This window comes from Acidovorax sp. GW821-FHT10A04, assembly GCF_059415825.1.
This window is the reverse complement of sequence record NZ_JBWKNZ010000004.1, coordinates 56,095-168,398: the sequence shown is the minus strand read 5'-3', so window position 1 is coordinate 168,398 and position 112,304 is coordinate 56,095. Positions and strand designations below refer to the sequence as shown.

100 protein-coding genes (2 of these 100 only partly in view) are annotated in these 112,304 nt (G+C 67.8%); 60 read left to right on the top strand and 40 right to left on the bottom strand.

From position 1 onward, the window contains the following. The 3 genes from AC07PF_RS10960 to AC07PF_RS10950 all read left to right on the top strand — a co-directional run. Positions 1–196, top strand: partial view of a putative bifunctional diguanylate cyclase/phosphodiesterase gene (locus AC07PF_RS10960; RefSeq protein ID WP_494611848.1) — the final stretch only. Its footprint begins 2,033 nt before the window's first position; only the last 196 of its 2,229 coding nucleotides appear in the window; its start codon lies off the left edge, out of view; the stop codon is at positions 194–196. Beyond that, positions 193–1,068: a phosphate/phosphite/phosphonate ABC transporter substrate-binding protein gene (locus tag AC07PF_RS10955; protein ID WP_494611847.1), complete on the top strand. Its 876-nt coding sequence runs from the start codon at positions 193–195 to the stop codon at positions 1,066–1,068. Before AC07PF_RS10960 ends, AC07PF_RS10955 begins: the two co-directional genes overlap by 4 nt. Before the next feature lie 139 nt (positions 1,069–1,207). Continuing rightward, positions 1,208–1,690, top strand: a complete 483-nt coding sequence (locus AC07PF_RS10950; RefSeq protein WP_494611846.1) for an arsenate-mycothiol transferase ArsC — start codon at positions 1,208–1,210, stop codon at positions 1,688–1,690. 254 nt (positions 1,691–1,944) lie between these two features. Here AC07PF_RS10950 and AC07PF_RS10945 read toward each other — a convergent pair whose 3' ends face one another. Together AC07PF_RS10945 and AC07PF_RS10940 are read right to left on the bottom strand one after the other, a co-directional pair. Next, complete coding sequence (locus tag AC07PF_RS10945) at positions 1,945–3,870, bottom strand: PhoX family protein (protein ID WP_494611845.1); 1,926 nt, start codon at positions 3,868–3,870, stop codon at positions 1,945–1,947. Positions 3,871–3,922: 52 nt separating this feature from the next. Further along, entirely contained in the window at positions 3,923–5,539 is a 1,617-nt protein-coding gene (locus AC07PF_RS10940; protein ID WP_494611844.1) for an alkaline phosphatase D family protein, read from the bottom strand. A 192-nt stretch (positions 5,540–5,731) separates the two neighbouring features. Here AC07PF_RS10940 and AC07PF_RS10935 point away from each other — a divergent pair, with 192 nt between their 5' ends. Further along, positions 5,732–7,231, top strand: coding sequence for a CYTH and CHAD domain-containing protein (locus tag AC07PF_RS10935; RefSeq protein ID WP_494611843.1), 1,500 nt, complete (start codon positions 5,732–5,734; stop codon positions 7,229–7,231). 9 nt (positions 7,232–7,240) lie between these two features. On the opposite strand, the gene AC07PF_RS10930 is transcribed toward AC07PF_RS10935, so the two are convergent. From AC07PF_RS10930 to AC07PF_RS10905, 6 genes are read right to left on the bottom strand one after another with little or no spacing between them, the layout of a single operon-like run. Continuing rightward, positions 7,241–8,566, bottom strand: a complete 1,326-nt coding sequence (locus tag AC07PF_RS10930; protein WP_494611842.1) for a TolC family outer membrane protein — start codon at positions 8,564–8,566, stop codon at positions 7,241–7,243. A gap of 53 nt (positions 8,567–8,619) precedes the next feature. Beyond that, positions 8,620–8,973 carry a rhodanese-like domain-containing protein gene (locus AC07PF_RS10925; protein WP_007850151.1) on the bottom strand — a complete coding sequence of 118 codons (354 nt, stop codon included), beginning with the start codon at positions 8,971–8,973 and terminating at the stop codon, positions 8,620–8,622. 24 nt (positions 8,974–8,997) lie between these two features. Beyond that, positions 8,998–9,708, bottom strand: coding sequence for a protein-L-isoaspartate O-methyltransferase family protein (locus tag AC07PF_RS10920; RefSeq protein ID WP_494611841.1), 711 nt, complete (start codon positions 9,706–9,708; stop codon positions 8,998–9,000). A gap of 22 nt (positions 9,709–9,730) precedes the next feature. Continuing rightward, positions 9,731–12,940 carry an efflux RND transporter permease subunit gene (locus AC07PF_RS10915; protein WP_494611840.1) on the bottom strand — a complete coding sequence of 1,070 codons (3,210 nt, stop codon included), beginning with the start codon at positions 12,938–12,940 and terminating at the stop codon, positions 9,731–9,733. Positions 12,941–12,946: 6 nt separating this feature from the next. Further along, positions 12,947–14,131: an efflux RND transporter periplasmic adaptor subunit gene (locus AC07PF_RS10910; RefSeq protein ID WP_494611839.1), complete on the bottom strand. Its 1,185-nt coding sequence runs from the start codon at positions 14,129–14,131 to the stop codon at positions 12,947–12,949. 3 nt (positions 14,132–14,134) lie between these two features. Further along, positions 14,135–14,845 (bottom strand): TetR/AcrR family transcriptional regulator, encoded by a 711-nt coding sequence (locus AC07PF_RS10905; protein ID WP_007850163.1) that lies wholly within the window; start codon positions 14,843–14,845, stop codon positions 14,135–14,137. 347 nt (positions 14,846–15,192) lie between these two features. Between AC07PF_RS10905 and AC07PF_RS10900 the strand changes: the two genes are divergently transcribed. The 26 genes from AC07PF_RS10900 (at position 15,193) to map (ending at position 41,054) form a co-directional block, all read left to right on the top strand. Next, positions 15,193–15,993 (top strand): GntR family transcriptional regulator, encoded by an 801-nt coding sequence (locus tag AC07PF_RS10900; protein ID WP_035202305.1) that lies wholly within the window; start codon positions 15,193–15,195, stop codon positions 15,991–15,993. Positions 15,994–16,040: 47 nt separating this feature from the next. Next, entirely contained in the window at positions 16,041–17,243 is a 1,203-nt protein-coding gene (locus tag AC07PF_RS10895) for an ABC transporter substrate-binding protein (RefSeq protein ID WP_494611838.1), read from the top strand. A gap of 93 nt (positions 17,244–17,336) precedes the next feature. After that, positions 17,337–18,209: a branched-chain amino acid ABC transporter permease gene (locus AC07PF_RS10890; RefSeq protein ID WP_007850170.1), complete on the top strand. Its 873-nt coding sequence runs from the start codon at positions 17,337–17,339 to the stop codon at positions 18,207–18,209. Further along, on the top strand, positions 18,206–19,177 hold the full coding sequence (locus AC07PF_RS10885) for a branched-chain amino acid ABC transporter permease (protein WP_007850173.1): 972 nt from the start codon (positions 18,206–18,208) through the stop codon (positions 19,175–19,177). The genes AC07PF_RS10890 and AC07PF_RS10885 overlap by 4 nt, the downstream gene beginning before the upstream one ends. Next, on the top strand, positions 19,167–19,928 hold the full coding sequence (locus AC07PF_RS10880; RefSeq protein WP_494611837.1) for an ABC transporter ATP-binding protein: 762 nt from the start codon (positions 19,167–19,169) through the stop codon (positions 19,926–19,928). The genes AC07PF_RS10885 and AC07PF_RS10880 overlap by 11 nt, the downstream gene beginning before the upstream one ends. Beyond that, a complete protein-coding gene (locus AC07PF_RS10875) occupies positions 19,925–20,641 on the top strand; it encodes an ABC transporter ATP-binding protein (protein ID WP_494611836.1) in 717 nt (238 codons plus the stop codon). Before AC07PF_RS10880 ends, AC07PF_RS10875 begins: the two co-directional genes overlap by 4 nt. Positions 20,642–20,657: 16 nt before the next feature. Then, positions 20,658–21,614: a tripartite tricarboxylate transporter substrate binding protein gene (locus tag AC07PF_RS10870; protein ID WP_494611835.1), complete on the top strand. Its 957-nt coding sequence runs from the start codon at positions 20,658–20,660 to the stop codon at positions 21,612–21,614. Continuing rightward, positions 21,611–22,888 (top strand): 3-isopropylmalate dehydratase large subunit, encoded by a 1,278-nt coding sequence (locus tag AC07PF_RS10865; RefSeq protein ID WP_494611834.1) that lies wholly within the window; start codon positions 21,611–21,613, stop codon positions 22,886–22,888. Before AC07PF_RS10870 ends, AC07PF_RS10865 begins: the two co-directional genes overlap by 4 nt. Next, positions 22,885–23,391, top strand: coding sequence for a LeuD/DmdB family oxidoreductase small subunit (locus AC07PF_RS10860; protein WP_007850183.1), 507 nt, complete (start codon positions 22,885–22,887; stop codon positions 23,389–23,391). Before AC07PF_RS10865 ends, AC07PF_RS10860 begins: the two co-directional genes overlap by 4 nt. A gap of 25 nt (positions 23,392–23,416) precedes the next feature. After that, positions 23,417–25,096: a hydantoinase B/oxoprolinase family protein gene (locus AC07PF_RS10855; RefSeq protein WP_494611833.1), complete on the top strand. Its 1,680-nt coding sequence runs from the start codon at positions 23,417–23,419 to the stop codon at positions 25,094–25,096. Continuing rightward, complete coding sequence (locus tag AC07PF_RS10850) at positions 25,093–27,135, top strand: hydantoinase/oxoprolinase family protein (RefSeq protein ID WP_494611832.1); 2,043 nt, start codon at positions 25,093–25,095, stop codon at positions 27,133–27,135. Before AC07PF_RS10855 ends, AC07PF_RS10850 begins: the two co-directional genes overlap by 4 nt. Next, the gene (locus tag AC07PF_RS10845) at positions 27,132–27,761 is read left to right on the top strand and encodes a cysteine hydrolase family protein (RefSeq protein WP_145696627.1); all 630 of its coding nucleotides are present in this window, start codon (positions 27,132–27,134) and stop codon (positions 27,759–27,761) included. Before AC07PF_RS10850 ends, AC07PF_RS10845 begins: the two co-directional genes overlap by 4 nt. Then, positions 27,758–29,164, top strand: a complete 1,407-nt coding sequence (locus tag AC07PF_RS10840) for an FAD-dependent oxidoreductase (RefSeq protein ID WP_494611831.1) — start codon at positions 27,758–27,760, stop codon at positions 29,162–29,164. The genes AC07PF_RS10845 and AC07PF_RS10840 overlap by 4 nt, the downstream gene beginning before the upstream one ends. Next, on the top strand, positions 29,161–30,024 hold the full coding sequence (locus tag AC07PF_RS10835) for an isocitrate lyase/PEP mutase family protein (RefSeq protein WP_007850198.1): 864 nt from the start codon (positions 29,161–29,163) through the stop codon (positions 30,022–30,024). Before AC07PF_RS10840 ends, AC07PF_RS10835 begins: the two co-directional genes overlap by 4 nt. A 208-nt stretch (positions 30,025–30,232) precedes the next feature. Next, entirely contained in the window at positions 30,233–31,732 is a 1,500-nt protein-coding gene (locus AC07PF_RS10830; protein WP_494611830.1) for an MBOAT family O-acyltransferase, read from the top strand. An 11-nt stretch (positions 31,733–31,743) separates the two neighbouring features. After that, entirely contained in the window at positions 31,744–32,883 is a 1,140-nt protein-coding gene (locus tag AC07PF_RS10825; protein ID WP_494611829.1) for an alginate O-acetyltransferase AlgX-related protein, read from the top strand. A gap of 135 nt (positions 32,884–33,018) precedes the next feature. Next, positions 33,019–33,564 (top strand): peptide-methionine (S)-S-oxide reductase MsrA, encoded by a 546-nt coding sequence (gene msrA, locus AC07PF_RS10820; protein WP_007850203.1) that lies wholly within the window; start codon positions 33,019–33,021, stop codon positions 33,562–33,564. 240 nt (positions 33,565–33,804) lie between these two features. Then, on the top strand, positions 33,805–34,230 hold the full coding sequence (locus tag AC07PF_RS10815; RefSeq protein WP_007850204.1) for a transcriptional repressor: 426 nt from the start codon (positions 33,805–33,807) through the stop codon (positions 34,228–34,230). Next, positions 34,227–34,889: an ATP-binding cassette domain-containing protein gene (locus AC07PF_RS10810; protein ID WP_494608877.1), complete on the top strand. Its 663-nt coding sequence runs from the start codon at positions 34,227–34,229 to the stop codon at positions 34,887–34,889. The genes AC07PF_RS10815 and AC07PF_RS10810 overlap by 4 nt, the downstream gene beginning before the upstream one ends. A 14-nt stretch (positions 34,890–34,903) precedes the next feature. Continuing rightward, a complete protein-coding gene (locus tag AC07PF_RS10805; RefSeq protein WP_494608876.1) occupies positions 34,904–36,130 on the top strand; it encodes an ABC transporter permease in 1,227 nt (408 codons plus the stop codon). A gap of 32 nt (positions 36,131–36,162) precedes the next feature. Then, positions 36,163–36,417 (top strand): hypothetical protein, encoded by a 255-nt coding sequence (locus AC07PF_RS10800; RefSeq protein WP_145696632.1) that lies wholly within the window; start codon positions 36,163–36,165, stop codon positions 36,415–36,417. 65 nt (positions 36,418–36,482) lie between these two features. Next, positions 36,483–37,073, top strand: a complete 591-nt coding sequence (locus AC07PF_RS10795) for a DUF3299 domain-containing protein (RefSeq protein ID WP_494608875.1) — start codon at positions 36,483–36,485, stop codon at positions 37,071–37,073. Between the two features lie 16 nt (positions 37,074–37,089). Next, positions 37,090–37,560 (top strand): hypothetical protein, encoded by a 471-nt coding sequence (locus AC07PF_RS10790; RefSeq protein ID WP_494611828.1) that lies wholly within the window; start codon positions 37,090–37,092, stop codon positions 37,558–37,560. A gap of 227 nt (positions 37,561–37,787) precedes the next feature. Beyond that, positions 37,788–39,896 carry a TonB-dependent receptor domain-containing protein gene (locus tag AC07PF_RS10785; RefSeq protein ID WP_494611827.1) on the top strand — a complete coding sequence of 703 codons (2,109 nt, stop codon included), beginning with the start codon at positions 37,788–37,790 and terminating at the stop codon, positions 39,894–39,896. A gap of 76 nt (positions 39,897–39,972) precedes the next feature. Continuing rightward, complete coding sequence (locus AC07PF_RS10780; RefSeq protein ID WP_108016424.1) at positions 39,973–40,251, top strand: ParD-like family protein; 279 nt, start codon at positions 39,973–39,975, stop codon at positions 40,249–40,251. Further along, on the top strand, positions 40,251–41,054 hold the full coding sequence (map, locus tag AC07PF_RS10775) for a type I methionyl aminopeptidase (protein WP_035203238.1): 804 nt from the start codon (positions 40,251–40,253) through the stop codon (positions 41,052–41,054). Before AC07PF_RS10780 ends, map begins: the two co-directional genes overlap by 1 nt. 29 nt (positions 41,055–41,083) lie before the next feature. On the opposite strand, the gene AC07PF_RS10770 is transcribed toward map, so the two are convergent. From AC07PF_RS10770 to AC07PF_RS10760, 3 genes are read right to left on the bottom strand one after another with little or no spacing between them, the layout of a single operon-like run. Then, positions 41,084–42,976 (bottom strand): putative bifunctional diguanylate cyclase/phosphodiesterase, encoded by a 1,893-nt coding sequence (locus tag AC07PF_RS10770; RefSeq protein ID WP_494611826.1) that lies wholly within the window; start codon positions 42,974–42,976, stop codon positions 41,084–41,086. Beyond that, positions 42,973–43,515 carry a YfiR family protein gene (locus AC07PF_RS10765; RefSeq protein ID WP_494611825.1) on the bottom strand — a complete coding sequence of 181 codons (543 nt, stop codon included), beginning with the start codon at positions 43,513–43,515 and terminating at the stop codon, positions 42,973–42,975. The genes AC07PF_RS10770 and AC07PF_RS10765 overlap by 4 nt, the downstream gene beginning before the upstream one ends. A gap of 3 nt (positions 43,516–43,518) precedes the next feature. Next, positions 43,519–45,468: a TonB-dependent receptor domain-containing protein gene (locus AC07PF_RS10760; protein ID WP_145696635.1), complete on the bottom strand. Its 1,950-nt coding sequence runs from the start codon at positions 45,466–45,468 to the stop codon at positions 43,519–43,521. Between the two features lie 254 nt (positions 45,469–45,722). On the opposite strand from AC07PF_RS10760, the gene AC07PF_RS10755 reads away from it, so the two are divergent. Both AC07PF_RS10755 and AC07PF_RS10750 read left to right on the top strand, forming a co-directional pair. Continuing rightward, entirely contained in the window at positions 45,723–47,021 is a 1,299-nt protein-coding gene (locus tag AC07PF_RS10755) for an aspartate carbamoyltransferase (protein WP_494608868.1), read from the top strand. An 83-nt stretch (positions 47,022–47,104) separates the two neighbouring features. Beyond that, positions 47,105–48,058: an AEC family transporter gene (locus AC07PF_RS10750; protein ID WP_494611824.1), complete on the top strand. Its 954-nt coding sequence runs from the start codon at positions 47,105–47,107 to the stop codon at positions 48,056–48,058. On the opposite strand, the gene pdxH is transcribed toward AC07PF_RS10750, so the two are convergent. Further along, complete coding sequence (gene pdxH / locus AC07PF_RS10745) at positions 48,055–48,699, bottom strand: pyridoxamine 5'-phosphate oxidase (protein WP_494612022.1); 645 nt, start codon at positions 48,697–48,699, stop codon at positions 48,055–48,057. The genes AC07PF_RS10750 and pdxH overlap by 4 nt on opposite strands. Positions 48,700–48,815: 116 nt before the next feature. On the opposite strand from pdxH, the gene AC07PF_RS10740 reads away from it, so the two are divergent. The 4 genes from AC07PF_RS10740 to AC07PF_RS10725 all read left to right on the top strand — a co-directional run bounded on the left by AC07PF_RS10740 (position 48,816) and on the right by AC07PF_RS10725 (position 52,855). Beyond that, positions 48,816–49,388: a TetR/AcrR family transcriptional regulator gene (locus AC07PF_RS10740; protein WP_494611823.1), complete on the top strand. Its 573-nt coding sequence runs from the start codon at positions 48,816–48,818 to the stop codon at positions 49,386–49,388. A 152-nt stretch (positions 49,389–49,540) separates the two neighbouring features. Then, positions 49,541–50,002 (top strand): (2Fe-2S)-binding protein, encoded by a 462-nt coding sequence (locus AC07PF_RS10735; protein WP_007853921.1) that lies wholly within the window; start codon positions 49,541–49,543, stop codon positions 50,000–50,002. Positions 50,003–50,015: 13 nt separating this feature from the next. Beyond that, positions 50,016–52,283 (top strand): xanthine dehydrogenase family protein molybdopterin-binding subunit, encoded by a 2,268-nt coding sequence (locus AC07PF_RS10730; RefSeq protein WP_494611822.1) that lies wholly within the window; start codon positions 50,016–50,018, stop codon positions 52,281–52,283. A gap of 2 nt (positions 52,284–52,285) precedes the next feature. After that, entirely contained in the window at positions 52,286–52,855 is a 570-nt protein-coding gene (locus tag AC07PF_RS10725; protein ID WP_494608865.1) for a nucleotidyltransferase family protein, read from the top strand. Here the strand turns inward: AC07PF_RS10725 and AC07PF_RS10720 are convergent. Further along, positions 52,842–53,363 carry a superoxide dismutase family protein gene (locus AC07PF_RS10720; protein WP_007853914.1) on the bottom strand — a complete coding sequence of 174 codons (522 nt, stop codon included), beginning with the start codon at positions 53,361–53,363 and terminating at the stop codon, positions 52,842–52,844. The two genes, AC07PF_RS10725 and AC07PF_RS10720, sit on opposite strands and share 14 nt — an antisense overlap. 99 nt (positions 53,364–53,462) lie before the next feature. Continuing rightward, entirely contained in the window at positions 53,463–54,059 is a 597-nt protein-coding gene (locus AC07PF_RS10715) for a gamma-glutamylcyclotransferase (RefSeq protein WP_494611821.1), read from the bottom strand. A gap of 83 nt (positions 54,060–54,142) precedes the next feature. On the opposite strand from AC07PF_RS10715, the gene AC07PF_RS10710 reads away from it, so the two are divergent. Next, positions 54,143–54,694 carry an OmpA family protein gene (locus AC07PF_RS10710; RefSeq protein ID WP_007853907.1) on the top strand — a complete coding sequence of 184 codons (552 nt, stop codon included), beginning with the start codon at positions 54,143–54,145 and terminating at the stop codon, positions 54,692–54,694. A gap of 96 nt (positions 54,695–54,790) precedes the next feature. Here AC07PF_RS10710 and gloA read toward each other — a convergent pair whose 3' ends face one another. The 3 genes from gloA to AC07PF_RS10695 form a co-directional block, all read right to left on the bottom strand. Beyond that, on the bottom strand, positions 54,791–55,204 hold the full coding sequence (gloA, locus tag AC07PF_RS10705; protein WP_007853904.1) for a lactoylglutathione lyase: 414 nt from the start codon (positions 55,202–55,204) through the stop codon (positions 54,791–54,793). Between the two features lie 54 nt (positions 55,205–55,258). Beyond that, positions 55,259–56,068: an SHOCT domain-containing protein gene (locus AC07PF_RS10700; RefSeq protein ID WP_494611820.1), complete on the bottom strand. Its 810-nt coding sequence runs from the start codon at positions 56,066–56,068 to the stop codon at positions 55,259–55,261. An 82-nt stretch (positions 56,069–56,150) separates the two neighbouring features. Next, positions 56,151–56,702, bottom strand: a complete 552-nt coding sequence (locus AC07PF_RS10695; RefSeq protein WP_494611819.1) for a PaaI family thioesterase — start codon at positions 56,700–56,702, stop codon at positions 56,151–56,153. Between the two features lie 58 nt (positions 56,703–56,760). Between AC07PF_RS10695 and AC07PF_RS10690 the strand changes: the two genes are divergently transcribed. The 4 genes from AC07PF_RS10690 to AC07PF_RS10675 are packed head-to-tail and all read left to right on the top strand — an operon-like array spanning position 56,761 to position 60,429. After that, on the top strand, positions 56,761–57,240 hold the full coding sequence (locus AC07PF_RS10690; protein WP_494611818.1) for a MarR family winged helix-turn-helix transcriptional regulator: 480 nt from the start codon (positions 56,761–56,763) through the stop codon (positions 57,238–57,240). After that, the gene (locus tag AC07PF_RS10685) at positions 57,230–58,480 is read left to right on the top strand and encodes an MFS transporter (protein ID WP_007853894.1); all 1,251 of its coding nucleotides are present in this window, start codon (positions 57,230–57,232) and stop codon (positions 58,478–58,480) included. Before AC07PF_RS10690 ends, AC07PF_RS10685 begins: the two co-directional genes overlap by 11 nt. Before the next feature lie 33 nt (positions 58,481–58,513). Further along, positions 58,514–58,990 (top strand): MaoC family dehydratase, encoded by a 477-nt coding sequence (locus AC07PF_RS10680; RefSeq protein WP_494611817.1) that lies wholly within the window; start codon positions 58,514–58,516, stop codon positions 58,988–58,990. Then, positions 58,987–60,429, top strand: coding sequence for an MATE family efflux transporter (locus AC07PF_RS10675; RefSeq protein ID WP_494608858.1), 1,443 nt, complete (start codon positions 58,987–58,989; stop codon positions 60,427–60,429). Before AC07PF_RS10680 ends, AC07PF_RS10675 begins: the two co-directional genes overlap by 4 nt. On the opposite strand, the gene AC07PF_RS10670 is transcribed toward AC07PF_RS10675, so the two are convergent. Beyond that, a complete protein-coding gene (locus tag AC07PF_RS10670) occupies positions 60,411–61,214 on the bottom strand; it encodes an SDR family NAD(P)-dependent oxidoreductase (RefSeq protein ID WP_007853887.1) in 804 nt (267 codons plus the stop codon). The two genes, AC07PF_RS10675 and AC07PF_RS10670, sit on opposite strands and share 19 nt — an antisense overlap. Positions 61,215–61,420: 206 nt before the next feature. Continuing rightward, entirely contained in the window at positions 61,421–61,654 is a 234-nt protein-coding gene (locus tag AC07PF_RS10665; protein ID WP_494611816.1) for a hypothetical protein, read from the bottom strand. 106 nt (positions 61,655–61,760) lie between these two features. Between AC07PF_RS10665 and AC07PF_RS10660 the strand changes: the two genes are divergently transcribed. Both AC07PF_RS10660 and AC07PF_RS10655 read left to right on the top strand, forming a co-directional pair. Then, positions 61,761–64,028, top strand: coding sequence for an EAL domain-containing protein (locus AC07PF_RS10660; protein WP_007853881.1), 2,268 nt, complete (start codon positions 61,761–61,763; stop codon positions 64,026–64,028). A gap of 122 nt (positions 64,029–64,150) precedes the next feature. Then, positions 64,151–66,697 (top strand): bifunctional diguanylate cyclase/phosphodiesterase, encoded by a 2,547-nt coding sequence (locus AC07PF_RS10655; protein WP_007853878.1) that lies wholly within the window; start codon positions 64,151–64,153, stop codon positions 66,695–66,697. 60 nt (positions 66,698–66,757) lie between these two features. Here AC07PF_RS10655 and AC07PF_RS10650 read toward each other — a convergent pair whose 3' ends face one another. The 3 genes from AC07PF_RS10650 to AC07PF_RS10640 are packed head-to-tail and all read right to left on the bottom strand — an operon-like array spanning position 66,758 to position 69,438. Next, on the bottom strand, positions 66,758–67,903 hold the full coding sequence (locus AC07PF_RS10650) for an ankyrin repeat domain-containing protein (protein WP_494611815.1): 1,146 nt from the start codon (positions 67,901–67,903) through the stop codon (positions 66,758–66,760). Then, positions 67,900–68,523, bottom strand: coding sequence for a sigma-70 family RNA polymerase sigma factor (locus tag AC07PF_RS10645; RefSeq protein WP_494611814.1), 624 nt, complete (start codon positions 68,521–68,523; stop codon positions 67,900–67,902). The genes AC07PF_RS10650 and AC07PF_RS10645 overlap by 4 nt, the downstream gene beginning before the upstream one ends. Before the next feature lie 27 nt (positions 68,524–68,550). Continuing rightward, complete coding sequence (locus AC07PF_RS10640; protein WP_494611813.1) at positions 68,551–69,438, bottom strand: hypothetical protein; 888 nt, start codon at positions 69,436–69,438, stop codon at positions 68,551–68,553. A 241-nt stretch (positions 69,439–69,679) separates the two neighbouring features. Here AC07PF_RS10640 and AC07PF_RS10635 point away from each other — a divergent pair, with 241 nt between their 5' ends. After that, positions 69,680–71,113, top strand: a complete 1,434-nt coding sequence (locus AC07PF_RS10635) for a M20/M25/M40 family metallo-hydrolase (protein WP_494611812.1) — start codon at positions 69,680–69,682, stop codon at positions 71,111–71,113. 130 nt (positions 71,114–71,243) lie between these two features. On the opposite strand, the gene AC07PF_RS10630 is transcribed toward AC07PF_RS10635, so the two are convergent. Next, a complete protein-coding gene (locus tag AC07PF_RS10630; protein ID WP_494611811.1) occupies positions 71,244–71,705 on the bottom strand; it encodes an Lrp/AsnC family transcriptional regulator in 462 nt (153 codons plus the stop codon). A gap of 175 nt (positions 71,706–71,880) precedes the next feature. Between AC07PF_RS10630 and AC07PF_RS10625 the strand changes: the two genes are divergently transcribed. After that, entirely contained in the window at positions 71,881–72,975 is a 1,095-nt protein-coding gene (locus AC07PF_RS10625; RefSeq protein ID WP_494611810.1) for a saccharopine dehydrogenase family protein, read from the top strand. Positions 72,976–73,081: 106 nt separating this feature from the next. On the opposite strand, the gene AC07PF_RS10620 is transcribed toward AC07PF_RS10625, so the two are convergent. Then, entirely contained in the window at positions 73,082–73,732 is a 651-nt protein-coding gene (locus AC07PF_RS10620) for a GntR family transcriptional regulator (RefSeq protein ID WP_007853861.1), read from the bottom strand. Positions 73,733–73,776: 44 nt separating this feature from the next. Between AC07PF_RS10620 and AC07PF_RS10615 the strand changes: the two genes are divergently transcribed. The 5 genes from AC07PF_RS10615 to AC07PF_RS10595 all read left to right on the top strand — a co-directional run bounded on the left by AC07PF_RS10615 (position 73,777) and on the right by AC07PF_RS10595 (position 81,898). After that, positions 73,777–75,369: a gamma-glutamyltransferase family protein gene (locus tag AC07PF_RS10615; protein WP_494611809.1), complete on the top strand. Its 1,593-nt coding sequence runs from the start codon at positions 73,777–73,779 to the stop codon at positions 75,367–75,369. 148 nt (positions 75,370–75,517) lie between these two features. Continuing rightward, on the top strand, positions 75,518–76,477 hold the full coding sequence (locus tag AC07PF_RS10610) for a Bug family tripartite tricarboxylate transporter substrate binding protein (protein WP_007853856.1): 960 nt from the start codon (positions 75,518–75,520) through the stop codon (positions 76,475–76,477). Between the two features lie 943 nt (positions 76,478–77,420). Next, a complete protein-coding gene (locus tag AC07PF_RS10605; protein ID WP_494611808.1) occupies positions 77,421–78,326 on the top strand; it encodes a LysR family transcriptional regulator in 906 nt (301 codons plus the stop codon). A 644-nt stretch (positions 78,327–78,970) separates the two neighbouring features. Further along, entirely contained in the window at positions 78,971–80,476 is a 1,506-nt protein-coding gene (locus tag AC07PF_RS10600; RefSeq protein ID WP_494611807.1) for an ABC transporter substrate-binding protein, read from the top strand. Positions 80,477–80,557: 81 nt separating this feature from the next. After that, entirely contained in the window at positions 80,558–81,898 is a 1,341-nt protein-coding gene (locus tag AC07PF_RS10595; protein WP_494608773.1) for an LLM class flavin-dependent oxidoreductase, read from the top strand. Positions 81,899–81,964: 66 nt separating this feature from the next. Here AC07PF_RS10595 and AC07PF_RS10590 read toward each other — a convergent pair whose 3' ends face one another. The 11 genes from AC07PF_RS10590 to AC07PF_RS10540 all read right to left on the bottom strand — a co-directional run bounded on the left by AC07PF_RS10590 (position 81,965) and on the right by AC07PF_RS10540 (position 96,748). After that, positions 81,965–83,719, bottom strand: a complete 1,755-nt coding sequence (locus tag AC07PF_RS10590) for an ABC transporter ATP-binding protein (RefSeq protein WP_494608774.1) — start codon at positions 83,717–83,719, stop codon at positions 81,965–81,967. Beyond that, positions 83,716–84,669 carry an ABC transporter permease gene (locus tag AC07PF_RS10585; protein WP_494608775.1) on the bottom strand — a complete coding sequence of 318 codons (954 nt, stop codon included), beginning with the start codon at positions 84,667–84,669 and terminating at the stop codon, positions 83,716–83,718. The genes AC07PF_RS10590 and AC07PF_RS10585 overlap by 4 nt, the downstream gene beginning before the upstream one ends. Before the next feature lie 37 nt (positions 84,670–84,706). Continuing rightward, positions 84,707–85,693 (bottom strand): ABC transporter permease, encoded by a 987-nt coding sequence (locus tag AC07PF_RS10580; protein WP_494611806.1) that lies wholly within the window; start codon positions 85,691–85,693, stop codon positions 84,707–84,709. A 25-nt stretch (positions 85,694–85,718) separates the two neighbouring features. Then, a complete protein-coding gene (locus AC07PF_RS10575) occupies positions 85,719–87,314 on the bottom strand; it encodes an ABC transporter substrate-binding protein (RefSeq protein WP_494611805.1) in 1,596 nt (531 codons plus the stop codon). Between the two features lie 104 nt (positions 87,315–87,418). Further along, positions 87,419–88,339: an NAD(P)H-binding protein gene (locus tag AC07PF_RS10570; RefSeq protein WP_494611804.1), complete on the bottom strand. Its 921-nt coding sequence runs from the start codon at positions 88,337–88,339 to the stop codon at positions 87,419–87,421. An 18-nt stretch (positions 88,340–88,357) separates the two neighbouring features. Further along, positions 88,358–89,440, bottom strand: coding sequence for an ABC transporter substrate-binding protein (locus AC07PF_RS10565; RefSeq protein ID WP_494608779.1), 1,083 nt, complete (start codon positions 89,438–89,440; stop codon positions 88,358–88,360). Between the two features lie 35 nt (positions 89,441–89,475). Further along, entirely contained in the window at positions 89,476–91,128 is a 1,653-nt protein-coding gene (locus AC07PF_RS10560) for an ABC transporter substrate-binding protein (protein WP_494608780.1), read from the bottom strand. A 43-nt stretch (positions 91,129–91,171) separates the two neighbouring features. Then, positions 91,172–92,374: an acyl-CoA dehydrogenase family protein gene (locus AC07PF_RS10555; protein WP_494611803.1), complete on the bottom strand. Its 1,203-nt coding sequence runs from the start codon at positions 92,372–92,374 to the stop codon at positions 91,172–91,174. Between the two features lie 10 nt (positions 92,375–92,384). Beyond that, complete coding sequence (locus AC07PF_RS10550) at positions 92,385–93,905, bottom strand: amidase (protein WP_494611802.1); 1,521 nt, start codon at positions 93,903–93,905, stop codon at positions 92,385–92,387. A 28-nt stretch (positions 93,906–93,933) separates the two neighbouring features. Then, entirely contained in the window at positions 93,934–95,526 is a 1,593-nt protein-coding gene (locus AC07PF_RS10545; protein WP_494608783.1) for an ABC transporter substrate-binding protein, read from the bottom strand. 34 nt (positions 95,527–95,560) lie between these two features. Continuing rightward, on the bottom strand, positions 95,561–96,748 hold the full coding sequence (locus AC07PF_RS10540; protein WP_494608784.1) for an LLM class flavin-dependent oxidoreductase: 1,188 nt from the start codon (positions 96,746–96,748) through the stop codon (positions 95,561–95,563). A 273-nt stretch (positions 96,749–97,021) separates the two neighbouring features. On the opposite strand from AC07PF_RS10540, the gene AC07PF_RS10535 reads away from it, so the two are divergent. Both AC07PF_RS10535 and AC07PF_RS10530 read left to right on the top strand, forming a co-directional pair. Further along, positions 97,022–98,062 (top strand): aldo/keto reductase, encoded by a 1,041-nt coding sequence (locus AC07PF_RS10535; protein WP_494611801.1) that lies wholly within the window; start codon positions 97,022–97,024, stop codon positions 98,060–98,062. A 10-nt stretch (positions 98,063–98,072) separates the two neighbouring features. Continuing rightward, positions 98,073–99,287, top strand: a complete 1,215-nt coding sequence (locus AC07PF_RS10530; protein ID WP_494611800.1) for an acyl-CoA dehydrogenase family protein — start codon at positions 98,073–98,075, stop codon at positions 99,285–99,287. Between the two features lie 21 nt (positions 99,288–99,308). On the opposite strand, the gene AC07PF_RS10525 is transcribed toward AC07PF_RS10530, so the two are convergent. After that, positions 99,309–100,547 carry an acyl-CoA dehydrogenase family protein gene (locus tag AC07PF_RS10525; RefSeq protein WP_494611799.1) on the bottom strand — a complete coding sequence of 413 codons (1,239 nt, stop codon included), beginning with the start codon at positions 100,545–100,547 and terminating at the stop codon, positions 99,309–99,311. Positions 100,548–100,854: 307 nt separating this feature from the next. On the opposite strand from AC07PF_RS10525, the gene msuE reads away from it, so the two are divergent. The 7 genes from msuE (at position 100,855) to AC07PF_RS10490 (ending at position 108,279) form a co-directional block, all read left to right on the top strand. Continuing rightward, entirely contained in the window at positions 100,855–101,433 is a 579-nt protein-coding gene (msuE, locus tag AC07PF_RS10520) for an FMN reductase (protein WP_494611798.1), read from the top strand. Between the two features lie 79 nt (positions 101,434–101,512). After that, positions 101,513–102,766, top strand: a complete 1,254-nt coding sequence (locus AC07PF_RS10515) for an SfnB family sulfur acquisition oxidoreductase (RefSeq protein ID WP_494611797.1) — start codon at positions 101,513–101,515, stop codon at positions 102,764–102,766. Between the two features lies 1 nt (position 102,767). Further along, positions 102,768–104,030: an SfnB family sulfur acquisition oxidoreductase gene (locus AC07PF_RS10510; RefSeq protein WP_494611796.1), complete on the top strand. Its 1,263-nt coding sequence runs from the start codon at positions 102,768–102,770 to the stop codon at positions 104,028–104,030. A 118-nt stretch (positions 104,031–104,148) separates the two neighbouring features. After that, on the top strand, positions 104,149–104,943 hold the full coding sequence (locus tag AC07PF_RS10505; RefSeq protein WP_494612021.1) for a MetQ/NlpA family ABC transporter substrate-binding protein: 795 nt from the start codon (positions 104,149–104,151) through the stop codon (positions 104,941–104,943). A gap of 4 nt (positions 104,944–104,947) precedes the next feature. Beyond that, complete coding sequence (locus tag AC07PF_RS10500; RefSeq protein WP_494611795.1) at positions 104,948–106,366, top strand: LLM class flavin-dependent oxidoreductase; 1,419 nt, start codon at positions 104,948–104,950, stop codon at positions 106,364–106,366. A gap of 11 nt (positions 106,367–106,377) precedes the next feature. Continuing rightward, the gene (locus AC07PF_RS10495; RefSeq protein WP_494611794.1) at positions 106,378–107,151 is read left to right on the top strand and encodes a ferredoxin--NADP reductase; all 774 of its coding nucleotides are present in this window, start codon (positions 106,378–106,380) and stop codon (positions 107,149–107,151) included. Between the two features lie 138 nt (positions 107,152–107,289). Further along, entirely contained in the window at positions 107,290–108,279 is a 990-nt protein-coding gene (locus AC07PF_RS10490) for a sulfonate ABC transporter substrate-binding protein (protein ID WP_494608794.1), read from the top strand. A gap of 26 nt (positions 108,280–108,305) precedes the next feature. On the opposite strand, the gene AC07PF_RS10485 is transcribed toward AC07PF_RS10490, so the two are convergent. After that, complete coding sequence (locus tag AC07PF_RS10485) at positions 108,306–109,640, bottom strand: LLM class flavin-dependent oxidoreductase (protein WP_494611793.1); 1,335 nt, start codon at positions 109,638–109,640, stop codon at positions 108,306–108,308. 213 nt (positions 109,641–109,853) lie between these two features. On the opposite strand from AC07PF_RS10485, the gene AC07PF_RS10480 reads away from it, so the two are divergent. Continuing rightward, on the top strand, positions 109,854–110,297 hold the full coding sequence (locus AC07PF_RS10480) for a DUF4398 domain-containing protein (protein ID WP_494611792.1): 444 nt from the start codon (positions 109,854–109,856) through the stop codon (positions 110,295–110,297). Between the two features lie 48 nt (positions 110,298–110,345). Here AC07PF_RS10480 and AC07PF_RS10475 read toward each other — a convergent pair whose 3' ends face one another. The 3 genes in view from AC07PF_RS10475 to AC07PF_RS10465 are tightly spaced (at most 7 nt apart) and all read right to left on the bottom strand, a layout consistent with a single transcriptional unit that may run on beyond the window. Further along, positions 110,346–111,104: an ABC transporter ATP-binding protein gene (locus tag AC07PF_RS10475; protein ID WP_494611791.1), complete on the bottom strand. Its 759-nt coding sequence runs from the start codon at positions 111,102–111,104 to the stop codon at positions 110,346–110,348. Then, a complete protein-coding gene (locus tag AC07PF_RS10470; RefSeq protein ID WP_494611790.1) occupies positions 111,101–111,949 on the bottom strand; it encodes an ABC transporter permease in 849 nt (282 codons plus the stop codon). Before AC07PF_RS10470 ends, AC07PF_RS10475 begins: the two co-directional genes overlap by 4 nt. A gap of 7 nt (positions 111,950–111,956) precedes the next feature. Continuing rightward, positions 111,957–112,304 carry the 3' portion of an aliphatic sulfonate ABC transporter substrate-binding protein gene (locus AC07PF_RS10465; RefSeq protein ID WP_494611789.1) on the bottom strand. 642 nt of this gene lie beyond the right edge of the window, so 348 of the gene's 990 nt are visible here — the last part of the coding sequence; its start codon lies off the right edge, out of view — the gene reads right to left on this strand; it ends in the stop codon at positions 111,957–111,959.

Sequence of the window (112,304 nt, the reverse complement as noted above, 5' to 3'; positions counted from 1 at the left end):
CGTGACCTCCATCATCACGCTGGCGCACAGCCTGGGCATGCGGGTCATCGCCGAAGGCGTCGAGCTGCTCGACCAGCTCGTCCAGCTCAAGACCGCGGGTTGCGACGAGGTGCAGGGCTACTACCTGAGCCGCCCGGTGCCGGCCGACGATGCACTGCGCCTGATGAACCAACCGACCATCGTGCCCGAACCATGACACCCATCCTCTCGAAGCTGGCAGTGCTCTTCCTGGCCGCCTGTGGCGCCTTCTCCACCAGGGCGCAGGGCTGCGATGATCCCGCCGTGTTGCGCTTCGCATCCATCCCCAAGTCCGACGGTGCGCAGCAGCAGCAGACCATGCGCCCCCTGATGAAGGAACTGGAGCGCGTGCTGCAAAAGCGGGTGGAGGTCGCGCGCAGCAACTCCTATGGGGCCGTGGTCGAAGGCCTGCACTCCGGCAACGTCGATCTGGCCGAGCTGGGCCCCGCATCCTATGCCCTGCTCATGGAGCGCGGCTCCCCGGTCACTGCCTTTGCCACGCTCTCGCGCGGGCTGCAGGCAGACGCCGCGGCCCCGGGAACCTACCGTGCGGTTCTGGTGGTGCGGGCAGACAGCGGGTTCAGGTCGATCAAGGACCTTCGGGACAAGACCCTCAGCCTCACGGACCCTGTGAGCACCTCGGGTGCCTTGCTGCCCATGCAGGCGGTGATGAAGCTGACGGGCCAGCCCATGGAGAAGTACTTCAGCCGGGTCACCTACGCGGGCTCGCACCTGCGCGCGGTGGAGGCGGTGCACAAGGGCCTGGTCCATGCCGCGTTCGTCTCCAGTCGGCGGATGGATGAGTATGGCCAGCAAAAGCCGGGCTCCGCCAAGGAGTTTGCGCTGCTGTGGCAGTCGCCCCCCATACCGAACGACCCCTTCGTGTACCGCAGCACCTTGTGCCCCGCCATCGTGGAGAAGGTGCGCAGCGTCTTTTTCAGCGCAGGGCCTGCGCTGCAGCCCATGTTCAACGAACTGGGCGGCCGGCGCTTCGTGCCGACCTCGGACGCGGACTACCAGTCCATCCGCGAACTTGTGCGGCCCCAGTAGCTGGAAAGGCGCCCTTGGCGCTGGTCGTCCTTGGTCATTGTTTTGCCACAGCGCGATTACACAATGAAACACCTTGTCCACTCCCCGGCGCGGCCCGAAGGCTGCGTGGAATTCTGGAGGCCGAATGTCAGATGTTCACATGGTCATTTTTGTCTCGCAGCGCAATTCGCTGCGCAGTGTCCTCGCAAGGGCGTGCCTGGAGCACGTGAGCAAGGGGCGCTTTCGGGCCTACTCCTGCGGCCGGCCCGGCCTGTTGGCCCCCGGCCCGCATGAGCTTGCCTTGCAGGCCATCGACACCGCAGGCATTGCTTTGCGGCACGACCGGCAGTACGAATGGAACGAATTTGCCCGCCCAGGCGCACAGAGGGCGGATTTCGTTATCACCATGGACGAGGGTGTGCAGGGCATGACCCCGCGCTGGGCCGGCCAACCGGACACGGCCCTGTGGGCCTATCCGGACCTCGTGGGCGGGGCCACCGGCGAAGAGGACCCGCTCAAGGCCGCGAATGCGATGCTGATGTCGCTGCGCCGCCGGCTGGAAATCCTGTCCAGCCTGCCGATACGCGACCCGGACCGCGCCACTCTGCGCTCGGACGTCCGGGACCTCGCCTATCTCGCCTGAGGCCTTCAAAGGCCGCGGTTCCGAACGGGGCGCTGCAGCAACGACGCTGCCTCGCCCCTTTTCCTTTTCGGCTATCCATCTCCGTGCGCGCTACGCAAGAAACCGGCGCGGGCCAAGCCAGTGCCCCCGTGCAAGGGCCGCCAAGCTGCGCATGCGGCGCTTGGCTTGCGTGCACCGAGGGGCGTCCCCCTCCCAGATTGCGAAGCAATAGGAGGGAAGGGTGAAGGCGCGAGGCGCCTCAGGGGGTGTTTCTCTTACGTCCCCACCACGCCGCCATCGGCCTTGCGGATCACCACCGTGGCCGAGCGCGGGCGTCCGGCGGGGCGGTGCTCGGGCCAGTTGGAGAACTTGCGTGGCTCGGCAGGGTCGCTGCGCTCGCTCGGGCTTTCGCCGGGGTGCTGGATGTTGATGAACAGGGTCTTGCCATCGGGCGTCATGGTCGCACCGGTGATTTCGCAACCCGAAGGGCCGACCAGGAAGCGGCGGATCTCGCCCGTGCGCGGATCGGCCGCCAGCATGGCGTTGTTGCCCATGCGCGCCAGGTCGCCCTTGCCCATGGCCGAGGTGGACATGTCGGTCTGCACCCAGAGCACGCCGCGGCCATCGACCCACAGGCCATCGGGGCAGGCGAGCATGTCGCCCCTGACACTGCCCTTGGCATCGGCACGCTCATTGGCCGGGTCGCCGGCCAGGATGAAGTGGTCCCACTGGAAGCGCGCGCCATCGAAATCCCCGGCTTCCTTCCAGCGGATGATGTTGCCCATGCTGTTGTTGGCACGCGGGTTGGCGGCATCCACGCCAGGCTGGCCGGCCGTGCCGCGGTTGCTGTTGTTGGTCAGCGTGCAGTAGACGGAGCCGTCCTTGCCGATGGCGATCCACTCGGGGCGGTCCATCTTGGTGGCGCCCAGCAGGTCGCTGGCCTGGCGCGTCTTGATCAGCACCTCACCGGCATCGGCAAAGCCGTTGGCGGCCGTCAGCGGGCCCTGGCCATGGGTGAGGGCCAGCCACTGGCCGCTGCCATCGGCATTGAACCTGGCGACGTACAGCGTGCCATGGTCGAGCAGCTCGGCGTTCTCGCGGGCGCCGCCCTTGCGGATCTTGTCACGGCTCACGAACTTGTAGATGTACTCGAAGCGCGAGTCCTCGCCCGAATAGACCACGGCGCGGCCGTCCTTGGTCACGGCCACCGTGGCGCCTTCGTGCGCGGCGCGGCCCAGGGCCGTGCGCTTGACGGGGGTGGAGCTGGCGTTGAACGGGTCGATCTCCACGATCCAGCCGAAGCGGTTGGGCTCGTTGGGGTTCTTCGTGGCGTCGAAACGCGCATCGTGTTCGGCCCAGCGGTAGCCGGCGGGCTCGCCCTTGCGCAGGCCCCAGCGGGTTTCGTGGGCGTTGGGGGCATCGGGGCCCTTGAAGTAGTTGATGAAGTTTTCTTCGCAGGTCAGGTAGGTGCCCCAGGGCGTGATGCCGCTGGCGCAGTTGTTCATGGTGCCCAGCGGGCGCATGCCCTCGGGGTCGGCGGCCGTGCGCAGCATGGGGTGGCCGGCGGCCGGGCCGCCAAACGCCATGGGCGTGCGTGCCGTGATGCGGCGGGCCCAGGGCGAGGGGCGCACGATGTCCCACTGGCCATCGGCCTTCTGTTCCACCTCGATGACCGAGACGCCGTGTGCGGCCTGGGACTTGCGCACCTTCTCGGCGGTCCAGGTCTTCATGCCGTCGGCATGCAGCAGGCCGTCGTCGGTGTACTCATGGTTCATCACCAGCAGACCCTGGCGGCTGCCCTCCTGCGCATAGAAGTGGATGCCGTCGTGGTGCATGCCGAGCTGCGCTTCCTGCTCGGCGGCGGTGTTGGAGCCGTCTTCCTTGAAGGCCGGGTTCTCGCCCGACAGGCCCACCGGGTCGCCCCAGGGCGCGATGATCTGGGTCACATAGCCCTCGGGCACGACGATGCGGTCGGCCGTGCCGATGGGCACGCTCTTGAAACCCAGCAGCGGGCCGCTGGGGATGCTGGTGCCGCTTGCGCAACCGGGCAGCGACACGGCAGCCAGCGGCGCCAGCAAGCCTCCGACGGCCGATGCCAAGCCGCCGCCGAGCAGGGTGCGGCGGCGCAGCGCCGACACCTCGTGGATGCTCGGGTTGGCCGAGCGGTTGCTGTCTTCCATCGAATCGAAGTCTTTTGCCATGGAGAGTCTCTCAGTGGGGTGGGGCGGGATTGCTTTTTGGGGAAGGAGAAATTCATGCGCGCCGGGCTTGCAGCGTGTGGCGGTAGATGGCCTGGCCTGAGGCATCCTTGAGCTGCACGGTGAGCGTCCGGCTCCGGCTGTCGACGTCGAGCTGGCCGAAGAACTGCAGGCCTGCCAGGGGCGACAGCGTCTGGCCGGGCGGCGCGCCTTTGCTGAAGACGACCTGCGGACCGAAGGTGTTGTCCATGGGCAGCGGTGCGGACGTGCCGGCGTGGATGGGGCCGGCGACGAACTCCCAGAACGGCTCGAAATCGCGGAACTGCGCGCGCGCCGGGTCGTAGTAGTGGGCGGCGGCGTAGTGCACGTCGGCCGCGGTGAAGACCACGTTGTGGATGCGCTCGCGCGCCAGCTGGCGCAGCAGGCGCGCGACCTCCAGTTCGCGGCCCCGGGGCGGGCCATCGCCGTTGGCGCTGTTTTCCATGATCGGCTGGCCTTGCCCGTCCCGCAGCTGGCCGTCGCGCACCATCACGCCCAGAGGCATGTCCAGCGAGACGATCTTCCAGAGCGCGCGCGAGGCCTTGAGCCCACGCAGCAGCCAGTCCACCTGGGCGTTGCCGAAATACGCCGTGTCCGTACTTTCGCGGGCCTGCAGGTTGCTGCTGTTGCCACCCCGGTAGCTGCGCATGTCGGTCACGAACACGTCGAGCAGGGGCCCATAGGGGATACGCCGGTAGATGCGCTCGGCCTCGTCCTGCGCATGCCAGCGCATGGGCGCGTACTCCAGGAAGGCCCGGGTACCGCAGGCCTGCAGGATGCCCACCTGCTTTTCGGTGTAGTCGCTCCACGGGCCCAGGTCCTTGGCGGGGGACCAGTTGTTGGTCACCTCGTGGTCGCTCCAGTTCCAGACCTGGGCGACCTCGGCGTTGAATCGGCGCAGGGGTTCGTCCAGCAGGTTGTAGCTGTAGCAGCCGCGGAATTCTTCCAGGGTCTGCGCCGGTCGGCTGCGTGCCGGTGCCAGCGTGTTGCGCCACACCTGGCCGCCCTCGACGGTCTTTTCGGCCTGCAGTGGCGTGGTGGCGTAGATCGTGTCGCCTGCGTGGATGAACAGGTCGGGCTCCGCCTGGCGCATGGTGTCGTACATGCGCATGCCGCCCATGTCGGGGTTGATGCCGAAGCCCTGGCCGCCCGTGTCGGCCGACCAGATGACGCGCACCTGGCGGCGTGCGGCAGGGGCGCTCTGAAAGCGTCCCTGGGTCCAGTCGCTCGATACCCGGGGCCGCGCGGCGTCCTGGAACTGCACGCGGTAGAAGATGGTCTGGTCAGGTGGCAGCCCCGTGAGGTCCACGCGCGCGGTGTAGTCCGTCACGTCGAGCGCCATGGGGCCTGCAACGCAGCGGGGGTTGGCAAAACGGGGCGTCGTGTCCCATTGCACGTGCATGCGCGATGGCCGGTCGGTGGCGCTCCAGACCATGGCGCGGTCACGTGCCACGTCGCCGCTCATGGTGCCCTTGGCCAGGGCAGGGCGGTGCGCTTCGGCAATGACCTGTGCCGGGCTTGCCTGTGCCCAGGCGTTTGCCGCCAGCCATGGCGATGCCAGGATGCCGCTGGCGCCTGCGACCGAGCGCAGGACGGCCCTTCGTCTCAGCGGCGACCCTTCCAGTATTGTCATTGCCGGTTTTCTCGCGGTGTCCACAGGGCCGCGGGCGCGAGATGTCACGGCGCAGGGCATACCTGGAACCGCCAGCTTAGGATACGAATATGGCGAATTGATGACAGACAGGCGTGCCGCCAGGCGCCATCCTGGGGAACCGGGGTGTGTGCAGTTGCCATGGCACAGGCCCGTTCCGCAGGACAATACGCCATGGAAGTCGAATTCAAGTTCAGTATCCCGCCCAAGCGCCTGGCGGCCGTGAAGGCCGCCGCCCGGCGCGGTGCCTCCACCGCCATCCGGATGGAGGCGCGCTACTTCGATACCGCCGACAAGGCGCTGTCCTCGCGCGGCATCGCCCTGCGCCTGCGCAACGAGGGCGGGCAGTGGGTGCAGACCGTCAAGGCCATGGGCGATGGCCCGCTGGACCGCGAGGAACACAACGTCAGCCTCGACACCCCGCCAGCGCTGGCACGCCCGGCCCTGCATGCGGGCACCAAGGCCGGCGAGCGTCTGCGCGAGGCGCTGGACAGCGCGCAGGGCCCACTGCTGGAGACCTACCGCACCGAAATCGACCGCACCCTGCGCAACCTGGCCTTTCGCGGCGGTGTCGTCGAACTCGCGTTCGACTTCGGCCGTATCGTGGCCCATGGCGGCACGCCGCAGGAAAAGCAGGCACCGGTGTGCGAACTGGAGCTGGAACTCAAGGAGGGGCCGGTGGCCGGGCTCGTCGAAGTCGCCACCCAATGGGCGTCGCAGCATGGCCTGGTGCTGAACACGGTGTCCAAGGCCGAGCGCGGCGAGCGGCTCCTGGCGGCCCAATGGGCCCAGCCGCCATCCAAGGCGCGGCCCATGGTGGCCGGCGGCAGGCGCCGGCAATTTCTCAAGGGGCAAGCGCTGCAGCGCGCGGTGCTCGCCAATTGCCTGGCGCAGATCCTGGCCAATGCCAGCGAGATCGTGGAGGGCTCGGCCGGCCAGGAGCATGTGCACCAGCTGCGCATCGGCATCCGCCGGCTGCGCACGGCGCTGCGTGAACTGGATGCGTTGGCGCCGGGCCGCTTCGACCCCGCCTGGGAGCTGCCGCTGGTGGAGGTGTTCCGGCGCCTGGGCCAGCTGCGCGACCGGGAACAGGCCCTGGACACCATCGGTGCCGAACTGCGCGAGGCCGGAGCCCCACCATCCGGCAAGCAGGCCGCCACGGCCATGGCATCACCGCTGGACATCGTCGGCACGGCGGAATTCCAGGCGGTGCTGATCAGCCTCATGGGGTTCACGGCCCAGAACCACGGGACGGCTGCGCAGGAAGACGGGGCCCTTGGCGCCGGCAAGGCGCGCCGCTACCTGCACCAGCGCCTGCAGGCCCTGTGCGCCAAGGCGCACAAGGATGCGCGCCGCTTCGGGTCGCTGTCGTTCGACGAGCAGCACCGCGTGCGCAAGCGTTTGAAGCGCCTGCGCTTCCTGGCCGAATTCGTGGCGCCCGCCATGGAAGGCGATGCCGGTGATTTTCTCGCCAGCCTGCAACCGGCCTTGTCGGCGCTGGGCCGGCTCAATGACGAGCAGGTGGCCAGCGCGCTGTACCGCAGCCTGGCAGACCAGGATCCAAAGGCCTGGTTCGGTGTGGGCTGGCTCGCAGCGCGGCGCCCGTCTTCCGTCAAGGCCACGAAGAAGGCCCTCTCTAGGGTCGGAGAGGTTCCGCGCTTTCGCAAGCGGTAAAGCCGCCCGTCAGGGCGTGAGCAGCGCGTTGATGGCCTGCACGTCTTCGATGGTGAGCGTGCCGGCGGCCTGGCGCAGCTTGAGTGTGCCCAGCAGCACGTTGTAGCGGGCCTGGGCCAGGTCGCGCTTGGTCTGGAACAGCTGGCTCTGGGCGTTGAGCACGTCGATGTTGATGCGCACACCCACCTGGTAGCCGAGCTTGTTGGCATCGAGCGCGCTCTGGCTCGATGCCTCGGCGGCCTGCAGCGCCTGCACCTGGCCCTGGCCCGATTGCACGCCGAAGAAGGCGGCACGCGTGGCCTGGGCGACATTGCGGCGCGTGGTCTCCAGGTCGGCGCTGGCCTTCTCTTCGAGGGCCAGGGTTTCCTTGACGCGGTTCTGCACTGAGAAGCCGGCGAACAGCGGCAGGTTCAGGGCCAGGCCCACGCTGGCGTTGTTGGTGCGGCTGTTGATGCCCGGGGTGGTGATGGTGCCCGTGGGGTTGCGCTGGATGTTGTAGCCGGCCTGCAGGTCCACGGTGGGCAGGTGGCCGGTCTCGGCCTTCTTCGTTTCCAGGCGCGCGATGTCCAGCGCGATGGCCGCCTGGCGCACGCCGGGCTGCAGTTCGCGGGCCGTGTCCACCCAGGTGATGACGTTGTCGGGCTGCACGGGCGGCAGCTGCAGCGGCAGTGCCAGGGGCTTGGGCTGGGTGCCCGTGACGCCCACCAGCTGGTCCAGTGCCAGCTTCTTCACGCGCAGGTCGTTCTCGGCGGCGATCTCCTGGGCAATGACCAGGTCGTAGCGGGCCTGGGCTTCGCGCGAATCGGTCACCGTGGAGGTGCCGACCTCGAAATTGCGCTTGGCCGAAGCCAGTTGTTCGGACACAGCGGCCTTCTGCGCCTGCACGAAGGTCAGGGTGTCCTGCGCGGCCAGCACGTCGAAATAGGCCTGGCTCACGCGCACCAGCAGGTCCTGGCTGGCCGCGTCGAGCTGGGCCTGGGCCACATCCACGCCGCGCTGGGCCTGTTCCAGGTTGATGCGGTTGGCCGGGCGGTACAGGGGCTGCGAGGCATTCACGCCCAGGGTCTGGGTGGTGGCGGTGCGCTCGATGGGCGGGCGGCTCACATCGGTGTTGGCGCGCGAGACACCGGCCGACAGGCCGGCGCTGGGCAGCAGGCCGGCACGGGCCTGGTCGGCCCTGCGGGCCGAGGCGTCCAGCTGCAGCCGGGCCGACTGCCAGGCCGTGTCATAGGTGCGCGCAGACTCCAACAGCTCCGTCAGGCTCTGGGCCTGTGCGGGGACACACAGGGCAGCGCCCAGCGCCAGTGACAGGGGGAGTAGCCGGAACGAAGTCATGGATGCCTTTCAGGAATATCTGCATGTCGGGTGGGACGAAGGAGACCGGGGCTTCAATAGCGGGGAACGGCCGGGTCGTTCTCATGCGACCAGGCGTCGATGCCACCGCTGATGTTGGCCAGCCGCTCGAAACCCTGCTGCTCCAGGAACGCTGCCACGCGCAGGCTGCGGGCGCCGTGGTGGCACAGGCAGGCAATCGGCGTGCCCGCGTCGCGGGCGGCATCGAGTTCGGCCAGGCGGCCCGTGAGCTGCCCCATGGGGATGGCCACCAGCTCGAAACCGTCAGCGCGTACGCTGGCCGTCTGCAGTTCCCAGGGCTCGCGCACATCCAGCACCACGGGCCGGCTGCCATCGGGGGCGGTGGCGAACCAGGCGGCGAGTTGGGCGGGGCGGATGTGCTCGATCATGCAAAAAACTCCAGAAAAGGCGGATCAGAAAGTGAAGCCGGAGGGTTCGGGGAAGTTCACCAGGCGTGGCGCGATGGTGTCCCAGGGCGACGTGGTGTCGAAGCGGTCGCCGGTGCGGCGGATCAGGGTGAAGCGCATCACGGGCTCGCTGCCCACGATGGCGCCCAGGCGGCCGCCATCGCGCAGTTGCGAGAGCAGGGCGGCAGGCACTTCGGCCACCGAGCCGCTGAGCACGATCACGTCGAAGGGGCCGTCGCCAGCGCCCAGCGAACCGTCGGCCAGGCGCACTTCGGCGTTCTGCACGCCAGCGCTCAGCAGGTTCTCGCGCGCCATCTCGGCCAGCTCGGGCACGATCTCGAGCGTCACCACCTGCTGGGCACGGGCGGCGAGCAGGGCGGCCATGTAGCCCGAGCCGGCGCCGATTTCGAGCACGCGGTCGGTCGGCTTGATCGCCAGGTCCTGCAGGATGCGCGCTTCCACGCGCGGCTGCAGCATGCTGTGGCCGGCGCGCACGGCGTCTTCGGCATCGCTGCCCTGCAGGGGCACCTCGATGTCCATGAAGGCCATGCTGCGGTAGGCGGGCGGCACGAATTCCTCGCGGCGGGCCACGGCCAGCAGGTCCAGCACGTCGGCGTCGAGCACGTTCCAGGGACGGATCTGCTGCTCGATCATGTTGTAGCGGGCCTGGGCGACGGGGTCGCTGGTGTTGGCAGACGTGTTCAATGGCATGTTCATGGGGTTCTCCGTGGGGCGGGTGTCAGGACAAACCCTCGATTTTACGGGCCTCTGGCGCTGCCTGGCCGCGACCCATGCGCGCCAGGGCCCAGCGCGCCAGATCGTCCATGTAGCAATACACCACCGGCACCACCACCAGGGTGAGCAGCGAGGAGGTGATGACCCCCCCGATCACGGCCTGGCCCATGGGTGCGCGTTGCTCGGAACCCTCCGACAGCGCGAAGGCCAGCGGCACCATGCCGAAGATCATGGCCAGCGTGGTCATGAGGATGGGGCGCAGCCGCACGCGGGCGGCCAGCAGCAGCGCGTCGGCACGGGGCAGGCCGGGCACGGTGGCGCCGGTATCGTCGGTGTGCTCCTCGCGGGCGCGGATGGCAAAGTCCACCAGCAGGATGGCGTTCTTGGTCACCAGGCCCATGAGCATCACCACGCCGATGATGGAGAACATCGACAGGGTGGAGCGGAACATCATCAGCGCCAGTACCACGCCGATCAGCGTGAGCGGCAGCGAGGTCATGAGTGCCAGCGGCTGCAGAAAGCTCCTGAACTGGCTGGCCAGGATCATGTAGATGAAGACGATGGCCAGCACCAGGGCCGAGATGGCGTAGCCGAAGGATTCGGCCATGTTCTTGGTGGAGCCGCCGAACTGGTAGCGGTAGCCGGGCGGGAAGTTGACTTCTTCCAGCGCCTTCTTGATGTCGGCCGACACCTCACCGGCCGAACGCTGCGACACGTTGGCGTTGATGGCCACCTCGCGCGTCAGGTCGCGGCGGTTGATCTGGTTGGCGCCGGTCGATTCGGTCACGCTGGCCACCTGGTTCAGGCGCACGATGCGGGTGGTGCCATCGGCGCTGCTCATGGCAAAGGGCAGACGCTCCAGGTCCTGCGGGGCGGTGCGGGCTTCGGGCGCCAGGCGCACGTTCACGTCGTAGGTCTGGTCGTCGGGCGCGCGCCAGTTGCCCACCGTGGTGCCGGCCACCAGGGTGCGCAGCGATGCCGCCATCTGCGCCACCGACAGGCCCAGGTCAGACGCCGCATCGCGCTTGATATCGAGGGCGATCACCGGCTTGTTGGGCTTGGCGCTGGTGTCGAGATCCACCAGGCCCGGGATGCCGCGGATCTTCCCGGTCACGGTGGCCGTCAGGCGTTCGAGCTCCTGCAGGTCCGGGCCCTGCAGCGAGAATTCCACCTGCTTCTGGCCGCCCACGGCGTCGAGCAGGCCCACGTGGGTGACGGTGATGCCGGGCACGGTCTTCAGGCGCTCGCGCAGCACGTCGGACATGGCGTCCACGCTGCGGCTGCGGTCCTTGCGGTCCACCAGGCGCACGTAGATGTTGGCGTAGATCTTGCCCTGGGCGTTGCCGGTGTTGATGGTGGACAGCGTGTATCGCACCTCGGGCATCTCGTGCAGGATGGCCTCCACCTGGGCGGCCTTGGCCTCGGTGGCCTCGAGCGAGGAGCCCACGGGCGTGTAGAAATTGATCGAGGTCTCGGAGAAGTCCGCCTTGGGCACGAACTCGGTGCCCAGCAGCGGCACCATGAAGATGCTCAGCACGAAGATGGCCAGCGCAATCGCCATGGTGGTCAGCTTGTGCACCAGCGACCAGCGCAGGATCTGCTGGTAGCCCTCGGCCAGGGCGTCGGTGGCGCGGTCGAACCAGCCCGTGACCCGGCCGATGGTCTTGTCGTAGAAGGTGACGGGCTCCGTCTTCTGGCCATGGCTGTGGATGCTCGGGTCGTGCCAGATGCTCGACAGCATCGGATCGAGCGTGAAGCTCACGAACATCGAGATCATCACTGCCGCGACGATGGTGATGCCGAACTCGTGGAAGAACTTGCCGATGATGCCGCCCATGAAGCCGATGGGCATGAACACCGCCACGATGGAGAGGGTGGTGGCCAGCACGGCCAGGCCGATCTCCTGCGTGCCGTCCATGGCCGCGTTGTAGGCGGACTTGCCCATCTGCACGTGGCGCACGATGTTCTCGCGCACCACGATGGCATCGTCGATCAAGAGACCCACGCACAGGCTCAGCGCCATCAGCGTGATCATGTTGATGGTGAAGCCGAACATGTTCATGAACAGGAAGGTGCCGATCAGCGCGATCGGCAGGGTCAGCCCCGTGATCACCGTGGAGCGCCAGGAGTTCAGGAACAAAAAGACGATCAGCACCGTGAGGATGGCGCCCTCGACCAGCGTCTGGCGCACATTGTTCACCGCCACGCGGATCGGGCGGGCGCTGTCGCCAATGGTTTCCAGGCGCACGCCGGGCGGCAGCTGGTTGCGCAGCTCGACGACGGCCGCGTTCAGGCCGTCCACCACCTCGATGGTGTTCTCGCCCTGCGACTTCTGCACCGACAGCAGCAGCGTGCGCTGGCCGTTGTATAAGGCCAGGCTTTCCACTTCCTGGGCGCCGTCGTTGACGCGCGCCACCTGGTCCAGGCGTACGGGGGCGCCGTTCTTGCGCGCCACGATGATGCGGCCGAAGTCCTCGGGGCGTTCCATGCGGGCGTCGATCTGCACCACGCGCTCCTGCGCCAGCGAGCGGATGGCGCCCACGGGCAGGTCCTGGTTCTCGTTGCGCACGGCATTGGCCACCTGGTCGGGCGTGACGCCGAAGGCTTCGAGCGCCTGCGGGTTCAGGTAGATGTTGATCTCGCGCTTGGTGGCGCCCACCAGGTTCACGGCGCCCACGCCGCGCACGTTCTCCAGGCGCTTCTTGAGGATCTGCTCGGCCCAGGTGGTCAGCTCGACCGCGCTGCGCGTGGCGGCGCCGTCCTTGGCGGCCTTGTCGTCAGGCAGCACGGCCAGCGACCACACGGCACGGCTGGCAGGGTCGAAGCGCAGCACGCGTGGCTCCTTGACCTCGGTGCGCAGCAGCGGGCGCACGGTGGCTACCTTCTCGCGCACGTCCTCGGCGGCCTTGCGGCCATCGATGTGCAGCTGGAACTCGATGATGACGACGGCCATGCCCTCGTAGCTGCGCGAGGTCAGGGCGTTGATGCCGGCAATCGAGTTGACGCCTTCCTCGATCTTCTTGGTGACCTCGCTCTCGACGATCTCGGGCGATGCGCCGGGGTAGTCCACCGTGACCACCACCACCGGGAAGTCGATGTTGGGGAACTGGTCGACCTTCAGGCGCTGGTACGAAAACAGGCCGAGCACCACGATGGCGAGCATCACCATGGTGGCGAACACCGGGTTCTTGAGACTGACCTTGGTGAACCACATGGCGTGTCAGGGCGCGGGGCGCGTTGCAGGGGCGGAGGCCGCAGCCACGGGAGCGGAAGGCGTTGCCGCCGTGGTGACGGCCGTGCCTTCGCGCAACTGCCCCATGCGGCCGGAGACCACCACCGTGCTTTCGGGCGCGCCTTCGACGGCAACCAGGGTCTGGCCATCGACCACGGCGCGCGCGCCGGTCTTGACCGGCAGGTAGGCCACCTTGCCGTCCCGCACCGCCTGGATGTAGGGCGCGGGCTTGTCGGTGCGCACCGCATCGAGCGGCACGGTCAGCACGTCGGCGCGGCCGGTGTCCAGCAGGCCCTGCACGAACAGGCCCTGGCGCAGGGCGGGCGCACCGCGGTTCTGCGCGATGGCGAGGTACACGGGTACCGTGCGGCTGCCGGCCTGGGCGCTGGGGTTGATGCGCGCCACCGTGGCCACCACGGGCTCGGCGCTGCCTTCGATCTGCAGCTGTGCCTTCTGGCCCACGCGCACGGCCAGCGAGTCGGCCGGGCTGAGCAGGGCTTCGAGTTCCAGGCGCGAGAGGTCAACGACTTCCAGCACGCGGCCATCGATGGGCATGCGCTCGCCGGGCTGGGCCAGGCGCTGCGATACCTGCCCCGTGATGGGGCTGCGCAGCACGGTGTCTTCCAGCGACTTCTTGGCCACGTCGGCGGCGGCCAACGCGGCGCGGTAGGTCGACTGGGCCGATTCCAGGCTGGCCTGCGAGGTGACGAGTGCCGTGGCCGAGATGAAACCCTGGTTCACCAGCGCCTGGTTGTTGGTGACCGTGCGCTGGTTGATGTCCACCTGCGCCCGGGCGGCGTCGGCCTGCTGCTGCGCCTGGCGCAGGCGGGCCTGGGATTCGGTGGCGTCGATGCGGGCCAGCACCTGGCCGGCGCGCACGCTGTCGCCTTCGCGCACCGTGAGGCCCTGCAGCTCGCCCGCCACCCGCGCCTTGACCATGGCCGATTCGGTGGCGCGCAGCGAGCCGGACACGGGCACGCCCAGCACCAGGCTCCTGCGCACCACGCCCACCAGTTCGCTGGCGGCCAGCTGCATGGGCGCCTCGGCGCGCTGGCTGGCGGCCTGTGCCAGGGCTTTTTGCTGCTGCTGGCGTGCGGCCATGGCGCGCCATGCTCCACCGCCCACCAGCACGACGACGGCGGCCGCAGCCAGCCAGGGAATCCAGCGTTTCATGGGTCAGACCGCAGAAGAAGAGGGAGGAGGGGAGGAGAGGGCGGGGGCGAAAGGCCCCGTTTCCGGGCGGGCGCACAGGCCGTACAGCACGTTGTCTACCTGGGCGTCGATGAACTTCTCGGGGCCAAGCTCCAGTGCATCGGGCATGCAGGCGCCCATGGAGTGCTTCCACAGCATCAGGAAGATCATCGGGGCCATCACCACATGCACGGCGTAGTCGAGGTTCACGGCACGGAATTCGCCGCGGTCCATGCCACGGCGCAGGATGCGGCGCACCAGGTCCTGCCCGGGCCGGATCACCTCCTGCTGGTAGAAGACGGTGATCTCGGGGAAATTCTGGGATTCGCTGAACATCAGCTTGGTGATGCCCGACGCCTTGGTGGCGCCGATGCGCTCCCACCAGACCTGGTAGCAGTGGCGCAGCAGTTCGCCGGTCGTGCCTTCGAAGGTTTCGAGCTCATGGCTCCATTCCTCGAAGCGGCCCGCGATGTTCTGGCGCACCACGGCCTTGAACAGCTCTTCCTTGCTCGGGAAGTAGAGGAACAGCGTGCCCTTCGATACGCCTGCGCGCGCCGCCACATCGTCCACCCGGGTCGCGGCAAAGCCTTTTTCGACGAACAGATCGAGCGCGGCCTCCAGCAATTCGCCGGGACGCGCTTCCTTGCGGCGCTCGCGTTTGGTGCCGGCAGAAGGGGTGGTGGGGACAGTGCTCAAGGGGCTTTCTAGTTAATGACTGACTGGTTAGTAATATAACAAGTGCACCTCCCCCAGTCAATTGATCGATGGCTGGGCGAGACAAAAGACCGGGGGGTTGTTGCCCCCTTCGGGTAAACCCTTGGAGCAGGGCGCGCGCTCCCTGAAATCACGCTGGCGGGCTCGCGGTGGGGTGCTCCACGGCGGTGCGCCGTGTCCGTCCAGGCCCCGACCCAGTGCGCGATCGTGCTCCAAAAAAGGGAGCGCCTTGCAGCCGGGCGCTATCGGGTACAAATGTCCCTAAAACAGGACCAAATGCCCTTAAATGTCTCATTGACAGGACATTAGGGATGTTTGACGATGGCCCCATGTCACCGAAGCTGCCGCTGCCCAAGTACCACCAGATCTACCTGGTGCTGCGCGAGCAGTTGCAGGAAGGCTGCTTTGCCGCAGGCCTGCCGGGCGAGCTGGCGCTGATGCAGCAGTTCTCCGTGGCCCGCGTGACGGTGCGACGCGCACTGGAACTGTTGCAGGGCGAAGGCCTGATCTCCCGCCAGCCGGGCAGGGGCACCCGGCCCGTGCCCCAGCCCGACGCGGGGCAGGGTGGCCAGGAGGGCCACCCGCACAGCAACCGCGCCCAGCTCACCGGCCTGCTCGAAAACCTGGTCAGCATGGGCCTGCGCACCTCGGTCAAGGTGCTCGACGTGGAGACCGTCACGGCCTCGCGCGCCGTGGCGGGCGCCCTGCAGATCGCCGTGGGCGACGCCGTGCAGAAGGCAGTGCGGGTGCGCAGCACGCGCGAAGGCCCGCTCTCGCACATCACCACCTATGTGCCGGCCGACATCGGCCGCCAGTTCGGCCGCCGCGAGCTGGCCCGCAAGCCCATCCTGGTGCTGCTGGAGGAGTCGGGCGTGAAGGTCGGCCGTGCCCACCAGACCATTTCCGCCCGGCTGGCCGACGCCGTGGTGGCGCGCCACCTCGACGTGGCCGTGGGCTCGGCCCTGCTGGCCGTGCGGCGCCTGATCTACGACGACCAGGAGCGGCCCGTGCAGTGGCTGCATGGCCTGTACCGGCCCGATCGCTACGAATACGAGATGCAGCTGTCCCGCGTGGGCAGCATCGATGCCAAGGTCTGGGTCAGCAAAGAGCTGTCGGCCCAGTTCCATTGACGAAACCAACGACGACCACCCCCGACCCCACCCCAAGGAGCACGCCCATGAGCAACCGCCGCCATTTCCTATCCCAGTCGGCCGCCGCCGCATCGGCCCTGGCCTTCCCCCTGGTGGGCGGCGCGCAGGCCAAGGCGGTCAAGGTGGGGGTGCTGCACCCGGTGACGGGGGCGCTGGCCTACTCGGGCCAGCAGTGCCGTGAGGGCGCGCTCATGGCCATCGAGGACATCAACAAGGCCGGTGGCATCAAGTCCCTGGGCGGTGCGAAGCTCGAGGCCCTGCTGGGCGATGCGCAGTCGCAACCCCAGGCCGGCGCGGCCGAGATCGAGAAGATGAACGAGGCCAGCGTATCCGCCGTGGTGGGGGCGTTTGCCTCGGCCATCTGCCTGGCCACCACGCAGGCCGCCGCCAAGTACAACCTGCCGCACATCGTGGATGTGGGCGTGGCCGACCAGATCGTGGAGCGCGGCCTGAAAAACACCTTCCGCTTCGGCCCTGGCTACAAGAAATGCGCCGAAACCGCCGTGGCCAACCTGCACGTGCTCAACACGGCGGCCGGCAAGCCTGCCAAGACGGTGATGATCATCCACGAGGAGTCGCTGTTCGGTTCGGGCACGGCCCAGTTGCTGGCGCGCGAGCTGCCCGGGTACGGCTACGAAGTCAAGGAGGTCGTCAAGCATGCCAACCCCACGCGCGACTTCAACAACATCGTGCTGCGCATGAAGGCGATCAACCCCGACATCGTGATCCCCGCCAACTACTACAACGAGTACGCGCTGCTGGTGCGCACCATGCAGCAGCAAAAAGTCACGCCCAAGGCCATCTACTCGGTGCTGGGCGGCGCGGCGTCGAGCTACAAGTTCGTCAAGGAGTTTCCGGACGCGGCCAACGGCATCATCGACTGCAACCACTGGTTCAACCCCAAGGACAAGCGGGCGCAGGACCTCAAGAAGCGCGTGGAAGCCAAGGGCCTGTTCTTCAGCTACGAGCTGTTCATGACCTACACCAGCATGTGGCTGCTGGCCGATGCGCTGGAGCGTGCCAAGTCCACGGACCGCGCCGCCATCATCGACGCGCTGGAGAAGAGCACGTTCGCCGACCACATCATGCCGTACGGCCCCACGAAGTTCGTGGCCGGGCAGAACCAGGGTGCCCAGCCGCTCATGACCCAGGTGCTCAAGAACGACATCAAGGTCATCATCCCGCGCGACTACCGCGAAGCGGACCCGCTCTTCCCCCTGAAGGCCTGAGAGGGGAAGACCATGCCTTCATCCGTTGCTCCGGCGCCAGAAAGCCTGGCGCCAGGCCACGCCTTTGCCTGACGTGCCGCAGACCCCGCACCCATGTTCGAGCTCAGCATCCTATTTCCCTCGGTCCTCAACGGCCTGACGACCGGCGCGGTCTACGCGCTGATCGCGCTGGGCCTCACGCTGATCTACGGCGTGCTGCACATCATCAACTTCGCGCATGGCGCGTCGCTGATGCTGGCGCTGTACGCCGTCTACCTGCTCAAGCAGCACTGGGGGATCGACCCCTACCTGGCGCTGCCCATCCTCGTGCCCGGCATGTTCGTGCTGGGCTATGGGCTGCAGCGCGTGGTCATCAACCGCGCCAGCCATGGCAAGGACGAGAACATCCTGCTGGTCACGCTGGGCATCTCCATCGTCATGGAGAACCTGGCGCTGCTGTTCTTCAAGTCCGACACGCGCACCATAGAGACCGCCTACACCCTGACCACCGTGGCCATCGGCCCGGCCATGATCGCGCTGCCCAAGCTGGTGTCCTTCGCCGGGGCGCTGGTGGTCTCGGGCCTGCTGCTGTGGATCGTCGGGCGCACCGACCTGGGCCGCGCCATCCGCGCCGTGGCGCGCGAGAAGCACGGCGCCAAGCTCATGGGCATCCACGTGGACCATGTCTACGCCATGAGCTTCGGCATCGGCCTGGCCTGCCTGGGGGCGGCCGCCTGCTTCCTGCTGCCGGCCTACTACGTCAACCCGCAGGTGGGCAGCGGCTTCGTGCTGGTGGCCTTCACCATCGTCGTGCTCGGCGGCATGGGCAGCTTTGCCGGGGCGCTCGTGGGCGGGCTGCTGATCGGGGTGGTGGAGTCGCTCGGCGGCCTGTTCCTCGGTGAGTCGCTGGGGCAGATCGGCATTTTTGCCATCTTCATCGCCGTGCTGCTGTTCCGCCCGCAGGGCCTGTTCGGAGCCCGGCAATGAAGCAGCTCGCATCCATCGCCTTGTTCGTGCTGGCCGTGTCGGCCATCACCCTTGCGTCCGATTCCGGCGTGCTGCTGAACTTCCTCATGATGTCCCTGTACGCGGCCCTGCTGGCGCAGGCCTGGAACATCCTGGGCGGCTTCGGCGGGCAGTTCTCGTTCGGTCATGCGCTGTTCTTCGGTACCGGCGCCTACATCCAGGCCATTGCGCAGATGCAGGGCGGCATCAATGCCTGGCTGGCCTTGCCCATGGCGGTGGCCGGCAGCGCGCTGGTGGGGCTGTTCGTGGGCGGGCTGTCGTTCCGCTACGGGCTCAAGGGCTCGTACTTCGCGCTGGTCACGCTGGCCTTTGCCGAGGTGTTCCGCATCCTGGCGCTGTCGGTGCCGTTCACCGGCGCGGGCGTGGGGCTGATGCTGCCGCTCAGGGAGTCGCTTGGCAACATGCAGTTCGGTTCGCGCAAGGGCTATGTGTTCCTGGTCCTGGCGCTGGTGACCCTGGCGCTGCTGGTGAGCTGGTGGCTGCGCAATTCGCGCTTCGGCGCCTGGCTGCAGGCCGTGCGCGACAACGAGGACGCGGCGCGCGCCATCGGCGTGAATCCGTTCACGGTGAAGATGGGCGCCATCGCGCTGTCGGGCGGCTTCATGGGGGCGGCCGGGGCGTTCTATGTGCAGGTCTTCCAGTACATCGACCCGGGCATCGCCTATGGCTCGGTGACCTCGGTGGAAGCCCTGGTGGCGGCCATCGTGGGCGGTATCGGCACCGTCTGGGGGCCGGTGCTCGGCGCGCTGGTGCTGCATGTGCTGGCTGACCTCACGCGCAACCTGTTCGGCCAGTTGCCGGGGATCAACATGGTGATCTACGGCGTGGTGCTGGTGCTCATCGTGATGTTCCTGCCGCGCGGCATCGCGGGCCTGGGCCAGTCGGTGGTGGACCTGTGGAAACGTTCGGGAGGTCGCCATGGCCAATGAGCTGCTCACTCTCACGGGGCTGGGCAAAGCCTTCGGCGGCCTCAAGGCGGTGCAGAACGTCAGCCTCACGGTGCCTGAAGGCTCGCTGACCGCGCTGATCGGCCCCAATGGTGCCGGCAAGACCACGTTGTTCGCGCTGATGACCGGCTTCGTCAAGCCCGACTCCGGCACGGTGCGTTTCGCCGGCAGCGACATCACCGGCCAGGCGCCGCACCTCAATGCCCGCCTGGGCATGGCGCGCACCTTCCAGATCGTGCAGCCCTTCGCCGCCCAGACCGTGCGCGAGAACATCGCCGTGGGTGCGCACCTGCACGAGCCGCGCCGTGCGGCCGCCCTGGCACTGGCCACCGAGGTGGCTGCGCGCGTGGGGCTGTCGGCGCAGCTGGACAAGCCGGCGTCGGACCTCACGGTGGCCGGCCGCAAGCGGCTGGAGCTGGCAAGGGCGCTTGCCACCCGGCCGCGCCTCTTGCTGCTCGACGAGGTGCTGGCCGGCCTCAACCCCCAGGAGATTGCCGAGATGATTCCCGTGGTGCGCGGCATTGCGCAGGGCGGCGTGACGGTGCTGATGATCGAGCACGTGATGCAGGCCGTGATGAACCTGGCCGAGCACGTCTGGGTGCTGGCTCAGGGCCAGCTGATCGCCGAGGGCAGCCCCGGCGTGGTGACGTCCGACGAGCGCGTGATCGAGGCCTACCTGGGCCATGGCACGGCAGCACGCCTGCGTGCCGCGGCCGCCAAGGAGGCTGCATGAACACGGCGCCCTTGCTCGACATCACAGGGCTGCGCGGCGGTTACGGCCGTGTCGAGGTGCTGCGCGGCGTGGACCTGCACGTGAACCCCGGCGAAACCGTCGCCCTGCTGGGCAGCAATGGCGCGGGCAAGTCCACGCTCAACAACGTGGTCTGCGGCATCTACCCGGCCTGGGCCGGGCGTGTGGCCTTTGGCGGCGCCGACCTGAGCGGCGCGCACTACACGGCGGTCGTCAAGGCCGGACTGATCCAGGTGCCCGAGGGGCGCAAGATCTTCCCCAACCTCAGTGTGCTCGAAAACCTGGTACTGGGCAGCTTCTCGCGTGCCCGGGAGCGGCGGGCCCAGAACATCGACAAGGTGTTCGCGACCTTCCCGCGCCTGAAGGAGCGCAGCGGCCAGCTGGCCGGCACCATGAGCGGCGGCGAGCAGCAGATGCTGGCCATCGGCCGCGGCCTGATGGCCGAGCCGCGCCTCCTGATCCTGGACGAGCCCTCGCTGGGCCTGTCGCCCCTGCTGGTCGAGGAGATGTTCGGCCTGATCCGCCAGCTGCGCTCCACGGGCCTGGCGGTGCTGCTGGTCGAGCAGAACGTGGGCCAGTCGCTGGAGATCGCCGACCGCGCCTATGTGATGGAGAACGGGAGCATCCGGTTTTCGGGCGCGCCCGACGAACTGCTGCGCAGCGACGAACTGCGCCGGGCCTACCTGGGCCTTTGACAAGGAGACAAGAACCATGACGATTGCACGCCGAAAACTGCTGCTGGCCTTGCCGGCGGCCCTGCCCATGGGCCATGCGCTGGCCCAGAACGCCCCCATCCGCATCCTGGTGGGCGCGCCCGCCGGCGGCTCCACCGACACCCTGGCGCGCAACCTGGCCAACGAAATGGGCCGCCAGCTCGGCCGCACCGTGGTGGTGGAAAACCGCCCGGGCGCCGGCGGCAACATCGCCGCCGACGCGGTGGCCAAGGCAGCGCCCGACGGCAACACGCTGCTCATGAGCTTCACGAGCCACGCCATCAACGCCAGCCTGTACCCCTCGCTGCCCTTCGATCCCATCAAGGACTTCACGCCGCTGACCTGCGTGGCCACCTCGCCCTCGATCCTGGTGGCCAACCCCTCGGTACCGGTCAGGGACGTGCGCGAGCTGATCGCGCTGGCCAAGGCGCGGCCGGGCAAGCTCAACTTCGCGATTGGCGCCGTGGGCTCCTCGCTGCACCTGGCGGGCGATGCCTTCAAGATGCAGTCGGGCGCCTACATCGTCAACATTCCCTACCGCGGCACCGCCCCGGCGCTGCAGGACGTGCTGGCCGGGCAGGTGGAGCTGATGTTCGCCGCCGTGGGCAACGCCCAGGCCCAGGTGCGGGCGGGCAAGCTCCGGGCGCTCGGTGTCACCAGCGCCAGGCGCCTGCCGGCCTTCCCGGACGTGCCGGCCATCTCCGAGGTGCTGCCCGGCTACGAGTCGAGCGCCTGGTTCGGCCTGTTCGGGCCCGGGAACATGGCGCCCGAGTTGGCCAAGCGCCTGAGCGACGCGGCCCGCCAGGCCATCGCCACGCCCGAGGTGAGGAAGCGCCTGGAGACCGAGGGTGCCGTGCCCGTGGGCAACAGCCCCGAAGAGTTCGCGCGCTTCGTGCAGGCCGAGATTCCGCGCTGGGCCAAGGTCGTGCGCTTTGCCGGAGCCAAGCCCGAATGAGCTCCGAGCCCAGCACCCTGGCGCAGAAGCTGGTGGCCCGCGCGAGCGGGCGCACCGGCGTCACGCCGGGTGAGATCGTGAACTGCAGCGTGGACCTGGCCATGTTCCACGACTCGTCCGGCCCGCGCCGGCTCAAGCCCATGCTCGAAGAGCTGGGTGCCCAGCTGTGGGACAAGTCGCGCGTGGTGCTGGTCATGGACCACTACCTGCCCGAGCGCGACGAGGAATCGCGCCGCATCGTGCGCATCGCGCGCGACTGGGCGCGGGAACAGTCGCTGCCCCATGTCTACGACGGCCAGGGCATCTGCCATGTGGTGGTGCCGCAGCACGGCCACATCCGCCCCGGCATGTTCTGCGTGGGGGGGGATTCGCATTCGCCCACGGGCGGGGCCTTCGGCGCCTACATGTTCGGCATCGGCAGCACCGAGATGCTGGGCGTGGTCGTCACCGGCAAGATCTGGCTGCGCGTGCCGCACACCCTGCAGATGCACTGGAGCGGGCACCTGGTCCCCGGCGTGACCGCCAAGGACATGATGCTGCACATGATCGGCCGCTTCGGCATGAACGGCGGCCAGTACCAGGCCGTGGAGTTTGCCGGCCCTGCCGTGCAGGCCCTGTCGATGCAAGAGCGCATGACGCTCTCGAACATGAGCGCCGAGCTGGGCGCACAGGCCGGCCTGATCGCTCCCGACGCGACCACGCGCGACTGGCTGGCGGTCCACGGCGTACCCGAGGCGGACCTGCAGGGGCTGGATGCCTGGACAACCGACCCTGGCGCGCCACTCACCCGCCACGAATTCGCTGCCGGCACCCTGGCGCCCCAGGTGGCCGCGCCGCACAGCCCGGCCAACACCGGTGCCGTGGGCCAGCATGCTGGCACGCGCATCGACGTGGCCTACATCGGCGCCTGCACGGGCGCCAAGCTCGACGACCTGCGCGCCGCCGCCAGCGTGCTGCGCGGCCAGCGCGTGGCCAGCGGCGTGCGCCTGATGGTGGCGCCCGCCAGCCAGCAGGACCAGGCCGCCGCCCGGGCCGAAGGCGTGCTGCAGGTGCTGGAGAACGCGGGGGCCGAGCTGTTCCCGACCACCTGCGGCGCCTGCGCCGGTTATGGCGACAGCGTGGGGGACGGCACCACCGTGATCTCCAGCACGGCGCGCAACTTCAAGGGGCGCATGGGCTCGGCCACGGCCCAGGTGTACCTGGCCTCGCCCTATACCGTGGCCGCCTCGGCCCTCAAGGGCCGGATTGCCGACCCGCGCGAGGTGCTGGCATGAGCGCTGCACCGCTGCACAGGGCCTGGAAGCTGGGCGCCGACATCGACACCGACGTGCTGGCACCCGGCCACGCGATGAAGCACGGCATCGACGTGCTGGCGCGCCACTGCCTGGAATCGGTGCGGCCGGACTTCGTGGGTGGCGTGCGCCAGGGCGACGTGATCGTGGCCGGGCCCAACTTCGGCATCGGCTCCTCGCGCGAGCAGGCGGCCGCGGTGCTGGTGCGGCTCGGGATCGTGGCAGTCATCGCCCCCTCGTTCAGCGGCCTGTATTTTCGCAATGCCTTCAACCTGGGCCTGCTGCTGCTGACCTGCACGCAGGCGGGCAGGGTGGCCGAGGGCGAAACGGTCGCCCTGGACTGGCAGGCGCCGGCCGTGGTCACGGCGGATGGCACGCGCCTGGCGTGCGATCCGATTCCCCCATTTCTCATGGACATGGTGCGCGCTGGCGGCTTGATGAACCAGCTGCGCGCCCGCTTCGGCAAGGAGGCCTCGAATGGCTGAACAGACAGCAAGCACTACCAGCAGCATGGACCCCGTCACCCTCGCGGTGCTGCGCGGGCGGCTCGAGCAGATCGCCGACGAGATGGACGCCACGCTCTACCGCAGCGCGTTCAACCCCATCATCGCCGAGGCGCACGACGCCTGCCACGGCCTGTACGACGCGGCCAGCGGCGACACCCTGGTGCAGGGCAAGTCGGGCCTGCCGGTGTTCGTGGGGGCCATGGCCTTCGCCGTGCGCGCGGCCATGCGCATCGCAGCAGGGCGCGGCGGCATGGCACAGGGCGATACCTGGCTGTTCAACGACCCCTACGAGGGCGGCACGCACGCCAACGACTTCAAGCTGGTGCGGCCGTTCTTTCGCGATGGCCGGTTGTACTGCTTCCTGGCCTCGGCCGCGCACTGGCACGACGTGGGCGGCAACGTGCCCGGCAACTACAACCCCGCCGCCACCGAGTGCTGGCAGGAGGCGGTGCAGATACCCCCGGTGCGCATCGTGCGCGGCGGCACGCTCGACGAAGACGTGCTGGCCATCCTCAAGGCCAATACCCGTTTGCCCGACAGCCTGTGGGGCGACCTCAACGGCCAGCTCTCGGCCCTGGACCTGGGCGAGCGCCGCCTGCATGACCTGCTCGACCAGTACGGCGACGGCGTGGTGCTGCAGGCCATGGGCGAACTGCGCACGCGCGCCGTCAGGCTCATGCGCTCGCACATCGCGGCGCTGCCCGATGGGCGCTACAGCTTCAGCGACATGCTGGACAACGACGGCGTGAAGGACGAGGCGCTGACCATCGCCCTGGACATGGCGGTGCAGGGCGACCGGCTCACGCTCGACTTCTCGCGCACCTCGCCCCAGTGCGCCGGGCCGGTGAACATCTCGCGCGCCACGGCCATCGCGGCCTGCTATGTGGCGCTCAAGCACCTGTTTCCCGACGTGCCGGCCAATGCCGGCGTGCTCGACGCGGTGGACTTCGTGCTGCCCGACGGCCTGGTGATCAGCGCCGCACGGCCGCGCCCCGTGGGCGGCTACACCGAGACCATTTTGCGCATGATCGACGTGATCTTCAGCGCCACGGCCCTGGCCGCGCCCGAGCGCGCCATGGCCCAGGCCTACGGCACCATCAATGCGCTCTCGATCGCCGGGCACCGCACCGATGCGGCACGCAAGGGCCAGCGCTGGGTGATGTTCAGCTTCTTCGGCGGCGGCCATGGCGGCCATTCGGATGGCGACGGCATGAGCCACGGCAATGCGCCCATCTCCACGGCGACCATCCCGCCGCTGGAGATCCTGGAGGCGGCCTACCCCGTGCGCTTCACGCAATGGGCACTGCGCCCGGGCTCGGGCGGCGATGGCCAGCACCGCGGCGGCCTGGGCGCCATCTACGAGATCGAGCTGCTGGAGCAGGACGCCGAGGTCTTCATCTTCGGCGAGCGCGGCAAGGCCGCGCCCCAGGGCATCGCCGGGGGCGGGGAGGGCGCCCTGAACGTCTTCAGCTACCAGAACGCGGGCGAGTGGAAGACGCCGCCCATGCGCTCCAAGATGATCGGCATCCAGCTGAAAAAGGGCGAGCGTGTGCGGCTGGAGACCCCGGGAGGCGGCGGCTACGGTACCCCGGCGGCGCGGGCGGTGGCGGCGCGCCAGCGCGACGAGGCGATGGGTTATGTAGTGGCGGACGACAGCGCAGCAGCAATGAAAGGCGCAGCATGAGCGGCAAGGCTTCCTTTGTGGTGGGGGTGGACGTGGGTGGCACCTTCACCGATCTGTTCGTGCTCGACGAGGCCGACGGCAGCGCCCGCATCGTCAAGGTGCCCTCGACCCGGGGCGAAGAGGCGCGCGGCTTCATGAACGGCGTGGCGCGGGTGGCGGATTCGGCCGCGGCCATCGCCACCATCGTGCATGGCACCACTGTGGGCACCAATGCGCTGCTGGAGCGCAAGGTGGCGCGCACCGGCATCATCACCACGCGCGGATTTCGCGACGTTCTGGAGATGCGCCGGCGCGACCGCCCCCAGACCTGGGGCCTGCGCGGCAGCTTCGAGCCCATCGTGCCGCGCCACCTGCGCCTGGAGGTGGACGAGCGCGTGCTGGCCGACGGCACGCTGCACACTCCGGTGGACCTGGCCCAGGTGAAGGCCCAGGCGCAGGCCTTGCTGGAGGCGGGCTGCGAGGCCGTCTGCGTGTTCTTCATCAACACCTACGCCAACCCGGCCAACGAGCAGGCGGCCGTGACCGCCGTGCGCGCCCTCTGGCCCAACGCCCATGTGACGGCGGCCAGCGAGGTGCTGCCCGAGATCCGCGAGTTCGAGCGCTGCTCCACCGCCACGCTCAATGCGGCCCTGCAGCCCGTGGTGGGGAGCTACCTGGAGCGGCTGGAGGGCGACCTGCGCGGCCAGGGCTTCGCAGGCGAACTGCTCATCGTGCAGAGCAACGGCGGCGTGATGTCGCGCCAGACGGCCTGCGACGTGCCGGTGCGCACGGCGCTGTCGGGCCCGGCGGCGGGCGTCATCGCCTGCGCGGCCATCGCGCGGGCGGCGGGCTTTCCCGATGCGATCACGGGCGACATGGGGGGCACCTCGTTCGACGTGTCCCTGGTCGCGGGCGGCGAGGCGGCCCTGGCCGCGCAGACCGCCATCGAGTTCGGCATGGTGGTGCGCTCGCCCATGATCCAGATCGAGACCATCGGCGCGGGCGGTGGCTCCATCGCCTCGGTGGACGCCAGCGGCATGCTGCAGGTGGGGCCCGAGTCGGCCGGCAGCGTGCCCGGCCCCGCCTGCTACGGGCGCGGCAACACCCGGCCCACGGTGACCGACGCCAATGTGCTGCTGGGGCGCATTGCGGCCGACCGGCCGCTGGGCGGCGGCCTGCTGGCCGCCATGGATGCGGCCAGGTCGCGCGATGCCATCGAGACCCACGTGGCCCTTCCGCTGGGTCTGGATGCCATGGCCGCAGCCGAGGCCATCCTCACCGTCGCCAATGCCAAGATGGCCGGCGCCGTGCGCGTGGTCTCCATCGAGCGTGGGCACGACCCGCGCCAGTTCGCCTACATGCCCTTTGGCGGTGGCGGCGCGCTGCACGTGTGCGCCATGATGCGCGAGGTGGGCGTGGGCACGGGCATCGTGCCGCGCTACCCGGGCGTCACCTCGGCCCTGGGCTGCGTGATGGCGGACATGCGCCACGATGCGGTGCAGACCCTGAACAAGCCCCTGGCCGAGCTCGACGTGGCCGACCTGCGCCAGCGTGTGCAGGCCCTGTCCGAAGCCTGCCAGCAGCGCCTGGATTCGGCCGGCGTGCAGTTCGTGCAGGTGCAGCAGATCATTGCGCTGGACATGCTCTATGCCGGGCAGACGCACACCGTGCAGGTCCCTGTTGCCGCCGATGCGCTCGACCGCGAAGGTATCCAGGCCGCGTTCGAGGCCGCCTACCGCGCCGCCTTCGGCCGGGTGCTGGCCGGCATTGCGGTGCGGGTGATGAACCTGCGCTACGCCCGTGTGGGCGTGCGCCCCAAGTTCGACCTCACTGTGCTGGCGCCGCAGTCGACCACGCTCCAGCCCTCCCTGGGTGTGCAGCGCGTGTTCCATGCCGGCCAGTGGTGGGATGCGGCACGCCACGCGCGGCTGGACCTGCCCGTGGGCACGCGCATCGACGGCCCGGCCATCCTGGAGCAGCCCGACACCACGGTGTGGCTGGAGCCGGGCTTTTACGCCACGGTGGACACGCTGGGCAATCTGCTGGTGCGTACCGCATGACCGCCGCCGCAGCCCCCCTGCACACCCGGCGCGTGGCGCTGGTCGTGATCGACCTGCAGAACGACTTTCTCGCGCCCGACGGTGCCTATGCACGCGGCGGCGCGGTAAGCCCGGCCGCTCTGGCGCTGCCGCCACGGGTGGCCGAGGTGGCCAAGGCGGTCAAGGCGGGAAGTGGGCTGGTGGCGGGCAGCCAGTTCACCCTGTGGTCCGATGCCCAGGGCGAACCCATGGTTTCGCCCCACCTCAAGACCTTGCGGCCTTTCCTGCGGCGCGGCGACTTCGCGCCCGGCAGCCGGGGCCAGGCCCATGTGCCGGAGATCGCCACCTGGGTGGACGTCTCGGTGTGCAAGGTGGCGTACTCGGCCTTCTTCAACACCCAGCTCGACTGGGTGCTGCGCCGCGCGGGCATCGACACCGTGGCGGTGTGCGGCATCGTCACCAACGGCGGCGTGGCGAGTACCGTGCGTGACGCCCATATGCGCGACTACCGCACCCTGGTGCTGTCGGACGGCTGTGCGGCCTTCCGCCAGGAGGTGCACGACACGGCGCTGGCCGACCTGGGCACCGTGGCCCAGGTGCTGACCTGCGCCGACTTCATCGCGGCACTGGCGGCCGGCACGCCATGACGGCCACGCTGCCCACCATCCGCCGGGCCGACCGCATGCCCGCGGCCACGCGGGACAACCATGTGCCCGTGGCCATCGTGGGCGGCGGTGCCTGTGGCCTGACGGCCGCGCTGATGCTGCATGACCTGGGGGTGGACTGCGCGGTGCTGGAGCGCGACGCTACGCCCACGGGCTCCTCGGCCCTGTCCTCGGGCTTCATCCCGGCACCGGCCACGCAGGTGCAGAAGGACCTGGGCATAGCCGACAGCCCCGAGCGCTTCGCCGCTGACATCGGCGCCAAGGCCAAGGGCAGGGCGGCGCCGCAACTGGTGCAGGCTTACGCCCGCGCCATCGGCCCCGCACTCGATGCACTGCAGCAGCGCCATGGCCTGGAGTGGCAGGTGCTCGACGGCTTTCTCTACCCCGGCCACAGCGTGCGCCGCATGCATGCCGTGCCCGAGAAGACCGGGGTGGGCCTGATGGGCCGCCTGGCCAATGCCGCCGCGGCGGCGGACATTCCCCTCGTGACCGATGCCGTCGTGCGCGAGCTGTGGGCCGACGAGACCGGCCTGGTGATCGGCGTCGGCTACGAGCGGCCGGACGGCACGCTGGAGCACCTGTCCTGCGACGCGGCCATCCTGGCCTGCAACGGCTTTGGTGGCAATGCCGCCATGGTGCGCGAGCTGCTGCCCGAGATGCGCGACGCCCTGTTCGCCGGCCATGCCGGCAACGACGGCAGCGCCATTGCCTGGGGCCGTGCGCTGGGTGCGCGCCTGGCCGACCTGGGCGGCTACCAGGGCCATGGCTCCTGGGCCATCCCCCAGGGCGCGCTGATCTCCTGGGCGTTGATGATGGAGGGCGGTATCCAGGTCAATGCCCTGGGCCGGCGCTTCCACGACGAGACGCAGGGCTATTCCGAAGCCTCGGTGCATGTGCTGGCCCAGCCGGGCGGGGTGGCCTGGAACGTCTTCGACGCGCCCATCCTCGCGCTGGCGCGCGGCTTTCCGGATTTCGTGGATGCCGAGGCGGCGGGTGCCGTCAAGCATTGCGGCAGCGTGCAGGCCCTGGCCGCCGTGATCGGCTGCGAGGAAGCGGCACTTTCGGCCACGCTGGCAGGGCAGGGCCCGTACCCGCGCGCGGCGGCGCGGCCCTTGCAGGCACCGTTCTGCGCCGTCAAGGTCACGGGTGCCTTGTTCCATACCCAGGGCGGGCTCGACATCGATGCGCAATGCCGGGTGCTCGACACGGTGGGCCGGCCATTTCCCAACCTGCTGGCGGCCGGCGGTGCGGCGCGCGGCGTTTCGGGCGATGCCGTCTGGGGTTATCTCTCGGGCAACGGCCTCTTGAGCGCCGTGGCCGGCGGCTACCTGGCGGCCCACACCGCCGCCCATCTGCTCCATCCCTCCACGGGCAACACCCCATGAATGGCATTTCCTTGCACCAACGGCTGCAGCAGCCGCAGATCCTCCTGGTCCCCGGCGTCTATGACGCGCTGAGCGCCCTGGTGGCCGAGCAGGCCGGCTTCGAGGCGCTGTACCTCTCGGGGGCCTCCATCGCCTACACCCTGCTGGGCCGCTCCGACGTGGGCCTGACCACCTACACCGAGGTGGAAGACACGCTGGCGCGCATCACCGAGCGCGTGCGCACGCCCGTCATCGTCGATGCCGACACGGGTTTCGGCAACGCACTCAACATGCAGCGCACGGTGCGCGGCTTCGAGCGCGCCGGCGCTGCCATGGTGCAAGTGGAGGACCAGGGCTTTCCCAAGCGCTGCGGCCACCTGGACGGCAAGACTGTGGTGCCTGCCGCCGAGATGTGCGGCAAGCTGCGCGCGGCGCTCGATGCCCGGCGCGACGCCGGCACCCTCATCCTGGCGCGCACGGATGCACTGGCCGTGGAAGGCATCGAGGCTGCGTTCGACCGCGCCGAGCGTTATCTGGAATGCGGCGTGGATGCATTGTTCATCGAGGCCCTACGCACGCCAGAGCAGATGGATGCCGCCTGCCAACGGTTCGCCCACCGCATCCCCCTTCTGGCCAACATGGTCGAGGGCGGCAAGACCCCGGTGCAGAGCGCGCAGGAGCTGGGCCAGCGCGGTTTTCGCATCGCCATCTTTCCGGGCGGTACCGCCCGGGCCGTGGCCCACACCCTGCAGGGCTATTACGCCAGCCTGCATGCGCACCAGACCACTGCGCCGTTCAAGGAGAGGATGCTGGACTTCGACGGCCTGAACGCATTGATCGGGACACCTGAGCTGATGGAGCTGGGGCGCAGGTACGAATAGCCGCTGAGATCGGTCGGTAGACACGGCCTGATGACCCCCCAAAGGGGTGGGGGGCGACCATCGCCGCCCACCTTGCACTTCGCTGCTGAATTCGCCCTGCATAATTGGCGGGTTTGGCAGTTCATCGGGCCAGGTCACCTCCCCGTCTCACCGCGTCGAGCGGCTCACATCTCTAAGCCCCCGGCCTTGCCGGAGATGGCCTGTAAATATGGTTTTCAGTTCGTGGCAGTTCATTCTGGTCTACCTGCCGATCGTGGTGCTCGTCTATTTCTTGATGAATCACCGGCATTGGATCACTGCTGGAAAGGCCTGGCTCGTCATAGCGAGCTTGTTTTTCTACTCGTACTGGAACGTAAAGTACCTGCCGCTGATTCTGGCCTCCATTTTTTTGAACTTCCTGGTTGGCTCACGGCTGGCGAGATCGTATTCTGCGTCCCCCGGCGATACGCGAAAATCGAACCGAGGATTCAGCAGAAAAACCATTCTTGCCGCCGGTATTGCCGCCAATCTGGTGGTGCTGGGGTACTACAAGTACACCGATTTCCTGATTGACAACATAAACACCATTTTCGGTACGGCGCATGCCCTTCCCCACATCGTGCTGCCACTGGGGATCAGCTTTTTCACATTTACGCAAATTGTGTATCTGGTGGATAGCTACCGTGGGGAAACCGCGAAATATGGAATATTGAACTACTCGCTGTTCGTGACGTTTTTCCCGCACCTGATTGCGGGACCGATCGTTCATCACCAGCAAATCATGCCCCAGTTCGCCTCGCGCTGGACTTTGATGCTGAGAAAGTCGAACATTCTCAAGGGGCTGTTCATTTTTGCCATCGGCCTGTTCAAGAAAGTGGTCATTGCAGACAACTTTGCGGGCTGGGCGGACGCCGGGTTCGACGGAGGCCAGGATCTCGGCTTTTTCGCAGCATGGGCCACCAGCCTGGCATACACCTTTCAGCTGTATTTCGACTTCAGCGGGTACTGCGACATGGCCATAGGCGCCTCATTGCTGTTCAATATTTCATTGCCCATCAATTTCAACTCGCCCTATAAATCACTGAGCATCCAGGATTTCTGGCGACGCTGGCACATCACTCTCAGCAGCTTTTTGCGGGACTATCTTTACATTCCGATGGGTGGTAACCGAGGGGCGGAATACCAGACGTACATCAATATTTTCATCACATTCGTGCTGGGTGGCCTTTGGCACGGTGCGACCTGGATGTTTGTGATATGGGGCGCCCTGCATGGGGGGGCACTCGGAGTTCACCGATTGTGGAAGAAGTGGGGGCGCCCGATGCCAACAGCCTTGGCATGGCTTTTGACTTTTGTGTTTGTGAATATCACGTGGGTTTTCTTCCGTGCAAAAACAATGGAAGATGCGGAGCGTGTGTTGCAGGGAATGGTTGATTTTCGCTCGATCCTTGGAGAGTCCATTGCCTCGGCATCCACATCCGACTTTGCGTGGGCTGGCTGGTTTTCCGATGTCTTGCTGCAATACCTTCCTGCAGGGCTGGTTGGGCAATTGCCTGTATACACTGTCATTGTCTTCGCCTTTGCCATCATTCGCCAGAAAAATTCAATGGAGATAGCCAGCGGACCCTTGGGTAATGCCAAGCTTGCTTGCGGTGGACTTCTTTTCTCCATCGCGATTTACGCCATGCTGGCAACCACAAGCTCGGTGTTCCTGTACTTCAATTTCTAATAATAATCACGATGAAACATCGGGCAAGCATTTTCTTGATCGCCCTGTTGGCAAGTCTGCTGATAGTGCCTGCGGTCAATATTTGTCGCGTACGCAACCTTGAAGCGATCAAGTGGGAGAAGTCATTTTTCTACAACATGGATTTCGCATCGAGCTTTGCGGCGAAATGGCTGTACCCATTGGGAGTCAGCATCAATTCCAAGAGCGTCGTCATCGGCCGTGACGGCTGGCTTTTCCTGGGCGATTCATTCCAGGCCACGCTGTCGGCTGCCCGCCACCCGCCTTCGGCGGAAGATGTGCAACTGACGAAACAGATTGGTGTGGCCGTTGCTGCCTGGGACGCCTATTTCGCAAGCAAGGGGGTTCAACTCTTCAGGGTCATGATCGGCCCCAACAAGGGAAGCATCTACCCCGAGCATTTGCCTCGCTGGGCTCAGCCCGTATTGCCCAATGCCACGGATGCCCTGTTTTCTGAAACGGGCAACGTTCTCTACGTGGACCTTCGTGCGCCTTTGCTGGAAGCCAAGGCACATCAGACGGCTGATCTTTACTACAAGCTGGATACCCATTGGAACAATCTTGGCTCAGCGATGGGATTTCGCGCCTTTGCGCAGCAGGTGGGTGCCGCGGTGCCAGAGCTGCGATGGCCACCCAGTGAAGCGTATACATTGACGTCCCGCCAGGAAACCAAGGGCGGGGATCTGGCCAATTTTCTTCGGCTGCCGACACAGCTTTCCGATACCCGATTGACCATTGGCGCGTCCGAGTTTTCTTTGCAATCCACCCGGATCGACTTCGACACCCAGAAAGTCCTGCACACGGGCGGGCACCTGACCACGATACCGCCGATCAAGCCTGTCCTTGTCCACACCAGCAATGCCTTGAACAACAAGAAAGTGCTGTGGCTCAGGGATTCATTTGGGGACTCGATGGCGCTGATGATGGAGGGCACCTTCAGTGACGTACTGCAATTGCATTGGCACGAGGCCATCAAACCCGGCGGGCGCTTGGTTCAACTGGTCGAAAGCTGGAAACCGGACTACGTCTTTTTCACGGTGGTGGAAAGAGATGCGAGAAATGGATGGTTCACCGCCCCTCCACCTGTGGGGGCGTTGAATCAGGCTGTCTCGAAAGACGCCCAATCCCGGTGAAGCCAACGCGCCCTGGCCATCCCGAATAGGCGAGGGCGGCGGCCAAGCCCCACCCGTCGCAATGGCCCCGCCCGCACTGCGGCACCCCAGGCCGCGTACCATGCCATGGAAATACGTCATTGCATGGAGACCGACATGGCAGAGAACCTGCAAACCATCACCCTGGGCGGCGGCTGCTTCTGGTGCACCGAGGCGGTGTTCGACCGGGTGCGCGGCATCACCGACGTGGAAAGCGGCTACACCAACGGCCAGACCATCCGGCCTACCTACGAACAGATCTGCGGGGGCGATACCGGCCACGCCGAGGTGGTGCGCCTGACCTTCGATGCCGAGGAAATCGGCCTCGAAGAAATCCTGGAGATTTTCTTCCACACGCATGACCCGACCACGCTCAACCGCCAGGGCAACGACGTGGGTACCCAGTACCGCAGCGGCATCTACTACGACAACCCGGCCCATGGCGAGCTGGCCAACGCCATGGTGCGCCAGCTGGAGCAGGACAAGCTGTTCGGCGCGCCCATCACCACCGAGGTCAAGCCCCTGGCCAACTACAGCACGGCCGAGGACTACCACCAGGACTACTTCGCCAAGCACCCGGGCCAGGGCTACTGTGCCTTTGTGGTGGGACCCAAGGTGGAGAAGTTCCGCAAGACCTTCCGCAAGTACCTCAAGGAAGACTGATCCAGGGCTGCGGCCCGCAGGCTCCCCATTGCCCTCGCCTTGGTGAAGGCGGGTTTTCTTCGTGCCAGAGGCAAAGGCGCCTGCCGTGGCGGGTCTCTGTTCCGGGGCCCGGCCTGCGCGGGGCATAATGCAATCCGCTTGCGTTACCGGCATCCTGCTGGTGCGATGTCGCCCATGTCCACTGCACGTTCCACCCCTTCTTCCCCCGCCGCAGGCACTTCCTGGGCCCTGCCGCCCGGCATGCGCGCCACCAAGGCCACGCGGGCGCTGGCTGCGCTTTATGAAGCGCGCCCCGATGCTGCGCTGTCCGAGTCCGAGGCGGAGGCAGCCCTGGCCGCGGCGGGTGCGCCGGTCAACAAGGTCACCGTCTACCGCATGCTCGACCGCTTTGCCGCCGCCGGCCTGCTGCACAAGCAGGTCGATGCGGCCCGCGTGACCCGGTTCGCGCTGGCCTCGCAGGACCAGGACTCCACCGTGCCGCGCTTCGAGTGTGGCGACTGCCACCGCCAGTTTCGCCTGGCGCAGGGCTCGGCACGCGTCCAGTCGGCCCTGAAGCAGGTGCTGGCCGCCCTGGCCACCGCCGGGCACGAGAGCCTGGCCGTGGACGTCGCCGTGCGCGGCCGCTGCGCCGGCTGCGCGCACCCGGCCGGGGGCGCCGCCGCATGATCCGTACCCGCGGCCTCTCCTACCGCTACACAGAAGGCAGCGAGCCATTGCGCTTTCCCGACGTGGACCTGCGCCAGGGCGGCACCTTGCTGCTGCGCGGTCGCTCAGGCACTGGCAAGTCGACCTGGCTGGCCCTCATGGCCGGGCTGCGCTCCCCTGCGGGGGGTGACTTGTTCGTGGCCAGCACCCAGCTGGGCACGCAGCGCGGCGCCGAGATCGACGCCTGGCGCGCGCGCAGTGTCGGCTTTCTGCCGCAAAAGCTGCATCTGAGCAGCGCGCTCACGGTGGCCGACAACCTGGCCCTGGTGTACTTTGCGGCCGGGCTGCCGCGTGACGATGCGGCCATCACCCGGGCCCTGGCCCAGGTGGGCGTGGCCGAGCTGGCGGCGCGCCGGCCGCACCAGCTCTCGGGCGGGCAGGCGCAGCGCGTGGCGCTGGCGCGCGCGGTGCTGCTCACGCCCCAGATCCTGCTGGCCGACGAACCCACGGCCAGCCTCGACGACGAGGCCGCGGCCGATGCCCTGGCGCTGCTGCAGGCCAGCACTGCCGCCTGCGATGCCAGCCTGGTCGTCGCCACGCACGACCAGCGCGTCGTGCAGGCCCTGGCCTCTGTACCGGGCCTGCAGCAACTCGACCTGAACGCCCTGCGCGCCGACTGACGTCCACCGATCCGATGGCCAAGCTTCTTTCCCTTTCCTGGCGCTACCTGTGGGCGCGCCCGCTGGCCGCCGTGCTCAACCTGCTGGTGCTCACGCTCGGCCTGGCCGCCATCACCCTGGTGCTGCTGGTGGCCACGCAACTCGACCGGGCCTTCGAGCGCGACCTCGATGGCATCGACCTCGTGGTGGGCGCCAAGGGCAGCCCGCTGCAGCTGATCCTGGCCGGCGTGTTCCACATCGACGTGCCCACGGGCAACATCCCGTTGCAGGAAGTGCAGGCCCTGCAGAAGAACCCGCTGGTGGCGCAGGTGATCCCGCTGAGCCTGGGCGACAGCTACCAGGGCTTTCGCATCGTGGGCACCACGCCCGACTACCTGGCGCTCTATGGCGCCACCCTGGATCAGGGCCAGCCCTGGCAGCAGCCCATGGACGCCGTGCTGGGCGCCACGGTGGCGCGCGGCATCGTGGGGGGCGCGCATGCGGGGGCGCCGCTGGTCGGTGCCACCTTCATCGGCAGCCACGGCCTGGGCGGGGGAGGGCATGCGCATGGCGAGCACCCCTACCGCGTGGCCGGCGTGCTGGCCGGCTGCGGCTGCGTGCTCGACCGGCTCATCCTGACCTCGACCGAGTCCGTCTGGATGGTGCACGAGACGGCCACCGCCACGGAGCCCGAAGACCTGGCGGTGCTCAAGGAAGAGCGCGAGGTGACCGTGGCCCTGCTGCGCTACCGCACGCCCATGGCCGCCGTCACGCTGCCGCGCCAGATCAATGCCGACACCTCCATGCAGGCGGCAGCCCCGGCCATCGAGGTCACGCGCCTGCTGCGCCTGCTGGGCGTGGGCGCCGACGTGCTGCGCGCCTTTGGCGGCGTGTTGCTGGCCGTGGCCGCGCTCAGCGTGTTCATCGCGCTGTGGAATGCCGTGCGCGAGCGCCGCACCGACCTGGCCATGCTGCGCATGCTGGGCGCGCCGCCGGGCCGAGTGGCCGGCCTGGTGCTGTGCGAGGCCCTGTGGCTGGCCGCCCTGGCTTCGGCCCTGGGCCTGCTGCTGGGCCATGGCCTGGCCCAGGTGCTGGGCTGGGTGCTGCAGGCGCAAGGGCTGCTGCCCGTGAGCGGCCTGGTGTGGCTGCCGGCCGAGGCCGGCGTACCGCTGATCGCCGGGGCCGTGGCCGTGTTCGCCGCACTGTTGCCTGCCATGCAGGCCTATCGCACGGAAGTCGCAGACCTCTTGAGCCAGCCCTGATTCGATTACCAACTGTCCTTGAAAGGTTCACCATGAAAAAGCTGCTCACCGCCCTGGCCATTGCTCCCTTGCTGCTGGCAGGTTCCATCGCCCAGGCCCAGGGCGCGCATTCCGACCAGGAGACCAAGGCCGACATCCAGCGCCACCGCGCCATGGCCGCCGCGCACGAGGCCGCCGCCAAGTGCCTGGAATCGGGCAAGGGCCATGACCAGTGCCAGAAGGAACTCCAGGTGGCCTGCAAGGGTCTGGGCATTGGTAAATTCTGCGGCATGCGCCACGTGCACTGATCCATTGCACGCGACGCCTGCGCATCTGTAAGAAAATACGTCAGCCCTGCCACCAAGGACTTTCCATGCAACGCCACCACTCCTCGCCCCGTTCCTTGTCAGCCCGCTCTGCCATGCTGGTGCTGGCCTGCGCCCTGGCGGGGGTGGGCAGCGCCCATGCCGAGAGCAAGCCTGCGGCGACGGCCGGCGCGCCCTTCAACGCGCCGGTGCTCAGCTCGCCCATGCCGGGAACGGCACCGACGGGCTCGGGCGCGGGCTACCACAGCCCCAACAGCCCGATTGCGCCGCTGCCGCAGCGCAATGACGTGGTGCCATGGTCGGTGCTCAGCGACCTGACCAAGAAGACCACCAAGGACGGCATCCTGCCCGTGTTCAACGCCCAACAGCAGGGCATGGACAAGACGGTGCAGCGCATCCAGGGCTTCATGATGCCGCTCGATGCCAAGGCCACGCAGACGCATTTTCTGCTCACCTCCGTACCGCTGACTTGCTCGTTCTGCATTCCGGGCGGGCCCGAGAGCATGGTCGAGGTCAAGGCCAAGACGCCCGTGCGCTATTCGCTCGAACCCGTGGTGGTCGAGGGCCGGTTCACCGTGCTGCAGAACGACCCCTACGGCCTGTACTACCGCGTGGTCGAGGCCGTGCCGGTGAAGTAAGCCCACCATCCTTGCCGTGAACCGCTCGCGCACTCCGTTGATGGCCCTGCAGGCCGTCTCTATCCGCCTGGGGCCTCCGGCCTCAGGGACGGGTGCGCGTGCATGGGCGGCCCGGCTGGCCCTGGTCTGGCTGGTGCTGGCGCTGGCCTGGGTGCCCACGGCGGGTCGCCTGCACCAGATCGCCCATGCCCAGCCGCTGGCGCAGATCCATGCGGGCCATGGTGCGCTGGTTGCGCTGGCGCCGGCAGAGCACGCTGCCGCCCATGGCATGGCGGGTGATGCCGGCGGTTTCCTGTCCAGCCACAGCCTGGTGGACTGCCTTTTGCTCGACCAGCTTGCGCTGGGCGATGCCCTGCACAGCGCCGCCCTGGTGCTGCAGCCCCATTCGCCGGCCGCTGCGCCGGTGGCCACGCATGCCGACGGCGTGCAGGCGCGCCATGCCGCGCTGTTCCAGGCGCGTGGTCCGCCGCCCGTGCTGCGCGCCTGACGGCAGCGTTCCCCTGTGTGGACTGCCTGGTCCGCAGGGCAGGGGCCTGGCCCCGTCGCGCACGCTGTCCTTGTTTCCCTGAATCCATTGCGGTAGACGCCTGCGCGCCAGGCGGCTGGCTGCATACCCGTTTTCTTTCTTTCCTTTGATTCATGCCCCGCGGCATGAAGGCGTGCGCCCGTGACTAGCTGCTGCCTTGCTGCGCGCACGCTTTTGCACTGAACACCATGACGACACCTCAGCTCCACTCCACCTCCCGCCGTCCCGCGCTCCATCCCATCGCTCTGGCCGCCATGCTGGCGCTCTCGGCGGGCAGCAGCCTGGCCCAGACGGTCGCCCCTGCCGCACCCGATGCCGCGACCAATGCCCCCAGCCTGCCCTCGGTCACTGTGTCGGCCAGCGGCCTGCAACTGGGCGCCAGCGAAATGACCACGCCCGTGAGCGTGCTCGAGGGCGACGAGCTCGTGCGCCGCCGCGAGGCAACGCTGGGCGAGACGCTCAATAGCGAACCCGGCATCACCAGCAGCCACTTCGGTGCGGGCGCGAGCCGCCCCATCATCCGCGGCATGGATGGCCCGCGCGTCAAGGTGCTGTCCGACGGCGCCGAGCTGCACGATGCCTCCACCATCAGCCCCGACCATGCCGTGGTGTCCGAGCCGCTGCTGGCCACGCAGATCGAGGTGCTGCGCGGTCCGTCCGCCCTGGTGCATGGCAACGGCGCCGTGGGCGGCGTGGTCAACGTGCTCGATGGCAAGATTCCCACCGCCATTCCACAAAAGGGTTACGAAGGCAGCGCCGAGCTGCGTGCCAACACCGGCGCGCGCGAAGGGGCAGGGGCCATCTCGCTGACGGGCGGCGCCGGCAACCTGGCCGTGCATGTGGAAGGCGTGTCGCGCGACGCCAGTGACTACCGCGTGGGCAAGGGCTGGGCACCCAATGGCGAGCCGGCGCGCAAGGTGCTGGGCAGCTTCAACCGCACCGACACGGGCAGCGTGGGCCTGTCCTGGGTGGGCGAGCGCGGTTACCTGGGCGCCGCCTACACGCGCCAGACGGCGCGCTACGGCCTGCCGGGCCACAACCACAGCTTCGAGGGCTGCCACACCCATGGCAACCACCTGCACTGCGCAGAACACGGCGAAGAGGACGGTCACGACCATGACCGCGGCGCCGAGGCTGGCGACGTGCCGGTGGTGGACCTGCGCAGCGAGCGCTTCGATGTGCGCGGCGAGCTGCGCAACCCGTTCGCCGGCTTCTCGGCCCTGCGCCTGCGTGCCGGCGTGACCGATTACAAGCACGACGAGGTGGAGGACGGCGCCATCAGCACCACCTTCAAGAACAAGGCCTACGACACCCGCCTCGAGCTGCAGCACGAACCGATCGCCGGCTTCAAGGGCGTGTTCGGACTGCAGACTTCGCAGCGCAAGTTCAGCGCCGAGGGCGAGGAGGCCTATGTGCAGCCCACGGTGACGCGCAAGACCGGCCTGTTCCTGCTGGAGGAATACCGCCTGGGCGACTGGCGCTTCGAAGGCGCGCTGCGCCATGACCGCCAGACGGCCGAGGCGCAGGATTCGGGCATCGAGCGCAGCCACAACGGCACCTCGGCATCGCTGGGTGCGGTGTGGCAGTTCACGCCCGGCTACTCGCTGGGCGCCTCGCTTACGCGCGCCAGCCGCGCGCCCTCGGCCGAGGAGCTGTACGCCAACGGCCTGCACATGGCCACCAGCACCTACGAGCGCGGCAATGCCGACCTGCGTTCCGAAACCTCGCAGAACATCGACCTGAGCCTGCGCAAGACCAGCGGCGACACCACCTTCAGCGCCAGCGTGTTCCGCAACCGCGTGAACAACTACATCTACGGCCGCACGCTCGACGCGGTGGACGGCCTGCAACTGCTGCAGTACGCCCAGGCCGACGCCACCTTCACGGGGATCGAAGGCCAGGTGCGCCAGCGCATCACGCGCAACCTGGGCGTCACGCTGTTCGGCGACACCGTGCGCGCCCGCCTGGCCGGCGGCGGTCTGCTGCCGCGCATCCCCGCCACGCGCGCCGGTGTGCGCATGGACGCCAACTGGAACGCCTGGGAAGGCCAGGTCGAATGGGTACAGGTGGCACGCCAGAACCGGGTGGCCGAGTTCGAGTCGGCCACGCCCGGCTACGGCATGCTCAACCTGGGCGTGAGCTACAGCGGCAAGTACAACGGCGAGACGCCCTGGCAGGTCTACCTCAAGGCCAACAACCTGACGGACCGCCTGGCCTACGCCCACACCTCCTTCATCAAGAACGCGGCACCGCTGATGGGCCGCAACCTGACGCTGGGGGTCAAGATCGCGTTCTGACCCCCAGGGCCGGCGGCGGCCGGCCCTGGAGTGCATGGGTTTACACGAAACGTATATGTTTCGTATAATTCAACCCATGGGCATAGTCAAAATTTCCGATCAAATGCACGAGAACCTGCGCATTGCCAGCAATGCGCTGTCTCGTTCCATCAACGCACAGGCCGAGCACTGGATGCGCGTGGGCATGCTCGCCGAGCTGCACCCCGAGCTCAGCCACAGCCAGATCTGCCAATTGCTGATCCGCGCCGAGCAGGCGGGCGGGTTCGACCTGGCCGCGCTGGCGCAGGCGCTGCCGTCGCCTGCCGGTGGCGGCAGCGGCAGCCAATCCAGCCTCCAGGTACGGCGGGTGCAGTGATGGGCGCCCGACACCCCCAGGTGATCATCAAGACGCCCGCCGAGATCGCCCAGTCGCGCATTGCCGCCCAGCTGGCGGCCCGGGTGCTGCAGATGATCGGCCCCTACGTGCAGCCCGGTGTGTCCACCGAAGAACTGGACGACCGCTGCCGCGAATTCATCGTGCACGAGCTGCAGGCCACCCCGGCCAACATCGGCTACCAGGGCTTCACCAAGACGCTGTGCACCTCCGTCAACCATGTCGTCTGCCACGGCGTGCCCGCGGCCGACAAGGTGCTCAAGAAGGGCGACATCATCAACATCGACGTGGCCGTCATCAAGGATGGCTGGTTCGGCGACACCAGCCGCATGTACTACGTGGGCGAGCCCAACCGCCTGGCGCGCCGCCTGGTGGAGACCACCTACGAGGCCATGTGCGCCGGCATCCGCCAGGTGCGCCCCGGCGCCACGCTGGGCGACGTGGGCCATGCCATCCAGAGCGTGGCCGAGCGCGAGCGCTTCAGCGTGGTGCGCGACTACTGCGGCCACGGCATCGGGCAGATCTACCACGAGGACCTGCAGGTGCTGCACTACGGCCAGCGTGGCCAGGGCATCACGCTCGAAGAGGGCATGGTCTTCACCATCGAGCCCATGATCAACGTCGGCAAGCGCGAAACCCGCGAACTGCCCGACGGTTGGACCGTGGTCACGCGCGACCATTCCCTGTCGGCCCAGTGGGAGCACATGGTGGCCGTGACGGCCGATGGTTTCGAGGTGCTGACGGCCTGGCCCGAGGGCACGGGGAGCTACCCGGCGATCGGCTGAAGGCTGGTGCGCCAGGGGGCGGCAGGGACCTATCGCGCCGCCTGCATCGCCTCGAACTGCTCCACCGGCATGGGCCGGGCAAATGCAAAGCCCTGCAACACGTCGCAGCCGGCATCCACCAGGTAGTCGATTTGCGCCGGGGTCTCCACGCCTTCGGCCGTGACGGCCAGGCCCAGGCCGTGCGAGAGGGCGATGATGGCCTTGACGATCATCCGGCTGTGCTCCTGCTCGGGCAGGTCGCGGATGAAGCTGCGGTCGATCTTCAGGCGCTTCATGGGCAGGCGCCGCAGGTAGGCCAGCGAGGAGTAGCCGGTGCCGAAGTCGTCGATGGCCAGGTGTACGCCCAGCTGGCTCAGGCGGTGCAGGGTGCTGGCGCAGGCATCCATGTTCTCCATGAGCACGGTCTCGGTGAGCTCGATCTCCAGCAGGTGGGCCGGCAGACCCTCTTCGCGCAGGATGTCCATCACGCGCTCGAGGAACTGCGGGTCGCCCAGCTGCCGCGCCGAGACGTTGACTGCCACGCGCAAGGGGGAAGACGCCTGGGCCTGCCAGCGGACCGCATCCCGGCACGCGGTGCGCACCACCCAGTAGCCCAGGTGCACGATCAGGCCGCATTCCTCCGCCACCATCACCGCTTCCAGGGGCGGGATGGGGCCCAGCCGGGCGTGTGTCCAGCGCAGCAGCGCCTCGGCACCGATCATCTTGCGGTCGGTGGCCGAGAACACGGGCTGGTAATGCAAGGCCAGGCCTTGCCCGTCCTCCAGTACCTGGCGCAGGGCTTTCTCGATGGCCTGGCGCCGTACGGCAGCGAGGTTCATGGAGGCGTCGAAGCGCTCGCAGCGGTTCTTGCCGAGGTCCTTGGCCCGGTACATCGCCGTATCGGCGCTGCTGATGAGGCTGTCGCGGTCCGGCGCGTCCCCCGGGTAGGTGGCGATGCCCGCGCTGCAGGTCACCATCACCTCCTGGTCCGACTCGACAAAGCCCTTCTCGAACACGGCGACGATGCGGTCCCCATAGTTGCCGAGCGCCGCCTCGTCCATGTCCAGCCGCAGGATCACGGAAAACTCGTCACCCCCCATGCGGCAGATGTCGTCGCCCGCGCGCACCACCGACTGCAGGCGCTGCGCCACCTGGCGCAGCAGGCCGTCGCCGGCGGCATGGCCGAAGGTGTCGTTCAGGGTCTTGAAATTGTCCAGGTCGATGTAGACCAGCGCCAGCTTGCTGCCCAGCGTGGCGGCCCGGGCGATTTCATGCGCCAGCCGTTCGTTGAAGTAATGCCGGTTGCCGACGCCGGTCACGGCATCCTGGTGGGCCAGCACCTGCAGGCGGCGTTCCGCCTCGCCGACCGCCGCGCGGCTGCGCAGGACCAGCGCGGTGGCCAGGGCCATGGTGCCCCCGGCGATCAGCAGCGCGCCGCCGAAGCGGATGACCAGCTGGGTGTAGACCTCGGCCATCGACTTGCGCAGGTAGATGCTGCCCGAGCTCTTGCCCCGGAACTTCACGGGCTTGGCCATCTCCAGCAGCGACAGACCCTGGTATTCGAAATCCCCGTTGCCACCACCTGGCAGTGCGCTGGGCGCCACCTGGTCGCCATCGCGCTGGTACGAGGCGAAGAGGGTGCCCTGAGCATCGTAGATGGCGGCCATCAGCACCATGGGCGAGGCCTTGAGGGCGCCCAGGATCTCTTCCGTCGTATGCGCATCGCGGAACATCACGGCCGTGGAGACGTTGTCGGCAACGATGGAGGCTTCCACCCGGCTGTCGGCGAGCATGGCCTTGCGGCTGCTCCAGTAGTCGAAGGCCGTGAGGGCCAGCACCATGGTCAGCAGGGCCAGCCCGGTGGCCAGCAGCCCGGTCGCCACCACGCGCGATGACAGCTGCTCCGAGTCGGCGGCGGTGGCCGGGCTGTCGGGGCTTCTCATCGGGCCCCCCTGGACAGGCGCAGCAGGCGCGAGCTGACCGACAGGCCCGCCTTGCCGACGGCATCGGCATTGATGTCGAAGACGATGCGGTCGCCCTCGCGGTGCAGGACGATCATGATCTCCGGCGCGGCGGCGGCCGCATCGTCGGTGATGGTCAGCACCGCCGTTCTGCCGGGCACGGCGCGCAATGCGCGCAGGGCGCGGTCGGTGTCTGCGCCGCTGAGGACCAGCACGCGGCAGTCGTTGAGCTCGGTGGCTTCCCAAAGCCGGATGCGGATCGGATTGTCCTTGCGTGCGGGCCGCCCCTCCAGTGCCAGCAGGCTGCGCTTCAGGGGGCTGAAGGGTGATACGCAGATGGTCCAGTCGGCCCCGGCGCGGCCGTCCCCCTGGGGCCACTCGACGAACTGGATGAAGTTGAAGACATAGGCCGCCTTCAGCTCGTTTTCGCCCACCCGCTCCTGCGCACCCACCCCGGTGTCGCACGCGAGTACGCACAACCCCACCAGGAGGGCTTGGTACAGGCGGTGCAGGTACGGCATGGCCTAGAACGCATAGGTGAGCTTGAGGCGCAGGGTCCGGCCGTCCTGCAGGAGCGAGTCGCCGCGGATCTCGAAGGACGCAGGGTCGGCAAACCTCCGGTCAAACAGGTTGTACACCCCGAGGGAGACATCCGTGCCCGCCAGCCGCGTGGTGTAGGTCAGATTGGCCAGCGCGTGGGCCGGCAGGCGCGAAGCCAGGGTGTTGCGCGCGCCGATGGCGATGGCTTCCACCCCGAAACGCCCGCGGGCCCATGGCGCAGCGTCGGCGCTGCCGATGGCGCTGGACCACTGCGCCTTCAGCAGGTGTCGGGGCGAATTGGCCAGGGTCTCCCGCGTCAGGGCATCGCGGGCGCGCTGCCAACTGTAGGCCAGGCGCAGCCGGGCGTCGGGCCCCAGGCGCTGCTCGATCTCGGTTTCCATTCCATACACGCCGACGCTGTTGGCATTGCCGAACATGAACCGGTCGGCCTGCAGTGCCTCGCCGATCGCCAGCAGGTGCGAGACGCGCGACTGGAACACCGTGAGCAGCGCGCGCGAGGCACCCGACGGGGCATGCTCCAGCACCAGTTCCGTGGTGCGGATGCGCTCGGAGCGCAGGCTGGCCGTGCCGACCACGCCGCCGGGGGTTTCCACGCGGTAGTCGCGCTCATAGGCGTTGGGTGGCCGGTACGCCGTGCCGTACAGCAGCTTGAGGGCCGTTGCCGGCCCCACCAGGTACACCAGGCCCAGCCGCGGGTGCAGGCTGCCCTGGCTGTCCGAGTGCTTGCCCCAGCGCAGCCCGGCGTGCAGCACCAGGTCGGGGCGCAGCGCGACCTCGTCCTGCAGGTAGACGCCCATGACGTCACCGCTGCTGCTCTTGTTGAGGTAGTGTGCTTCGGGCGCGAGGTCCAGGTTGCGCTGCGTGATGTCCAGGTCGCGCCGGTAGTCCACGCCCCAGGAGATCTTGTGCCGCTGGAATGCGGTGCTCACCCACTGCAGCTCCGAGCCCACCCAGCGGCCGCTACCGATGTCGCGGTTGGTGGTGACGGGCGGGTAGTCGTAGACATAGTCGCCCACATACCGGTACTGGCCGCCGTGGAGCCTTGCCGTGAAATGAAGGGTGGGGTTCCACTGCCCGGCGTACTCTGCCGCAAGGCGGGTGCTGGAGTCGGCCACGCGGGAGCGCCGGTCGTTGAACACTTGCGAGAAGGCCGCCGTGGGCAAGCCCTTCTGGCGCTCGCCGTGCGACAGGGACAGCGTCACGCCCCCGCGCCGCCACTTGGCGAAGAAGCGGGTGCTGCGATCGTAGTCCAGGCCTTGCGCAATACCCTGGTTCTGGGCGGGTGTATCGAAGGCCGGAAAGTAGAGGTCCTCGCCCCGGGTGGTGGAGCGCGATGCAGACACCAGCCAGTCGCCGCCATGCCCGTCCACCGTGCCCAGCGTAAAGCGCAGCCCGGCGTGGCCGTGGCTGCCCAGTTCGGTGCTGACCTGGGCGCCCTTGAGCTGCCGGCCTTCGCGCGTGATGATGTTGAGCACGCCGAAGAAGGCATTCGCCCCGTAGACGGCCGCACTCGGCCCGGGCACGAACTCCACGCGTTCGATCAGGTCGATGTCGATCGGGAAATCCGTGCCCACCGGCGCCTGGTCGTACAGGTTGTCGTTGAACCGCACCCCATCGACCAGCAGCAGCACCCGGGTGTTGTAGTCCCCCGGCGTGGAAAAGCCGCGCATGCCCAGGTAGTGGTAGGACCGGTCGTAGGAGACATACAGCCCGCGCATGCTGGCCAGGATCTCGGCCAGGTTGCGGTACCCGAAGGTGCGGATGTCTTCCGCGGTCACGACGCTGACCGCAGCCGGGGCCTCGAGCGCGCTTTGCAGGTAGCGGCTCGCGGTGCGGACCTCCATCTGCATCAATTGCTCCAGCGGCAGCTGGGCGACATCGGCCTGGGCCCCGGAAGCCAGGCAGGCAGCCATGCACATCCCGAGGGCAAGCCGACTGCGTCCTGCACATGGTGGGGGTCTTGTCATGGCATCTCTATCGTGGGCTTGTCCAGCCGTCATCGCAAGCTGCGCCCGATGGCTGTAACAAATGCTTTCATCCTACTCTTCTGGCAGCTGCCGGGGCCTGGGTTTACCTTAGTTCAAGATCTGAGTTACATCCCTTCGTGTGCGCAAGAAATATACGCAATGCGTTATATAAAACTGCTCATTGCGTATAATTGCTGGTCATGAACAGCCAGCAAGACTTCCTGCGCGACGCCATGCGCCGCCTCAACCTGACGCGCGATGCGTTTTCCGACCGGCTGGGCGTGCGCCGCCGGGCCCTCGATACCTGGCTGCTGCCGGCCGATTCGGGCGAGTCGCGCAGCATGCCGGAGATGGTGGAGAAGTTCGTCTCCGAGATCCTCCTCACGCACGAAGCGGGAAGCGCCGGCACGCAGCGGGGCAGGGCGCCCACGGCCCAGCCGCTGGCCCATCGCATCGCCGCCGAGGGCCGGCCGCACCTGCTCTCGGTGGCCCAGTTCGACCGCGGCAGCCTGGAGGAACTGTTCCAGGTGGCCGACCTGATGCAGCCCATCGCCCGGCGCCAGAAGGTCTCGCGCGTGCTGGAAGGCGCCGTGCTGGGCAGCCTGTTCTTCGAGGCCAGCACGCGCACCCGGGTGAGCTTTGGCGCGGCGTTCTGCCGCCTGGGCGGCACGGTGTGCGACACGACGGGGTTCACCTTTTCCTCCATGGCCAAGGGCGAGTCGATCTACGACACCAGCCGCGTCATGGCCGGCTATGTGGACGCGCTGGTGGTGCGCCACCCGGAGCAGGGCGCTGTGGCCGAGTTCGCGCGCGCCACCAACATCCCCGTGATCAATGCGGGCGATGGCCCGGGCGAGCACCCGAGCCAGGCCATCCTCGACCTCTACACCATCCAGCGCGAGTTCTCGCGCTTGGGCAAGCTGGTCGATGGCACGCACGTGGCCCTGGTGGGCGACCTCAAGTACGGCCGCACCGTGCACTCGCTGATCCGCCTGCTGGCGCTCTACAAGGGGCTCAAGTTCAGCCTGGTGGCCCCGCCGTCGCTGGAGATGCCCGCCTACCTGCTGGAGCTGGTGGCGCGCAACGGCCATGTGATCGAGCAGACCACCTCGCTGCAGGACGGCCTGCGCGGTGCCGACGTGGTCTATGCCACGCGCATCCAGAAGGAGCGCTTCGTGGGCGAGGCCATCGAGGGTTACACGCCCGAGTTCCAGATCCGCAAGTCGCTGGTGGACGAGCTGTGCAAACCCGACACCATCCTCATGCACCCGCTGCCGCGCGACGGGCGGCCCGGTGCCAACGACCTTTCCACCGACCTCAACCACGACCCGCGCCTGGCCATCTTTCGCCAGACGGACAACGGCATCCCCGTGCGCATGGCCTTGTTCGCAGTGCTCATGGGGGTGGAGAACCAGGTGGCGCGCTCGATGCGCGATGCCGGCTGGCGCTCGCCCTCCCATGTGGGCCCTGACGACGCAGTGTTCGACGGATTGGACTGAGAGGCTGAGAGCCTTTCAGCCTCCGAGGGAAAACCCTTGCGGGTACTACACTCGCTGTCTCCCTCCCCGCGCGCCGCTGCACCGTGAATTCCCCCGTCTTCGCCTCCCTGATCCCCGTCGTCCTGTTCATTGCCATCGGATTTCTGTCGGGGCACCAGGGCTGGATCAGGGCGGGCTCGGTCAAGGATCTCTCTAACCTGGTGTTCATGGTGCTGACGCCAGCGCTGCTGTTCCGAACCATGAGTTCGGTGCACCTGGGGGACGTGGACTTTGCGCCCATCGCCGCGTACTTTGCGGCGGCAGGGCTGGTGTTCGGCGGCACCATGCTGCTGCTGGGCTTCACCAGCCTGACGGCGGCGCGGGCACTGGCCAACATGTTCAGCAACACGGTGATGATCGGCGTGCCGCTGGTGGGCCTGGTGTTCGGCGAGGCCGGGCTGGTCACGCTGTTCACGCTGATCTCGCTGCACGCGCTGATCCTGCTCACCGCGGCCACCGTGGTGTTCGAGCTGGCGGCGGCGCGCGAGCGGGCGGGTACGCCGGGGCATGAACGCCGCTCCATGCTGCGCACCGTGCTCATGGCGGTGCGCAACGGCATCATCCACCCCATCCCCATGCCCATCATCGTGGGCCTGCTGTATGCGCAGACCGGCCTGCCGATCCCGCTGGTGATCGACAAGCCGCTGGAACTGCTGGGCCAGGCCCTGGGCCCGCTGGCGCTGCTGCTGGTGGGCGTGACGCTGGCCTTCACCAAGGTGGGGACCCATCTCCGCGCGGCCATGCGCATCGCGCTGGTCAAGTGCCTGGTCCATCCTGTGGCCATGGCCGCGGTGGGTTGGGCCATGGGCCTGTCGGGCATGCCGCTGGCCGTGATGGTCGTGGCGGCATCGCTGCCGGTGGGGGCCAACGTGTTCCTGTTCTCGCAGCGCTACGAGGTGGCGCAGGACGAGGTGACGGCCAGCGTGGCCGTGTCGACCGCGCTGGCGCTGATCACCATGCCGGTGGTGATCATTTTGGTGACCCGTTTTCTGGTCTAGGGCGCCAGCCGCTCGCGCACCCAGTTGGAGCCGTCGAGCCGGTAGCGCAGCCGGTCGTGCAGGCGGCTCTTGCGACCCTGCCAGAACTCCCACTGCTCGGGCTTCAGGCGGTAGCCGCCCCAGTGTGGCGGGCGGGGAGGGCGCAGCAGGAACTGCGCGCCGTACCTGGCGGCATTGGCCACCAGCACGCTGCGGTCCGCGATCACCTGGCTTTGCGGGCTGGCCCAGGCGCCGATGCGCGAGTCGAGCGGGCGGCTGGCAAAGTAGGCGTCGCTTTCCTCGGCGCTGACCTTTTCCACCACGCCTTCGATGCGCACCACGCGCTCAAGCTCCACCCAATGGAACTGCAGCGCCGCAAACGGGTTGCCCGCGATCTGGCGGCCCTTGCGGCTCTCGTAATTGGTGAACCAGACGATGCCACGCTCGTCATAGCCCTTGATGAGCACGATGCGCGTGCTGGGGCGCAGGTCCCCGCCCACGGTGGCCAGGGTCATGGCATTGGGCTCGGGCACCTGGGCGGAAATGGCTTCCTGGAGCCATTGATCAAACTGCTGCAGGGGCGCAGCATGCGAGGCGTCTTCGTTGAGTTCGGCGCGCTCGTAGCTCTTGCGCAGATCGGCGATGGAGGTGGTCATGGACATGGACATGGACATGGACATGATTGTGCACGCCGCCAAGGCGGGGCTTGGCGCCTTGCGTGCATGGCCTGCCGGGCCCGGTTGTTGCCGAATAAAAATTCGCTTATATTGGCGCTGCGATGAAACCCAAAGACGATGAAAAGCAGCGTGCGATTGCGCAGGCCACCTTCGACCTGGTGGGCCAGACCGGCCTGAGCGGGCTCACCATGGCCCAGATCGCGCGTGCCGCGGGCATCGCCACCAGCACGCTCTACGTCTACTACCCGTCCAAGGACGAGCTCATCAGCCAGCTCTACCAGGACGCCAAGACCGTCACCGCCGCGCGCATCATGGACGGCGTGGTGCCCAGCCTGCCGTACCGCGCCCGGGTGCGCCGCATCTGGGAGAACCTGCTGCGCCACCGGCTGGACCAGCATGCCGAGGTGGTCTTCCAGGAGCAGTACTACAACTCGCCCTGGTTCACCGAGGGCAACCGCGAGTTCTCCACGCGCCTGATGGCCGGCTTCTACGCCCTGATGCAGGAGGGCCAGCAGCAAGAGATCCTCAAGGCCGTGCCCGTGCCCCTGCTCACCGCCAGCCTGATCGGCTCGGTGCGCGAAACCGCCGGCCTGATACGCACCGGCGTGCTGCCCGACGACGAGGCCCTGCACCAGATGGCCTTCGGCCTGTGCTGGGACGCGCTCAAAGCATGATCCGCCGATTTGCGCTTTAATCGAATAAATATTCTCTTAAAAATGGCAATCCCCACCGCGTTCCCGTTGCCTTGCCGATGGCGGCGCTCAAGCTGCCTTCGCCCTGCTGTTTCCCCCGCACTGTAAAAAAACCTCCCCAAGGAGAACCCACGATGCCCACGCTCCATATCAACGGCAAAGAAACGGCTGTGGATGCCGATGAATCCACCCCCATCCTCTGGGCCCTGCGCGACACGCTGGGCATGACCGGCACCAAGTTCGGCTGCGGCCAGGCCCTGTGCGGCGCCTGTACCGTGCACCTGAACGGCGCGCCGATCCGCTCGTGCATCACGCCGATCTCGGCCGCTGCGGGCCAGAAGATCACCACCATCGAGGCCATCGCGGCCAGTGATAAGGTGGGCAAGGCCGTGCATGCCGCCTGGGTCAAGCACGACGTGGCGCAATGCGGCTACTGCCAGAGCGGCCAGATCATGAGCGCCACGGCGCTGCTCAAGGGCAAGAAGAAGCCCAGCGACGCCGACATCGATACCGCCATGGCCGGCAACGTCTGCCGCTGTGGAACCTATGTGCGCATCCGCGCGGCCATCCATGATGCCGCCCGTACCCTGGCCTGAAGGAGCACGCACCATGCATTTCCATCCCGACACCGTTCAGGCCCACATGCCCCGCCATCTGCTCGCGCTGCTGGAAAAATCCCAGGAGGGGCCTGCCGAAGCGGGCCTGGCCGAAGGCCTGGCGCGCCGCAGCTTTCTCAAGGTCACGGCGGCCACCGGCTTTGCGCTGGGCGCGTTTCCGCTGGCCTCCGTTGCACAGGGTACGGCGGCTGCGCCGGCCGCCGGCCTCAAGCCTTTCCAGCAGCCTTCGGCCTTTGTGCGCATCGAGCCCGATGGCATCGTCACCGTCACCATCAACCGGCTGGATTTCGGCCAGGGCGTGCAGACCGGCCTGCCCATGATCCTGGCCGAGGAGCTCGATGCCGACTGGTCCAAGGTGCGCAGCACGCACGGCGACGCCAACATCGCCTATGCCGACCCTGCCATGGGCCTGCACCTCACGGGCGGCTCCAATTCCATCAAGAACTCCTATACCCAGTACCGCGAACTCGGTGCCCGCACCCGCGCCATGCTGGTGTCGGCCGCGGCAGCGCAGTGGGGCGTGGACGCATCGGCCCTGCGCACGCAGAACGGCTTTGTCGTGGGGCCCGGCGGCAAGAAGCTGGGCTATGGCGAGCTGGCCGAGGCGGCCATGAAGCTGCCCGTGCCCGAAAAAGTCACCCTGAAGGACCCCAAGCAGTTCCGCCTGATCGGCCAGCCCACGGGGCGGCTCGACGCCAAGGCCAAGTCCAGCGGCCTGCAGGACTATGGCATCGACGTGCGCCTGCCCGGCATGCTGACCGCCGTGGTCGCGCGCCCGCCGGTGTTCGCGGCCAAGCTCAAATCGCTGGACGACTCGGCCGCCAAAGCCGTCAAGGGCGTGAAGGCCGTGCTCCGCGTGCCCACCGACCGGGGCGGCGAGGGCGTGGCTGTGATCGCCGATGGCTACTGGGCGGCCAAGCAGGGCCGCGACGCGCTCAAGGTGGAATGGAACACCGACGCAGTGGAAAAGCCCGACACCACGGCACTGCTGGCCAGTTACCGCGCGCTCGCGGCCAAACCCGGCCTGGTCGCCATGCAGGCCGACACGGCCGCGCTGGCGAATGCGCCGCACAAGATCAGCGCCGAGTTCGTCTTCCCCTACCTGGCCCATGCCCCCATGGAGCCGCTCAACTGCACCGTGCTGCTGGCTGGCGACAAGGCCGAGCTGTGGATGGGCACGCAGATGCCGGGCCTGGACGCGGTGGCCGCCGCCCAGGCCCTGGGCCTGCAGCCGCAGAACGTCAAGGTGCACACGCAGATGGCCGGGGGCGGCTTTGGCCGCCGGGCCATTCCCACCAGCGACTATGTGGTGGAGGCCTGCAGCGTGGCCAAGGCCGCGCTGGGTGCCGGCCTGGGGGTGCCCGTGCGCACGCTCTGGAGCCGCGAGGACGACATCAAGGGCGGCTACTATCGCCCCATGCATGTGCACCGCGCAGAGATCGGTTTCGACGCCCAGGGTCAGATCCTGGCCTGGGACCACACCATCGTGGGCCAGTCCATCGTCAAGGGCTCGCCGTTCGAGGGCTTCATGGTCAAGAACGGCATCGACGCCACGGCCATCGAAGGCATGAAGGAGCCCTATGATGTGCCCATGAAGCTTTCGGTCCACCACCCACAGGTCAACGTGCCAGTGCTCTGGTGGCGCAGCGTGGGCTCCACCCACACGGCCTACGCCATGGAGACCCTGATCGACGAGGTGGCCCGCACCACCAGGCAGGACCCCGTGGCCTACCGCCTGCGCCTGATGGGCGACAAGCACCCCCGCCACAAGGCGGCGCTGCAGCTCGCGGTGGCCCAGTCCGGCTATGGCAAGAAGAAGCTGGCCGCGGGCCGCGCCTGGGGCGTGGCGGTGCACGAATCCTTCCAGTCGGTCGTGGCCTATGTGGTCGAGGCCTCGGTGACGAAGGACGGTGCCCCCAAGCTGCACCGCATCACGGCCGGTGTGCACTGCAACCTGGCGGTCAACCCGAAAAGCGTGGAGGCCCAGGTGCAGGGCGGGGCGCTGATGGGCCTGTCGATGTGCCTGCCGGGCGGTGCCATCACGCTCAAGGACGGCGTGGTGGAGCAAAGCAATTTCGGCGACTTCGCGGTGCCGCGCATCACCGACATGCCGCAGGTGGCCGTGCACATCGTGCCCAGCGCAGAACCGCCCACGGGCATGGGCGAGCCTGGGCTGCCGCCGCTGGCGCCGGCATTTGCCAACGCCATTGCGCAACTCACGGGCAAGACGCCGCGTGAGCTGCCGTTCAAGATGGCGTGACGATGGCACCACAACCGCTGCCATCCCCCGTGGTGTTGGTGCTGGCCTCCGGCCGGGGCGAGCGCTTTGCGGCTTCGGGTGGCAGCGTGCACAAGCTGAGCGCATTGCTCCATGGCCTGCCGGTGCTGGAGCACACGCTGGCCGCCGTGCGCGCCAGCGGCCTGCCCTGGCACCTGGAGGATGCGGGCCACCCGGGCATGGGGGATTCGATCGCGGCGGCTGTGCGTGCCACGGCGGATGCGCCCGGCTGGCTGGTGCTGCCCGGGGATCTGCCCCTGGTGCGGCCGCAAACCCTGCGCAGGATGGCGGCTGCGCTGTACGGCTGTGCGGTGGCCGTGCCGGTGCACGAGGGCGAGCGCGGTCACCCGGTGGCTTTTTCGGCGCAATGCCTGCCGGGCCTGCTGGCCCTGGCGGGAGAGCAGGGCGCCGCCAGCGTGGTGCGCGAGCAGCAGGCGCAGGGCCGGTCGCGGCTGGTGGAAGTCGATGACGAAGGCACGGTGACCGATGTGGACACCGTGCAGGACCTGGCCCGGGCGGAGCAGGTCCTGGCCGGCAGGCTTACTTCGCCGTGATCACGGCGCACGCCAGGCGCGGGCCGGCATTGCCGGTTGGCTGGGTGGTGTAGTCGTCGGGGTCGCGGTGCACGATCAGGCCCTTGCCGACGATGTCGTTGGCGGTGCTGCCCACGCGGATGGAGCGCGACTCGAAGCTGATCTTGGCCACGCCGCCGGCGTCGGCCTTCAGGCTGGGCAGATCGCCCGTGTGGTGCTCGGCGGCGCCATGGCTGCCGTGCGGCTTGCCGCCGGGGTTGAAGTGGCCGCCGGCGCTCATGCCGTCGCCGCTGGAGCAGTCGCCTTTTTCATGGATGTGGAAACCGTGCTCGGCACCGGGCTTGAGGCCGCGGACTTCGCCGTGGACCTTGACCACGTCGCCCGTCTGCACGAAGGTGACCGTGCCGGTGGTGGTGTTGCCACGCGTGGATTCGAGCTTGGCCACGGCCGAAGGGCCGGACGACGAAAAGGCGGCGCAGCCGGCAATGCTTGCCACGGCAGCGGCGGCCAGGGCGGTACGAAGAATCATGATGAAGCTCACTCCTTGAACAAACAAACGAACAGGGCAGATAGGTCGGTAGAGGTGCAGTGGCGCAGACGGCTTGCTCTGCACCACACCAGTGCCGCACTATGCCTGCTTTTTGTCGGTAAGCGAAAGTAATCTTCCCAGCGAGCGGTCGTGGATGCCCAGCCGGCGCAGCTCGTCGTAGGTGGCCTGGGCGTAGTCGCGCGTGGTGCCGAACTTGCCGCAGGCCTGCTCGAAGATACGGCAGTACTCCTGGTCGGGCAGCTCGCCCGTGTGGTTGGGGCTTTTGCGCGACAGGGTGAAGGCCAGCGCCTGCACGCTGCCATGGGGCGTGTGGCAGGTGAGCCAGCGCGGGTCGTACACGCCGGTCATCATCTCGCGCTGCCACAGGTTGATCAGCACCTGGCGCGCATGCGCCTTGTCCACCCGGAACACCATGCCCCGGCAGCTGCCGCCCGAGAGCATGCCAAACACCAGGCCCGGGCACTCGGGCGTGCCACGGTTGATGCGGCTCCACATCTTGAGTGCCCGGTGCCAGCCGTGCACACGGGCCGCCCGGCGCTCGCTGAAGTCGAAATCGGGCCGCCAGATCAGCGAGCCGTAGCCGAACACCCACAGGTCCCGGTGGCCGCCCCATTGCTGCAGGGCCCGCTCCAGCATGGGGGCAGGATCGCGCAGCGGTGCGGGAAGACTCGTCATCGCATCACTCTACAATGAAGAAGGTGCCCAAGCAGGGCGCCCGACAATATCCACCACATATAGAGACAACACAGGGAGACTCCATGTCCGGTAGTTCCGACAACGACAGCCAAGAACGTTTTGCACTCGGTTTTCTGTTCATCCTGATCGCACTGATCATTTCCACCGCGGTCGGTACCGTGGTGGTCAAGCGCCTGGGCGCCGCAAAGTCCGCCAAGGCAGCCCCTGCAGCCACCGCACTTGCAAGCAACGCACCAGCCGCTCCGGCCGCTGACACGGCTGCAACTGCTGCTGCGGCCGACGCCGCCAGCGTGCGCGTCGAGAACGGCGTCGTGAAGTTCTACTTTGCCAGCGCCAAGGCCGACCTGGCCGCAGGCGCCAACGAAGCCCTGGCCGATGTGGTCAAGGGCGTGGCCGAAGGCAAGAAGGCTGTGGTCTCGGGCTTCCACGACGCCACGGGCGACGCCGCCGCCAATGCCGAACTGGCCAAGCAACGCGCCTATGCGGTGCGCGATGCGCTCAAGGGCCTGGGCGTGGCCGAGGACAAGATCGAGCTCAAGAAGCCTGAGGAAACGACGGCCAGCGGCAGCAATGCCGAGGCGCGTCGGGTGGAAGTGGCGCTGGCTGCCGGCTGATCCCCATGGCGGGCTCCACGTTACAGCGTGGGGCGCAGAGAATGAAAAAGCCCGGCATTGCCGGGCTTTTTTGTTGGATGCAGCAGGGCGGTGCGCTCAGCGCAATCCGGTGCCGCCCGTGTCGTTTTTGCGCTCGATCAGCTCGATCTTGTACCCATCCGGATCCGTCACAAACGCGATCACCGTGGTGCCGCCCTTCACCGGCCCGGCCTCGCGCGTCACATTGCCGCCCGCGGCCTTGATCTTGTCGCAGGCCGCGTATGCATCGGGCACGCCCAGGGCGATATGGCCGTAGGCCGTACCCAGGTCGTAGCTCTCGGTGCCCCAGTTGTAGGTCAATTCGATCTCGGCCTGTCCGGGGTTGCCGCCGTCGAAGCCCAGGAAGGCCAGCGAGTACTTGTACTCGGGGTTTTCGGACTGGCGCAGCAGCTGCATGCCCAGCACCTGGGTGTAGAAATCAATCGAGCGCTGAAGGTTGCCAACGCGGAGCATCGTGTGGAGGAATCTCATGCCCTCGATTGTGCCGGCAGATCGAAGACCAGGCACACCGCGGTGATGGCAGGGTCAGATCCGCGCGAGCAGTTCTGCCTTCTTCACCGCGAATTCCTGCTCGGTGAGGATGCCCCTGTCCTTAAGGGCGGCAAGCTGGGAGATGGTTTCGAAGATGGATGCTTGTGTGTTGCTACTGCTGCCGGGCGCTGCTTCTTTGGTCGGGACGGCTGCCTGGGACGCACCCGAGGGCCTGCCTGCTGAATCATCACCGCGTAGAACCAAGGGCAGGGCCGAGAGGTCCACGGTCCCGTGCTGGCTGGTGAAGCTCAGCGTGCCGGCGCCACCTTGCTGCTGACCGACGCCTTGGATCTGGTGTTCCAGCGTGTCGTACAGCGACAGCTTGCCACCCACCTCCACCGCAAGGCGGCGCTTGTCGGCGAAGTAGGCATACCGGGTGGTGTTCTGCGAGCCGCTGCTGTGGGGTGTGCCCAGGTCCGCTGGATACCAGGGGAATTGAGGATGGGTGGCGAAGATCGATGGTGGTGCACTGGCGAACCCCATTTTGCCGCTGCTTTGGGATTGCGATGGGGGAGGGCTTGCCGGCATGGGGGCTGGTAAACCGGCCAGGGCACTGGCCAGTTCGGTCGCCAGGGCATTCACGCGTGCCTTCAATGCGTCATTGAACATGTCGCCGATCATGACCATGCCGCCGCGCACCCATTGGCCGCTGCCGCCGAACTCAGGGTGGGCAAACTGCGCCATCGTGCCGTTGCCCTCCTGCAGGGCCGCCAGCAACTGCCTTACGGCATCCGGACTGAAGCCGGTGCGTGAAGACAGGCCCAAGACAAGTTGCTGACCGTGTTCGCTGAGTTCTGGTGCCATACGACCCTCGAAGAGGTTTCACTGCCGCTGCGCTTCGCTGCGGTCCCGTAGGGTAGCACCAGGCATGCGCGATGCAGGAGTCTTAGGCTTTCGATTGCGTCGGCAGATCGAAGACCAGGCAGGTGGTGGTGGCGTGGGCGTACAGGGTGCCGTCAGCGCCCACCAGGCGGGCCTCGGCGGTGGCGAGTTGGCGGCCGCAGTGGATCACCCGGCCTTCGGCGCGCACGCGCGGCACCTTGGGGGTGATGGCCTTGACCAGGTTCACGCCCAGCTCGGCCGTGGTGTAGCCGCGCCCGGGCAGCATGCGGGTGTGCACCGCGCAGCCCAGGGCCGAGTCGAGCAGGGTGGCGAACCAGCCGCCGTGCACGGTGCCCATGGGGTTCAGGTGCTCCACGCTGGGTGTGCCCTGGAAGACGGCCAGGCCTTCGCCGACCTCCACCAGGCGAAAGTCGAGCGTGCGCGCGATGGGCGGGTAGGGCAGTTCGCCGCGCAGCATGGCCTGCATCATCTGCAGGCCGGTGAGGCCGGCCACCTGGTCGGGCCGCGCCACGCCGGGGCCTACGCCAGCGTCCATGCGGGCCATCACCTCTTGCTCCAGGGCAAGCCATTGTTCGAGTTGGTTGTGCTGTGTCATGGGGTCTTCTTTCGATTGAAGTGTTGCATATGCAATTATTGCAGATACAATCAAATCCATGCAAGCCGAAATCACCATCCCGCCCACCGCAGCCGGGCGTCCCCAGGGCTGTACCAACTTCAAGCTGCGCCAGTTGTTGCGCCGGGTAGGGCAGCACTACGACGCCGAGATGGCCAAGTGCGGGCTCAAGACCACGCAGTACTCGCTGCTGTCGCATGTGTTCAAGCTCGGGCCCATCCGCCCGGGCGACCTGGCGGCGGAGATGAAGATGGATGCCTCCACGCTCACGCGCAACCTGCGCCCGCTGGTGGATGCCGGCTGGGTGACGCTGGAGGTGGGCGCCGACGCGCGCAGCCGCCTGGTGCACATCACCGACGCGGGCCGCGACAAGCGCGCCGAAGCCCAGCGCTGCTGGAAGGTGGCGCAGCTGTCGCTCAACGACCTGCTGGGCGTGGAGCGGGTGATGGCCCTGCACAACCTGGCCGATGAGTGCCTTGAATTGTTGTCCCCCGTGTCGGAGCTTTACCATGGCGAATGATGTGAACGCAGCCTCTCCCAACCGATCGATCGCCATCTGGCTGGTGCTGCTGGCCGCCGCAGGCGCCTTTGCCCTGACCATGGGCACGCGCCAGACCATGGGGCTGTTCCTCTCGGCCCTCAACACCTCCACCGGACTGGGGGTGGGCAGCATCAGCCTGGCCTTTGCCTTTGGCCAGCTGTGGTGGGGCCTGACCCAGCCGTTTGCGGGCGCCGTGGCGGACCGCATCGGCACCGGCCGGGTGATCCTGCTGGGCGTGGCGCTGGTGGCCCTGGGCACCATCATCACGCCGCTGATGACGACGACCGCCGGCCTGATCTTCGCCATCGGCGTGCTGGCCGCGGGCGGTGCGGGCATGGCAGGGCCATCGGTTCTGATGGCGGCGAGCACCCGCCTGGTACCCCCGGCCAAACGCGGCCTGGCCACCGGCATCGTGAATGCAGGCGGCTCTTTCGGCCAGTTTGCGATGGCTCCCATTGCCATCGGCCTCACGGCCGCCGTGGGCTGGGCCAGTGCCATGCAGTGGCTGGGTGTGCTGGTGCTGCTGGCGCTGCCGGCGGCCTTCGTGCTCAAGGGCAATTCCAAGGCGCTGGCGGCCCAGGCGGCCGCGGTATCGGGCGTCAAGGCGCTGACTGCGCGCCAGGCCATCGCACAGGCGCTGGCCACGCCCAGCTACCTGTACCTGTCGGCGGGCTTCCTGGTCTGCGGCTTCCATGTGGCCTTCCTGGCCACGCACCTGCCGGGCGTGATAGCGGCCTGCGGGCTGCCACCCGAAGTCGGCGGCTGGTCGCTGGCCATGATCGGGCTGTTCAACATCATCGGCAGCTTGGCCATGGGCTGGGCCGTGGGGCGCTGGCGCATGAAGTCGCTGCTCTCCATCCTGTACGCCACGCGCGGCATTGCGGTGCTGGTCTTTCTGCTGGCGCCCAAGACCACGGCCGTGATGCTGGTCTTTGCCGCCGTGATGGGCGTGAGTTTCCTGTCCACCGTGCCACCCACGGCCGGCCTGGTGGCCAAGATGTTCGGCACGGCCAACATGGCCATGCTGTTCGGCGTGGTGATGCTCTCGCACCAGATCGGTGGCTTCTTCGGCGCCTACCTGGGCGGCAGCGTGTTCCAGGCCACGGGCAGCTACGACTGGGTCTGGTACATCGACATCGCGCTGGCCCTGGGCGCCGCATTGGTGAACCTGCCGATACGCGAAGCGCCCCTGAAGCGCCTGGTCCCCGCAGCCGCCTGATTCCCCGGCACCGTTTTCAATGAGCCTGTGACCATGACCGATACCACCACTGCAGTGCAACCCCTGTATTTCGACGACATGGCCGTGGGCCGCCGCTTCAAGAGCGGCGAGCATGCGATGGACGCCGGGCAGATCATCGCCTTTGCGAGGCAATTCGATCCGCAGCCCTTCCACATGGACGACGAGGCCGCCAAGGGCACCTTGTTCGGCGGCCTGGCCGCCAGCGGCTGGCACACGGCGGCCATCACCATGCGGCTGCAGGTGACCACGGGGCTGCCTGTGGCCGGCGGCATCATCGGCGCGAGCGGCGAGGTGAGCTGGCCCCGGCCCACCCGGGCCACTGACGTGCTGCACGTGGTGAGCGAGGTGGTGGAGGCCAACCCCTCCAAGTCCAAGCCCGACCGGGGCATGGTCACCATCCGCAGCGAAACGCGCAACCACAACGACGAGGTGCTGCAGGTCTCCACCGTGCGCATCGTCGTGCCGCGCAAGCCCGGGGCTGCACCATGAGCGCTGTTGCCAGTCCAGCCACCGCTGCGGGCGCGGCAGCCATCAACCCGCGCACCCGCATGCTGCTGGAGGCGCCCATCGCCCCCACGCTGCTGCGCCTGGCGCTGCCCAATGTGCTGGTGATGCTGGCCCAGGCCGGCGTGGGCCTGATCGAGACGTATTTCGTCGGCAAGCTCGGTACCGATGCGCTGGCCGGCATGGCCCTGGTGTTCCCAGTGGTGATGCTGATGCAGATGATGTCGGCCGGTGCCATCGGCGGCGGCGTGGCGGCGGCCATTGCGCGGGCGCTGGGTGCCCGGCGCAAGGACGATGCCGATGCGCTGGTGCTGCATGCCCTGGTCATCGGCCTGGTGTTTGCGCTGTGCTTCAGCGTGGCCGTGGTCGGCGGCGGGCGCTGGCTCTACACCCGCATGGGCGGGGCAGGGGGCGCGCTGGAGGCGGCGCTCATCTATTCGAACTGGGTGTTTGCCGGCGCCATCTGCGTCTGGGTGTTCAACACCCTGGCGGCCATCATCCGCGGCACGGGCAACATGGCGGTGCCGGCCTATGTCACGGTGTGGGGCGCGCTGGTGCTCATCCCGCTGTCGCCGCTGCTGATCTTTGGCTGGGGCCCGCTGCCGGGCCTGGGCATTGCGGGCGGGGCCATCGCGCTCATGGCCTACTACGTGCTGGGCAGTGCCGTGCTGGCCTGGTACCTGTGGTCGCCGCGCAGCCTGCTGCGGCCCTCGTTCAAGGGGCTGCAGCTGCGCTGGCCACTGTTCGCCGACATCCTGCGCGTAGGCCTGGTGGGGGCGGTCTCCACCGTGGCGACCAATGTGGCCATCGGCGTCACCACGGCGCTGGTGGGCGGTTTCGGCACGGCGGCCATCGCCGGCTACGGCACGGCGTCGCGGCTCGAGTACCTGTTGGTGCCTTTGGTGTTCGGCTTTGGTGCGCCCCTGGTGGCCATGGTCGGCACCTGCATCGGCGCCGGTCAGCGCGAACGCGCCCTGCGCGCCACCTGGATCGGCGCCGCCATGGCGTTCGGCATGACCGAGGCCATCGGCCTGTGGGCGGCGATGTTCCCCGCCACCTGGCTGTCGCTGTTCGCCAGCGACCCGGCCATGATCGCCGCAGGCAGCCAGTACCTGCGCTCGGTGGGGCCGGTCTATGGCTTCTTCGGCCTGGGGCTGGTGCTGTACTTTGCCTCGCAGGGCGCGGGCCGGCTGTTCTGGCCCGTGGCCGGCAACCTGGCGCGCCTGGTGGTGGCCGTGGTGGGCGGCTGGCTGGCGCTGCGCTGGGACGGCGGCCTGGCCGGCGTGTTCGCGGCCCAGGGCGTGGCCCTGGTGGTCTATGGCATCGTGATCGGCTGGGCCATTGCCGGCGGCGCCTGGTTCGGCCGTGTGGGCTGGCCGAGCAGCCCGGCAGGGCTGCTCAGGCGTCAGACGGGTACGGTGTAGTTGAGGGTCATGCGGCCGCCGTCCACCGTGACGATTTCGCCTGTGACGTAGCTGGCTGCATCGCTGGCCAGCCAGGCCACCACGTCGGCGATCTCGGCCGGGTCGCCCAGGCGCTTCATCGGCGTGCGCGACATGATCTTCGCCTTAGCCTCGTCGCTGGTGAGCACGGCCTTGGCGGCCAGTTCGGTGGCGATGGTGCCGGGCGCCACGGCATTCACGCGCACGTTCTTGTCTGCCAGGGCCAGGGCCATCACGCGCGTGAGCTGGTTGATGCCGCCCTTGCTCACGTTGTAGCTGGAAATGCTGGGAATGGTGAGCACGCCATTGACCGAGCTCATGTTGACGATGGAGCCGCCGCCCGAGGCCACCATGGCCCGCGCCACGGCCTGGCCCACCAGGAACGAGCCCTTGAGGTTGACGCGCAGCACGGCATCGAAGTCCTCTTCGGTCACCTCGAGGAAATCCGCGGCGCGGAAAATGCCCGCGTTGTTCACCAGCACGTCCACCCGGCCATGGGCCTGCAGCGTGCGCTCCACGAGGGCGTCTACCTGGGTCTTGTCGCCCACGTCGCAGCGCACGTACAGGGCGCCGAGCTCCTGGGCCAGTGCATTGCCACGGGCGTCGTCGACATCGGCGATCACGGTGTGGGCGCCTTCGCGGGCAAAGCGCCGCACGCAGGCCTCGCCGATGCCCTGGGCACCCCCGGTGACGATGCAGACCCGGCCCTGGTGGCCGAAGTGGACGGTGGACGAAGCGATGGAAGAGGGCGCGGCAGGGAATGTCATGCCCGGGATGGTAGCGGGTTGCCGGCCACGCGCCGGCGTCTGCCTAGTGTTCTGTCCCGTAAATAGATGCCAAAAATAAAACCGATGGATTTCGCGCCAAGGCAAGGCGCAAACCGCAGCGATAGCCGTAGCTATCGCGAGGATTTGCAACGCGGCCCTGGCGTGAAAGGCACGGTTTTATTGGCATTTATTTGCGGGACAGGACACTAGCGGCGCGGAGGGCTGCGGCGGAGGGTTTTGGGCGTGGAGATCGCGCCTGTCGCCTTGTGGGCGGTCTGCCTTGTGCGGGGGCGCAACACGGGCTTGAAGCGGGCGCGCTCCCTGCTGGCGCGGTGGCCGCGCCATAGCCAGGCGAGCGCCAGCATCAGCACCACCGCCCAGGCGGTCACCATCCGAGGGTTGCCGGCCAGCCAGGACATCAAGAAATCGACATACTCCATGGGGCGCAAGCTATCACAGCACGAATGCCCGTTGCATGGGTGTAAACAATCATCAACAAATGTCCGAAGGCCGGGATTTGCTGAAACCCTTGGATACACTCCAACCATGAGCGACCTGACGGCCACCACGACCGAAGCGCCTTCGCACGCCAAGGCCTTGCTGCAGCTGTGCAGGCGCCTGGAACGTGCGTGGACCCTGTCCGACATCCTGGATGCGGTGTCCCCCGTGGCGGAGCAGGTGCTGGGCTATCCCCATTGCTGGCTGGGCGTCTATGGGCTCAAGCCGGGGTTTGTCTCGATCCTGTTGCATTCCAGCCAGATCAGCGACCCGGCGTTCGCCCGGGCCATCGACACCACCGAAATCCCCATTGCCGGCGACAGCATGGTGCAGGAGATCATGGCTGCGGACCACGTGGTGGTGGTGGCCGATGCCCGCACCGACCCGCGCACCAACAAGGAGATCGTGGCGGCGCTGCACAACCGCACCATCATCAACATCCCCTTGATCCTGGCAGAGCAGCGGCTGGGCGCGGTGGGCATGGGCACCTATGGCGATGCGGAAGGCGTGCGCCCGCCCTTGCCCTGGCAGATCGATTTCATGCAGGCCATGGGGGCCCATGTGGCCGTGGCCATGGACCGGGTGCGCTTCATGCAGGCGCGCAAGGACGCCGAGGACGCGCTCTACCACGAGAAGGAGCGCCTGCAGGTCACGCTGCACTCGATCGGTGATGCGGTGATCTCCACCAATGCCCAGGGGGATCTGCTCTACATCAACCCGGCTGCCGAGGCGCTGACCGGCTGGAGCCTGACCGCTGCCGTGGGCAAGCCCTATGGCGAGGTGTTCCGGCTGCTCGGGCCCGAGGGGGCCGGGGAGCCGGCGCCCGACATGATGGCCGGCGCCATTGCCGCCGCGCAGGCCCTGCGCTACCCGGAGCTGCAACTGCAACCCCTGCAGGGCGGCCGGGTGCTGGTGGAGGCGACGGCATCGCCCATCAAGGACGCCGATGGCGAGGTGCAGGGCGCCGTGCTGGTGTTCCGCGACGTGACGGAGCAGCGCCGCCTGAGCCACGAGATCGCCTACCAGGCCCTGCACGACGAACTGACCGGGCTGGGCAACCGGCGTGCATTCGAGCAGGCGCTGGCCTGCGCCTTCGACGGGACGCGGGGCACGGCACGCCACGACGTGGTGTGCTACCTGGATCTGGACGAGTTCAAGGTGGTCAACGACACCTGTGGCCACACGGCAGGCGATGCCATGCTGCGCGAGATATCCGGCCTGTTTGCCAGCCTGCTGGACGAGCAGGACCTGCTGTGCCGCATCGGCGGGGATGAATTTGGCATCCTGCTCACGAAGCGCAGCGTGGCTTCGGCCCTGCAGCTTGCCGACAGGCTGCAGCAAGCGCTGGCCCACTACCACTTCGTGTGGCTGGAGCAGCGCTTTGGCGTGGGCGTCAGCATCGGCATGGTGGCGTTCGATGCCCAGACCGAAAGCGTGGGCGCCTTGCTGCAGGCCGCGGACAGCGCCTGCTACGTGGCCAAGGACGCGGGCCGCAACCGGATCCATCTGTACGCCATCGACGACCCTGCGCTGGCGCAGCGCTATGGCGTCATGGAGTGGGTGAGCCGCATCGAGCATGCCCTGCTGCACGACCGCTTCGAGCTGTTCGCGCAGCCCATCGTGCCGCTGCAGGGCGGGGATGAGCAGGGCCTGCATTGCGAGATCCTGCTGCGCATCCGCAGCGAGCAGGGCGAGCTGGTGCTGCCGGGCCGCTTCATGCCGGCGGCCGAGCGCTACCACCTGGCCGCCCGCGTGGACCGCTGGGTCGTGACCCATGCATTGCGCTGGGTGGTGGAGCAGCAGGACCGCATCGGTCAGTGCTCGATCAACCTGTCGGGCCAGTCGCTGGGGGATGCGGCCTTCACCGCCTTCGTGCTGCAGGCGCTGCAGCATGCCGATGTGCCGTGCTCCAAGCTGTGCTTTGAAATCACCGAGACGGCAGCCATCAGCAACCTGCACACGGCCAATCACTTCATCGAGGCCTTGCGCGCCAGCGGCTGCAAGATCTCGCTCGATGACTTTGGCAGCGGCCTGTCTTCCTTTGCCTACCTGCGCAACCTGCCGGTCGATGTGCTCAAGATCGATGGCCAGTTCGTGCGCGACATCGACCGCGACCCGGTGAGCCTGGCCATGGTCAAGTCCATCCACGAGATCGGCTGCCTGATGGGCAAGCGCACCGTGGCCGAGTTCGTCGAGAGCCCTGCCCTGGTGGGCATATTGCAGAAGATCGGGGTGCACTATGCCCAGGGCTATGCCGTAGGCCACCCGGTACCGCTCGCGCAGGTGCTCGAGGGGCACCGGGCTGTGCTCCCATGACATCCACCCGAAGGCGCATCGACCCCTGGCGGCGTTCTGCGCTGAAAGGCCGGTACGCCATGGCGCCGCCCGCGCAGGCACGCGTGTTGCACGCAGCGGGCGTGTAACCGGAGCCCATGAGGATGCGTGCCTTCCAGCTGTCTCTGCGGACCGCCATTGCAGTGCCTTTTGCGGCGCTGTTCATGGCCACGGTCGTGCTGCAGGCAGTCACGCAGCACCGGCAGATCAGCCAACTGATCGACCAGGAGAGTGTGCGCGTGCTGGAGGCCCTGACCAGCAATTCGCGGGCGCGCCTGGCGGAATTCCTCGAAACCCCGTTCCTGATCCAGAGCACGGTGGCCGACGCCATCAGCCGCCATGGCCTGTACCAGGAAGGCAACCTGCGCCCTGTGTACACCCATCTGCGGGGGGTGTTTTCCGACCTGTATGCCGGGCAGCAGCAGATCAGCCTGCTGAGCTTCGGGAGCCGGGCAGGGGAGTACACCGGCATCCGCCGCGAACCCGGCGAGGGTTTTCGGCTGATCCTCAAGGATGCCACGACGAGCGGCATGATGAATGTGTACGAGGACGATACGCTGCGCAAGGTGGCGGCGGCCTTTCCCAACTACGACCCGCGGGTGCGCCCCTGGTATGCGCCAGTGGCCGGATCGGGCCAGCCGCGCTGGTCGCCCATCTACACCACCGCCGGGGAGCGCGGGGACATCACCATTTCGGCGGCAACCCCTGTGGTGGCCGATGGCAGCCTGCTGGGCGTCATGGAGGCCGATGTCCGGCTGGACAGCCTGAACCGCTTTCTGCGCGAGGACCCGCTGCGCGGGCAGGGGCAGATCTTCATCGTCGATGCGCAGGGCCTGATCGTGGCCCATTCGGAGCCGGGCTCGGTGCTCGGCGAGCGGCGCAATGCCGCCGGCCAGCGGGAGCGTCTGCGCATCTCCGAAAGCACCAGCCCCCAGATCCGAACGGCCGAGAGCTACCTGCGCGAAGTTCCGGCCGCTGCCGGTGGCAGCTTCCACTTCCAGCACCTGGATGCGCGCTACTTCGGCCGCGTCACCCCCTATGCGGACCGGCGCGGCATCGACTGGCGCATCGTCGTGCTGCTGCCCGAGTCGGAGCTGCTCGGCGACACCCGCAGTGCCGGCCAGGGGGCGTTGCTGGCCGCCGGGGCCATTGCCATCATCGGCCTGCTGCTCGGCCTGTGGGTGATCCAGTGGGCCGCGCGGCCCATCCTCAGGACCGCCGAGGCGGCCAACCGGATCGCGCGGGGCGATTGGGACACCGACATCGCCGCCCCCAGCCCCTTGCGGGAAACCACGGTCCTGGTGCTCGCCTTCAATGAAATGTCACACCGGCTGCAGCGCTCGTTCCTGCAGATGCAGGAACTGCTCACCCACGACAGCCTGACCCAGCTGCTCACGCGCCGGGGGCTGCTGGAGCAGGTGCAGTGGGCGGAGCCCAAGCGCGCGGTGCTCAGCCTCGTGGGGCTGAACGCCTTTCGCGCCATCAACGACAGCGTGGGCTATGGCACGGGTGACCGCATGCTGCAGGCGGTTGCCAACCGGCTGCGCGGGCATTTTCCCGCGCCCGTGCTGCTCGCCCGCGTGGGTGGGGACGAGTTTGCCCTGCTGAGTCTGGTGGAGGAGGGGGAGCAGTCTGCGGAGCGCTTTGGCAAGGCTGTGCTGGGCCTGTTTGCCACCCCCTTCTCGGCGGGGGCCGACGAGGTCATGGTGCATGCCTCGGTGGGCCTGGTGGCGGGACATCTGCGCGGGGAGGAGCTGGCGGAGTGGCTGCGCAACGGCAGCATTGCCCTGGGTGAGGCCAAGCGCCACGGCCAGAGCCAGTGGATGGTGTTCGAGCCCGGCATGGCAGACCAGTCGATGGAGCGCACGCGGCTGGCGTCCGAGTTGCGGCAGGCCCTGGACAAGGACCAGTTCCTCGTGCACTACCAGCCGGTGATCGACCTGGCCACAGGCCGCGTGACGGGTGCCGAAGCCCTGCTGCGCTGGCGCAGCCCCACACGCGGCATGGTGCCGCCGGGCGTGTTCATCGCCATGGCCGAGGAAAGCGACCTGATCCTGGCGCTGGGCGACTGGGTCATGCTGCGGGCCACCCGGGACATCGCCCAGCAATTGCCGCAGTTGCCCGACGACTTCGGCCTGCATGTCAATGTGTCAGCGCGACAACTGATCCAGTCGGACTTTGTCGAGCAGGTGCAGCGCACGCTGGAGGCCAGCGGCCTGCCGGCGCGCCACCTGACGCTGGAGCTCACCGAATCGGTGCTGATCGAGGGCGATGCCGTCACGCACCAGCAGCTCTCGCGCCTGCGCGCGCTGGGGCTGAAGATCGCCATCGACGACTTCGGCACGGGCTACTCGTCGCTGGCCTACCTGAGCCGGCTGCCTTTCGACTGCCTGAAGATCGACCAGACCTTCGTGCGCGACCTGGTCGAATCTTCCCAGAACGCCGCCATCGTCACGGCCGTGCTGCACATGGCCAAGGGCTTCGGCGTAACCGTGGTGGCCGAGGGCGTCGAGACCGAGGCCCAGGCCCGGTGCCTGCTGCAGATGGGCTGCGGCAGCGCCCAGGGCTACTGGTTCGGGCGCCCGGCGCCGCTGGAGCACATGAACCTGGCCCAGCGCAGCCTGGATGGCTCGGGCCAGGGTTTGAAATAGGCCTGCGGGCCGGGAAAAGGCGGCCCCTCGACGCCCGCAGTGGGGAACCGGCTGGCGGCCTCAGGAGCCGGCGTCGATCAATTCCGCAATGCGGGTGTGGCCCAACCTTCTGGCTTGCTGGGCCGCGCTCAGGCCTTCATGGTCCACCAAGGCGGGGTTGGCGCCCAGGGCCAGCAGCCTCTGGACCGTGGTGGTCTGGCCGTTGGCGGCGGCGAGCATCAGCGCCGTCCTGCCCAGATTGTCGCGGGCGTCGATGGCGGCGCCTTGGGCGATGAGGCTTTCTACCTCTGGGGTACGGCCTGCGCGGGCCGCTTCCCGCAGGGCATCCGGCAGCGCGGCGCTGCTGCGCCCGCTGTCGGCGCGCGGGGCGGCCGCGGTCAGGCGGTTGTCCGCCGCACCGTCTCGCCGCAGGCCGCTGCCCGCTGCTGCTGCCTGTGCCGCAGGCCGCGCTGGTTCTGGCAGGTACGAGCGAGCGGCTTCAGCGGCCTCTGCAGGGGCTGCCGCCGAAGGAGACGGTGGCGGTGGCGCCGCCGATTTCGCGACCGCTGCATCCTGGGCCGCCAGGCGCTCGCGCATTTCCGTGCGTGGGGGCGTGGAAGGCAGTGTCGGCGCGGCGGCTGGTGAGGCGGGGAAGCCCGACACGGCGCCGACGTTCCCTGGCGCTGGTGGAGCTTGGGCCTCCTGGATGGCGGGGGCCGGCGCCGTCTTGGCCAGCGGCCGGGTGGGCCCTGACGCCGGTGCGGCGGGCTGGTGGGCCTGGGGCCTGGCCAGTGCGCTGGCCTCCTCATGGGCGCTGCGTTGCAATGGCGCGGGCGCGGAGGGCTCGGGAGCGGCGGCCGCAGGGGCTTGTGGCGTGGCTGCAGGTGCGGGCGGCGCTGTGGCGGGTGCCTGCACGCTGGCGGAGGGCGTAGCGCGGCGCTGGCCGTAGGCGATTTCCTGCTCCTCGGGCGTCCCGCGCTGGAACTGCAGCAGCAGCAGGCCGGTCAGTCCCACCACGGCCACGGTGGCCAGGGCCGATACCTTCCAGCGCGACTGGTTGGCGGCAGGCTGCTGGGGGGCAGGGGAGGCGGGCAGGGCGGCCGTGGCCGCTGCCAGCATCTGGGCATGGGCACGCACGGCGTCGCGGACATGGGCGCCGGGGCGGGCACCGTCCTGTTCGCTGGCTTCGCGGTACCGCTGGGTCAGCTCGTCGTCCCGCGCGCTCATGGTGCAAACTCCTGTAGCTGTTGGCGAAGGCTGGTGCGCGCATAGCGCAGGCGGCTCTTGGCGGTTTCAAAATGGACGCCGGTCGTTTGCGCGATCTCCTGCACGCTGAGGTCGCCTTCGGCCTGCAGAAGAAAGGCCTCGCGCTGCTCGAACGGCAATTGCTCGACCGCAGCGATCAGGGCAGCCGCCTGCTCGCGCGACTGCAGCTGCCGCACCGGGCCGAAGCCGGAGTCGGCCGCCAGCGTGTCGGCCAGGCCGGAGCCTCCTGCGCCGCTGCCGTCGCCGTCGTCCGCATCCAGGCTGGCGTGATTGCGGGTGGTGCGCAGGTGGTCCACCAGCCGGTTGTGGGCCAGGGTGAACAGCCAGGTGCGGAATTTCGCCTTGACTTCATAGCTGGCTGCGTTGCGCGCCACCGCAAACCAGACGTCCTGCAGCAGGTCGTCCGCCACCGCCTGGACCTTCACGCTGCGCAGCACGAAGCGCCATACGGCCAGCTCGTGCCGGCCGTACAGCGTGTCGAACGCGCCCATGTCGCCGGCCGCATAGCGCAGCATCAGCGTCTCGTCGGCATCGTCGGGGGACAGGGCGGTCTGCACCTGCGCATTATGCGGGGACCTCATCCCTCGGCGAAGCTGGGCTGGGGTGGGTCACCTGGGGTTGGGCACATAGGACACGGCGTCCGATTGGGGAAAGGCGCGCGGGATCGGCGGGCGCACCGGTTGCTCGCGGATCACGCCAAGGGCCATCAGGTTCTCGCGGCTGTCGTAGCGGATGCTGATGACTTCGTTGGGGCGCTCCTGCAGGCGGGTGAATGTGGTCTGCGACACCACGGAGGTCTCGCGCTGGCCGTGCGCCGTGCCCAGCTTGGCGGCCGGTGCGGGTGCGGACCTGGCCGAGCTGCCCGCGGCCAGCGAGCGGTTGGCGGAAGACTCCGCCTCCGCGGATGGCGCGGCTGCGGCAGCCGGCGCTGCCGGCTCCTCGCGCAGGCGCCCCAGGCCGCCGTAGCTGCTGTCACTGCTGCTGTCGCGGCGCTGGCTGTACGGCTCGGGCAGGACGACTGCTGGGGCGGGTGGCGGCTGCTCGCGGAACAGCGCCACCCCGATCACGCCCACGTTGGCCGGCCGGCCGGTGCGGCTGGCATACGAGTTGGCAATGTTGGAGAACTCGAAGGCGGCCACTTCGCTGCTGCTTTTGCGCCAGCCGGTGATCTGGTAGCGCTCATAGGCCGAAAACACATAGCCGCGCTGGTCCCAGGCCGCGGTTTCGCCGCTGAGCACGTTCACGCCATCCACCGAGGGCACGGCCAGCACACGCTCGCCGCTGCGGTTGTGCACGGTGACCGCGTAGCGCGCACCGGGCCGGCCGGCCACCCAGTATTCGCCTTTGGCGTAGTGCACCGGCAGCGTGGCGCCGGTATCCCGGTCCACGATGGTGACGTCGGCCAGGCGGCCGATGGCCTGGGCAGGCAGGCTGGCCAGCGACAGCATGGCGGCCAATGCCGTCAGTGCGGGAAGGATCAGTGAACCGGATTTCATGGCAGCTCCATCAATCAAAGTGTTGGTACTGGGTGAAACGAACGGGGCGGAGAAATGGGGTTGAACATGCGCAAAAAATTTCCGATGCCCCGCTGGCGTGGTGGGGAAGGGCGCTGACAGGGAGCAGGCAGGCCACGCCCGGAGCCGCGTTGATCCGGGAAACCCCTTACGCACCCGACAGCGCATTGACAGGTGCAGGCAGCAAACTGGCCCAAAACCATCCAACAACGAGAGTTCCACCATGTCCGTACCGTTCTCCTTCGCCGCCCGCCTGCGGCGCACTCCGCTGTCGCTGGCCAGTGCCGTGGCTGCTGCTTCCCTGCTGTGTGCGTCGCCGGCCGCATCGGCCGCCGACTCCGAGGTCGACACCTTCAAGAGCATCTACAAGCAGCTGATAGAGATCAACACCACGGACTCGGTGGGCAGCACGACCGAGGCCTCGCAGGCCATGCGGCAGCGGCTGCTGGACGCGGGGTTTGCCCCGGGCGACTTCGAGGTCATCGAGCCGTACCCGCGCAAGGGCAACCTGCTGGGCCGCTACAAGGGCACGGGACAGAAGAAGCCGCTGCTGCTGCTGGCCCACATCGACGTGGTGGAGGCCCGCCGCGAAGACTGGAAAACCGATCCCTTCAAGCTGCAGGAGGTCGACGGCCGCTACATCGCCCGCGGCGCCATCGACGACAAGGCCATGGCCGCCTCCTACGTCTCTGCGCTTGCGCAGTTGCGCCGCGAGGGCTTCAAGCCCAACCGCGACATCGTGCTGGCGCTGACAGCGGACGAAGAGTTGGGGGATTCACCGGCCAACGGGGCTTCCTGGCTGCTCAAGAATCGCCGCCAGGACGTCGACGCGGAATTCGGCATCAACGAGGGCGGCCGCGGCGAACTCAAGAACGGCAAGCCCCATGCGCACGTGATGCAGATCGGGGAGAAGACCTTTCTCCAATACCAGTTCGAGGCCACCGGCCCGGGCGCGCACAGTGCCCGGCCCACCCCGGCCAACACCATCTACGACCTGGCCGAAGCCCTGGTGCGCCTGCGGCAGTACCGCTTTCCGGTCGACATCAACCCGGCGGCGCGCACCTATTTCGAACGCAGCGCCCCCATGCAGGCCGAAGACGTGCGTGCGGATTTCCTGGCGGTGGCGGGCGGAAATCCGCCGGCCGACGTGGTGGAGCGGCTGTCCAACCGCGGCCCCATCATCGGCCTGCTGCGCACCACCTGCGTGGCCACCATGGTGCAGGCCGGCCATGCCGTCAATGCGCAGGCCCAAAGCGCCAAGGCCACCATCAACTGCCGTGCGCTGCCCGGTCAGGATCTGGAATTCGTGGAGCAGAAGTTGCGCGAGATCGCAGGCCCCAAGGTCAAGGTGACGCAGCAGGTGCGCGAAGAGCCGGCACCCGGTTCGCCGCTCAAGCCGGAACTCATGCAGGTCGTCGAGTCCATCAGCGGCATCATGTGGCCAGGGGTTCCCGTGGTGCCGACCATGGGGGTCAGCACCACGGACAGCCGCCATTTCCGCGCTGCGGGCATCCCCATGTACGGCGTGTCCGGACTGTTCGTCGATCCCGACAAGACGGGGGTGCACGCCCTTGACGAGAACATCGGCGTGGCCGAACTGCTCAAGGGCCGCGAGTTCATGTACCAGCTCATCAAGCGCCTGGCGTCCCAGCCTTGAAGGATCAAGGCTGGAGCATCGGCGGTTCCCGTGTCTGGCCGCGCAAGGCCGGTGGGAACCTCAGTTGCGAGCGGCCGGGTTTGGCGGGGCTGACACGTGCAGCTTCAGTCATGCTGATTGCAGTGTCCGCCTAGCCACCTCTGTCGATTCGAAGGGCGAGAATGACCGAGGTGTTTGTTCTAGTGACTCCCTCGATCTCCCCAATTTGATCAAGCAGCACGTCAAGCCGCGCCGTGTTGTCTGCCCGAAGGGTGGCCATGTAGTCAAACTCGCCGCTCACCGATGCAAGCTGGAGCAATTCGGGAAACTTCGTCAGCTCCCTGATGACTTCTTTGCCAGCTTTGGGCTGCACCACGATGCCCACAAATGCCTGTACGCCCCGTGCGACCGCTTCGCCTCCGAGGCGCACCGAGTAGCCACCGATGAGGCCGTTTGCTTCGAGTCTTGCAAGACGTGCCACGACCGTGGTTCTGGCCACGCCGAGCTTGCGGGCCAGGTTGGCGGTGCTTTCACGCGCGTTGGCCTGCAGCAGCGCAATGAGTTCCCGATCGAATTTGTCGCGCAGCAGTGTTGCGGGAAGGTTTGTCGGCACGTTCAGGTGAAGGACAGAAGTCAAAAAAAGAGAGAGGGTGACGATTCGGCGTTATTTTCCATCATTCTGGCGAAGACGATTGGTATTTCGTCGAACTCATGCTTTTTTTCGTCAGCGGGTTTCGGAACACTCGGGTGTATCGCCTCTACCCACCACGTTCCTCAAGGAAACTCGCATGAAAGTAGCTCTTCTCGGCGCAGGCCACGTCGGCCAAACCATTGCCCAACTGCTGTACACCAGTGGCGACTATGAGTTGACGGTCTTCGACCGTGACCAGGCCGCATTGGGTCGGCTTGCCCAAAGGGGCATCCGGACCCTGTGCATCAACACCTCCAATGCCGTTGAACTCACGAATGCCCTGGACGGGCACGTTGCAGTGGTCAATGCGCTCCCGTACCACCTTGCAATTTCTGCTGCCCAGGCGGCCTTGCGAGCCCGTTGCCACTACTTCGATCTGACGGAGGACGTGGCGGCAACCAAGGAGATCAAGCGTCTCGCACAGGACGCTGAAACTGCGTTCATGCCCCAGTGCGGCCTCGCCCCGGGCTTCATCGGGATAGTGGCCCACCACCTTGCCAGCAGCTTCGAGGCTCTCCACGACGTGAAGATGCGTGTGGGCGCATTGCCGGCGTTTCCCACAAATGCGCTCAAGTACAACCTGACGTGGAGCGTGGATGGCCTCATCAATGAGTACTGCCATCCGTGCGAGGCGATACACGACGGCCGGGTGATCTCGGCCCTGCCGCTCGAAGGGCTGGAGCACTTTTCCCTGGACGGGGTGGAGTACGAAGCCTTCAACACGTCGGGTGGTCTGGGAACCTTGTGTGAAACTTGGGACGGAAAGCTGCGCAATCTTGACTACAAGACGGTGCGCTACCCAGGGCATCGCGCCTTGATGCAATTTCTGCTGGATGAGCTGCAACTCAAGAGCGACCAGGACACACTGAAGACCGTCCTTCGGCGCAGCATGCCCGCCACCATGCAGGACGTGGTGCTGGTTTTCGTCACCGTCTCCGGCACCAAGAACGGCGCGCTCGTGCAGGAGGTGTTCGCGCGGAAGATCTTCGCCGAGCGTGATGGTGCATACCCGTTGTCCGCCATCCAGATCACAACCGCTGCAGGGATCTGCGCGGCCCTTGACCTGTTTCGGGAAAGGAAGCTGCCTCAGCGCGGGTTCATTCGCCAGGAGCAAGTCGCTCTCACGGATTTCCTGGCAAATCGTTTTGGCCGGGCCTACCAGCAGTACCGTCAAGTTGAATCGATTGGTTGAGTAGGGAGGGCAGGGCAGCGGCCTTGGCGCAAGCCATCGTGCCGCTTCACATGCTTACGGCGACAGGCAAAAATGTAAGACTGTATCCAGTTGGCTGCCAGCCTGGTCAGGGGCGCATGAGTTTCGCGAGTGTTTCCAACGTGCTGCAAACATGCTCGCGAACCACCGCTTCGATCAACTCCGGGCGCTTGCGGCGCAGCGCGTCGATGATGAACCCGTGCTCCTCGCGGCTCGGTCTGGGCTTGTACGTCGACTGCAGCCATAGCCGCATATGGGGCTCGATGCACACGTGGAGCGCCGCAATCTGCGCTACCAGTCGCGGACGGGCACTCAAGCCGCACAAGTACAGGTGGAAGTCGCGGTGCTCGGTCACCCAGGCGGAAAGATCTTCTGCGCATCGGTCCATGGCATCCAGTCGCCGCTCGAGCTCATCAATGTCCGCAGGGCCGATCCGGCTCAAAGCGGCTGTTGCGGCCAAGCCTTCCAACACCGCCCGCATCTCGAACACCTCGATCGCCTCGGCATGGTTCAGGCCCCGCACCACCGCACCACGGTTGGGGCGGATGGTGAGCAATTCTTGCGTTGCAAGGCGCCGGAACGCGTCGCGCACCGGCATTCGACTCATCCCCAATTGCGACGCAATCTCCTCGGGCACGATGCGGTCGCCCGCCTTGAACTGACCCATGCGGATTCCGTTGAGGAGGAACCGATAGGCTTCTTCCTCCGCCGTTGCGGGGCTCGAAAAGGGCGTCAGCATGCTTGCCATTCAATTGGATTGGATACACGAATATACTCCGGCCCATGCTGCCCTTTGACTGGTCGTTCCCGTACCCCTCGCAAAAGATGCCACTGCTCGCGGCCAATGCCGTGAGCGCCAGCCAGCCTTTGGCGGCGCAGGCAGGTTTGAGCATGCTGTACCAGGGCGGCAACGCCATCGATAGCGCATTGGCGTCCGCTATTGCGCTGACCGTGGTGGAACCGGTCATGAACGGGATCGGCGGCGACATGTTCGTGCTGGTGTGGCATGAAGGCAGGTTGCATGGATTGAACTCGAGCGGACGCGCGCCCGCGCTCTGGACGCCGCAGTATTTCGGCAGGCATGAAAAAATGCCAGAGAAGGGCTGGGATTCGGTGACCGTGCCCGGCCAGGTTGCGGGATGGAAGGCGCTGTCGGATCGCTTTGGCAAACTGCCTTTTGCGCGCCTGTTCGAGCCGGCTGTTCGGTACGCGCGGGACGGCTTCATGGTTTCGCCGCAAATTGCGAGGCAGTGGGCCAACCAGATTCCACGACTGATCGACCAACCGGGCTTTCGCGATGCGTTCACATGGGATGGGCGCGCTCCTCGCGCAGGTGAGCTTTGGCGGTTTCCAGCGCAAGCCAGGACACTCGAGCTCATTGCCGAGAGCGGCGGCGAGAGTTTCTACCGGGGCGAACTCGCCGAGAAAATCGAAGCGTTTGCCAAGCAGTGCGGCGGTGCGCTGCGCGCTACCGATCTCGCGGCGCACCGGGCCGAATGGGTCGAGCCCATCGAGCAGTCGTTTCGCGGCTACACCTTGCACGAGATTCCGCCGAATGGCCAAGGGCTGGCAGCACTGATTGCATTGGGCATCCTGGACCATTTCGACCTGGCAAGCATGGGAGTGGACAGTGTCGACTACTACCACGTGGGCCTGGAGGCGATGCAGTTGGCCTTCGCCGACCTCCACCAATATGCTGCCGATGCGCCTGCCATGTCGCCTGTCTCTGCGGCGCACTTGCTCGACGCTGCCTATCTGGCGGAGCGCGCGAAGCTCATCAACATGAAGCGCGCGGCCAATCCAGGCCCCGGCATGCCGAAAACCGGCGGAACGGTCTACCTTGCGTCAGCGGATGCGGCTGGCACCATGGTCTCTTACATCCAGTCGAACTACCATGGCTTTGGCTCCGGCGTGGTCGTTCCAGGCACCGGTATCAGTCTGCACAATCGCGGCGAAGACTTCAGCCTGGTCCCGGGCCATCCGAATATCGTCGCTCCAGGCAAACGTCCACTGCACACCATCATCCCGGGCTTCATCACGCGCCATGGCGCACCCGTGATGGCGATGGGCGTCATGGGCGGCTCAATGCAGGCACAAGGGCATGTGCAGATGGTGACGCGGCTTGCCAGCTTCGGACAAAACCCGCAAGCCATGAGTGATGCCCCACGGTTTCGCGTGGAGCCAGGCCCCACGGTCACGCTGGAATCGCATGTCCCCGGCGATGTGCCGGACTCCCTGCGCGCCCGCGGACACAGCGTCACTGTCGCGCAGCGCCAAAGCCTGGACTTCGGGTCAGCCCAGCTGCTCTACAAGGCGGAGCATGGGTACATCGCAGCATCCGACTCGCGCCGGGACGGACAGGCGGTTGGCTTTTAGCAGCAGCAGTGCCAGGTCACTCCAGCCTTTGAACCTGCGCGCATCGCTGGCCTGATCGACGCCAATGCCTCGTCCAAGACTTCTCCTTTACGCACCGGATTCCCCTTCCATCAACCGCAACAGAGCAACAAGCCAGGAGACACCCAGAATGAAGCGACGAATCTTTTCCGCAGCAGCTGCAGCCTCAGCACTCTCACTGGCTTTGCCAGCATCTGGGCAAGACCGGACCCTGAAGCTCATTGTTGGGTTCGCGCCCGGTGGCTCATCCGACCAATTGACGAGAATCATTGCCGACAAGCTGCGCGCTTCGCTGGGACAAAACGTCGTCGTCGAGAACAAGCCGGGCGCATCGGGGCGGGTGTCGATGGCTGAGCTCAAACGATTGCCGCCGGATGGGCAAACCCTGGTCATGGCCACCAGTGGCACGCTGGTGGTGGCTCCCTGGCTGTATCCCAACCTGCCGTACGATGCCGTGAAGGACTTCACGCCGATCGCGCGTGCCGCGAGCTTCGACTTTGCCCTCACCATCGGTCCTGCAGGTCCCCAACGCGATATCAAGCATGTGCTGGCCTGGATGAAGGCGAACCCTGACAAAGCCAACTTCGCCACCTCGGGAGCCGGAACATTGGGCCACTTCACTGGCGTGCTGCTTTCGCAGACCACTGGCGTCAATCTCACGCACATACCGTACAAAGGGGGCGCACCCGCAGCGCAAGACCTGGTAGCCGGGCTGCTCCCACTCATGGTGGATACAGCCTCTGAAACCTTGGAGCATCACAAGGCGGGCAGGGTGCGGATTGTCGCGGTGACTGGACAGGAGCGCTCCAGCGCTTTGCCCGACGTGCCTACGTTGAAGGAAGCCGGAATCAACATGACTGCGGATGGGTATTTCGGCCTGTACGGTCCTGCGGGAATGCAACCGGCAGTCGTGCAGCGCATCGAACGGGCCGTCGCCGAGGCGCTTCGCGCCCAGGATGTGCGGGACAGGATTTCCGCGCTGGGGTTGGTTCCGGACTACCTGGATTCATCCGGGCTCAAGAAGCTGCAAGCCGAGCAGCTCAAACGCTGGGAACAGCCGGTGAAGGCCTCTGGCTTCAAGCCAGACTGACCAGGCGTTCGTCGGAAACCTCAGTTGCGTGTGGCCGAGTTCAGCCGCCGGATCTGAGGTCCATGCCAAGGTGCCACTGTGCGACGGTAGAGAAGTTGGAGAGCTCAACCTTATTGATTCATAAGGGATTTTTCAATGTGATGGCCAAACTCCCTCCGAGCGAAGCGGAGGACAAGTTGATCACCTGTCGGTTGCAGGCACACAAGTTGGTGAGCAGTTGAAAGAGTGGAAGTGAAGCCGTACTGCTTTCGGATGAAGCGGCAGAGAGGCCGTATTGCATTTGATTGACGAGTGCGTATTTCGGTCGCTGCTGGACAGTGAGGGCGAATTGACTTGGACAGCGGGAACGGCAGGAACTGGACACAGAGATCGGCTCTCGTGTGCATTCCCAGGTCGCTGACGATGAGCATCTATGCGGCTTCGCCTAGTTGCCTTCTTGGGTGATACAGGGCAATGGCACGACCAGCTAGACTTCCGCTATCGGCCACAACCGGGACGTTCGTCACGGCCCTCCGGAGCTAATTCCTTGCGCTCAACTATGTGCTGGGATGGGTCGGGACGCAACTGCGTCGGTGGTACCTATTTCAATGCCGGGCTTTCGGGCGTCAACGGAACCTGTATCCGGATACCCAAGCCGCCCCTTTGACTATGAAATACACAAGACCCTTTACTGTCCCCCGACTTTTTGCTGTGCCTGCCCTGTGGCTGTGCAGCGCGATGCTCGCCCCGTCGATGGCCTCCACCCTCACCACCGCCACGTTGAGCGCGGGACATACGCACACGTGCGCAATCGACAAGGCTGGCCAGGCCAGGCATATGGGGAGTCTTGGGCATGGAGGGCATCCTTTGTAGAGGCGTTGCGGCGGTATGGAACGAATCGTATGCCCCGGTACTGCAAACGACAATTCGATAGATCGCTTCACCTTATGCTCAAATGCTATGCATGAAGCCCACGCTGAATCTGCGCCAGGTCGAGTCGTTCTATTCCGTGATGCGCACTGGCACCGTGGTGGCCGCAGCGCGCCACATGAACGTGACGCAGCCGGTGGTGAGTCGCGCCATCAGCCTGCTCGAATCACGTATTGGCTATAAGCTGTTCGAACGGCGCGGGCGCAAGCTGGTGCCCACGCCAGAAGGCCAGGCCTTCTACCGAGAGGCCGAACCCATCTACGGCAGCCTGGACCGGCTGGCCCAGGTGGCGCAGGACATCCGATTCCAGCGCGCGGGGGAGCTGCGCATCGCCACGCTGCCTTCGCTATCGCAGTCTCTGCTGCCGAGAGCCACGGCGCGCTTTTTGTCAACGCGGCCCAATGTGTCGGTGTTCGTGCAGAGCCTGCCCTCGCGCCAGGTGGCCGACCTGGTAGCCACGCGCCAGTTCGACGTCGGCCTGATCGAGCTGCCCATGGCACGCCCGTCCATCTCCATCGAGCCGCTGGAGCCTGCTCGTTCGGTGGCCGTGATCCCGGCAGGCCACCGACTCGCAGCCAAAAAGCAGATCTCGGTGAAGGACCTTGCGGGCGAGCGTATGGTGCTGCTGTCGCAGCACAGTTTCCTGCGCTACCAGATCGACGATGCCTTCTCCAAGGCCGACGTGGTGCCCCATGTGGTGATGGAAACCCCGCACTCGCTCATTGCCTGCGGCTTTGCAGCGGCGGGGGCAGGTATCACCCTGGTGTCGCACTGGGCGGCGGAGTCCTTTGCCGGGCCGAACGTGGTGGTGCGGCCCGTGCGCGAGGAGATGAGTTCGCGCTCGGCAGTGATTTTTCCCTACCCGGGCGCGCGCATGCTACTGGCCGAGGCTTTCGCCAAGGAGCTCAAGGAAGAGATCCGGCTGACTCGCAAGCTTTAGCAGTTCGTAAGGGCTCCGGGGAATTGGGCGTCTACCGAAGATACTTCAAAGCCCGACCGCCAGCATAAATTTACGGAGTGCTGATTCAGACATGTCTGTGGTCAGGCTGGGACTTGTACATGCGGCGTTTGCAACGATGTGGACCCTTGATTTTCTGCTGATCCCGGAGGCCTCGCCTCGCTGGAAGCTTACGGTGAACGCAAGACACCACCTTGCACGCCGAGTGGTTGCCGCGAAACGCAAGTGAGGCCGATCATCTGCGAGGGTAGTGCGCAGCGCAACCAGATGCTCATGACGGAATCGTCCGTGAGGACGCGAACGCCCGCGGGAAATCCAGGGGCTATGCGGGCCGCCATGAACACCGCCATGGGGCGCACGTTTTCGTCTTTGATTCCTCGAAATTGGTCTAAGCGACCAGTGGGTCGGCACATAGCATTGCTGCCGATGTTTCGCCCCAGCGGCGGCGTGTGCCGCCGGATGCGTGGCGCTTCTTTCCGTCAAGGAACCCCATGTACGCCCGATACCTCGTCTTCTCAGCCGTTCATTTGGCGCGGCCAGCGGTTCGCCCCTGGTTTGCGCTGGCGCTCTGCGTTGGCCTGTTCGCAGGTCACGCTGTCGCGCAGTCACCGCAGCAGCTACAGCCCGTGCGCGGTGGCACGCTGCAGTTCGTGGCCGGGCCCGAGTCGGCCACCATCGTCTCCATCGACAACACCTTTGGATTTCCGCAGAAGGTCGGCACCAAGGTCGTGGAGGGCCTGCTGGCCTATGACTTCGACCTGAGTCCCCAACCGCGCCTGGCCACGCAATGGACGGTGTCCGCCGATGGCCTGCAGTACAACTTCAAGCTGCGCACCGGCGTCAAGTGGCATGACGGCAAGGACTTCAGCTCGGCCGACGTGGCCTTCTCCATCCTCACCTTGAAGGAGTTCCATCCCCGGGGTCGAGCCACCTTCGCCAATGTGACGGAGGTCAAGACGCCCGATGCGCTCACGGCCACCATCGTGCTGTCCAAACCCGCGCCGTACCTGCTGACCGCGCTGGCATCTAGCGAATCCCCCATCGTGCCCCGGCACCTGTATGCAGGCACCGACATCCGCACCAATCCCTACAACACGAAGCCGGTAGGCACGGGGCCCTTTATGTTCAAGGAATGGGTCAAGGGCAGCCATGTGATCCTGGAGCGCAACCCGGACTACTGGGACAAGCCCAAACCCTACCTTGACCGCATCGTAGTGCGCATCGTCACCGATGCCAGCGCTCGTGCCGCCGGTCTCGAGGCCGGGCAGATCGACCTGAGCGGCGATTCGCCCGTGCCCCTGGGGGACGTGGCCCGCATCAAGACCCTGCCGCAACTGGAGGTGCAGACCAAAGGGTACGAGTACGTGGCGAACCAATCTCAGTTCGAGTTCAACCTCGACACGCCACAGCTCGCCCACCAGAAGGTACGCCAGGCGATCGCTCATGCGGTGGACGCCAAGGCACTGGTCGACGTCGCCTGGTATGGCTTTGCACAGCCGTCGCCATCGCCCATCAGCCCGGTGCTCAGGCAGTACAGCGACACCAGCATCCGCCACCACAAGTTCGACACGGCCCTGGCCGAGAAGCTGCTGGACGAGGCAGGCTTTGCACGCAAGCCCGATGGCAAGCGCTTCGCACTGCGCCTGACCTACAACCCCTACTACCAGGAAGGCAACCGCCGCACGGCCGAGTTCGTGCGCCAGGCGCTGGGCCGCGTGGGCATCGACGCGACCATTGCTGCCTACGACTTCGGCGGCTTCGTCAAGGCGGTGTATACCGACCGAGCCTTTGACATCAACGTCAACAACCTGAACAACAATTTCGACCCCACGGTGGGCGTGCAGCGCATCTACTGGTCGAAGAACTTCAAGCCCGGCCTGGGCTTCTCGAACGCCAGCCACTACAGCAACGCCGAGGCCGACCAGCTGCTCGAAGCCGCCGCCATCGAGGCCAACCCGGCCAGGCGCCGCGAACTGTTTGTGCGCTTTCAGCAACTGGTGCACCGCGACCTGCCGGTGGTCAACCTCACCGCCTTCCAGCCACTCACGGTGGCCCACAGGAAGGTGCGCAACCACACGACCAACTCCAACGGGCTCAACGATTCGTTTGCCGACGTGTACCTGGAGAAATGAGCCCGTGGCGCGCGCCCTTGGCGCTTCTGCCTGCCTCCTCGATGAAACCCTCGGCCCAGCACCCGATTCTTTGCTCCTTCCATGCCCCAACGTTCCGGATTCCTGCGCTTCGGCGCCTTTCTCTACCCCACTGGCCACCACCTGGCCGCCTGGCGCCACCCTGACGCGGTGCGCGGCGCGGGCCTGGACATCCACCACTACCGGGCACTGGCCCGGGCGGCCGAGGCGGCGCGCTTCGACCTGATCTTCCTGGCGGATGGTGTGGGCACGCGCGGCAGCAACCCCGAGGTGCTCAGCCGCACGGCGCACAGCTATGTCTCGCAGTTCGAGCCGCTGACCCTGCTGTCAGCACTGTCGTCCGTGACCGAGCACATCGGCCTGGTGGCCACGGCATCGACCAGCTTCAACGAGCCCTTCCACATCGCGCGCAAGTTCGCCTCGCTAGACCACCTGAGCGGCGGCCGTTCGGGCTGGAACCTCGTGACCTCGTCGAGCGAGCACGAGGCGCGCAACTTCAATCGCGATACACACTACGTTCATGCCGAGCGCTACGAGCGCGCCAGCGAGTTCGCCGACGTGGTGCTGGGCCTGTGGGACAGTTGGGATGACGGAGCGTTTTTGTGGGACAAGCAGGGCGGCCGGGTCTTCGACCCTGCGCGCCGCCATGTGCTCAACCACCAGGGCAAGCATTTTCAGGTGCAAGGCCCGCTGAACGTTGCGCGCTCACCGCAGGGGCGGCCAGTTGTCGTGCAGGCCGGCTCCTCCGACGCCGGCAAGGACCTGGCGGCGCGCACGGCCGAGGTGGTGTTCACCGCGCAGCAGACCCTGCAGGACGCCGTCGATTTTTACGCCGACCTCAAGGGTCGTGTCGAAGCCTATGGCCGCGACCCCGACAGCCTGCTCATCATGCCCGGCGTGTTTCCGGTGGTGGGGCGCAGCGAGGGCGAGGCGCAGGAGAAGTTCGAGCAGCTGCAGTCGCTGATCGACCCGGTGCTCGGCCTGTCCATGATCTCAGGCCTGACCGGAGGCGTGGACCTGTCGGGCTACGACCTCGACGGGCCCATCCCGGAGCTGCCCGAGACCAACGCCAGCAAGAGCCGCCAGGAGTTGACCCTGCAGCTCGCGCGCCGCGAAAACCTGACCATCCGTCAGTTGTATCTGAGGGTGGCGGGGGCACGGGGGCATTGGCAGTTGGTGGGCACGCCGGTGCAGATAGCCGATCAGCTCGAGGAGCGGTTCGTCCATCGCGGAGCCGATGGGTTCAATGTGATGGCGCCGGTGTTGCCTACAGGGCTGACGGATTTTGCGGAGCTGGTGTTGCCTGAGCTGCGCCGACGGGGGCTGGCGCGTTCGGAATACGACGGCGCGACCTTGCGAGAGAACCTGAGATTGGTGCGGCCTCTAGGCAGCCGTGTAGGGTAGCGAGAGGTTCGGGAAGAAGAAAGGGGCCTGCGGGCCCCTTGGCTTTCTTGATTGCCGCAGTCCTGCTCACGCTGCCTTGCGCTGCTCACCCCGTGGGACTGCGGCGATCAGGCTGCGTGTGTATTCATGCTGCGGCGCCGCCCAGATGCTCTGGTGGTCCCCCGACTCCACGAACCTCCCCCGGTGCATCACCAACACCCGGTCCGCGATGTAGCGCACGACAGCCAGGTCGTGCGAGATAAACAAATAGGACAATTTGAACTCCTCCTTGAGCTCCACCAGCAGATTCAAGATCTGCGCCTGGATGGACACATCGAGGGCAGACACCGGCTCGTCGCAGATCACCAGCGACGGCCGCACTACCAGCGCGCGCGCGATCCCGATGCGCTGGCGCTGGCCACCCGAAAACTCGTGCGGGTAGCGGTTGCCCGCGTTCAGGGGCAGTCCCACCCGGTCCAGGATGGCGGCGATGCGCTGCTGCCGGTCCTGGCGCGAGCGGTTGCCGTGCACGTACAGCACCGTGTCGAGGATGTCATACACCGTGCGCCGCGGGTTGAGCGAAGCATAAGGGTCCTGGAACACCATTTGCATACGCTGGCGCCAGGGCTGCAGGGCGCGGCCCTTGAGCCGGGTCAGGTCCGTGCCGTCGAACACGATTCGCCCGGCCGCGGCGGGCACCAAGTGCAGCAGGGTCTTGGACAGGGTGGACTTGCCGCAGCCCGACTCGCCCACCAGGCCCACGGTCTCGCCGACGCCGATGGTGAAGGACACATCGTCGACCGCATGCACGGTGCCGGTGCGCGTGGCGTAGTCCGTGCGCAGGTTTTGCACCGAAAGCAGAGTGTTGTCCTGTAACGCTGCGGATTCCTCACGTGGCCGGACCTTGGGGATGTGCAGGTCGAAACTGCGCTGGCCCGTCTCCAGGTTCAGGCGTGACTGGATCTCGGGCAGGCGTGCATCGGTGTAGTGCAGGTCCTGGCCGGCGTGCAGCGATGCCCCGAGCAGGCCGCGCGTGTAGGGGTGCGAGGGCGCTGCGAACAGTTGGGGGGCACTGGCCTCCTCGACCTTTTCGCCGCCATACATCACGGCCACGCGGTCGGCCCACTGGGCCACCACACCCAGGTCGTGGGTGATGAGCAGCAGCGACATCGACAGCTCGCGCCGCAGCCGGTCCAGCAGTTCCAGGATCTGTGCCTGGATGGTCACGTCCAGCGCGGTGGTCGGTTCATCGGCCACCAGCAGGCGCGGGCGGCAGGCCACGGCCATGGCGATCATCACGCGCTGGCGCTGGCCACCCGAGAGCTGGTGCGGGTAGTCGTCCACGCGGCGCTGGGGTTCGGGGATGCGCACCAGGTCCAGCAGCTCGATGGCACGCTGGCGGGCCGCCGGGGCCGACAGCCTTTCGTGCTGGCGCAAGGTCTCGGCGATCTGCGTGCCCACGGTGTAGACCGGGTTCAGCGAGGTCATGGGCTCCTGGAAGATCATCGAGATCTCGCGCCCGCGCAACTGGCGCAGCTGGTCCAGCGGCAACTGCACGATGTCGCGGCCGTCGAACAGGATCTGGCCACCGATCTGTGCGCCGGGGGCCAGCAGCCGCAGCAGCGCCAGCGCCGTGGTCGACTTGCCGCAGCCCGATTCGCCCACCAGGGCCAGGGTTTCGCCCTGGTGCAGCTGCAGGTCGAGGCCACGCACGGCGTGCAGCACACCTTGCGAGCCCTTGAAGCGCACGTCCAGCTGGCGGATGTCGAGCAGCAGGGGCGCACGCTGGGTGCCGGCGGCTCCATCGCCGTGCACAGGGTGAATCAGGGTCGGGTGGCTCATCGCAGGCCTCGCAGGCGGGGGTTGAAGGCGTCGTTGAGGCCGTCACCGACCAAGTTGAGCGACAGCACGGTGAAAATGATGGCGGCGCCCGGGATGGCGGTCAACGTCCAGGCGGTGCGCAGCTGCTCGCGGCCTTCGCCGATCATGCTGCCCCAGGAGACCACGTTGGGGTCGCCCATGCCCACGAAGGCCAGGGCCGATTCGATGAGGATGGCCGTGGCCACCAGCACCGAGGCGGTCACGATGACCGGGGGCAGGGCGTTGGGCAGGATCTCCTGGAAGATGATGCGCAGGTCCGAAAAGCCCTGGCTGCGCGCTGCCAGCACGAACTCGGATTCGCGCAGCGAGCGGAACTCGGCGCGCACCAGGCGCGCTATCACCGGCCAGGAGGCCAGGCCGATGGCCAGCACGATGACCTTCACCGAAGGCTGGCCGATGGCCACGATCACGATCACCAGCAAGAAGGTGGGCACGGTCTGGAACAGCTCGGTCAGCCGCACGAGCAGGTCGTCCACCCGGCCGCCGAAATAGCCTGCGACGGACCCAACCAGAATGCCGATGAGCACGCTGACCGTGGCGGCCGACAGCCCCACCGCCAGCGAGACCCGCGCGCCGTGCACGATGCCGGACGCCACGTTGCGGCCCAGCGAGTCGCTGCCCAGCGGGAATTCGGCCGACTGCAGGGGCGCCAGCAGCGGGCGGGTGGCCATGTCCAGCGGGTCGTTCGGGAAGATCACCCCCGCCAGCACGGCCAGGCCGGCCACCAGCAGCAGGATCAGCACGCCGGTGACGGCCGCCGGGTTGCGCACGAAGGCCTGCAAGGCCGCGTGGCGCTGCACGGGCACGGGGGAAAGGGCGTCCAGCGCGGGCTTCTTTTCCGCGGACGACGATGATGCGCGGATGAGCCGCAGGAAGCGGTTCTGGGGGGAGGTGGTGGCGGCGGTGGTCATGGCAATCTTGTGGGATGCAACAGGTGCGGAAAACGCCTCAACGGACCTGGATGCGGGGATCGAGCCAGGCGTGCAGCAGGTCCACCAGCATGTTGGCCACGATGACCAGCAGCGAGGACAGCAGCAGAATGCCCAGCAGCACGTTGTAGTCGCGGGCCAGCACCGATTCGAGGGCCAGGCGGCCCAGGCCCGGCCAGCTGAAGACCGACTCGACCACGATGGCTCCGCCCAGCAGCGTGCCGAAGTGCATACCCGCGACGGTGGTCACCGGGATCAGTGCGTTGCGCAGCACATGCCGCAGCGTGACGGCCACGGGGGTCAGGCCCTTGGCCGTGGCGGTGCGCACGAAGTCCTGGTGGCTCACCTCCAGCATGGCGGCCCGCGTGAGGCGCGAGAAGATGGCGACGAAGAAGCCGGCCATGGCCAGTGCCGGCAGCACCAGGTGGCGCGCGGCGTCCTTCACCAGGGCCCAGCCGGTCAGCCCGGCGCCGATGGTGAGGTTGCCCCCGGTGGGCAGCCAGCCGAGCTTGACCGAGAACAGCACGATGGCCATCAGCCCCAGCCAGAAGCCCGGCGTGGAGTACAGCAGCAGCGCCAGCACGGACAGCACCCGGTCTTGCCACTTGCCGACCCAGGTGGCCATGATGGTGCCGAGCAGAACCCCCGTGGCCAGGGCCATGCCCAGGGCCGTGACCATGAGCAGCAAGGTGCTGCCCAGGCGCCCGCCGATCAGGTCCAGCACCGGCTGGTTGTGGCGCGGCGAGGTGCCCAGGTGGAAGTGGGCCAGGTTGTTCAGGTAGGCCAGCAGCCGGTCCAAGAGCGGCAGGTCCAGCCCGAAATGGGTGCGCAGCTGGGCCATGGTCTCGGCCGTGGCCGATCCCGACTCGGCCGCGATCACGTCGGCCGCGTCGCCTGGCACCAGTTGCAGCAGGAAGAAGTTGAGCACCACCACGCCCAGCACAGTCGGCACGGCCTGCCAGGCCGTGCGCTGTAGGGTGTGGCCGACGCGCGAGAGTGTGGTCATGGGCGTGCCCCGTTCGCGTGTCAGGTCAGGGGGCGGCGAAATACAGGTCGGCGAAGCTGCCGCGGACATGCTCGCCCGTGGGGGCGTAGTCGCGGACCTTCTTGGCCACCACCGTGATGTTGGGGTTGGCCCCGAACTCGATGGATGGGATGTCGGCCGCCACAGCCTTCTGGAAGTCGAAGAACAGCTGGCGGCGCTTGGCCTCGACCACCTCGACGGCGGCGGCTTCGAGCAGGCGGTCCACCTCGGGGTTGCTGTAGTGCGGGGCGTTCGAAAATGGCAGGCCGATCTTGAAGTTCTTGGACCAGAAGATGCGCTGCACGCCCACCGAGGGGTCGAAGATGTTGGTCAGGCTCTCGGCCGTGATGTCCCATTCGCGGTCGGTATAGGCCTTCTTCACGTAGGTGGCGAAGTCATAAGTCTCCACGGCGGCATCGATGCCGATGCGGCCCAGCGACTGGCGGATGAAGTCGGCCGAGCGGCGCTCGACGAAGGGGTTGTAGAGCACGCGCAGCTTCAGGCGCGTGCCGCTGGCGTCCTTCTTGAAGCCGGCGGCATCCAGCGCCGCTTCGGCCGCCTTGGGGTTGTAGGCGATGCGCTGCACGCTGGCATCGTGGTAGCGGCTGTGCGCACCGATGGGCGTGGCCGAGAGCTTGCCCAGGCCATACCACACGGTGTTGTTGTAGGCATTGGCGTCGATGGCCTGGGCGATGGCACGGCGCACCTCGATGTTCTTGAGCGCGGGTGTGTCCAGGTTGAAATACACCTGCTGGTGGTTGCCCACGTAGGGCGAGATGCGTGTGTCGATCTCGATGCCCGGGAGCTTCTTGAAGCGCTCCACGTCCGACAACGGGATGGAGCTGCCGGCGCTCAGGTCGATGCTGCCGGACTCCAGGCCTGCGGCACGGGCTACGCCGTCGGTGATGAAGCGCACCACGATCTTGTCGAGGTAGGGCTTGGGCTTGTCCCAGTAATTGGGGTTGCGCTCCAGCAGCACATGGCTGCCCTGCACCCATTCCTTGAAGACGAAGGGCCCCGTGCCCACGGGGGCACTGTTGTACTTGCTGGTGTTGACGTCGGTGCCTTCGTACAGGTGCTTGGGCACGATGGGGGATTCGGCCGCCGACAGCGCCGTCAGCAAGAAGGGTGATGGCTTGGAGAGCACCACCACGGCGGTGTGGGCGTCGGGCGTCTTCACCTCGGTGACGTTGGCGAAGCTGCCGCGTCCGCGCGGGTGCACCTGCTTGAGCGTCTGGATCGAATACGCCACGTCGGCCGAGGTGAAGTCCCTGCCGTCATGCCACTTCACGCCCTTGCGCAGGGTGAAGGTGTACTGCAGGCCGTCCTTGCTGACGGCCCAGGTGGTGGCCAGCTGGGCCTTGGGCGCCAGGTTCCAGTCGTAGGTGAGCAGGCCTTCGACGATCTTGGGGCCGATCTCGGTGTTGCCGCCGGCCGTGGTGGTCAGAGGTACCAGCGACGAGGGCACCGGGTTCACGGCCCAGTTGAGCGTGCCGCCGTGGCGCGCCTGGGCCATGGCCGACAGGCTGGCCAGGCCGGCAAGGCCGAGCACGACGGCGATGCGTTTCCACGGGAGGGCGGGGCGCTGTGGGGGGCGGGGCATGGAGATCCTTTGCATGAGAGCGTGTTGGTAGACAAGCCCCAATGTAGGCAGCCCCCCCGGGCCCTACAACGAACGATTCTGAGTAAGCAAGTGCTACTTTGTACTTACGCCGCCACTGCCGCAGGGGTACCCGCCAATGCCTGCCGGGCCTGCTCGGCAACGTGGTCGCGCACGCTGCGCGCAGGCCGGCCGAGCACGCGCTCCACGGTGGATGTGGTCTCCCGCGCGGCCCCGGCGGCAATCAGTTGCCTGAACTGCGCATGCACCTGCGCGGTGAACGCCGGCAGGGCGGCCGGCGCCTGGCTCGCTGGTCCTGGCGCCTGCACGGCCACCGTGCGGCCCAGCGCCGCACCAGCCGCTGCGGCCAGGTCGGCGAAATCGAGCGGCTCGGGTCCCGTCAGCACCCAGGGCCCGCCATCTTCCGGTGGCTGCACCGCAGTCTCCAGCAGGGCTGCCACGGCCACGTCGGCGATGTCGCGCGCGTCGATGTAGGCCACGCGGGCGCCGGCGAAGGGATCGGTGAGCGCATCGCCCTGCTGCAATGGCTCGGCCAGCCGCCCCAGCGCCACCTGGGCCCAGGCGTTGGGTTGCAGCACCAGGTGCGCAATGCCTGACTGTGCGAGCTGCCGCTCCACGGCCGCATGCAGGTCGCCCGAGAGCGATCGCCCAGGCGGGGTGGTGGTCCACGCCGAGCCCGAGAGCTTGACGATGCGCTGCACCCCCGCGCGCTCGGCGGCCGCAATCGCGTTGCCCTGGTGCACGGCCAGCAGCGGGTCGATGGGCGAGAGCAGGAACAGGTGCGTCACGCCGCGCAAGGCAGCGTCCAGCGTGGCGGGCTGGCCCAGGTCGCCCGCGGCAATCTCCACGGCGGGGCCCAGCACCCGGCGGGCGTGCTCAGGCTGGCGGGTCAGCGCGCGCACGGCAACGCCTTGTGCCAGCAGGCGCGGCACCAGCAATTGGCCCAGCTTGCCGGTGGCACCTGTGACGAGAACACGCAGGCTCTGGACTGAGGATTCGGTAGTCATGTGGCGGTCTCCCAGGCGTCAGGCGGCCAACGGCAACGCAGTGGCGGCCTCGGCCTGCGCACGCAGCCGGGCCAGGGGACGTGGGTCCACCCATTCGCCCAGTGCGAAGTCGCGGGGCAGAAAACCCCATGCAAGCAGGAAATCCTTGAAATGGCCGATGGCATCGACCAGGGGCGCATCCAGGCTGAGGCCCAGGTGGCGGTGTACCTCGGGTCCGTTGGAGGCGAGCACGGCTTCCTCGGTGGTGGCGATCTCGCGCGCCACGAAGCGCAGGGTCTCGTCAGGGTGCTGCTCGGCCCAGTAGCTCGCGCGCTCGACCACGCCGAGCAGGCGCACCACCAGGTCGGGGCGCCGGTCGGCCAGGGCGGCGTCCACCGTCAACGTGCGCGGCGTGCCGTTGTTGATGCGCACCTTGGGGTCCGGGTGCTTGCCGAACTCGGCCACCACCTGCGCACCGATGAGGTTGGCCACCACGATGCCCTCGGCCCCCTTGACGAAGATGGCATCCGCCTCGCCGCGCACCAGGGCCTGCACCTCGGCGAAGTAGGGGTGGCGCCGGCGCAGGCCGTGCAGGCTGGGCTCGCCCGCGGCGATGATGACCGACTCCTCGATGGGCAGGTCCACCAGGGTCACATCCTGGTGCGTGAGCCCGGCCAGCGACAGGCCCGACACGGTGCCCTTGAGCGCCGTGGCGCGGTGGAAGTCGATCAGGTCGTTCACCCGCCGTGGGATGGCGATGCGCTTGCCCGCCAGCTGGGCGGCGCTGGTCAGGCCGCTGCCCGGCAGGGCGATGAGGGCCTGGAACTCGTCGGTCCAGGTGATGGCCACCAGGCGCGTGTCGCGCCCGCTGGCGCGTGCCCAGATGGGGGGGATGTTGCCGCCCTGGCGGAAGGACCAGGCCAGGTGGTGGTCGAAATGGCTTTCGCGCACGCTGCGGTCCTTGGAGTCGATGATGGACTCGATGGCGATGCCGTCCTCGGCGAAGGCCTCGGCCAGCCAGCCCAGGCGCGCGGCGATGCCCAGGGGCGAAGGCACGGGGCAGCGCGTGTACCAGAGCTTATCGGGCTGGGGCTGGTTGGCTGCGGTGGTGTGTGTCGTCATGGCAGTTCCTCCTTTGGATGGGCGGGCTGGCCTGGTCAGGCCTTGCCCAGCCAGACGTTGGCGAGGTTTCCGGCAGGGCCGTCGCCGCCCACGGTGTGGTTGCGCACGCGGCGGTCGGCAATGGTGTAGGTGTCGGGCGCCACGAGGTTGATGTCGGGCAGGTCGCGGATGATCAGGCGCTGGAACTCGGTGATGAGCTGGATGCGCTTGGCCTCGTTGGTCTCGACGGACGCGGCCTCCAGCAGGCGGTCTACCTCGGCGTTGCTGTAGGCCGAGCCGTTGGAGAACGGCAGCCCGCGCTTGTAGTTCCTGGACCAGTACAGGCGCTGGATGCCCACCGTGGGGTCGAAGGTGTTGCTCATCGCGCTGATGTGCAGGTCGAAGTCGCGGTCGGTGTACACGCGCTTGATGTAGGTCGCGAAGTCCTGCGAGCTGAGCTGCAGCTCGATGCCGATGCGCGACAGCGACTGGCGCAGGAACTCGGCCGTGCGCAGGCCGCCCTCATTGGGGATGGGCGTGGCGCGCAGCTTCAGGCGCAGGTTGCCCCCGGCCTTGCCGCGGGTCAGGCCCGCTTCGTCGAGCAGTTTCTCGGCCTGCTTGACGTCGTAGGGCAGCACGGGCAGGTCGGGCACGTAGTATTTCTTGAGCGTGTTGCTCACCGGACCGGGGATGAGCTTGCCCTGGCCGTACCAGGCCACCTTGAGCAGGTTGTCGCGCTGGATGGAGTGGGCGATGGCCTGGCGCACGCGCAGGTCCTGCAGGGCCGGGGTCTCCAGGTTGAACTCGGTGCGGTAGATGGAGTTGATGTACTGGTAGCCGTTGCTCTCGAACACCAGGTTGGGCTTGGCGCGCAGGCGCTCCACGTCGGCCAGCGAGACGGGTGAGCCCGGCGCCAGGTGCACCTCGCCGCTTTCGATGGCGGCCGAGCGTGCCGCGGCATCGGGGATGAAGCGCACGATCAGCCGGTCGATGTAGGGCTTGCCTTCGTCCCAGTAGGCCGGGTTGCGCTCGAAGATGGCATGGCTGCCGCGCACCCATTCCTTGAACACGAACGGGCCTGTGCCCACGGGGGCATTGTTGGCCGGGTTGGCATCGGCCTTGCCGGTGCCATACAGGTGCTTGGGCACGATGGGCGTCTCGGACGCTGCAAGCGCCGACAGCAGGTAGGGCACGGGCTTGGCCAGGCGCAGCACCACGGTGTGGGCGTCGGGCGTCTGCACCTCGCTCAGCGCGGCAAAGGTGGCACGCCCGCGCGGGTGGAATTCCTTGACCAGGTTCAGCGAATGCGCCACGTCGGCCGAGGTGAAGGGCTTGCCGTCGTGCCATTTCACGCCCTGGCGCAGCTTGAAGGTGTACTGCAGGCCATCGGCGCTGGTGGTCCACGAGGTGGCCAGCTGCGCCTTGGGGTTCAGGTCGAAGTCGTAGGTCAGCAGGCCTTCGGTCACCTTGCCCGAGATCAGTACCGACGCATTGGCCGTGTGCGCGATGGTGGTCAGCGTCGGTGGCTCGGGAAAGATGAGCAGCGTGAGCGATCCGCCGCGCTGGGGCGTCTCACCACCTTGGGCCTGGGCCCAGGGGACCAGGGTGGCAAGGCCCAGCCCGGCGGTGCCCTGCAGAAAGGCGCGGCGCGAGGCATCCCGCTGCACGGCAGCGGCGGCAAGGGTGTGGATATCGTCGAAGGATGGCATGGATGGACAGAACGGTGTGGGAGTGAATCGGTGGCAGGCCGGGCTATGCCGCGGCCTGCAGCGCCGCGCGGCCCGCATGGGTGCGCAGCAGGTTGTTGGGAGGTGCATGGATCAGGCTGCAGAGCACGTTGCGGTGGTGCCGCTCCAGCGGGTTGCGCCGGGCCAGGCCGTGGTTGCCGGCCAGCTCGAAGGCCGCTGTAACAGCCTGGGCCGCGTTGTCGGTCACCACCTGCTTGACCAGCGCGCCCAGGTGGTCGGGCGCAGTGCCGGCGTCGTAGGCCTGCGCATGGCTGAGCAGCAGCCAGTCGTTGGTAGCCAGCAGCTCCTGTATGCGGCCCACGGCGTCCTGCACCGTGGGCACGCTGGCCAGCGAGGCACCACCCAGTGCGCTGGGCTTGCGCTCGTTGAGAAAGCGCAGCAACCAGTCGCGCGCCGCCTGCGCCGCAGCGTGGTAGACCGAGCCCACCTGGCTGAAGTACCAGGCGATGGTGGTCGCGTCGCGGCGCAGGCCCAGTTGCGCCGGCCGCAGGCCCACGGTATGGCCGAGCGGCACGGCGACGTCGTGGAACAGCACATCGTGGCTGGCCGTGGCGCGCATGCCCACCGGGTCCCAGGTGTCGACCACCTGCACACCGGGCGCACCGCGCCGCACGAGAAAGCTGCCCAGGCGCGGCTCGGGCTCGTCGGTCACGGCCAGCACGCTGATCCAGGAGAGCAGGGGCACGCCCGTCACGTAGAGCTTGTGGCCCGACAGCAGCCACTGGTCGCCCACGCGCCGTGCCACCGTGGCCGGCAGGCCGCCGTGCGAGGGTGAGCCCAGTGCGGGCTCCACCTGCGCGGCGTTGAGCAGGGAGCGGCCTTCGAGCGACTCGGCGATCAGCTGCCGTGCCAGCGCCTTGGGCCATTCGTCCGAGCCCTGGCGCAGGCTGCGCGCGATGTGGCCGTGCAGGCTGTAGTGCATGGACAGGATCAGCGCCACCGAAGGATCGCCATAGGCAATGGCGCTGACGACCTCGCGCGCCACGGCCAGTCCGGCGCCATGGCCGCCGTGGGCGCTGTCTATCGTCAGGCGCAGCAGGCCCGCGGCATGCAGGGCCGCGAACTGCGCCTCGGGCGGGGCGCCGCTCTGGTCGTGCTCGGCGGCCAGCAGGGCGAAGTCATGGCCCAGCTGGCGCGCATGCGCGATGAGATCGGCGTGCGCGGCGGACCGGGGCGAAGCCTGCAAAGGCTGGGACAGGTCACTCACAGGCGATCTCTCAGTCTTCAAGCCCGGGCGGCACCTGGAAGCCGCCGTACGCCTGCTCCAGCAGGTGGGCGAAGTGGATGCTGGTGTGGTCTTCGAGGTAGGGGCCCACGGCCTGCGCGCCGATGGGCAGGCCATCGCCGTCCAGCCCCAGCGGGAAGCTGGTGGCCGGCAGGCCCGGCAGCACCGGCAGGCCGGCCCAGGTGAACAGATCCAGAAAGCGCACGGGCTTGCTGCCGCCCTCGAAGGCCACGGGGTAGCTGCGCTCGTCCTTGGGTTCGCTGTGGTTGTGCGCAAAGGCCTGGGTGGCCAGCACGGGGGTGACGACCACGTCCACCACCCCGAACAGCTGTTCCCACTGCTGGCGCAGCTTCAGCCGTGCCTCGTTGTCGTGCAGCCAGGCGCGGTGCGACAGGCTGAACGAGCGCAGCCAGGCGGCATCGGCACTGGTGTCTTCGGGCGCCAGGGCGTCCAGGCGTGCCTGGGCCCCGGCCGACAGCGCGGGCGGTTCGGCCAGCGAGGAGCCGAGCAGGCTGCGGTAGATGCGGTGGGCCTCGCCCAGGTCGGGCAGCAGGCCGGCGGGCAGGTCGCTGGTTCGCAGCACCTGGCTGCCCTGGGTGCGCAGGCGCTCCACCACGCGCTCGATGGCCACGCGCTCGTCCAGGCTGCGCTCGGTGCCGGGCCACTGGTCGATCACCAGCACGCGGTAGTCGGCCAGGCGCTGGTGCCGCGCCGGGGGCAGGGTGGCGCGCCAGGCCTTGGCCTGCAGCGGGTCGAGGTTCAGCAGCAGGTCGAGCGCCAGGGCCAGGTCGGCGGCGCTGCGCGCCAGCGGGCCGGCCACGCTCAGGTCGCGGTCGGCCACGCGCCCGGCGGGCAGGCCGGCGCCGCGCAGGCCGATCAGGCCCTGCGTGGGCTTGTGGCCGTACACGCCGTTGAAGTGCGCGGGGATGCGGATGGAGCCGCCGATGTCCGAGCCCAGCTCCAGCGCCACAAAGCCCGCGGCCAGCACCCCGGCCGAGCCGCCCGAAGAGCCGCCGGGCGTGCGCGCCACGTCCCAGGGGTTGTTGCTCACACCGTACAGCGGGTTGTAGCTCTGCAGGTCGGCCAGGCCCACCGGCACGTTGGTCTTGCCCAGCACCACGGCGCCGGCCTCGCGCAGCGCGCGCACCACCCACGAGTCCTGCGCCGCCACGTTGCCTGCGTGGGCAGGGTTGCCGGTGGCCGTCACCAGGCCCTGCACGTCGAAGGATTCCTTGACCGTGATGGGCACGCCCAGCAGCGGCTTGCGCTCGCCGCGCGCCAGGGCCTCGTCGGCCGCCCGGGCCGCAGCGCGGGCCTGTTCGAAATCGCGCACGGCGACGAGGTTGAAGGCCGCGTCGTGCCGGGCGATGCGCGCCAGGCTGTGCTCCAGCAGCGCCGTGGCGGTGATGCGGCCTTCGGCCAGGGCGCGGGCCTGCTCGACGGCGCTGGCAAAGCTCAGTTCGGCGGCGGGGCTGCGGGCGTCGGAAGGGACGGGTGCAGTGGCTGTGCTCATGGAGGCTCCTTGGTGGCGATGGCGTGGATTACTTGCGGGGTTGCAGCCAGGTGTCGGCCAGATCGCCTGCCGTCAGGTCGATGGTGGTGTTGAGCTGGTGCACGCGGGTGCTGTAGACCTGCAGTGCCGAGGGCACGGTGACCAGCGGGTAGGCCGGCAGCTCGCGCCCCACGGTCTGCTGGATCTGGCGGAACTGCGCAGCGCGGCGGGTCTCGTCGACCTCGATCGCGGCCTGGCGGAAAAGCTCGTCCACCTGCGGGTTGTTGTAGTGCGCCGCGTTGATCCAGATCAGCGGGTTCTTCACGCCGTCGCCCCAGTAGATGCGTTGCACGCCCACGGTGGGGTCGTACAGGCGGCCCAGGCCGTTGACGTTGAGGTCGAACTCGCGCGCGGTGTAGGCGCGCTTGAGGAAGGTGGGCAGGTCGCCGTCGAGGATCTCCACGCGGATGCCCACGCGCGCCAGCGACGAGCGCAGGAAGTCCGAGGTGCGCTTGAAGTCGGCACCCGGGATGTTGGTGACCTTGAGGGCAAAGCGCGTGCCGCCGCCCTGGCGCGGGTAGCCCGCCTGGTCGAGCAACTGGTTGGCGCGGGCCACGTCGTACGGGTAGTTGAAGGTGCTGTCGTCGTAGTAGCTGGTGAACACCTTGGGGATGGGCGAGTTCACCACCTCGCCGCGCTGGTACCAGACCACGCTGCTCAGCGCATTGCGGTCGATGGCATGGGCAATCGCGTGGCGCACCTCGGCCTTGGCCAGCACCGGGTTGTCCAGGTTGTATTCGAGGAAGACGGCGTTGTTGAGGTAGGCGTCGTAGGTGTCCTCGACCTTGAGCTGCGGGTTCTTGCCCAGGCGCTCCAGGTCGGCCAGGTTCACGTTGCTGGCCACGTCCACCTCGCCGGCCTCCAGTGCGGCCGAGATGGCCGCCTTGTCGGGGATGAAGCGGAAGATGATGCGGTCCAGGTGCGGCGCGCCGCTGCGCCAGTAGTTCGGGTTCTTGCGCAGGATGATGTGGCTGCCGCGCACCCACTGCTCGAAGATGAAGGGCCCCGTGCCCACCGGTGCCGTGGCATTGGCACTGGCCAGCGGGTCGCCGTCGCCATAGCGGTGGGCCGGCACGATGGGCAGCTCGGCCGAGGACAGTGCCTTGATGAGGTAGGGCGCGGGCTTGGAGAGCACGAGCACGGCCGTCAGCGCATCGGGCGTGTCCACGCGCTCCACGTTGGCCAGGGTGATGCGCCCGCGCGGGCCCTGCTTCTTCTGCGTGAGCACCGAGTAGCGCACGTCGGTCGCGGTGAAGTCCTTGCCGTCGTGCCACTTGACGCCCTTGCGCAGCTCGAAGGTGTAGCGCAGGCCATCCGGGCTCACGCTCCAGCGCGTGGCCAGCAGGGGCTGGGGCTTGAACTGCGCGTCGTAGCGCAGCAGCCCCTCGGTGATCTTGGCGCTGATGTTGCGGATGCGGGTATTGGTGTCCAGCAGCGAGACCAGGATGGGCGGCTCGATGTCGCTGGCGTAGGTGAGCGTGCCGCCCTTGACCGGGGTGGCGGCATCGGTGGCGGGCTGTGCCAGTGCCAAGGCTGGCAGCACAGCGAAGGCAAGGTGGGCGAAGGTGCGGTGGAGGGCCATGAAATAGGGGGAGGGCTGGGTGGATGGAGCGCGGTCAGAAGCGCAGGCCGGCCTGCTTGAGCAGCGGCAGGATGCGGTCGCCGAAGAATTCGAGGTCGGGTTGGAAGTCGAAGAAGCTCAGCTGCAGGCCGTCGACGCCTGCGCGCTTCAAGGCCACGAACTGCTCGACCACCTGCTCGGGCGTGCCGATGACCTCGATGTTCCCGCCGATGGCGCGGCGCTTGGGCGCATCCACGCCCACGCGGCCCTTCCAGGCATGGGCGTCGCTGTCGAAGCCGTTGAAGCCCTGGGGCGAATGCTGGTCCTGCGCGGCCACGATGGCATCGTGGTAGGCCCAGGTCTCGGCCTCGGTCTCGCGGCTGATCACCATGGGGTTGAGCAGGGTGCGCACCTCGCGCCCCTGGGCCCGCGCAGCGGCCTTCACGCGTGCCGTGTGCGCCGGCAACGCGGCGATGGCGCTGGCGAAGTCCGAGCCCGCGGGGCTGGTGATGAACACGATGTCCGAATAGCGCGCGGCAAACTCGATGCCGGCGTCCGACCCCGTGGCATTGACCAGCACCGGGCGGCCATAGCGCGGCTTGGGCGAGACGAAGGCACCCTGCAGCTTCCAGGAGGAGCCGCCTTCGTACGAGTAGTTCTCGGTGTCGGTCCACAGGCGCTGCACCACCTCCAGGAACTCGGCGGCCAGTTCGTAGCGCCGGTCGTGGTCGATGCGGTCCCAGCCGAAGGCCTCGTGCTCCACGGCGCGGTGGCCGGTAACCACGTTGATGCCCCAGCGCCCGCCCGAGATGTGGTCCAGCGTGCTGGCCCACTTGGCCAGGTGCAGCGGGTGCAGCGGGCCGTAGAGCACGTGGATGGTGGAGATCAGGATGATGCGCTGCGTGACGCCGGTGAGCGCCGCCGTGGCCATGAAGGAGTCGAGCGCATTGCCGTCGAACACGCCGCCGTAGCCGCCCTTGGGCAGCCACTGCGACAGCGCGAAGACGATGTCGAAGCCGAGGGCCTCGGACTTGAGCACCAGGTCGCGGTTGTAGGCGAACTGCCAGTCGGTGGTGCGGGGCAGGGTGGAGGCGCTCCATCCCCCCGCCTGGATGGGCAGGAACAGCCCGAGCAGGATGGGCTGCTTCAAGGCCTCGGACAAGGGGCTGCCCGGGAAATCGGTGGGTGCGGAGAAACGGTCGAGCCCGACCAGCGAGCCAGCGCGGTGTGTGATGGTGGTCATGAAGGCAATCGGCAAGCCCTGCGCAACGGGTCGCAGGGCAGGAATGGAAACCCTTGCATTGCACCCAATATCGCGGCGGGCTGCAGCGTTCTTTCCGCATTTGCTTATGCGGACATCTGCGCCGATGAAGCTTGCTCCTGGCGCACCGGCTGCTACCGATTCAGGAGCGGCTATCGATATGCGTGCAGCGAGTATGTGCTTTGCGCAGCGCTGCCTACCATTCGCGGCTGACCGGCCTCGGCCGCGTGCCACCACCCCTTTCCCGGAGCCTTCTTGACCACCTACCACTACCTGGGCCGCAGCGGCCTCAAAGTCTCGCGCCTGGCGCTGGGCACCATGATGTTCGGCGGCCCCACCGACGAGGCCACCTCGCACGCCATCATTGCGGCCGCCAAGGCCAGCGGCGTGAACTTCATCGACACGGCCGATGCCTACCAGAAAGGCCGCACCGAAGAGATCGTGGGCCGCGGCATCCGCCACGACCGCGACGACTGGGTGCTGGCCACCAAGTTCGCCAACCGCATGGGCGATGGGCCCAACCGCAGCGGCATCTCGCGCAAGTGGATCATCGATGCGGTGGAGGGCAGCCTGCGCCGCCTGGGCACCGACTACATCGACCTGCTGTATTTTCACCGCACCGACTTCAACGCCCCTCTGGGCGAGGCCGTGCGCGCCATTGGCGACCTGGTGCGTGCGGGCAAGCTGCGCTACTTCGGCGTGTCCAACTTCCGCGGTTGGCGCATTGCCGAGGTGGCGCACCTGGCCGACGCCGAGGGCATCGACCGGCCCGTGGCCAGCCAGCCGCTGTACAACATCGTCAACCGCACGGCCGAGGCCGAACAGTTGCCTGCCGCCGCCGCCTATGGCCTGGGCGTGGTCTCGTACAGCCCGCTGGCGCGCGGCGTGCTGACCGCCAAGTACGACGATGGCGCGGCGCCCGAAGCTGGCTCGCGCGCGGCCCGTGCCGACAAGCGCCTGCTGGAGACCGAGTGGCGCCCCGAATCCCTGGCCATCTCGCGCCAGATCCGTGATGATCTGGCGGCGCGCGGCGTCAATCCCACCGACTTCGCGGTGGCCTGGGTGCTCAACAACCGCCTCATCACCTCTGCCATCGCCGGCCCCCGCACGCTGGAGCAGTGGGAGGGCTATGTGCGCGCGCTCGACTACCAGTTCACCCCCGAGGACGAGGCCCTGGTCAACCGCCTGGTGGCCGCCGGCCATGCCTCCACCCTGGGCTTCACCGACCCGAGCCACCCCGTGGAAGGCCGCGTGGCCCGCGTGGCGGCGACCGCTGCTGCTGCTACCGCACAGTGAGGCCGGGCCCATGGCACACACCATCCTGCAGATTCCCCGCACGCGCGCGGCCATCCTGGCCGGTGTTCCGGCCCTGGCCGACGCCATCGCCCAGGGCGCATCCCAGCGCGAGGCCGACCGCACGCTCCCCCATGAGGCCTTCCAGCGCGTGCGCCAGTCCGGCCTGGGTGCGCTGCGCATCGGCCAGGCCGATGGCGGCCCCGATGGCTCGCTGGAGGACCTGATCGGCGCCCTGGCCACGCTGGCCGCGGCCGATTCCAACGTCGCGCATGCGCTGCGCATCCACTTCAACGCCACCGAGGCCCTGCGCCTGGCACCGCCCGGCGCCTACCGGCAGCTGCAGGTGCAGCGCACGCTCGAGGGCGCGCTGTTCGGCGGCGCCTACACCGAACGCGGCACCGAGCGGGCCGGCGTGACCCACACCGCGCTGGTGCGCGAGGGCGAGCACTTCCGGCTGAGCGGTCGCAAGTTCTACGCCACGGGCACGGCCTTCTCGGACTATGCCAACGTGAGCGTGCTGGACGAAGAGGGCACCATGGTCACCGTGAACCTGCCGGTGGACCGCGAAGGCATCGCCATCCTGGACGACTGGGACGGCTTTGGCCAGCGCCTCACGGCCAGCGGCTCCATCGTCTTCACCGATGTGCTGGTGCATGCCCACGAGGTGCAGTCGCGCGATTCGGGCTCGCTGGTGGGGCGCCACACCTCGGCGCTGCGCCAGCTGCATCTGGTGACGGCCGCGGCCGGCGCGGTGCGCAATGTGCTGGCCGACGCCACGCGCTTCGTGCGCGACCATGGCCGCCCGGCCATGCACAGCCCGGCCGCCACTGCGCGCGAGGACCACTTCAACCAGCTCGTGGTGGGCGAACTGGCGGCGGCATCGCATGCCATCGATGCCCTGGTGCTGGACAACGCGCGCCACCTCGACCGCTCGGCCGATGCCATTGCCGCCGAGGCGCCGCAGGCGGCCGACCTGGTGCTGCAGGGCGCGCTGGCCACGGCCAAGACGCAGACCGTGGTGGCCCGCCTGGCGCTGGGCGCGGCCGAGCGCATGTTCGAGGCCGGCGGTGCCTCGGCCACGTCCAGCAAGCACAACTTCGACCGCCACTGGCGCAACATCCGCACCATCTTCAACCACAACCCGTTGCTGCAGAAGACGCGGGTGCTGGGTGACTACCAGCTCAATGGCGTGACCACCCACCTCGAAGAGGGGCGGGTGTTCTGACACGGTGAAGATGGGCCGGCGTCAGCCGGCAGCCGGGGGCGAGGCCTCGCGCGTGCCCACGGCCCAGTAGAAGGTGGGGCGCGCGCCGTTGAGCGCATGCTCCCCGATCACGCGCGACTTGTAGATCACCGGGTTGTGCGAGGCCAGCGTGCGGGCATTGCGCCAGTGGCGGTCCAGGCGCCGGTCCTCCTGCAGGGCGCTGGCGCCGCCCACGTCGAACAGGCGCGTGGCGGCGGCCAGCACCGCCTCGGTCACGGCGACCTGGGCCTTGGCGGCGCGCAGCTCCACGTCGACCAGCAAATCCCCGGGCAAGGGCTCGCCGCGCAGGCGCCCGCGGTCCAGCTCGCCCAGGCCGCGCGCCACCTCGCGCGTGGCCAGCGTGGCGATGAAGGCGGTGCTGGCCAGGTGGCCGATGACCTGCTGCACCAGCGGGTCCTCGCGCGGCAGGTTGCCGCTGGCATGGCTGAACACGCGCTTGCGTGGCTGCACGAAGGCCACCGCATCGCGCTCGATGGCACGTGCGATGCCGGCCAGCGTAGCGATGTGGAACAGCTGGAACACGGCGGTCATCAGCGTGGTGCCGCTGCGCGCAAAGTCGATGATGTCGCCGGCCGCCACCGCCACCCGGTGAAAGCGCGTGGTGCCCGAGGCAGTGAGGCGCTGGCCGAAGCCGCGCCAGTCGTCCACGCACTCCACCCCCGGTGCACCGGTGCGCACCAGGGCAATGGTGCGCCACTGGGCCGGGTCACCGCCCTCGCGCTCGGCGGTGACCGCCACCCAGTCAGCGTACAGGGTGCCGGTGCTGTAGTACTTCTCACCGCTCAGCAGCCAGGTGCCGTCTTCCTCCTGGAACAGCCGGGTCTGCAGGCGGCCCAGGGCTCCGTCGCCCTGTTCAGTGGTGGCATTGCCGAAGATGGCGCCATCGGCCACGCGCCGCAGCCAGGGCGCGCGCTGCTCGGGCTCGAATTCGGCCAGCACGCGCTCGACAAAGCCAAAATGCGCGCGCAGCGCCTGGGGCAGGTTGGAGTCGGCCTCGGCCAGGTCGATGAGCAGCTCGTACAGCTGCTCGGGCGTGGCGCCGAAGCCGCCGTGCTCGATGGGCACGCGCAGCGCGCCGAAGCCGGCTTCGCGCAGCCAGCCGATGGCCTCGTGCGCCAGCTCGCGCGCGTGCTCGCGCTGGGCGGCATGCTCGGCAATGCGCGCAAAGACGGGGTGAAAGCGCTGCACGAGAAAGTCATGCGTGGGGGGATTGCGGGACATGGGGTGGAGCTTTCTCGAAAGGGGGAGGGGCCTGGCGCCTGCTGCGGCCGGTGTCTGGCCATGCTAGGAGGTGCCCGGCTGCCCCCGAACGAAGGAAAGCGCCGCTCCAAATGCGCCGGGCGCATAAGCGGCCGGGCGCCGGAGTGCGCTTGGGGCGCTGGCGGGCCTTGCGGCCATTGCGCATATCGATAGCCGAAATGCTTCTAGCCGTCACACCCCGCAAGGCCCTGGGCGGGCGCACAGTCTGGACCTTCGGTCTCGTTCACCGGACGACCACCCTTTTTTCCTCTTCAATCCCTTTCTTCCCATGGCCAGAACCCCCAAGATCGTCGCCGTCTCTGGCGGCCTGCAGCGCCCCTCCCGCACCCTGGCGCTGGTGCAGCAGCTGCTCGAAGGGCTGTCGGATGCCCTGCCGGTGGACACGCGGCTCATCGAGCTGGGCGAGCTCGTGCCCCAGTTCGGCGGTGTGCTCCAGCGCACCCAACTGCCCCCCGCGATCGAGGCCGTGCTGCGCGAGATCGAATCGGCCGACCTGCTGCTGGTGGCCAGCCCGATCTACCGCGGCTCCTACACCGGCCTGTTCAAGCACCTGTTCGACTTCGTGCACCACGAAGCGCTGATCGACGTGCCCGTGCTGCTGGCCGCCACGGGTGGCAGCGACCGGCATGCGCTGGCCATCGACCACCAGCTGCGCCCTTTGTTCAGCTTCTTCCAGGCCCACACGCTGCCCATCGGCGTGTATGCGACCGACAAGGAGTTCGACAACTACCGCGTGAGCAGCGACGCCCTCAGGGCCCGCATTGCCCTGGCGGTCGAACGCGCGCTGCCGGCGCTGCGCCAGCGGGCCCAGGGCCTGGTGGAGATTCCCGTTCTTTCGCTGGCCTGACGGACGCCACCGCGCAGCAAGGCATGCGGGCAGCGCAGACGCCGCCCGCATGCCCGTTTTTTCTAGACGGTGCTCCCGCATGACAGATACCCATTCCCATTCACCGCAGGCCGCACCCGACCAGCGGCCCCGTGCGCCGGACGCATCGCGCGTGCAGCGCCTGCACAGCGACCAGGAGGCCCTGGAGGCCGCACACCGGCTGGCCGCGCTGTTCGCGCCGGGCGCCTCCGGGCGTGACCGCGAGCGGCGCCTGCCCTGGGCCGAGCTCGACCTGTGGTCCGAAAGCGGGCTGGGCGGCATCACCGTGCCGCGCGCCTACGGCGGGGCGGACGTGTCCTTCGCCACGCTGGCCGAGGTGTTCGTGATCCTCTCGGCGGCCGACCCGGCGCTGGGGCAGATTCCGCAGAACCATTTCGGTCTGCTGGGCGTGCTGCGTGAGATCGGCACCGATGCCCAGAAGCAACGCTTCTATACCGAGGTGCTGGCCGGCCACCGCCTGGGCAATGCGGGGCCCGAGCGCCGCTCCAAGACCATCCTGCATGGCCAGACGCGCCTGGCGCAAACGCCGCAGGGCCTGCGCCTGACCGGAGAACGCTTTTATTCCACCGGCGCATTGTTCGCCCACCGGGTGCCCACGCGCGCGCTGGACGACGAGGACCGGGCCGTGCAGGTCTGGGCACCGCGCGATGCGCCCGGGCTCACGGTGGTCGACGACTGGTCGTCCTTCGGCCAGCGCACCACGGCCAGCGGCACCGTGCGCTTCGACAACGTGGCCATCGACGCGGCCGACGTACTGCCCATCTGGCAACTGGCCGACCAGCCGGGGCTGTTCGGGCCCGCGTCGCAGATCGTGCAGGCCGCCATCGACCAGGGCATTGCCCAGGCGGCGCTGGCCGACGCCCTGGCCTTCGTGCGCGAACGCGCGCGGCCCTGGATCGACTCCGGGCTGCAACAGGCGACCGACGACCCCTACATCATCCAGGACGTGGGCCGCCTGCAGGTGGACCTGCATGCCGCGCACGCGGTGCTGCGCGAAGCCGGCCAGCTGCTGGACGCCATCCGCGCCGCCGGCACGGTGACGGCCGAGGACAGTGCCCGCGCCTCGGTCGCCGTGGCCGAAGCCAAGATCCTGACCACGCAGATCGCCCTCGATGCCTCCGAGAAGCTGCTGGAGCTGGCGGGCTCGTCCGCCACGCGCGAGGCGCACAACCTCGGGCGCCACTGGCGCAACGCCCGCACCCACACCCTGCACGACCCCGTGCGCTGGAAGGCGCACCTGATCGGCAACTACCTGCTCAACGGTGTCGCCCCACGGCGGCACTCCTGGAACTGACATGGCCCTCGAACTGTTGAACCCCGCCCTGGGCCCGCAGGGCGCCGCCGAGGAGCCTGCCCCCCCGCCGGCGCAGCCTGTGCAGCGCATCCGCGACGATGCGCACGCCCTCGAAGTCGCCCGCGCCCTGGCCGCCGACTTCGCGCGCGGTGCGGTGGCACGCGACCGCGACCGCATCCTGCCCTGGGACGAATTGGACCGCTTCACGGCCAGCGGCCTGTGGGGCATCACCGTGCCGCGCGCCTACGGCGGGGCAGGGGTGTCCAACGTCACCCTGGCCGAGGTCATCGCCACCATCTCGGCGGCCGATGGCTCGCTGGGCCAGATTCCGCAGAACCACTACTACGCGCTCGAAGTGCTGCGCGTGGGCGGCAGCGATGCGCAAAAGGCCTTCTTCTACCGCCGCGCGCTCGATGGCGAGCGCTTTGGCAACGCCCTGGCCGAGATCGGCCACAAGGATTTCAAGCGCCGCACGCGCCTGACCACCGACCACCCCGACGGCTGGCGCGTGGACGGGCAGAAGTTCTACTGCACCGGCGCACTGTTCGCGCACTGGATTCCCACGCTGGTCAGCGCACAGCAGGGCGGGCGGGACGTCACGCTGCTGGCCTTCATCCCGCGCCGGGCCGAGGGTGTGGCCATCGTCGACGACTGGGACGGTTTTGGCCAGCGCGTCACCGGCAGCGGGTCCGTGTCCTTCGATGCCGTGGCGGTCGACCCGGCCTGGGTCGTGCCCTTTCTCGCCTCGTTCGAGTGGCCCACCCCTATCGGCCCGTTCGCACAGTTGCTGCATGCGGCCATCGACCTGGGAATCGGGCAGGGCGCCTTGCAGGCCACGCTGCCCTTCGTACGCGAGCAGGCCCGGCCCTGGATCGATGCCGGCGTGGACCGCGCCAGCGACGACCCGCTCACCATCCGCCAGGTGGGTGACGTGGCGGTGCGGCTGCGCGCCGCCCAGGCGCTGCTGCGCCGTGCCGGCCGCTTTGTCGACCAGGCCCAGGCCGCGCCCGACGAGGCCAGCGTGGCCGCGGCCTCCATCGCCGTGGCCGAAGCCCGCGTGCTGACCACCACGGCATCGCTGGACGCCGGCAACCGCCTGTTCGAGCTGGCCGGCACCGGCGCCACGCTCGACGGCTTGGGGCTGGACCGCTTCTGGCGCAACGCCCGCACCCACACCTTGCACGACCCGGTGCGCTGGAAGTACCACGCCATCGGCAACTACTACCTCAACGGCCAACTGCCCCCGCGCCACGGTGCGCTGTAGGGCGGGTGGCCATGTCCTTGATCCCCATTTCGCCAGGAGCCACACCGTGATTTCTCCCCGCCCTGTTTCCCCCAACCCTGCGGCCTCGCGCCGCCGCCTGCTGCAGGCGGGCTCTGCCATGGCGCTGGCCGGCCTCGGGCTGCCGGCCACTGCGGCGCTGAAGGAGCCGCCCGGCACCAGCAAGCTGCTCAAGGTGGGCGTGACCACCGGGCCGCACGAGCAGACCTTCGAGGTGGTCAAGCGCGTGGCCGAGCGCGACTACGGGCTCAAGATCCAGATCGTTCCCTTCACCGACTACAGCCGGCCCAATGCCGCACTCGATGCCGGCGACCTGGATGCCAACAGCTTCCAGCACCGCCCCTTCCTGGCCGCGCAGGTGCGTTCGCGCAGCTACAAGATCGTGGGCTTCGGCCGCACCTGGATCGGGCCGATCGCCATCTACTCCAAGAAGTACAAGTCCATCGCCGACCTGCCCGAAGGCGCGCGGGTGGCGATACCGAACGACCCGGCCAACGAGAGCCGCACCCTGCTGCTGTTGCAAAAGGCCGGCCACATCAAGCTGCGCACCGGCATCGATCCGATCGAAGGCGTCAACGCCACGCCGCGCGACGTGATCGAGAACCCGAAGAAGCTGCGCTTTGTGGAGATCGAGGCCGCCCAGCTGCCACGCACCCTGGACGATACCGATGCCTCGGCCGTGAATGCCGACTATGCGATCAAGGCCGGCCTCAATCCCGCCAAGGACGGCATCCTGGTCGAGGACAAGGATGGCCCCTACGCCTGCCTGATCGCCGTGCGCGAACAGGACCAGGCCCAGCCCTGGGTGCAGCAACTGGTCAAGGCCTACCAGACCGAGGAGGTGCGCGAGTTCATCGTGAAGACCTTCGGCGGCGGCGTGATCCCGGCGTTCTGACCCCATGGCCACCCCGAAGAAGCAGATCCTGCTCAACGCGTTCAACATGAACTGCGTGGGCCACATCAACCACGGCCTGTGGACGCATCCGCGCGACGAGTCCGCCGCCTACAACACCATCGAGCACTGGACCGGCATCGCCCGCACGCTGGAGCGCGGGCTGTTCGACGGCCTGTTCATCGCCGACATCGTGGGCGTGTACGACGTCTACCAGGCCAATGTGGACGTGACACTGCGCGAGTCGATCCAGCTGCCGGTCAACGACCCGATGATGCTGATCTCGGCCATGGCGGCGGTCACGCAGAACCTGGGCTTCGGCGTCACGGTGAACCTCGGCTACGAGCTGCCCTACCTGCTGGCGCGGCGCTTCTCGACCCTGGACCACCTCACGCGCGGGCGCATCGGCTGGAACATCGTCACCGGCTACCTCGACAGCGCGGCGCGGGCCATGGGCCTGTCCGAGCAGTTGCCGCACGACGAGCGCTACGACCGGGCCGACGAATTCCTCGAGGTGCTCTACAAGCTCTGGGAGGGCAGCTGGGAAGAGGGCGCCGTGCGGCGCGACCGCGCCGGGCGCATGTACGCCGACCCGGCCAAGGTGCACAAGGTGCAGCACCAGGGCCACTACTACCAGGTGGACGGCTACCACCTGGCCGAACCCTCGCCGCAGCGCACGCCCGTGCTGTTCCAGGCCGGTGCCTCGGGCCGGGGCCAGCGCTTTGCCGGGCGGCATGCCGAATGCGTGTTCATCTCGCCCCCCAACAAGGCGGCGGCGCGCAAGAGCGTCGATGCATTGCGCGAACAGCTGGTGCGCGCCGGCCGGCGGCCGGACGATGTCAAGGTCTTCGTCGGCTCTGCCGTGGTGACCGGTGCCACGCACAAGGAGGCGCGCGAGAAGTACGAGGACTACAAGCGCTACGCCAGCCGCGAGGCCGGTCTGGCCCACTTCGCGGCCAGCACGGGCGTGGACTATTCGCACTACGACCTGGACGAGCCCATCGTCTACGGCGCCACCAATGCCATCGAGTCGGCCGCGCGCACCGCCGCGCAGCACGGCTGGACGCGCCGGCAACTGCTCGAGCTGTTCGAGCTCGGCGGGCGCTACCCGGCCATCGTCGGTGATGCGGGCCAGGTGGCCGACGAGCTGCAGTCCTGGATCGACGAGACCGGCGTGGACGGCTTCAACGTGAGCCGCACCGTGGTGCCCGAAAGCTACGAGGATTTCGTGGACTTCATCGTGCCCGAACTGCAGTCGCGCGGCGTCTACAAGACGGAGTACGCACCGGGCAGCCTGCGCAAGAAGCTGTTCGGCGAGGCCGACCACCTGCCGGCGCGCCATGCCGGCGCCCAGTTCCGGCGCACCGGCGGGGCGCTGGGCCTGCCTGGGCAAGCCGATGCGGCCGTGGCCGCCTCGGTCGCCTGAAGGAAACGCCCATGAGCGCCTTCAGCGAGGAAACCGTGCTGAGCGTCCACCACTGGACGGACCGCTTGTTCACCTTCACCACCACGCGCGATCCCGCGCTGCGGTTCTCCAACGGCCACTTCACCATGATCGGCCTGCGCGTGGACAACAAGCCGCTGCTGCGCGCCTACAGCATCGTGAGCGCGAATTACGAGGAACACCTGGAGTTCCTGAGCATCAAGGTGGACGACGGGCCCCTGACATCGAGGCTGCAGCACATAAAGCCCGGTGACAAGGTCATCGTGGGGCGCAAACCCACCGGCACGCTCTTGATCGACTACACGCTGCCGGGAAAGCGCCTGTACCTGCTGGGTACCGGCACCGGCCTGGCACCGTTCATGAGCGTGATCCGCGACCCGCAGACCTACGAGAAGTTCGAGACGGTGATTCTGGTGCACGGTGTGCGCCAGGTCGATGAGCTGGCCTACCACGACCTGGTGATCGACCACTTGCCCCGGCACGAGTTCCTGGGCGAGCTGGTGCGCAAACAGTTGCTTTATTACCCGACCGTGACCCGCGAGGACTTCCGCAACCGGGGCCGCATCACGGAACTGGTGGCCAGCAACAAGCTCACCGACGACCTGGGCCTGCCGCCCCTGGATGCGGCCGAGGACCGCGTGATGCTGTGCGGAAGCCCCGGCATGCTCGGCGACCTCAAGCACCTGCTGGAATCGAGGGGCTTCAAGGAGGGCAATACATCGACGCCCGGAGACTTCGTCGTGGAACGGGCTTTTGCGGAGAAGTAGGGCGCTGCACACAGTTCCCCTGGACCGCTGCGGCCATGGCCGAAAACGCATAAGCAAGCATGCACGGCGCATTGGACGGCGCCGTGGGCCCGCTCCTAAGCTCCAGAGCCCATTCCCATCGAGTTCAAGGAGTCCTGCGTGTCTACCGATTTCCCGTTCCAGCTGCGTCGCCGCCATGTTGCTCCTGCGTTGATGGCCATGGCTGCCAGCGCCTCGGGCCTTCCCGCCTGGGCCCAGCAGGCCACGACCTTGCCCAAGGAGGTGAAGATAGGCTTTCAGAAAGGTTCGGCCATCCTGGTGCTGGCACGCAAGCAACAGGTGATCGAAGCCCGCCTGAAAGCACTGGGCGTGCACAGCGTCAAGTGGGTCGAGTTCCAGTTCGGCCCGCCCCTGCTGGAGGCCCTGGGCGCCGGCGCGGTCGATCTGGGCTCGGTGGGCGACACACCGCCGGTCTTCGCCCAGGCGGGCGGATCGAACCTGGTGTATGCCGCAGCCACCCCCTCGGCCCAGCAGGCCGTGCTGGTGCCCAGGAACTCGCCCATCCGGACGCTGGCCGACCTCAAGGGCAAGAGGGTGGCCTTCGGCAAGGGATCGGCCGCGCACAACGTGGTGATCAAGGCGCTGGCCACGGCGGGCCTGGCCTTCCAGGACATCGTTCCCACCTACCTCTCGCCCGCCGACGCCACGGCCGCCTTCAATGGCGGCAACATCGATGCCTGGGTGGTCTGGGACCCGTACTACGCCATTGCCGAGGAGCGCTATGGTGCGCGCGTGATTGCCGACACCACGGACAGGCGTCTGGCGAGCGCGTCCTACTACATGGCCGGCAAGGACTTTGCCACCCGCCATCCGGCAGTGCTCGGTGCCGTACTCGACGAGCTGGGCAAGCTCATCGCCTGGGCGGGCCAGCGCCGGGACGAGCTGGCCCAGCTGGCGTCCGAAGCCACCGGCATCGACGCCAGGTCCTGGTCGACGGCCTTTGCCCGCGCCGAGTTCTCGCTCGGCCCGTTGACCGATGCCCATGTGGCCCAGCAGCAGCAACTGGCCGACAGCTTCCATGCCCTGGGGATCATCCCGCGCAAGATCAACGTGCGCGAGATCGTCTGGCGCGCACCTGCGGCCGCGTAGGCCTGCCTCAGAACCTGAACAGGCTCTCAGGGCCGGGGCGCAAAGAACCGGTTCGCCGGGCGCGCCAGGCCCAGGTTCTCGCGCAGCGTCGTGCCCTCGTACTCCGTGCGGAAGATGCCGCGGCGCTGCAGCTCGGGCACGACCTTCTCCACGAAGGCATCGAGCCCGCCGGGCAGCCAGGGGAACATGATGTTGAAGCCATCGCTGCCCTCGGACTCCAGCCATTCCTGCATCTCGTCGGCAATGGTCTGCGCGGTGCCGACAAAGGCCAGGTCGCCATAGCCGCCCAGGCGCTGCGCGAGCTGGCGCACCGTGAAGCCCTCGCGCTCGGCCAGGGCGACCACGCGCTGCTGGCTGCTTTGGCTGGCATTGGTCTCGGGCACCGGCGGCAGCGGCGCGTCGGGGTCGAACTTCGACGCATCCACCCCCAGGGCGATGGACAGGGAGGCGATGGCGCTCTCGTAGTGCACCAGGCTGTCCAGCTGCGCGCGGATGCCCTGGGCCTCGGCCACCGTATCACCCACCACCACGAAGGCGGCCGGCAGGATCTTGAGGTCGTCGCGCCCGCGCCCCAGCGCCGCCAGGCGGCCCTTCACGTCGGCGTAGAAGCTTCGGCCCTCGGCCAGGGTGCCGTGCGCGGCAAAGATCACCTCGGCCGTCTCGGCCGCGAGCTGGCGCCCGGGCTCGGAGGCCCCCGCCTGCACGATCACCGGCCAGCCCTGCACCGGCCGGGCAATGTGCAGCGGCCCGCGCACCGAAAGGTACTGGCCGCGGTGGTCGAGCGTGTGCAGGCGCGCGGGGTCGAAGAACAGGCCGCTTGCCTGGTCGCGCACGAAGGCATCGTCGGCCCAGCTGTCCCACAGGCCGGTCACCACATCGTAGAACTCGCGCGCGCGGGCATAGCGCTCGTCGTGCGCCATGTGGTCCTCGCGGCCGAAGTTCAGCGCGGCATCGGGATTGGAGGTGGTGACGATGTTCCAGCCCGCGCGCCCGTTGCTCAGGTGGTCCAGCGACGCGAAGCGCCGCGCGATGTGGAAGGGCTCGTCGAAGGTGGTCGATGCCGTGGCCACCAGGCCGATGTGCTCGGTGGCCTGGCTCAGCGCCGACAGCAGCGTGAACGGTTCGAACGAGGTGACCGTGTGGCTGCGCTTGAGCGCCTCCACCGGCATGTTGAGCACCGCCAGGTGGTCGGCCATGAAGAAGGCATCGAAGCGCGCCCGCTCCAGCGTCTGCGCAAAGCGTTTGAGGTGCGCGAAGTTGAAGTTGGCATCGGCATACGCACCAGGGTAGCGCCAGGCGCCGGTGTGGATGCTGACAGGGCGCATGAAGGCGCCCAGTTTGAGTTGGCGATGGTTAGGCATGGTTTCTTTGTACGTGAGACCGAACAACGTTGCTGGCACCAGGGCAATGGACTTGCTGCGTTGCCTGCGGCCCTGTCAGCGGAAGCAGAAATCGCATCTGCAAACTCGCATTCCTTCGTTGGATGGGAGGGGGTGCGTGGCCAGAATAGGCCTTTTCCAACCTGCCGACTGCAGTGCACACCCACGTTGCAAACCCCTGGATAGTCCCGACAGATGCTGTTTCGCCACCCTGAAATACTGGCACTCCGTGTGCTTTCCGCGCTGCGCCGCACCGCGGCTGTTCTCGCCGCCGGCGCATCGGCTGCCGGGTTTCTGTCCGCCTGCGCCACGGCCCCGTCGATGGCGCTCGAGCGCGCGCGTGCCGCCGTGGGCGCCGCCAGCGCCAACCCGGCCGTGGCCCTGCATGCGCCGCTGGAACTCCAACAGGCGGCGCAGGCCCTGGCCTATGCCGATGGCATATGGCGCAAGACGCATGACGAGGCCGAGACCAACCACCTGGCCTACATGGCCGCCCGGCAGGCCGATGTGGCCACGGGTGCGGCCCGCAACCGCATGCTGGTGGCGCGCATCCGCGAGAGCAGCAGCGGTGCCGACCGCATCAGCCTGCAAGGCGATGCCAATGCCCGCATGCGCGGGTCCGCCGGGGTCATGCAATGAGAGTTGCCTGCAGCACGGCATGGCAAGTGGAACAAGGCAGTTCAGCGATCAGAGCGCATGGGCCCTATGCAGGGCCTGGCGCACGCTGGCAATGGCCAGGCCGACGGCCGTACCGTCGCGGTCGCGCGGTTGCTGCACCTGCACGGCGACCGAGGCGCTGATGCGGCCGGGACCCGCCTCGAACACCAGCACGCGGTCGCCCAGGTAGACCGCCTCGTCAATGTCGTGCGTGACCATCAGCACGGCGATGCGGTGGGCACGGGCCACGCGCAGCAGCAGTTCCTGCAGCTTCAGGCGTGTGAAGGCGTCCACCGCCGAAAAGGGCTCGTCGAGCAGCAGCACGCGCGGCTGCACGAACAGACCCCGCGCAATGGCCACGCGCTGCGCCTGGCCGCCAGACAATTCCTTGGGCAGGCGCTGGCCGAAGCCGGCCAGGCCCACCTCGTCCAGCAGGGCCTCCACGCGCGCCGCATCGCCCGCCCCCTGGCCGTCGAACGCGACGTTGCCGGCCACGGTCAGCCAGGGGAAGAGGCGTGACTCCTGGAAGACGAAGCGGATGTCCCGCGCAGGCCCCGCCGTGGGCTGGCCGTCCAGGCGCACCTGGCCGTCGAAGTCGCGCTCCAGCCCGGCAGCGATGCGCAACAGCGTGCTCTTGCCGCAGCCGCTAGCGCCAACCAGGGTGACGCATTCGCCCTCGTGCAGCTGCAGGTGCACGTCGCGCAGCACCTCGTTGCCGGCAAACTGCTTGCGCCGCACGCGCACATCGAGCAGGGGGGAATGGGGTGTGGTTGTCGTCGTCGTTGTCATCGTGTGGCCACCGTGTCGCGCCAGGACAGCCAGCGGCTCTCCAGCGCCTGCATGCCGCTGTCCGTGAGCTTGCCCATCAGCGCCAGCAGCACGATGGCGGCCAGCACGATGTCGGCACGCCCGGTTTCGCGCCCGTCGGTCAGGAGGTAGCCGAGGCCGCGCGTGGCGGCGATCAGCTCGGCAGCCACCATGAACATCCAGGCCAGCGACAGGCCGTTGCGCAGGCCCGTCCAGACCGCGGGCAGCGCGGCCGGCAGCAGCACGCGGCGGGCCAGGGCAATGGGCCCAAGGCCCGCCATCTCGGCCACCTCGACCAGCTTGCGGTCCACATCGCGCAGGCCCGAGGCCACGCCCATGTAGACCGGGAAAAACGCGCCAATGGCAATCAGCGCCAGCTTGGCCCCCTCGTCGATGCCCAGCCACAGCAGCAGCAGCGGCACCCAGGCCAGCGAAGGAATCGCGCGCAGGGCCTGGAAGCTCGGGTCCAGCAGCGCCTCGGCACGCCGGCTCAGGCCCACCCAGACGCCCAGGGCAATGGCCAGGCCGGCCCCCGCCACAAAGCCGGCAAGCACCCGCGCCGTGCTGACCAGCACATGGCCGGCCAGGCCCTGTTCGGCCAGCGCCAGCAGCGTGCGTGCAATCTCGCTCGGGGGTGGCAGCAGGTGGGCGGCCAGCCAGCCCAGGCGCACGGCCAGCTCCAGGCCGGCAAGAAAGGCCAGGGGCAGCGCAACGCCCAGCCAACGCGAGGGCAGCTTGCGGGCCAGCCGGTGGCCATCCGCAGCCTGCGGCTCCCGCGGGCCGGGCACGGAGACCGAAGCGGCCGGCAGCGGCGGTACGGCGCTCATGGGCGGATCAGGCCGCGGCGCCTGCCAGGTGGGCACGCGCGAACTGCGTATCCACCAGGTCGGCGATGACCTTGTTCAGGTTGGTGCCGGGTTTGACCAATTGCTCTTCGAGCAGGATCGGCGAGGCCGCCTGCAGGGCCTTGACGTGCTCGGACGATGGCAGCGGATTGCCCAGGTCGGTGCGCAGCTTGAGCTGCAGTAGCGCCACCTCCAGGCTGACCTTGGCCTCCTCCGAGAGGATGCGCGCGGCTTCCACGGTGTTGGCCTGCGTCCACTTGCGTGCCCGCTCGTAGGCGCTGATCACGCGCAGCAGCGCGGCCGGGTGGCGTGCCTGGAAGTCCTCGCGCACGTTGAG

What these genes read in the sequence shown, in the direction of transcription:
- AC07PF_RS10500 (WP_494611795.1), top strand. Translation starts at nt 104,948, where the DNA reads ATGGCCACCCCGAAGAAGCAGATCCTGCTCAACGCGTTCAACATGAAC.
- AC07PF_RS10740 (WP_494611823.1), top strand. Translation starts at nt 48,816, where the DNA reads ATGAAACCCAAAGACGATGAAAAGCAGCGTGCGATTGCGCAGGCCACC.
- AC07PF_RS10645 (WP_494611814.1), bottom strand. Translation starts at nt 68,523, where the DNA reads ATGAGGTCCCCGCATAATGCGCAGGTGCAGACCGCCCTGTCCCCCGAC.
- AC07PF_RS10655 (WP_007853878.1), top strand. Translation starts at nt 64,151, where the DNA reads ATGCGTGCCTTCCAGCTGTCTCTGCGGACCGCCATTGCAGTGCCTTTT.
- AC07PF_RS10885 (WP_007850173.1), top strand. Translation starts at nt 18,206, where the DNA reads ATGAAGCAGCTCGCATCCATCGCCTTGTTCGTGCTGGCCGTGTCGGCC.
- AC07PF_RS10895 (WP_494611838.1), top strand. Translation starts at nt 16,041, where the DNA reads ATGAGCAACCGCCGCCATTTCCTATCCCAGTCGGCCGCCGCCGCATCG.
- AC07PF_RS10505 (WP_494612021.1), top strand. Translation starts at nt 104,149, where the DNA reads ATGGCGCTGGCCGGCCTCGGGCTGCCGGCCACTGCGGCGCTGAAGGAG.
- AC07PF_RS10595 (WP_494608773.1), top strand. Translation starts at nt 80,558, where the DNA reads ATGCCCCAACGTTCCGGATTCCTGCGCTTCGGCGCCTTTCTCTACCCC.
- AC07PF_RS10575 (WP_494611805.1), bottom strand. Translation starts at nt 87,314, where the DNA reads ATGCCCCGCCCCCCACAGCGCCCCGCCCTCCCGTGGAAACGCATCGCC.
- AC07PF_RS10765 (WP_494611825.1), bottom strand. Translation starts at nt 43,515, where the DNA reads ATGCCGTACCTGCACCGCCTGTACCAAGCCCTCCTGGTGGGGTTGTGC.
- AC07PF_RS10880 (WP_494611837.1), top strand. Translation starts at nt 19,167, where the DNA reads ATGGCCAATGAGCTGCTCACTCTCACGGGGCTGGGCAAAGCCTTCGGC.
- AC07PF_RS10760 (WP_145696635.1), bottom strand. Translation starts at nt 45,468, where the DNA reads ATGGCTGCCTGCCTGGCTTCCGGGGCCCAGGCCGATGTCGCCCAGCTG.
- AC07PF_RS10565 (WP_494608779.1), bottom strand. Translation starts at nt 89,440, where the DNA reads ATGACGACACACACCACCGCAGCCAACCAGCCCCAGCCCGATAAGCTC.
- gloA (WP_007853904.1), bottom strand. Translation starts at nt 55,204, where the DNA reads ATGAGATTCCTCCACACGATGCTCCGCGTTGGCAACCTTCAGCGCTCG.
- AC07PF_RS10910 (WP_494611839.1), bottom strand. Translation starts at nt 14,131, where the DNA reads ATGAAACGCTGGATTCCCTGGCTGGCTGCGGCCGCCGTCGTCGTGCTG.
- AC07PF_RS10930 (WP_494611842.1), bottom strand. Translation starts at nt 8,566, where the DNA reads ATGACTTCGTTCCGGCTACTCCCCCTGTCACTGGCGCTGGGCGCTGCC.
- AC07PF_RS10900 (WP_035202305.1), top strand. Translation starts at nt 15,193, where the DNA reads ATGTCACCGAAGCTGCCGCTGCCCAAGTACCACCAGATCTACCTGGTG.
- AC07PF_RS10470 (WP_494611790.1), bottom strand. Translation starts at nt 111,949, where the DNA reads ATGAGCGCCGTACCGCCGCTGCCGGCCGCTTCGGTCTCCGTGCCCGGC.
- AC07PF_RS10715 (WP_494611821.1), bottom strand. Translation starts at nt 54,059, where the DNA reads ATGACGAGTCTTCCCGCACCGCTGCGCGATCCTGCCCCCATGCTGGAG.
- AC07PF_RS10640 (WP_494611813.1), bottom strand. Translation starts at nt 69,438, where the DNA reads ATGAAATCCGGTTCACTGATCCTTCCCGCACTGACGGCATTGGCCGCC.
- AC07PF_RS10795 (WP_494608875.1), top strand. Translation starts at nt 36,483, where the DNA reads ATGCAACGCCACCACTCCTCGCCCCGTTCCTTGTCAGCCCGCTCTGCC.
- AC07PF_RS10560 (WP_494608780.1), bottom strand. Translation starts at nt 91,128, where the DNA reads ATGCCATCCTTCGACGATATCCACACCCTTGCCGCCGCTGCCGTGCAG.
- AC07PF_RS10590 (WP_494608774.1), bottom strand. Translation starts at nt 83,719, where the DNA reads ATGAGCCACCCGACCCTGATTCACCCTGTGCACGGCGATGGAGCCGCC.
- AC07PF_RS10660 (WP_007853881.1), top strand. Translation starts at nt 61,761, where the DNA reads ATGAGCGACCTGACGGCCACCACGACCGAAGCGCCTTCGCACGCCAAG.
- pdxH (WP_494612022.1), bottom strand. Translation starts at nt 48,699, where the DNA reads ATGTCCATGACCACCTCCATCGCCGATCTGCGCAAGAGCTACGAGCGC.
- AC07PF_RS10800 (WP_145696632.1), top strand. Translation starts at nt 36,163, where the DNA reads ATGAAAAAGCTGCTCACCGCCCTGGCCATTGCTCCCTTGCTGCTGGCA.
- AC07PF_RS10570 (WP_494611804.1), bottom strand. Translation starts at nt 88,339, where the DNA reads ATGACTACCGAATCCTCAGTCCAGAGCCTGCGTGTTCTCGTCACAGGT.
- AC07PF_RS10925 (WP_007850151.1), bottom strand. Translation starts at nt 8,973, where the DNA reads ATGATCGAGCACATCCGCCCCGCCCAACTCGCCGCCTGGTTCGCCACC.
- AC07PF_RS10810 (WP_494608877.1), top strand. Translation starts at nt 34,227, where the DNA reads ATGATCCGTACCCGCGGCCTCTCCTACCGCTACACAGAAGGCAGCGAG.
- AC07PF_RS10730 (WP_494611822.1), top strand. Translation starts at nt 50,016, where the DNA reads ATGCATTTCCATCCCGACACCGTTCAGGCCCACATGCCCCGCCATCTG.
- AC07PF_RS10680 (WP_494611817.1), top strand. Translation starts at nt 58,514, where the DNA reads ATGACCGATACCACCACTGCAGTGCAACCCCTGTATTTCGACGACATG.
- AC07PF_RS10545 (WP_494608783.1), bottom strand. Translation starts at nt 95,526, where the DNA reads ATGGCCCTCCACCGCACCTTCGCCCACCTTGCCTTCGCTGTGCTGCCA.
- AC07PF_RS10725 (WP_494608865.1), top strand. Translation starts at nt 52,286, where the DNA reads ATGGCACCACAACCGCTGCCATCCCCCGTGGTGTTGGTGCTGGCCTCC.
- AC07PF_RS10755 (WP_494608868.1), top strand. Translation starts at nt 45,723, where the DNA reads ATGAACAGCCAGCAAGACTTCCTGCGCGACGCCATGCGCCGCCTCAAC.
- AC07PF_RS10865 (WP_494611834.1), top strand. Translation starts at nt 21,611, where the DNA reads ATGAGCTCCGAGCCCAGCACCCTGGCGCAGAAGCTGGTGGCCCGCGCG.
- AC07PF_RS10620 (WP_007853861.1), bottom strand. Translation starts at nt 73,732, where the DNA reads ATGCTGACGCCCTTTTCGAGCCCCGCAACGGCGGAGGAAGAAGCCTAT.
- AC07PF_RS10875 (WP_494611836.1), top strand. Translation starts at nt 19,925, where the DNA reads ATGAACACGGCGCCCTTGCTCGACATCACAGGGCTGCGCGGCGGTTAC.
- AC07PF_RS10700 (WP_494611820.1), bottom strand. Translation starts at nt 56,068, where the DNA reads ATGGCACCAGAACTCAGCGAACACGGTCAGCAACTTGTCTTGGGCCTG.
- AC07PF_RS10855 (WP_494611833.1), top strand. Translation starts at nt 23,417, where the DNA reads ATGGACCCCGTCACCCTCGCGGTGCTGCGCGGGCGGCTCGAGCAGATC.
- AC07PF_RS10550 (WP_494611802.1), bottom strand. Translation starts at nt 93,905, where the DNA reads ATGAGCACAGCCACTGCACCCGTCCCTTCCGACGCCCGCAGCCCCGCC.
- AC07PF_RS10650 (WP_494611815.1), bottom strand. Translation starts at nt 67,903, where the DNA reads ATGAGCGCGCGGGACGACGAGCTGACCCAGCGGTACCGCGAAGCCAGC.
- AC07PF_RS10835 (WP_007850198.1), top strand. Translation starts at nt 29,161, where the DNA reads ATGAATGGCATTTCCTTGCACCAACGGCTGCAGCAGCCGCAGATCCTC.
- AC07PF_RS10510 (WP_494611796.1), top strand. Translation starts at nt 102,768, where the DNA reads ATGGCCCTCGAACTGTTGAACCCCGCCCTGGGCCCGCAGGGCGCCGCC.
- AC07PF_RS10670 (WP_007853887.1), bottom strand. Translation starts at nt 61,214, where the DNA reads ATGACATTCCCTGCCGCGCCCTCTTCCATCGCTTCGTCCACCGTCCAC.
- AC07PF_RS10935 (WP_494611843.1), top strand. Translation starts at nt 5,732, where the DNA reads ATGGAAGTCGAATTCAAGTTCAGTATCCCGCCCAAGCGCCTGGCGGCC.
- AC07PF_RS10915 (WP_494611840.1), bottom strand. Translation starts at nt 12,940, where the DNA reads ATGTGGTTCACCAAGGTCAGTCTCAAGAACCCGGTGTTCGCCACCATG.
- AC07PF_RS10485 (WP_494611793.1), bottom strand. Translation starts at nt 109,640, where the DNA reads ATGCCTAACCATCGCCAACTCAAACTGGGCGCCTTCATGCGCCCTGTC.
- AC07PF_RS10690 (WP_494611818.1), top strand. Translation starts at nt 56,761, where the DNA reads ATGCAAGCCGAAATCACCATCCCGCCCACCGCAGCCGGGCGTCCCCAG.
- AC07PF_RS10480 (WP_494611792.1), top strand. Translation starts at nt 109,854, where the DNA reads ATGCTGTTTCGCCACCCTGAAATACTGGCACTCCGTGTGCTTTCCGCG.
- AC07PF_RS10770 (WP_494611826.1), bottom strand. Translation starts at nt 42,976, where the DNA reads ATGAGAAGCCCCGACAGCCCGGCCACCGCCGCCGACTCGGAGCAGCTG.
- AC07PF_RS10815 (WP_007850204.1), top strand. Translation starts at nt 33,805, where the DNA reads ATGCGCGCCACCAAGGCCACGCGGGCGCTGGCTGCGCTTTATGAAGCG.
- AC07PF_RS10945 (WP_494611845.1), bottom strand. Translation starts at nt 3,870, where the DNA reads ATGGCAAAAGACTTCGATTCGATGGAAGACAGCAACCGCTCGGCCAAC.
- AC07PF_RS10685 (WP_007853894.1), top strand. Translation starts at nt 57,230, where the DNA reads ATGGCGAATGATGTGAACGCAGCCTCTCCCAACCGATCGATCGCCATC.
- AC07PF_RS10830 (WP_494611830.1), top strand. Translation starts at nt 30,233, where the DNA reads ATGGTTTTCAGTTCGTGGCAGTTCATTCTGGTCTACCTGCCGATCGTG.
- msrA (WP_007850203.1), top strand. Translation starts at nt 33,019, where the DNA reads ATGGCAGAGAACCTGCAAACCATCACCCTGGGCGGCGGCTGCTTCTGG.
- AC07PF_RS10955 (WP_494611847.1), top strand. Translation starts at nt 193, where the DNA reads ATGACACCCATCCTCTCGAAGCTGGCAGTGCTCTTCCTGGCCGCCTGT.
- AC07PF_RS10525 (WP_494611799.1), bottom strand. Translation starts at nt 100,547, where the DNA reads ATGTCCCGCAATCCCCCCACGCATGACTTTCTCGTGCAGCGCTTTCAC.
- msuE (WP_494611798.1), top strand. Translation starts at nt 100,855, where the DNA reads ATGGCCAGAACCCCCAAGATCGTCGCCGTCTCTGGCGGCCTGCAGCGC.
- AC07PF_RS10675 (WP_494608858.1), top strand. Translation starts at nt 58,987, where the DNA reads ATGAGCGCTGTTGCCAGTCCAGCCACCGCTGCGGGCGCGGCAGCCATC.
- AC07PF_RS10780 (WP_108016424.1), top strand. Translation starts at nt 39,973, where the DNA reads ATGGGCATAGTCAAAATTTCCGATCAAATGCACGAGAACCTGCGCATT.
- AC07PF_RS10850 (WP_494611832.1), top strand. Translation starts at nt 25,093, where the DNA reads ATGAGCGGCAAGGCTTCCTTTGTGGTGGGGGTGGACGTGGGTGGCACC.
- AC07PF_RS10625 (WP_494611810.1), top strand. Translation starts at nt 71,881, where the DNA reads ATGAAAGTAGCTCTTCTCGGCGCAGGCCACGTCGGCCAAACCATTGCC.
- AC07PF_RS10840 (WP_494611831.1), top strand. Translation starts at nt 27,758, where the DNA reads ATGACGGCCACGCTGCCCACCATCCGCCGGGCCGACCGCATGCCCGCG.
- AC07PF_RS10610 (WP_007853856.1), top strand. Translation starts at nt 75,518, where the DNA reads ATGAAGCGACGAATCTTTTCCGCAGCAGCTGCAGCCTCAGCACTCTCA.
- AC07PF_RS10615 (WP_494611809.1), top strand. Translation starts at nt 73,777, where the DNA reads ATGCTGCCCTTTGACTGGTCGTTCCCGTACCCCTCGCAAAAGATGCCA.
- AC07PF_RS10845 (WP_145696627.1), top strand. Translation starts at nt 27,132, where the DNA reads ATGACCGCCGCCGCAGCCCCCCTGCACACCCGGCGCGTGGCGCTGGTC.
- AC07PF_RS10860 (WP_007850183.1), top strand. Translation starts at nt 22,885, where the DNA reads ATGAGCGCTGCACCGCTGCACAGGGCCTGGAAGCTGGGCGCCGACATC.
- AC07PF_RS10890 (WP_007850170.1), top strand. Translation starts at nt 17,337, where the DNA reads ATGTTCGAGCTCAGCATCCTATTTCCCTCGGTCCTCAACGGCCTGACG.
- AC07PF_RS10950 (WP_494611846.1), top strand. Translation starts at nt 1,208, where the DNA reads ATGGTCATTTTTGTCTCGCAGCGCAATTCGCTGCGCAGTGTCCTCGCA.
- AC07PF_RS10870 (WP_494611835.1), top strand. Translation starts at nt 20,658, where the DNA reads ATGACGATTGCACGCCGAAAACTGCTGCTGGCCTTGCCGGCGGCCCTG.
- AC07PF_RS10530 (WP_494611800.1), top strand. Translation starts at nt 98,073, where the DNA reads ATGGCACACACCATCCTGCAGATTCCCCGCACGCGCGCGGCCATCCTG.
- AC07PF_RS10515 (WP_494611797.1), top strand. Translation starts at nt 101,513, where the DNA reads ATGACAGATACCCATTCCCATTCACCGCAGGCCGCACCCGACCAGCGG.
- AC07PF_RS10710 (WP_007853907.1), top strand. Translation starts at nt 54,143, where the DNA reads ATGTCCGGTAGTTCCGACAACGACAGCCAAGAACGTTTTGCACTCGGT.
- AC07PF_RS10605 (WP_494611808.1), top strand. Translation starts at nt 77,421, where the DNA reads ATGAAGCCCACGCTGAATCTGCGCCAGGTCGAGTCGTTCTATTCCGTG.
- AC07PF_RS10635 (WP_494611812.1), top strand. Translation starts at nt 69,680, where the DNA reads ATGTCCGTACCGTTCTCCTTCGCCGCCCGCCTGCGGCGCACTCCGCTG.
- AC07PF_RS10580 (WP_494611806.1), bottom strand. Translation starts at nt 85,693, where the DNA reads ATGACCACACTCTCGCGCGTCGGCCACACCCTACAGCGCACGGCCTGG.
- AC07PF_RS10495 (WP_494611794.1), top strand. Translation starts at nt 106,378, where the DNA reads ATGAGCGCCTTCAGCGAGGAAACCGTGCTGAGCGTCCACCACTGGACG.
- AC07PF_RS10475 (WP_494611791.1), bottom strand. Translation starts at nt 111,104, where the DNA reads ATGACAACGACGACGACAACCACACCCCATTCCCCCCTGCTCGATGTG.
- AC07PF_RS10695 (WP_494611819.1), bottom strand. Translation starts at nt 56,702, where the DNA reads ATGACACAGCACAACCAACTCGAACAATGGCTTGCCCTGGAGCAAGAG.
- AC07PF_RS10735 (WP_007853921.1), top strand. Translation starts at nt 49,541, where the DNA reads ATGCCCACGCTCCATATCAACGGCAAAGAAACGGCTGTGGATGCCGAT.
- AC07PF_RS10585 (WP_494608775.1), bottom strand. Translation starts at nt 84,669, where the DNA reads ATGACCACCGCCGCCACCACCTCCCCCCAGAACCGCTTCCTGCGGCTC.
- AC07PF_RS10940 (WP_494611844.1), bottom strand. Translation starts at nt 5,539, where the DNA reads ATGACAATACTGGAAGGGTCGCCGCTGAGACGAAGGGCCGTCCTGCGC.
- AC07PF_RS10665 (WP_494611816.1), bottom strand. Translation starts at nt 61,654, where the DNA reads ATGGAGTATGTCGATTTCTTGATGTCCTGGCTGGCCGGCAACCCTCGG.
- AC07PF_RS10805 (WP_494608876.1), top strand. Translation starts at nt 34,904, where the DNA reads ATGGCCAAGCTTCTTTCCCTTTCCTGGCGCTACCTGTGGGCGCGCCCG.
- AC07PF_RS10920 (WP_494611841.1), bottom strand. Translation starts at nt 9,708, where the DNA reads ATGAACATGCCATTGAACACGTCTGCCAACACCAGCGACCCCGTCGCC.
- AC07PF_RS10540 (WP_494608784.1), bottom strand. Translation starts at nt 96,748, where the DNA reads ATGACCACCATCACACACCGCGCTGGCTCGCTGGTCGGGCTCGACCGT.
- AC07PF_RS10825 (WP_494611829.1), top strand. Translation starts at nt 31,744, where the DNA reads ATGAAACATCGGGCAAGCATTTTCTTGATCGCCCTGTTGGCAAGTCTG.
- AC07PF_RS10785 (WP_494611827.1), top strand. Translation starts at nt 37,788, where the DNA reads ATGACGACACCTCAGCTCCACTCCACCTCCCGCCGTCCCGCGCTCCAT.
- AC07PF_RS10720 (WP_007853914.1), bottom strand. Translation starts at nt 53,363, where the DNA reads ATGATTCTTCGTACCGCCCTGGCCGCCGCTGCCGTGGCAAGCATTGCC.
- map (WP_035203238.1), top strand. Translation starts at nt 40,251, where the DNA reads ATGGGCGCCCGACACCCCCAGGTGATCATCAAGACGCCCGCCGAGATC.